A 115,343-nucleotide genomic window follows, 5' to 3' on the forward strand; every position below is an offset into this window, starting at 1 on the left:
TGTATTGACGGCAGAGATACCAGATTTCTCTCGCTTTTTTATGACCGACAAGACGAGCCAAATAGCCAGCTCCGTATCCACCGTCAAAGCTTCCCACTTTCGGCCCGGTTTGTCCGAAGATCGCATTGTCAGCCGCAATCGTTAAATCGCAAACGACATGAAGGACATGACCGCCGCCAATGGCATATCCGGCTACCATCGCAATAACCGGTTTCGGAATCACGCGAATCAAACGCTGCAAATCCAATACATTTAAGCGCGGAATATTATCTTCTCCTACATAGCCGCCATGGCCGCGGACTTTTTGGTCACCGCCGGAGCAAAACGCTTTGTCTCCCGCACCTGTTAAAATGATGACTCCAATATTAGAATCATCGCGAGCATACGAAAAAGCATCGATCATTTCCATGACCGTTTTCGGCCGAAAAGCATTTCTGACTTCCGGGCGGTTAATCGTAATTTTGGCAATGTGGTTATAAGTTTCATAAATAATATCTTCGTATTCGCGTTCCTTAACCCAAGGAAACCCCATTTTCATTCTCCTCCTTATGTAGAACTAATAAACTCATTCACTATTGTACCAAACTTTTGACTATCTTCGACATGAATTGCGTGCCCAGCGCCTTCGACTTCTTCCCAACGTCCATTCGGCAGCATTTTTTTCATTTCTTGGGCAATTCTTTTAAATTTCACATCCAGTGAACCGGTGATCAACAGCACCGGCATGTCCAGACGATCTAATTGGCTCCACCAAGACGGCTGTGCGCCAGTACCCATCCCTATAAGAGAATTGGCCAGTCCTAAAGGATGTTGGCGAAGTCTTTGTTCGCGGATTTTTTTTCTGATCTCGATCGGCAATTGAGACTGAGAAGCAAACAAAGGGATCTTTTCCCACTCATCTACAAATGCACGAATTCCGGCTTGCAAAATTTTTTCTGCCAATGCATGATCTCGTTTTCTGCGCGCAGACCTTTCCGTTTCAGTTTTCAAACCGGGAGAAGAACTCTCCAAAATCAACCGTTTGACTCTTTTCGGATACAATACCGCCATCGTCAAGGCTAGCCGCCCTCCCATGGAATAGCCGATCACATTGATTTTCTGGATACTCAGACGGCTCAATAGTTCGATCACGTCACCAGCAATCTTTTCGATCGCATATTCTTCGCTGTTTTCCGGATGTGCGCTGTTGCCATGGCCGAGAATATCGATGGAAATGCATTGATAATCTTTTTGCAGCTTTGCCACTATTTCATCCCATGTTGTATGGTCGCCGGTAAATCCATGAAGAAATAAAAGCGGCTCCCCTTTTCCAGCGATTGTGAAATAATACGTTCGGCCATTGACCGTCATATTCATTTTCTCTCACCTAGCAGCATAGAAGTTATTTCCCGGGAAACATTCTTCCACAATTGTCGATGGACCATGACATTTTTTTCCCGATTGGTCGGTACTTCAATAATGGATAATCCTTCATGGGAAACCGCTTTTTGGACAGACTCTTGAAATTCATCCCAGTTTGATATTTTTTGATAGTCGCCTCCGTACATTTCAGCAGCAAGCGAATAATCCAGATCGATGGGAGTGCCAAAAAGTTCTTCAAAATGTTTTGGATGCTCTGCCTGGGGCAAATAAGAAAAAATGCCGCCGCCGTTGTTGTTGACGATGATGATATTCACATTCAATCGATGCAGTTTAGCTGCGAGCAGCCCGTTCATATCGTGAAAGAGCGAAAGATCGCCGATGACTAAAAACAATGGCTGCCTAAATACGCTCGCCCCCATGGCAGTGGAAACGACCCCGTCAATACCATTGGCTCCCCTGTTCGCCATAATTTCAATCTGTTTAGAATTCTTAAAGAAGAAGGAATCTACATCTCTAATCGGCATGCTGTTGCCTACGAAGAGAGTGGCTCCTTCAGGCAATGCATGATGAAGCTGATAAAACAGTTTCCCTTCATCTAAAAACTCGACATCATTTACGGTGCGCATCCATTCTTTTGTTTTCTCGTTGACGGCTATCCATTTTTCAATCCACTGGGAATGATGGTTTCTTCGTACTTTTTCAGATAATTTTCGGCAAAAAGATGTTTCCTCACAGGCAATCATTCGTGTGGCAGAATAAGATGGGTCACGCCAAAGACCTCCGCCATCGACCACCCATTGCTCAGCATCGCGGTTTTCTTGCAAAAAGAAAGTCAACGCTTTAGAGACCGGCATGGCACCAAAACGAATGATCACATCTGCAGCAAGCAGACGGCGGACGGTTTGATCCCGCAAAAAAGAATCATAACTGTCTATAATTTCTTTTGACAAAAAAGGGCCGCTTCTCAACTGTGAGAGCGGGTCCGCCAAAACGGGAAAACCTAACGCTTTCGAAAGCTTCACGACTTGTTCGGAAAAACCGGTGGAATCAAGCGCTCCACAAACGATAATCCCGCGCTCATACTGAACCAGTTCATGCGCAAGGCCTTCCAGTTCCTCCTCCGGAAGTTCACGCGCAACATTTTGAAGCTGAACAGTCCGTCCAGTTTGTGTGATGGATTCGTAAGCATGCTCATAATCAGGGATAAGCGGTTCACGAAACGGAAAATTCAAATGAACCGGGCCCATCGGTGCTTGAGAAGCTATATAAACGCTTCGAGCCGCATTCGAACGCGCGTAGCGAAGCATCGTATCCCCCGTCTCCGGAAGCGCCATATCGACAAACCATTTCACATGGCGACCGTAAAGATGATTTTGATCGATCGCTTGCGGAGCCCCTACTTCCCTTAGTTCATGCGGTCGATCAGCGGTAAGAACAATCAAGGGGACGCGTGCATAATTTGCCTCGATCACAGCCGGATAATAGTTGGCTGCAGCAGTTCCGGATGTACAGAGCAACGCGATCGGTTTCCGCAAAGCTTTTGCCATGCCCAAAGCAAAAAAACCGGCTGACCGTTCATCGATGTGAAGATACAAATGCAGGTCAGGATGCTCTGCCATCAACATGGCCATCGGAGTTGATCGCGAACCCGGACTGACGACAACATGGCAAACTCCTGCTTTCGTCAATTCATCGATGAAATGGGATAAATACAATGTCAATGATTCATTATTCATGGATGTCTCCTCCTATAGCCCGGAGCATTGGCCGAAACTTAATGCTTGTTTCTATATATTCGCTCTCCGCTTCTGAATCAGCTACAATTCCGCATCCTGCGTATAGATAAGCTTGAGCGTCATGAAAAAGACCAGAACGGATGGCCACTGCAAATTCTCCGTTTCCGTCGCCATCTATCCAGCCGATAGGTCCGCCATAAAGACCTCTATCTATTCCTTCCAATTGACGAATCTTTTCCAGCCCTTCTTGCTGAGGCAGACCTCCTAACGCAGGAGTAGGATGCAATCTTTCAACAAACTGCAGCACCGACATGTTTCGACGGGCTTTTCCGACAACAGGCGTAAAAAGATGCTGTATATCACTCAATTTTAGCAGCTCCGGCTGTTCTGGAATTTGAACGTTTTCACACAAACTGTTGATGACGCTGTCAATCATATCGACAACCAACTGATGTTCTTTTCGATTTTTGCGATCTCCCATTAATTCTTGTCCAAGCTTTTGGTCCTCTTTTAAATCTTTGCCGCGCCGGATCGAACCAGCCAAGCATGTGGAAAGCACATTTTCATGCCACTTTTGGACCAATCTTTCAGGAGACGCGCCTAAAAAACAACGATTCATCGTTTCCAGCGCAAAGAGGAAGCTTTCATGCTGCTCCTCCCATAAACGTTTTAATACAGCTTCCAGAAAAGGTCTTTCTTGAAACTGTACGGTTAACATTCTGGCTAATACCACTTTTTTTAGTGTTTCATTACAGTGAATTTGTTCAACCGCTTTATGGACTGCTTGCTTCCATTCGTTTCTGCCGTGCTCAGCCACATTTACGATGGCCGTCATTCTTTCCGGGACTTCTTTCGCGTTTCTAATGACCTTTTCTTTTTGGCTGATCCATTTTTCAAGAAAATCGTCTTCTTCATGGGCTGTATGAATCACGTTGGAAGTCAAATATGTACGGTCTTTTTTTATCGTTACCATAAACGACGGAAGAACAAAATAGGCAGAAGAAAACGGAGCCCATTTTTCCTCTTTTATCGTGCCGGGGTCAAAAGAAAAACCACCGAATAAAAGGGGGCCGGTGCCCATAACCTCTTTATGGGCGTTTTCGATCACCGCTTCTTTCAATAAATGATTCCATTTTTCCTCTATTTCTTTATATCTTTCCTTAATTCCCTTTTCGCTCCTTAAAACAGCTGCATTCCCCACACCAACTATAATCGTGTCGCTTTCGGAGTCTTTCCAAAAAAAGCGTTCACCTGAATAAACGGAATCATTGCCATAATAAAAAGCGAGGGGATCTATAAAATCCATTTCTTCTGTTATACTGAAAAGCATAGCTTGATTCTTCCTTTTTCTGTTTTCCAATTTGCTCATCAATTGAACAGGAAGATGATGACTTTTAATAGACAATGAAACAGCCTCCACTTCAACTATACTTTATTCGACTCTCTCGTTTAAACTTCTTTAAAGATACACCTCTGTCGTTTTTGAAGTCAACGTAACACTTTTTTCACAATTCCATTTCTATTATATCTTAACCTTGCCAAAGATTAATCAAATACGCTTGCCCACAATAAAATTAGCTAAAGAAAAAGTTGGCATTCGCATTACGACGAAAGTTAGAAGGATGCAGCAGAGATTTTAATCGGCTGTTTCTTTTCCTGCGCGTTCCTTAGGCTGTCATTATCCCCCCTCCCGTTCATCAATCGGTAAAAAAAGATTGACACCTTTTGTTTCATTTTCTATAGTGATGGTGGGAGAATAGGATGTTTTATAGGCTATTTTTACTAGAAATATAAGGAGAGATCCATCAATGGAAATGCATACAACTCCTGCTATACAGCCGGAGAAAGGATGGCGTGTTTGGTGGCGTCTTACTCGTCCACACACCCTGACAGCCGGCTTTGTTCCTGTTTTAATAGGGACCGCGCTCGCATATCAATATACATCGATACATTTTGGTTTATTTTTTGCCATGCTATTGGCTAGTTTGCTGATCCAAACGGCTACCAATATGTTTAATGAATATTTCGATTATGTGCGCGGCTTGGACACAGAGCATTCAGTCGGAATCGGTGGAGCCATCGTACGAAACGGCATTAAACCGAAGACTGTTTTATCTCTAGCTTTTGCCCTGTGCGGAATATCTGTACTGCTCGGCGTCTATATTTGCATGCAATCAAGCTGGTGGATTGCGGCTGTCGGAACGCTTGGAATGATTGCCGGATACCTCTATACGGGCGGACCGAAACCGATTGCTTATACCCCGTTTGGCGAACTGACATCAGGCTTGTTCATGGGACTTATCATTATTTTAATATCCTTTTACATTCAAACGGGATTCATCACCACTACAAGTGTTCTGATCTCGATTCCCATTTCTATTTTGATCGGCTCCATCTTATTGGCGAATAATATTCGAGATTTGGATGGCGACAAAGAAAACGGCAGAAAAACATTAGCCATATTGCTCGGTCGAGAAAATGCGATCCGTTTCCTGCAAGGGATGTTTATCGTTTCGTATGCTTGGGTAACAGCCCTCGTCCTATTTCAAATCGCCTCTCCATGGCTATTGATCGTCTTTTTAAGTGTACCAAAAGCCGTCAAAGCCGTTAAAGGATTTATCGGAAAAACGAAACCGATCCAAATGATGCCTGCCATGAAAGCCACCGCACAAACGAATACGATCTTTGGATTTTTGTTATCAATCGGGCTTTTTATCAGTTACTTCTTATAACCTGTCCCTATAATGAGGACAGGTCAGACTGTCGACAAATCCGAAAAAACCGGATTTGCCGACAGTCTTTTTTTGTATAATTAAGATACCGTAATGAATTGAGGTGGATGAAGTGCTAACAAAAAATACACAGATGAATCGTGATCAAATAGAAATGATAGCTTTAGACCAACTTGTACCTGCAGATCATTTGGTTCGTAAAATCGACGCTGCTATTGATTTTTCATTTATCTATTCGCTTGTTCAAGACATGTATTCATCGGAAAGAGGTCGACCAAGTATTGATCCAGTTGTATTGATTAAAATGGCTTTCATCCAATATACCTTCGGTATTCGTTCCATGCGAAAAACTATAGAGGAAATCGAAACGAATCTGGCTTACCGTTGGTTTCTTGGATTTGGTTTTTATGATAAGGTACCTCACTTTTCAACGTTTGGGAAAAACTACGAGCGACGCTTTAAGGATACAGACTTATTTGAACAGATATTCTATCGCATTTTGAAAGAAGCTGCAGATAAGAAGCTGATAAGCAGTGAGCATGTCTTTATTGATTCTACTCATGTCAAAGCGAGTGCGAATAAGCATAAATTTGTGAAGAAAGTGGTTCGAAAAGAAACGAAAGCCTATCAAGCACGTCTACAAGATGAGATAAATGCTGATCGAGAAGCACATGGAAAAAAGCCATTTCCTCCAGATAAATTTGGGAAAGAAGAATATAAAGAAATAAAAGAAAGTACCACTGATCCGGAAAGTGGTTACTACGTAAAAGACGAGCGAACAAAACAGTTTGCTTACTCATTCCATGCTGCTGCGGATCGAAATGGCTTTGTTTTGGGGGCTATTGTAACGCCAGGGAATATTCATGACAGTTCCGTATTGGAGCCACTTCTTGAAAAAGTCATAGAAAAACATGGAAAACCGGCTGTGGTTGCTGCTGACGCTGGATATAAAACTCCCGCCGTTGCCCAATACATATTTGAAAATGATATGACCCCTGCTTTACCTTATACTCGCCCTCGTACAAAGGATGGTTATTTCAAAAAACATGAGTATGTTTACGATGAATACTACGATTGTTATCTTTGTCCGCAAGGACAAGTGTTAAAATATGCAACTACGACGAAGGAAGGCTATCGTCAATATTTTTCTGATCCAGTCCAGTGTAAAGATTGTCCATTCCTTTCGAAGTGCACCCAAAGTAAGGAGCATAAAAAACTGATTCAGCGACATGTATGGGAATTTTATTTAGAGGAAGCTGATCATCTTCGGCATACACAAGAGAATAAGAGCATTTATGCAAGACGGAAAGAAACCATTGAACGTGTTTTTGCTGATGCAAAGGAAAAGCATGGTATGCGTTGGACAACTTTAAGAGGTTTAAAAAAATTGTCCATGCAGGCGATGCTAACTTTTGCTGCAATGAATTTGAAAAAGATGGCTTGCTGGACATGGAAAAGTCCAGCAATAACATAAAATAGACCCCTGGAGGGGTCTATTCCAAACATTTGAAAGCATAAAAGTGACAAAAGGCATCCGAAAGCGCACATTCGGATGCCTTTTGTCTACACTCTGACCTGTCCCTATAATGAGGACAGGTTTTTTCTTTGTACAAAAATAGATGTCTGGATGATGAGCATTGTCGCCCGCAAGGATGGAAAGGGGTTTTTAAAATCAACGAGGGGATGGATCATAGAAGTGAATGGCTGAATGCCAATTGGCGGGAGCCGGGGAAAACAATATAACAGTCCCATAAAGCTGCTTTTATTCTTGCTGAAAAGGCGCCCGCCGAACATTTGATTTATTCAAAACAAAGGTTCCATTGACGAAAAGTCTGATTCGTCTCGATTTTCATATTTTCCAATCTTCCATATCTCTTTGGCATATTCTTGAACGGTCCTGTCACTGGAAAAATATCCTGACTGCGCGATATTTTGAACCATCATTCGCAACCAACGCTCTTGTTCTTTTTCATAGAGATATCCTGCTTTTTCTTGAATCGCCACATAAGGAGAAAAATCTTTTAACACAAAATACTGATCATTTCCTTCAAGCAAAGAATCATAAATCACTTCGAACTGTTCGGAATCAGGCAATAGACCATCAACCAGCCGATCTACCGCCCGCCTGATACGCTTGTCATGATGGTAATATTCACGGGAATAATAGCCGCCTTCTTTTTCAAATTTCATCACTTCTTCCGATGTCAAACCAAAAATCAAAATGGATTCCGAACCAACTCGCTCCAACATCTCAATATTAGCCCCATCCATCGTCCCGACTGTAATGGCCCCGTTCATCATAAATTTCATATTTCCAGTGCCTGAAGCTTCTTTGCTGGCTGTAGAAATTTGTTCACTTATATCGGCTGCAGGAATGATTTCTTCTGCAAGCGAAACGCGGTAATTTTCAAGAAATATCACTTTGATGAACCGATTGACAATAGGATCGTTATTCACGATTTCAGCTAAAGAATGGATCAGCTTAATAATTCGTTTCGCATAATAGTAACCCGGAGATGCTTTCGCGCCAAAAATAAAAGTTCGCGGATAAATAGAAAAAGTGGAATCTTCTCGGATGCGGTTATACAAATAAAGAATATGAAGAATATTCAGCAGCTGTCTTTTATAGGCATGAAGACGTTTCACTTGGACATCAAAAATAGAATGGGTGTCGACTTTGATCCCATTTTGTTTCCAAATTCTTTCAGCCAATATTTCTTTACGGGCCGCTTTTACTTTCTTCAATTGTTCTAAAAACAGCCAATCGTCCTCATATTGTTTCAATAAGCTTAATTTTTCCGGTTCTCTGATCCAGCTGTTTCCAATCGATTCCGTTATTAAGTGGGATAACTCGGGATTCGCTTTTAACAGCCATGTCCGATGAGTCACTCCATTCGTTTTATTGTTAAACTTTTCCGGCTGGAATTCATAAAACCGTTTCATTTCCCTTTTTTTCAAAATTTCTGTGTGAAGTTTGGCCACTCCATTTACACTATAGCTTCCGGAAATCGCCAAATGAGCCATTCGGACTTCCCCGTACGAAATAATGGCCATCTTCTCAATCCGTTCCCAATCTCCCGGATATTTTTCCCAAAGCTGTTGGCAAAAACGTTCATTTATTTCTTGAACAATCATATAAATTCGCGGCAGCAGCGGCTGAAAAAGACGGACAGGCCAACGTTCAAGAGCTTCTGACAACGTAGTATGATTCGTATAACAAAAAGTATGGGACGTAATATGCCATGCTTCATCCCATCCTAATCCTAGTTTGTCCATTAAAATCCTCATCAGTTCAGGAATCGCCAAAGCAGGATGGGTATCGTTAATATGTATGGCCGTATAGCGATGAAAATCCCGAATCTGTTTATGCTGGGAAAGATAATTTTTTACAATCGATTGAATGCTCGCCGAAACGAGAAAGTATTGCTGCTTCAAACGCAATATTTTTCCTTCATCATGAGCATCATCGGGATAAAGAAATTCTGAAATCGCCTCTGTATCTTTCTTATACTTCATCACATCTTTATTAGGCATATATCGAGACGGTTCAGCGCTCCACAGCCTTAAAGTATTTACGGTTTTTCGTTTATAGCCAATAACGGGAATATCGTATGGTACAGCTGATACATATTCAGCATCCAATTGATGGAATGTCAACCTTCCATTATCATTCTCCGTTTCTACTCTTCCCCAAAAGGGAACTTCCATCGTTAAATCGGCTTTTCTCACTTCCCAGACATGCCCATGCTTCAACCATTGCTCCGGCAGTTCAACTTGATAGCCATTGACCATTTTTTGTTCAAAAAGGCCGTATTTATAGCGAATACCAAGCCCATGTCCAGGTAAATCAAGCGTTGCAAGCGAATCAAGAAAGCAGGCGGCCAGCCTCCCAAGACCGCCGTTCCCCAGAGCTGCATCCATTTCTATTTCTTCCAACTCGGAAAGTTGAATCCCCAGCTCTGAAAGTCCCTCTTTTACGAGGTCATAAATCCCGGCATTTAATAAATTTTGTCCAAGAAGCTTTCCAAGAAGAAATTCAATGGACAAATAGTACACCTGTTTTTGACGATGAGAACGATAATGTTCATTCGTTCGAATCCAATTCAGGCTAATATACTCCCGCACCATGTTTCCCAATGTTTGAAATTGATCCGAAGGTGTTGTTTCCGCAAAACTTTTTCCAGACGTTCTTTCAACTCGGTTTAAAAATGCTTCCTTAAACTCTGCTTTAGTAGAAAACATGGCTTTCCCTCCCAGCTAGCAAATCGGCATACATTTCATTATATTGATAAGCTGAATGAGACCAACTGTTATCAGCAGCCAACGCCCGCTTAATCAGTTCATGACGAATGTCAGGCTGACGATAAAAAGACAGTGCTCTCCGAATGGTATACAGCATATCATGTGCATTGAAATTTCGAAACGAAAACCCGTTCCCTTCTTTCGTGATTTCATTATAAGATTGAACCGTATCGTTGAGCCCGCCTGTTTCCCTTACTATTGGAAGAGTACCGTATTTCATTGCGATCATTTGCCCTAATCCGCACGGTTCAAATTTCGACGGCATTAAAAATAGGTCCGCCCCCGCATAAATCCGATGGGCCATTTCCTCGTTAAATTCCAAAATGGCTTTAACTTTTTTTGGATAAAGGTTTTCCATTTCGGCAAAAAATCGTTCGAATTCTGCTTCTCCCGTACCCAGTACAATCAATTGAACATTCTCTTGCATGATCTCATGAAATACACATTTGACCAGATCCAGCCCTTTCTGTTTTGTCAACCTCGAAATAATCGCTATAACAGGAATATGTTCCTCCACGTTTAAATGAAGCTGTTCCTGAAGGCGCTTTTTATTTTCTTTTTTTCCACTTAGATCTTCTTCCGAATAAGGTTCGATATACGGGTCATGACGAGGATCATATATCGATTCATCTATTCCATTCAGTATGCCCGTTATCTGTTCTTTTCGACTATTTAATACTCCGTGAAGCTTCTCGCCGAAATAAGGGGTTAGAATTTCCTCGCGATAAGTCGGACTAACCGTTGTGATCCAATCAGCAGATACAAGCCCCGCTTTCAGGAAATTAATATTGCCGAAAAATTCGGTTAATGAAGGGTGATAATGCTCCTCTTTCAACCCGAGCAAATCAGTGAGCACGGTTTTAGGGAAAATTCCTTGGAATTGAAGATTATGAATGGTCATGACGGTTCGGATCAATTCATATCCGTGTCGATGTTGATGCTCCATCCGTAACATAAACGGAATCATTCCGGCATGCCAATCATGACAATGAAGAATTTCTGGATAAAAATTCAAAGCGGCCAAACTGTCCAAAACCGCTCTTGTAAAAAAAGAAAATCGTTCCCCGTCATCGAAATAGCCATACAGGCCCTCTCTTTTAAAATAATATTCATTATCGATAAAATAATAAATCACTCCATCGTATTCTAACCGTTCCACTCCGCAATATTGATTTCTCCATCCGACCGAAACCGTCAATTCCGCCTCTTTTGTCATTTGCGATTTCCAACGACCCTCTATATTGCCGTATTTGGGAAGAATGACGCGAACATCATTGCCGAACCTTTTCAATTCTTTTGGCAATGATCCCGCCACATCTGCCAATCCTCCTGACTTGATAAAAGGCACACATTCCGATACAACGAATAATATTTTCAAGACTTCATCAACTCTCCTTGTTTTGCGCCTTTTGGCAAGACAATCGGGAACCCATTCCGAGCTTCCAAAGATACACCGTTCTTAATTTGGCCATTTTTATCGACAATGACTCCATTCAAATGACAATCCTTGCCGATTTGGGATTTTTGCATAATAATGCTGTTCTTTATGACCGAACCTTTTTCTATTTTGACGCCGCGAAAAATCACACTATTCTCGACCGTTCCCTCAATGACACAGCCATTAGCAATAATCGAATTTTTGACAATAGCCGATTTCGTATATTTTGTCGGCGGCTCATCTTTCACTTTTGTAAAGATCGGCTGGCCGTCCTTAAACAATGCTGACCAATTGTCTCGTTCCAACACATCCATGCTCGCTTGATAGTATGAAGCAATCGAAGTAATTTTTTTCACAAATCCTTCATATTCGTACAGGCATATTGTCAAACGACTATTTTGATCTTCCACCACATCCTGCATGCATCGATATCCTGTTATTTTCCTTGTTTGTATCAATTGAACTAACAAAGACTTCTTCACAAGGTAAATATCCATAGATTGTCCATGGTGGGAAATCATCATAATATCACAATTTTCATTTATAAATCGATTTAAGATCGGTTCAAAGTTCATGTTAAAAACCGTAAAGCAATTGCTGATTAATGCATATTGTTGCTGGCTTCGGTCAAAATAATCCATGTGATGGGCAAAATGACTAAACGATCCAATCCCCTCTTCCATAACTTCTAAACCTGGTGATGGAAAGAAAAAGAGCCCATCTCTTTTACGGTTTAAATCCCATTCCTTTCCCGATCCTAAATGATCCATTAAGGAACGGAACTGAAATCGCGGAAAAATGGCCACACTCTCGATTCCCGAATTCACCATATTGGAAAGAATAAAATCGATCAAGCGATAGCGCCCCGCGAACGGAACGGCTGCTAAACAACGATGGGTTAGCAGTTCCTCCATAGAATCAAAATAAGTGGTTGCATCAATGACACCAAGCAAAGAAGCTTTCAATCGATCCCCTCCCTATTTATTATTCTCTATTTTCATTTTCAATTTTAAGCAATCCATTGCTGTAGATTATCTTGTGTAATCAATGGAATTTCCATGAAATCATAACCGCGGATTTCCGTATGTTCCGGCAAATCACAAGTAACAATGGCCCGTTCAATCGTGCAATATTTTCCTATCTTCGTGTTGGGCAAAATGACAGAATCTTTTATATAGGACTCTTCGTCGACGACTACTCCTTGGAATAAAACCGAATGATGAATATATCCATCCACGACGCACCCTTCATTCACTAATGAGTCCTGTATAACGGCATGTTCGCCAATCGATTGCGGAGGCTGGTTTGGATTTACAGAGTAAATTCTCCATGATTGATCAAAAATGTTTAATCCACATTCTTCTTCCAGCAAATCCATGTTCGCTTCCCATAAACTTTGAACCGTACCAACATCTTTCCAATACCCCGAAAATGGATAGGCGTAAAGACGTCTCCGCTTGCGTAAAAGAGTCGGAATAATATCTTTTCCAAAATCATGGCTTGATAAAGGATCTTGATTATCTTTTTCTAAACAATCTTGCAACAAATCCCAATTAAAAATATAAATTCCCATAGATGCCAAATTGCTTTTTGGAATCTTAGGTTTTTCTTCGAATTCGGTTATTTCCATTTTTTCATTTGTATTCATAATTCCAAACCGGCTTGCTTCTTTCAATGGCACTTCGATTACGGAGATCGTCGCCTCTGCACCCTTTTCAATATGAAACTCGAGCATTTTGCAGTAATCCATTTTATAAATATGGTCTCCTGACAAAATCAATACATATTCCGGATCATATTGCCGCAAATAATTAAGATTTTGATAAACGGCACTAGCTGTTCCCGAATACCATTTCATCGTCGATGATTCGCTGTACGGGGGCAAAACCGTCACTCCTCCGTTTTTGCGGTCAAGATCCCAGGCGCTTCCGATGCCGATATAAGAGTTTAAGACTAACGGCTGATATTGGGTAAGCACCCCCACCGTATTAATTCCCGAGTTCGAGCAATTGCTCAAAGTAAAATCAATGATCCGATACTTTCCGCCGAACGGAACGGCCGGTTTTGCCAGTTGTTTGGTCAACGCGGACAGCCTGGTCCCCTGACCTCCCGCTAGCACTAGAGCAACACATTTTTCTTTTGCCATCGATTGATTCCTTCCTTTCAAGCGTTTCCGGTTTTAAATAAAGAACTGCAAAAGGTGGTATGATTAATTCTATGTACGCGGGTTTGCCATGATACATCCCTTTTTTCGCCGATAATGGCCTATGATTCACCCTTCCTGAGCCGCCAAACTCCTCACTATCGCTGTTCAAAATCTCTTTATAGGTTCCCAAAAAGGGCACTCCTACCTTATATTTCTCGTACACAAACTCTCTGAAATTGCAAATCACGATAAGTAGATTCCCATCTTTGTCTTTCCGTATAAATGAAAAGATGCTTTGGCTGTAATTATGAACATCAATCCATTCAAATCCTTCAGAGGAATGATCTAGTTGAAAAAGAGGAGTCTCTTTTTTATATAAGGAGAGCAGTGTTTTCGAGAAATGTTGGAATTTCGCATGAAGCTCATATTGACTCAAATGCCAATCTAACTGTTCCCGATCTTTCCATTCGGAAAATGGGGCCAGCTCAGTGCCCATAAACAACAGTTTTTTCCCAGGATGAGCCGCCATATACCCTATTAACAGGCGAAGCTGGGCAAACTTTTGCCAATAGTCTCCGGGCATTTTATCCAACAGTGATTTCTTGCCGTGTACAACTTCATCATGGGAGAAAGGCAAAATGAAATTTTCAGAAAAAGCGTAAATCAAAGAAAAACTAATAAGAGAATGATAATGAGAACGTTCCTCAAATCCTAATTCCATGTAGGTAAGAACATCATTCATCCATCCCATATTCCATTTGTAATTAAATCCAAGACCACCGCAATAAACAGGAGAAGTAACAAGAGGAAAGTCCGTAGAATCTTCTGCAATCATCAGCGTATTTTCATCATACTGAAAGACCGATTCATTCAGCTTTTTCAAAAATTCAACTCCAAAAGAATTCAACTGATTTTCATGGCGGTTTGGCCAATAGAGAAGGTTCGCAACGGCATCGATCCTAAAACCATCTATATGATAAATATCTAGCCAAAATAACGCATTGGAAATTAAAAAACTGTGAACTTCCTTTTTAGCTAAGTCGAAATTAGCTGTTCCCCATACATAATTTTCCCGATCCCATTCATGTTCGTATTCATATAAAAAACTCCCGTCAAATTTTGACAGACCATGAGCGTCCTTGCAAAAATGACCTGGGACCCAATCTAAAATAACCCCTAAACCGTGTTGATGGCAGCAATCTACAAAATACATAAAATCATGCGGGGTTCCGTATCGGCTTGTCACGGCGTAGTAGCCCGTTGTTTGATATCCCCAAGATAGATCAAATGGATGCTCGGTTATCGGCATTATTTCAATATGAGTAAATCCTTGTTCTTTTACATACGGAATTAAAGTTTCCGCTAATTCCTTGTAAGAATAAAAATCACCGTTTTCTTTCTTTCGCCACGTTCCAAGGTGAACCTCATATATGAACATGGGCTCGTCATATAATCTCTTTTTTTCTTTTTCCAACAGCCATGATTCATCATGCCACTTATAGTCGTTCAACGAATAAATAATCCCTGCGGTTCTCGGACGCTTTTCCGTATAAAAAGCATATGGATCGGTTTTCAAAAAACGTTCTCCGTCCCGGGTCGTTATTTCATATTTATATAGCTCTCCTTCCAAATTTCCGTTCACTGACAGGAACCATATACCATCCGGACCGGTACGCTCCAAACGGTATCCCTCACCATTCCATCCATTAAAAGTACCCATCAGCCTTACTTCCACTGCATTTGGGGCCCAAATACAAAATTCTGTCGTTTCCTTACCATGGCGTTTTCGGATGTGTGCACCAAAAAGACCGTAACAATGAAAATGTTTTCCTTCATGAAATAAATAATGATCCATATCCGTAGGGGCAGATGCAGACATAAAAGTATCCCCTCCTCCAATTAGTGTCATGATTAAATTCTGCTGTTAGAGAGAGAACTCCTTTTATAACTTTTCACTGTTTTCTGACAAAATCCAAACCATTTCACCACGGGAAAATGTTGTCTAGCATGTAAGGGCTTCTAATGATACAGGCGTCAAAGAGGGAAAGACTTCATTTTAACAGTACATCTTATAGTCTTTATATCTTCCATATGGGAGCATTTATGTGCTTAACAGATATATGGAGGTTCAAACTCATATGAACATAAAAAAACCGCAGTGGCTTTAACACTGCGGCTAAAAACGAATAGGAGATAAGACAAAAAAATCGGCAGCATGCTGCCGATTTTTCAGAGTGACCCGTACGGGATTCGAACCCGTGTTACCGCCGTGAAAGGGCGGTGTCTTAACCACTTGACCAACGGGCCATATTCATATAAATGGTGGAGAAGGCGGGATTCGAACCCGCGCGCCGCATATTTGCGACCTAACGGTTTAGCAAACCGTCCTCTTCAGCCACTTGAGTACTTCTCCTTATACAAAAATGACTCCGCAGGTAGGATTCGAACCTACGACCGATCGGTTAACAGCCGATTGCTCTACCACTGAGCTACTGCGGAACAAAATGGGCCTGAATGGACTTGAACCATCGACCTCACGCTTATCAGGCGTGCGCTCTAACCAGCTGAGCTACAGGCCCATGCTGAACGAATTGGAGCGGGTGATGGGAATCGAACCCACGACATCAGCTTGGAAGGCTGAGGTTTTACCACTAAACTACACCCGCGAACACTGCAATGGGGCGACTAGTGGGAATCGAACCCACGAATGTCGGAGCCACAATCCGATGCGTTAACCACTTCGCCATAGCCGCCATAGACATTACATGAGAATCAATGGGCAAAAATGGTGGCTCGGGACGGAATCGAACCGCCGACACAAGGATTTTCAGTCCTTTGCTCTACCGACTGAGCTACCGAGCCAAAATATTTAAATTCTAAGAAGGAAAAGCAATTGCGGGGGCAGGATTTGAACCTGCGACCTTCGGGTTATGAGCCCGACGAGCTACCGGACTGCTCCACCCCGCGACGATAATCATCATTCAGAATGGCGGAGGAGGAGGGATTCGAACCCCCGCGCGGTTTAACCCGCCTGTCGGTTTTCAAGACCGATCCCTTCAGCCAGACTTGGGTACTCCTCCACGAATGAATGGTGGACCTTGTAGGACTCGAACCTACGACCGGACGGTTATGAGCCGTCTGCTCTAACCAGCTGAGCTAAAGGTCCTTTAAATGGCGGTGGAGGGGATCGAACCCCCGACCTCACGGGTATGAACCGTACGCTCTAGCCAGCTGAGCTACACCGCCATATGTCATATAAACTTGTAATTGGTGGAGCCTAGCGGGATCGAACCGCTGACCTCCTGCGTGCAAAGCAGGCGCTCTCCCAGCTGAGCTAAGGCCCCATTACTTTTATTTCAATCGGGAAGACAGGATTCGAACCTGCGACCCCATGGTCCCAAACCATGTGCTCTACCAAGCTGAGCTACTTCCCGTATGGCGCGCCCAAGAGGAGTCGAACCCCTAACCTTCTGATCCGTAGTCAGACGCTCTATCCAATTGAGCTATGGGCGCAAACGAGTGCCGAGGGCCGGACTCGAACCGGCACGGTGGTCACCCACCGCAGGATTTTAAGTCCTGTGCGTCTGCCAATTCCGCCACCCCGGCATGATAATGGAGCGGAAGACGGGACTCGAACCCGCGACCCCCACCTTGGCAAGGTGGTGTTCTACCACTGAACTACTTCCGCATTTACATGTGCGGGTGAAGGGACTCGAACCCCCACGCCTTGCGGCGCCAGACCCTGATTCTGGTGCGTCTGCCAATTCCGCCACACCCGCATAAAGTGAGCCATGGAGGATTCGAACCTCCGACCCTCTGATTAAAAGTCAGATGCTCTACCGACTGAGCTAATGGCTCATAACAAATTTGAATGGTCAATTGCTGTATTTAGGAATCTGGATCATCTGATTGGGTGGTAAACCCGACACGTTTCTCAAAGATAATATGTTTATTATTTTCCGATTGATCTAGCGATCCAAATCAAAATGGTGCCGGCTGTAGGACTTGAACCCACAACCTACTGATTACAAGTCAGTTGCTCTACCAATTGAGCTAAGCCGGCTCGTTATGTATGGTGGAGGTTGACGGGATCGAACCGCCGACCCCTTGCTTGTAAGGCAAGTGCTCTCCCAGCTGAGCTAAACCTCCATCATCGCCTGGCAGCGTCCTACTCTCGCAAGGGGAATCCCCTCACTACCATCGGCGCTGAAGAGCTTAACTTCCGTGTTCGGTATGGGAACGGGTGTGACCTCTTCGCCATCGCCACCAGACTAGTTACTCTAGTTTGTCGTAAGACAAATATTATTATAACAAATTATTTTTAATTTTCAAGAATAAATTTTTCTTCTTTAACGATTCTTTATGTAGTAAAACCTTTATATGTACTCCTTTACAACTAGATAAAAGAAGCAGTTTCACCGATTTCGCGCTTTCTTTTGGTTAAGTCCTCGATCGATTAGTATCCGTCAGCTCCACGTGTCACCACGCTTCCACCTCGGACCTATCTACCTGATCATCTTTCAGGGATCTTACTTTCCGAAGAAATGGGAAATCTCATCTTGAGGGGGGCTTCATGCTTAGATGCTTTCAGCACTTATCCCTTCCGCACATAGCTACCCAGCGATGCCTCTGGCGAGACAACTGGTACACCAGCGGTGCGTCCATCCCGGTCCTCTCGTACTAAGGACAGCTCCTCTCAAATTTCCTGCGCCCGCGACGGATAGGGACCGAACTGTCTCACGACGTTCTGAACCCAGCTCGCGTACCGCTTTAATGGGCGAACAGCCCAACCCTTGGGACCGACTACAGCCCCAGGATGCGATGAGCCGACATCGAGGTGCCAAACCTCCCCGTCGATGTGGACTCTTGGGGGAGATAAGCCTGTTATCCCCGGGGTAGCTTTTATCCGTTGAGCGATGGCCCTTCCATACGGAACCACCGGATCACTAAGCCCGACTTTCGTCCCTGCTCGACTTGTAGGTCTCGCAGTCAAGCTCCCTTCTGCCTTTGCACTCTGCGAATGATTTCCAACCATTCTGAGGGAACCTTTGGGCGCCTCCGTTACCTTTTAGGAGGCGACCGCCCCAGTCAAACTGCCCACCTGACACTGTCTCCCACCCCGATCAGGGGTGCGGGTTAGAATTTCAGTACAGCCAGGGTAGTATCCCACCGGCGCCTCCACCGAAGCTGGCGCTCCGGTTTCCAAGGCTCCTACCTATCCTGTACAAGCTGTACCAAAATTCAATATCAGGCTGCAGTAAAGCTCCACGGGGTCTTTCCGTCCTGTCGCGGGTAACCTGCATCTTCACAGGTACTATAATTTCACCGAGTCTCTCGTTGAGACAGTGCCCAGATCGTTACGCCTTTCGTGCGGGTCAGAACTTACCTGACAAGGAATTTCGCTACCTTAGGACCGTTATAGTTACGGCCGCCGTTTACTGGGGCTTCGGTTCGCACCTTCAAGCAAAGCTTTAAGCGCTCCCCTTAACCTTCCAGCACCGGGCAGGCGTCAGCCCCTATACTTCGCCTTACGGCTTCGCAGAGACCTGTGTTTTTGCTAAACAGTCGCCTGGGCCTATTCACTGCGGCTTCTCGGGGCTATGCACCCCAAAAAGCACCCCTTCTCCCGAAGTTACGGGGTCATTTTGCCGAGTTCCTTAACGAGAGTTCTCTCGCACACCTTAGGATTCTCTCCTCGCCTACCTGTGTCGGTTTGCGGTACGGGCACCTTTTTCCTCGCTAGAGGCTTTTCTTGGCAGTGTGGAATCAGGAACTTCGGTACTATATTTCCCTCGCCGTCACAGCTTGAGGTTAGTGACAACGGGATTTGCCTCGCTGCCCCTCTCACTGCTTGGACGCACATCCAACAGTGCGCTTACCCTATCCTCCTGCGTCCCCCCATCGCTCAAACGGAAAAGAGGTGGTACAGGAATATCAACCTGTTGTCCATCGCCTACGCCTGTCGGCCTCGGCTTAGGTCCCGACTAACCCTGAGAGGACGAGCCTTCCTCAGGAAACCTTAGGCATTCGGTGGAAGGGATTCTCACCCTTCTTTCGCTACTCATACCGGCATTCTCACTTCTAAGCGCTCCACCAGTCCTTCCGGTCTGGCTTCTCTGCCCTTAGAACGCTCTCCTACCGCGGACACCCGAAGGTGTCCACCCGCAGCTTCGGTGATACGTTTAGCCCCGGTACATTTTCGGCGCAGAATCACTCGACCAGTGAGCTATTACGCACTCTTTAAATGGTGGCTGCTTCTAAGCCAACATCCTGGTTGTCTAAGCAATTCCACATCCTTTTCCACTTAACGTATACTTTGGGACCTTAGCTGGCGGTCTGGGCTGTTTCCCTTTTGACCACGGATCTTATCACTCGCAGTCTGACTCCCAAGGATAAGTCGCTGGCATTCGGAGTTTGTCTGAATTCGGTAACCCGATGAGGGCCCCTAGTCCAAACAGTGCTCTACCTCCAAGACTCTTTCCTTGAGGCTAGCCCTAAAGCTATTTCGGAGAGAACCAGCTATCTCCAAGTTCGATTGGAATTTCACCCCTACCCACACCTCATCCCCGCACTTTTCAACGTGCGTGGGTTCGGGCCTCCAGTAAGTGTTACCTCACCTTCACCCTGGACATGGGTAGATCACCTGGTTTCGGGTCTGCGACCCCATACTCATGCGCCCTGTTCAGACTCGCTTTCGCTACGGCTCCGTCTTTTCGACTTAACCTCGCATAAGATCGCAACTCGCCGGTTCATTCTACAAAAGGCACGCCATCACCCGTAAACGGGCTCTGACTACTTGTAGGCACACGGTTTCAGGTTCTCTTTCACTCCCCTCCCGGGGTGCTTTTCACCTTTCCCTCACGGTACTGGTTCACTATCGGTCACTAGGGAGTATTTAGCCTTGGGAGATGGTCCTCCCAGCTTCCGACGGGATTCCTCGTGTCCCGCCGTACTCAGGATCCACCAGGGAGGGAACGAAGTTTCGACTACAGGGTTGTTACCTTCTCTGACGGGCCTTTCCAGACCTCTTCGTCTACCTCGTTCCTTTGTGACTCCACGATTGGTGTCCTACAACCCCAGAAGGCAAGCCTTCTGGTTTGGGCTGTTCCCGTTTCGCTCGCCGCTACTCAGGGAATCGCTGTTGCTTTCTCTTCCTCCGGGTACTTAGATGTTTCAGTTCCCCGGGTTGCCTTCCTTACCCTATGGATTCAGGCAAGGATGCTGCCCCATTACGGGCAGCGGGTTTCCCCATTCGGAAATCTCCGGATCAACGCTTACGTACAGCTCCCCGGAGCTTTTCGGAGTTAGTCCCGTCCTTCATCGGCTCCTAGTGCCAAGGCATCCACCGTGCGCCCTTTCTAACTTAACCATGTTGGTTTTATCCTAGATGGCGATACTCGGTTTATGCTGCTTCTTTTTTCTATCTAGTTTTCAAGGAACAACTTGGAAGGATGAAATCCTTCAAAACTGAACAAAACGAAAGCGTACAATTGATATCTGTCCAGCTCCGGCTCCTAGGTGCTCGAGGTCACAATCCATCTTGCTGCGGTGGTTGAAATACTACCTCCTCGCAAGCTGTCTTGTGCTTGTCGCACCTGAACAGTCGCCTCTGCTTTTCTTCTTCCTTAGAAAGGAGGTGATCCAGCCGCACCTTCCGATACGGCTACCTTGTTACGACTTCACCCCAATCATCTGCCCCACCTTCGGCGGCTGGCTCCCGTAAGGGTTACCTCACCGACTTCGGGTGTTGCAAACTCTCGTGGTGTGACGGGCGGTGTGTACAAGGCCCGGGAACGTATTCACCGCGGCATGCTGATCCGCGATTACTAGCGATTCCGGCTTCATGCAGGCGAGTTGCAGCCTGCAATCCGAACTGAGAATGGTTTTTTGGGATTGGCTCCACCTCGCGGTTTCGCGACCCTTTGTACCATCCATTGTAGCACGTGTGTAGCCCAGGTCATAAGGGGCATGATGATTTGACGTCATCCCCACCTTCCTCCGGTTTGTCACCGGCAGTCACCTTAGAGTGCCCAACTGAATGCTGGCAACTAAGGTCAAGGGTTGCGCTCGTTGCGGGACTTAACCCAACATCTCACGACACGAGCTGACGACAACCATGCACCACCTGTCACTCCGTCCCCCGAAGGGGAACCCTCTATCTCTAGAGGTAGCGAAGGATGTCAAGACCTGGTAAGGTTCTTCGCGTTGCTTCGAATTAAACCACATGCTCCACCGCTTGTGCGGGCCCCCGTCAATTCCTTTGAGTTTCAGCCTTGCGGCCGTACTCCCCAGGCGGAGTGCTTAATGCGTTAGCTGCAGCACTAAAGGGTGGAAGCCCTCTAACACTTAGCACTCATCGTTTACGGCGTGGACTACCAGGGTATCTAATCCTGTTCGCTCCCCACGCTTTCGCGCCTCAGCGTCAGTTACAGACCAGAGAGCCGCCTTCGCCACTGGTGTTCCTCCACATCTCTACGCATTTCACCGCTACACGTGGAATTCCGCTCTCCTCTTCTGCACTCAAGTCTCCCAGTTTCCAATGACCCTCCACGGTTGAGCCGTGGGCTTTCACATCAGACTTAAGAGACCGCCTGCGCGCGCTTTACGCCCAATAATTCCGGACAACGCTTGCCACCTACGTATTACCGCGGCTGCTGGCACGTAGTTAGCCGTGGCTTTCTGGTCAGGTACCGTCAAGGTACCGCCCTGTTCGAACGGTACTTGTTCTTCCCTGACAACAGAGCTTTACGATCCGAAGACCTTCTTCGCTCACGCGGCGTTGCTCCGTCAGACTTTCGTCCATTGCGGAAGATTCCCTACTGCTGCCTCCCGTAGGAGTCTGGGCCGTGTCTCAGTCCCAGTGTGGCCGATCACCCTCTCAGGTCGGCTACGCATCGTCGCCTTGGTGAGCCGTTACCTCACCAACTAGCTAATGCGCCGCGGGCCCATCTGCAAGCGGCAGCTTGCGCCGCCTTTCAACCTTCCTTCATGCGAAGGAAGATATTATCCGGTATTAGCCCCGGTTTCCCGGAGTTATCCCCGTCTTGCAGGCAGGTTGCCCACGTGTTACTCACCCGTCCGCCGCTAACTTTCAAAAAGCAAGCTTCTTGAAAGTCCGCTCGACTTGCATGTATTAGGCACGCCGCCAGCGTTCGTCCTGAGCCAGGATCAAACTCTCCAAAAAGAAATTTGACTTGGCTTGTTTCGATTGAAACATTGGTTTACGCTTCGTTTTGTTCAGTTTTCAAGGATCTATCAAAAGCGACTTTTCTATTATATCACAAACTCAAATCAACATCAAGTTTTTCATCCGTATCTAACGGACGATTAATAATATATCATGAAAAAAGTCCCTTGGCAACCACTTTTTTAAAAAAATTTTTCTTCATTGTTCTAAAGTCAAAAAAGAATACAATATTGCATTACTTTTTGGCGTTAAATAATTAGGTTAGGCGAATAAATGATGCATTTTAACTTTTAAAATATCCCATATTGCTTTAAAAACAGATAGGTCATTTTCATTTTATCGTAAAAATGTTTTTATTCACTCAGTCCATTTGGTACATAATCTCCTTTTAACTAGACAAAAAATTATCTACATAGGAACAACCATCGTAAAATAGCCGTTCAAAACGAAATGTGTACTCATAATATGATGACTCTCCAAATACGAAAGAACATCTATCAACTGTCTCTACTTTAGGAGGACTGGAAGGCTGTATTGAATAGGAATTTGTGATTTGTAAAATTCCATGTCATAAACGTCAGATTGTAAACATAACTTATCAGAATAATAGTGTTCAAATTAGCCTTTGCCCCTTCTAGGTTATGACGGAAACGGAAAATGAAGCTTTTGAGCAAAAACAGGAAACAATCCTTCCTTCATTTCTAAATCAAAATGCTTGACGCCGATAAGAGCTTCATTTTATTTTATAAAGATACTTACTTAATTTCATAATAAATTAAAATTAAAATTGCTTAAAGAATCCAAAAAAGAATTGAAAATACCAATGATCCAAATTTCGATAAGGAGGGATGAGGAGAATGGATTGGATGGACTTTCATATATTAGTGAAACTTGTCATTTCAGCAGTATTAGGACTAATCATTGGTTTGGAACGGGAATTAAAAAGAAAACCGGTCGGATTGAAAACTAGTTTGGTTATATCGATCGTCAGCTGCTTGTTGACGATCGTTTCAAGTGAGTCTGCTTATGTATTTCCCGCAAATCATGATGTGAATATCACGATGGATCCTCTCCGTCTTGCAGCCCAAATTGTTTCAGGGATTGGTTTTTTAGGAGCGGGCGTCATTTTGCGCAGAGGCAATGACAGTATATCAGGTTTGACAACTGCTGCGATTATCTGGGGTGCCGCCGGGATTGGAATTGCAGTCGGAGCCGGATTTTACGTTGAAGCGATTGCTGGCGTTGTTTTACTGATCATCAGCGTAGAAATAATTCCCCTTGTTTTTCTTGTGATTGGGCCTAAAAAATTGCGTGAAAAAGAAGTATTGCTCAAAATGACCATTAAAAATAAAGAACAGATTCAAGAAGTGATTGATATTATTCAAAAAGATAAAATTACAATCGACAATATTCATATTAAAGACCTGAAAGACGGAAATACTCATCTCCTAGAACTAAATGTGTCCGTAGATTTCCGGAGAAGGACTACTCAACTGTACTATTCTGTTTCTGAAATTCCTGGAGTGGAAAACGTGGAAATCGAAAGTCTTTAGTTTTTTTAGACGCTTATATTGTTGTGTAACAAAGACCTCTTCGCCATGAATGCAGCAATGGAAAGAATAAAAAAATATAAAAAACCTCTTGTCTTTTTAAAACAAAATAATTATAATGTAATTGTTCGTTTTAAGAGTTACAAAAAAACGGGGCATTAGCTCAGCTGGGAGAGCGTCGTGCTGGCAGCGCGAAGGTCAGGGGTTCGAGCCCCCTATGCTCCATCATAAAAACGTGAATTCAGTGCGGTTAGACCATATGGCAACCGCACTGTTTTTTTATACATTTCATTTGCAAACAAATGCAAACCCTTATTATGATAAAATGTGTTAAATGCTAGTTTGAGTTCTATACTTTTGTTGAACAAACACTCTTTGAATGCTGTTTGTTTTGATCTACTGATAGAAAAAAACAACAGAGACTTAAAAAAATTCAAGTTACTTCAACTTCGCTTCTGCTTAAGATCCCCTGTTCTCCATATATGCTGGGTTAATGAATGCAAAAAGGCCTTGCTTAAAAAGGAAGGCGTTTTTATTTTAATCAAATAACGAATTTTCCTCTGTCATAAGAGATTACATCATATGATCGGACTGATCTCCCATGAGTCATTACTGTTCGTTTATCACCGGAAAGGATATTCAACCATTAAATGAGTAGAAAAAAGGCACGCTTCCTCAACGCTACGCAAAGGAAATCTCCATTCACTATTTCTTTTATGACTATGATCTTTTTGTTTGTCGTTCCGCCCATTTATTTCGTTCACCGTCATCGGACAGTGCTTCTGCAAACGGGTGGCTGTCTCGTTCTTGAGAAGGCATTTTCGAAGATCGAAGCTCTGCCGAATTCAAATTATTGTTTGGGGCCGCTTCTTCATTCCATTTTCCCATCTTCCGCCCCTCCTTTCTCATCTTTTTGGTTTAGATGAAAAACTCTCATAAGACAATAAATCAAGAATTTGTGTTCAATAAAAAGCAATCTTATCCATATGGAGAAGTTTCGTTTATAGTTTTAGTTTATCGAAGTTCCAAAAAAACATGCTCCGACTTGAGAGTCTTTGTTCTCTAGTTATGCAATGCCGACAAAACGGACATACTGATAGACAGAAAATAAAGGAGCTGGATGCGGAATGGCTTTTTACCGGATTTTTCTGCGCTGGCCGCTTGTCGGCCGTGTATTAGCCATCTCTGTAGCCATTATTGTAGCAGCCGGAGTCATTATTCACTTCTTGGAACCGGTCACTTTTCCTACTATATTTGAAGGAATCTGGTGGGCTGTGATCACCGCCTCCACGGTTGGCTACGGAGATTACGTTCCCGCAACATTAGAAGGGCGGCTAATCGGATTGATTCTAATTTTTGCCGGCGCCGGATTTTTAACGACTTATTTCGCCTCATTAGCAGCAACCGCGGTCACTCGTCAAAATGCCTATATAGATGGCAAAGAAACATTTAAGGAAGACCGCCATATCGTCATTATCGGCTGGAATGAACGATCGCGTGCGTTTATTCATCATTGGTCTCTCTTAAAAAATTCCAAGTCCATCTTGTTGATCGATGAGTCTTTGCACCAAAATCCATTTTCAGATGGCAGAGTGCACTTTATTAAAGGAGTTCCTTATCAAGACGACACCTTGCAAAAAGGAAATGTAAAGCAAGCCGATCTCGTTTTGATTACAGCGGATCAGGATAAAAACGAACGTCAAGCGGATATGGCCACCATCTTAACGATTATCGCTGTAAAAGGAATGAATCCAAACGTCTATTGTTTAGCAGAAATTTTAACGGCAGAACAAGTAGAAAATGCTAAAAGAGCCGGTGCAGATGAATTGATTCATACGAATCAGCTTGCAAGTTTCGCTATGTTGAACAGCTTGCTTTGCCACGGAATGTCTGACGCCGTAATGGATCTATTTGATCATGTGAATGGCAGTCATTTCAAAACGATCGTAATGGAAGACGAGTGGGATGGGTTGACCTTTCGACAGTTAAGCAATGTGCTCATCCAAAAACGAATGCTTCTGCTCGGAGTGAAGCGGGAAGAAGACGTAATCATCAACCCCCCACCTGAATTAACAATGAAAAAAAGTTTTCAGCTGATCATTATATCCGATTAGTCTATCAACAAAGACTCGATGTCACGCACAAGCTGTCTTCCAAACTGGATATACTCTTCCGGAAATTCAGCATCTTTCTCTTGCGGTTCCGAAAATTGATTAAAAGAGGCGGCCAAATTTCCGGAGGAAGCATAATCGTCCAAGCCGCGCTGATATACATGATTCATTAAAAATGGCCTCCCTAGTTTCACAGTTACACCTGCTGAATCCAATTGGCCGTCTACAGCCGTAAATGGGATGCGTAAAAATTGATAACCTTCATCATCGCTGATTTTATAATCGAACGATCCATGATCATAATCCCAATTCCCGCCAATTTGAAACCCTTTTGGTTTTAATGATTGTTCCAGATTATATAAAGAATAATGCCGCCCCTCTATTTTCGAAGGTATTTGAATCATTGCAATTCCCTCCTTTCTTTTTAGTATTTACAGCTTATCTTAAAGAATCCGTCATTTTGTTTTTAACACTATGCTTCTTCATTATGTATGGTTTTGTTTCTTTTTAGCTTGCCAGTTGCGGCAGTGTTTCATGTTTTTGGAATAAAATAAGCGGCTTTATGATCTTTATTCTTACACAGTCTTGGAGTTTTGATCTCGATGGAAAGTTTGTGAGTGGTCCAATTTTCGCACAACATGCCACTTATAACTTGAAGCATCTTTAGTTTTCAATTTAGGAGATCAAGAAAGAGGAGAATCAATCATAGCTGCAGGGAAAACCAAGCAGCATGAAGAACGAGATATCATTCATCACTTGGATTGCCCTGAAGCTGGTCAAAGTAAAAGAAGGTCTAAGTTCAGACTTTTGAATTTGGGGAAGAGACAAGGTTTTCAGCTACTGTAAAAGTATTACCCATAATCGACAAATCAGCAGTTCCATGACTTTGGAAGAAGCTGATGATGAATATGCTTTTTGGAGACTGCACAAACAAAAAACGAATGTTTGCGCCATCTACATCTTTTGGTATGAAACTAGCTGTTTTTCATTTTGGTAACAGGAACTTCCAGACTTTTGTTTCGCAATATCAATACCATGTTTACCAACAGAAACGCCATAGTGACATAAAATATAAGCTTTATGTTATAAGCCGCAGCAATCGAACTTCCTAACAAAGGCCCCAGCAAATTTCCAAGAAACCGTGCGGAAGAATTGATTCCAAACGCCATTCCTTGGAGATTGGCGGGGGCTAATTTCTTGACCAAAACGTTTAACGAAGGGATCATTCCTCCGGTAAACAGTCCTAGAAAAAAGCGTCCAATAAGCAAAAGAGTGATATTTTTAGCTAACACTTGCGGCAAGAAAGCCAAGGCAGACATCGTGAGGGATATGATTAAAATTTTTCGCTGCCCAATTTTATCTCCTATTCTCCCTAAAATAGGAGAGCCAATCAGATTGGCGATGCCAGTAACTGCACTGACAAGTCCGACTATAAAGGCCAAATGTCTTCCGTGATATAGTGTTTTTGTGTATAGTGTGATGATGGGCTGAATGCTCATCATGGCCAATTGTGTAATTGTGGCCGCAATAAAGACAGGGAGAAGCGGTTTTAACGATTTCCAATTCTTTTTTTGTTTTGATGCCTTTTCTTTCTTAACCGTTGCTGTCTCTTTTATAAAGATCATGACCACCAGCCCGGCTAATAAAATAAGGCTTCCTGTGAGAAAAAATACTCCTTCAAATCCAACCAGCTCAGACAATATTCCGCCAATCAGCGGGCCGATCAGCGTACCGACAATTTGACCCGTTTGCAACGTTCCAAGCGCCTTTCCCGAGTCTTTGTCCGGCGTCACAGAAGCCTGCAATGAAATGGACATCGAAATAAAACCGGAAAATAAACCATTGATTAGTCGCAGACCAAGCAATTGCCAAGGACTTGTCACAATCCCCATTAAAATGGTCACAATCCCCATCCCGACGGAAGAACGTAGCAGCATCACTTTCCGTCCATATTTATCGGCCAAAGAACCCCATAATGGTTGAAATAAAAAAGAAGTGATAAATTGAGCTGAGAAAATCCATCCTGTCCAATGTTCCACATTTTGAATATGATGAACTCCCAGCTTTTCAATATATAACGGTAAAAACGGTATGATAAGACTCATTCCGGCGGCTTGTAAAAAATTAGCCGGCCATAAAACCCATAAAGTACGTTTCCAATACATGAATATCACCTACCCGTTCAGAATAATAAACTACTTGTTTTTAAGAATCCACTAAACAGGTAGTCTCCAATTTACTTTATCTAAAAAAGTATAGATTTTTAGTAGATGAGTTTCCTTCTATCATGCTATGCAAAGACAAAATAAAACATTTCATTGCAAGGGTTTGCTATTCGTTATTCATTTCATACCCAATATAAAGTATTTTGAAACTCGGCAGTCTGGAATGTTGTAATTGTTTTGCATGACAAGCTGTTATCCATTTTTTTCCTTATGATAAAGTTAGGGGAGAGACTCACTCCCCCCTCTTTTATCCTTTATACACGTAAAGTTTCATATTTTGATCTCGGCGAAAATGTTGATTGTTGTCAGAGTTCTTTGCCGATTCCCACTCACTGCTTGGAACTTCTTTGCAATTCTTTTCAATCCACTCGTTGATTTTCTGATCGCGTCCCATTCCCATGCCTGAAGAAATCAGGAAATATTTCACTTCACCCGCTTTTGCCATCTTTTCAAGCTTCTGAGGCGTCAAAACAGGATCACTTCCTAAAAATCCTCCCATCGCCATCACAGCATAATTGGTTTTCAACATGAATGGAGCGGCGGTTGTCGCACTATCAACAGCTAACATAAATTTTTCCCCATGATAGTGTTTTTCTAAATAATTCAGGAGTTTTGTATTCACTTCTTCTTCCATCATTCCGCCTCTTTGTCTAAAATCTGTTTGGCCACTCGGCCTTCCGACACTTTGTCCGGTATGGAACATCCCGGCTGGTGCTTCACCCGGTTGTGCAGAGTTCCTTTTTTCATCCATCATCGGGCCAAATGATTGACTCGTAGGTCCTGCAACTGGAATTGTGCTGTTTCCCCCATGTAAAACGGTCGTAAGTCCCCAATAAAACGGAAGGATCAGCACGGCAAGCATTCCCGCAACAGACAGGAAGTAAGCAGCTTTTTCTCGATTTTGCATGATCGTCAAGAACACGAATAAAATAACTCCAACTATCGCAGTAAAAGCCATCCATGTTTCCGATACAGCTTCTCTATTTTGGAATAAGATCAATGTTTCAAAGAAAGCGGTAGCTAGAATAGCCGCAGGCAAAAGCCAACTTGGCCATCCTTGCTTCTTCTTGTAGAAATCCCATAAAATTATCCAGCCCATTCCGACTAACCCCGCAATGGCAGGACCCATCATACTTAAATAATACTGATGGAAAAATCCCGCGATGCTGAAAAAGATCATCATCGGTATAAGCCATGCCAGCCAAAAGATCGCAAATTTATGCTGCATCGTAAATTCTCTCGTTTTCCGATACGATACAATTAATCCAATAACCGAAAAGAGGACGAATGGCAACAGCCAACTAATTTGACCGGCTAATTCTTTCGAGAAGAGTCGGGTTACACCGGGATTTCCGGTTCCAAACATTCCCCTTCCCATTCCTCCATTCCCCATCAAGTGTTTACCGCCATCTTGGCCAAAGGAGGGAGGAAATTCTCCATTTCCCGGTGTTCTATTCCCATAGGGCATTCCTTGTGGAGAACTCCCGTTTCCGTTTTCAAACTGCTTTTGATTTTGCTCCATGTTCGGCATTCCTTTGAAAGCTCTGCCATTTCCATGGTCCATTCCTGTTAAACGTGAGATCCCATTATAGCCTAAAGCCAGTTCAAGTACAGAGTTTGTCTGGCTGCTTCCGATGTAAGGGCGCTTATCTTTCGGCACCATGTCCACAATCGTCGCCCATGAAAGGGATACGACAAGGAGCACAACGGTTGCCGCAATCAACTGTACCATTCGTTTCGTCCATTTTGATTTCGCCGCGATAAAATAAAAAAGATAAAACGCCGGTAATACCATATAAGCTTGCAGCATTTTAATGTTAAAACCAATTCCGACGAGAAAAAAACTCAATAATAACCAGCGAATTTTTTGTTTTTCCACTGCTTTCATTAAAGACCATGTGGCCACTAAGAGCGTCATAATGAGAATACTGTCTACATTATTTGTACGTACAACGGCTACAAAGATGGGTGTGCATGCCAATACTAAGCTGGACAGTAAAGCTGCTTTTCGTCCAAATTGAGGTTTGATAATGACATACATGAGCCATACGGATATTACCCCTGCAAGTGCTTCCGGCAACAGAACACTAAAGTCGCTTAATCCAAAGAGATACGCACTAAGCGCTTGGATCCACAACGCAACGGGAGGCTTATCCACGGTAATAAATCCCGCAGGATCGAAGGATGCATAGAAAAACGTATGGAAGCTTGTCAACATACTTTTAACAGCCACCGTATAATATGTATTGGATCCGGCATCCTTTAACCGATAAAAATTAAGAAAAATCGAGAGAAGGAGAATTCCTAACAATAAAAAATCGATTCTTCCTTTTAATTTCATTCTCATAATTATTATTCGCTCCTTTTTTAAAGTAGAGAATCCCGCTCTCAAATAATAAAATTCTTACAATGAATACATTTTCGGAGAATCTTTATAAAGCCCGCTTATGCCCCAGTTCGACCCTTATTTGAAACCGTGTTGATCATATAAAATTTTCCTTAATTTTTTCTTAACGAATGTTTGATGAAACGAAGGAGGAGAAAATAAAAAAAGCTTTTGTTGTTTGTGAAGGCAAGAAATTGGAGGAAAAATCAAGAAAGCAATAAACGGAATTTTCATTTTCGAATTTCTTGACAAAAGTTTGATAAGATATATCCCGATAGAAAGCGGCAATAAAAAAGCTCCTTGACTTAGGTTTATCCTAAGAAGGAGCTACATTAGCAAACTGACACTGAAATGTGACCGCCGTTTTTTATGATAGAAAGCACTTCGTTTTAGATATAAAAGAAAATGATTGCGTCAGAAAGACATATACTTTTCCAATCGAAAGGCCAACTAAAATTCCTGCCCCTACAAGCGTCAATACTTTTAAATCCAATTTTGCTGCTAAGATTCTTTTCTACCACTCCTGCGATTAATCCCGCTGTATAGTCAGCAGAAGGAAAACCAGGTTGTTAAAGGTCCGGTCCAGCCACCCAAGAAAAAACCGACAATATCGCCAATGGCAGACATGAAACTTTTATAAACAACACTTACTCTCTCTCCATTTCAAAGAAAATAAAAAAGCCCTATTTTCGACTTCTCCATGCGTTCGTGTCAATTCCTTAAACTCTCCCGCGTTCGTTCCTCACTCAGTCCGATTTACAGTTGACACTTCTCTATATAAAAGACCCTTATTTTATATCTCATTTAAGCTTAGAAATTGATTGTTCATTCTCCGGTATTGCTGATTAATACTTTTTCTGGTTGAATAAAAGTAATAATCTACCGAATGAATTTTAATATACCCTAAAATATTCCATCTTCTTAATATTAAAATTTTTTAAAATTTTTTAAAAAATAAAGGGGAGAGAAAAAAATAATATGAAGACTAAAAAGCAAAATATATTGGATCTAGTTATGTATTCTATATTTTTAATTTTCTTTATTTATTGGTTTATAAAGGATGATATGCCATCCACTTATTTATGGATATTAATTATTGTGTATGCTTCAATAATTGCTTATAAACTAAAAACAATTTTCACCTCAAAAAAATAAACTAAAGATGTGTAGCTCACAAAGCAGATTCCTTACCTTCTTTTACGAATTGTTCAATGCGCTTTTTTAATGGCCCATTTGCGATCATTCTTGTTTCAACTTATTCACCAACTTGAACAACAAACAAATCCGGCACGATTTGGGGCACGAAAGCACCCCCATCACGGCGGATACGTAAAACACGAAAAATAAAAAAAGAATCGAAAAAAAGATTTTCGGAGTACATGTCAAACTATTTTTGTACTCCGAAAATCTGCTCTTTTCTCGATTCTTCGAAAAACGTCGTTATTTCAATCGTTTTTCAAGTTCCGCTTTCTTCTCTTCATAGCCTGGTTTGCCGAGAAGGGCAAACATGTTGACTTTATAAGCTTCCACTCCCGGTTGGTCAAACGGATTGACTCCGAGCAGGTAGCCGCTCATGGCACAGGCTTTTTCAAAGAAGTACACTAAATATCCGAACGTATACTCATCCATTTTTGGAATGCGAACGATTAAATTCGGAACACCGCCGTCTGTGTGAGCGAGCATCGTGCCTTCAAACGCTTTATTGTTCACAAAATCAACCGTTTTGCCGGCAAGATAGTTCAAGCCGTCAAGATCGTTTTCTTCCGCTTCGATGGTCACTTCATGGCGCGGATTTTCGACTTTAATGACCGTTTCAAAAAGATCACGGCGTCCTTCTTGAATATATTGCCCTAATGAATGAAGATCAGTGGAAAAGTTTGCAGAAGAAGGATAAATGCCTTTTTGGTCTTTTCCTTCGCTTTCTCCGAATAATTGTTTCCACCATTCCGCAAAGTATTGCAGTCCCGGTTCATAATTGATGAGCAATTCGGTCGTTTTTCCTTTATTGTATAAAATATTTCTCACTGCTGCATATTGGTAAGCCAAATTGTTTTCCAACTCGGAATGGCCGAAATCTTCACGAGCTTGAGCAGCACCTTTCATCATCGCTTCAATATCTGCTCCGCTTACCGCAATCGGCAAAAGTCCTACTGCCGTCAATACAGAATAGCGGCCGCCGACATCGTCCGGAATCACAAAGGTCTCGTACCCTTCTTCATCGGCCACTGTTTTCAACGCGCCTTTTGCTTTATCGGTAGTAGCATAAATTCTTTTGCGCGCTTCTTCTTTTCCGTATTTTTCCTCCAACAACTTACGGAAAATTCGGAAGGCAATGGCAGGCTCAGTCGTCGTTCCCGATTTAGAAATCACATTAATGGAAAAATCCTTGCCTTCGAGAAAATCCATGACATCCTTCATATAAGTGGAGCTAATATTGTTGCCGGTAAAAATAATTTGCGGCGTTTTTCTTTTTTCGCTTGGAAGAGCGTTATAAAAACTGTGATTGAGCATTTCAATGGCAGCTCTTGCGCCTAAATAAGAACCGCCGATTCCAATCACAAGCAGCACATCGGAATCTTGTTGTATCTTTGCCGCCGCTTTTTGGATGCGAGCAAACTCTTCTTTGTCATAGTCAACAGGCAGGTCGATCCATCCAGTAAAATCACTGCCTTGTCCCGTTTTCTCATGAAGAGCATGGTGAAATACTTTTACAGCGTCTTGCAAATAGCGAATTTCATGTTCTCCAAAAAAAGTTAAGGCTTTTGAGTAATCGAATTGAATATGTGTCATATTGCAGCCTCCGTAGGAAATATTTTCAACTTAACTTTATCGAATGAAAAAAAAATAATCAAGCTGTAGCCTTAAGAAGGAAACGATTACAAATTTGACATTATTTCAAACTCCTATAATCAGTTATTATATGGTTCAATATCCATTTTTTATAATGAAATCAGCAGGGGCTGTTCTATACAGCCCCTGCCAAAAAAGATTTTAAATGCCCTTTATAAAGAAGCTTTTAAAATCGAAAGCACATCGTCGCGATTGAGAGCATGGAAATTGCCAAATTCCCCACGGAACATGGCCTTATCTGCAATCTCTTCCAAGCGTGAATCGTCAATGTCGTAATCAGCCAAACGAGATGGAGCGCCAAGCGAACTCCAAAATTCCCGCAGTTTTTGGATTCCTTCTAATCCTGCTTCTTCCGGCGTTTTTCCTGTTGGATCCACGTCGAAGACACGGACCGCTAATTGTTGAAAACGTTCCGGACGAACATGCAAGTTATGTTTCATCCAGTTTGGGAAAAGAATCGCCAGCCCACCGGCATGTGGAATATCATATACGGCGGAAACTGCATGTTCAATATTATGAGTAGCCCAATCGCCGCGGTAGCCCATTTGCAGCATGCCGTTTAAAGCGATCGTTCCGGCAAACATAATCGTTTCGCGCAGCTGGTAATTTTCCAAATCTTCGATAAGCTTAGGGGCTGTTTCTATTATGGTTTTTAAAGCCCCTTCACACATCCGGTCTTGGAGAGGAGTGTCTTTGGCATCGTGAAAATATTGTTCAAAAATATGAGTCATCATATCGACAATCCCATAAACGGTTTGATCTTTCGGTACGGTAAACGTATGGGTCGGGTCGCAAATAGAGAATTTCGGAAATACGAGCGGGCTTTTCCAGCTCACTTTTTCTTTCGTTTCCCAATTGGTGATGACGGATCCTGCGTTCATTTCTGATCCAGTCGCTGCATGAGTCAACACCGTTCCAAAAGGCAATGCCGACTCGACTTCCACTTTTTTCATGACAATATCCCATGGATCTCCATCAAACTTTGCTGCTGCCGCAATGGCTTTCGTGCAGTCAATAACGCTTCCGCCGCCAACCGCTAATATAAAATCAATTCCTTCTCTTTTGCATATATCTGCTCCTTTTCTAACGGTTGAAATCCGCGGATTCGGCTCCACCCCGGAAAGCTCATGCACTTGGACATCGATTTCTTTCAACAAAGAAAGCACGCGGTCATAAAGTCCGTTTCTTTTAATGCTTCCTCCCCCGTAAACAAGAAGCACATTTTTTCCGTATTTCGGAACTTCCGTTTTCAGCTCCTCCAGTTGTCCCTTCCCGAAAATCCACTTCGTCGGATTATAAAAAGTAAAATTATCCATACCGCACTCTCCTTTCTATCCTAACTATGTTATTATGTAACATTTTCTATATATTTTTCAAAACATCCACCTTTTTAAAGTAGTGGAAGTTTTGAAATGAAAAATTTACCGGATGGCAAAAAGAATAGGACGTCTTCTTCTGCTGCAAACTATAATAAAGAATCGTAAAAAAGGAGGTTTGTCTTATGAGTGCTCTTCAAAGAGTGGCGCTTATCTTTACTATATTAGGAGCCATCAATTGGGGATTAATTGGCTTTTTTCAGTATGATCTAGTAGCCGCCATTTTCGGTGGACAAGATTCGGCTCTTTCACGAATCATTTACGGCATTATAGGCATCGCCGGATTAATCAATCTCGGTCTGTTGTTTAAGCCGAACGAATCACTTGAACACGATCCTGAACCCAACACGGCTGATTAAACATTTTTGGTCTTGAAGACGAAAGAAATTTTCGACAAAAGCGAAAGGCATCGCTTGGACAGACATAAAAACAAAAAGGCGGCTGAATCATACGACATTATCATCATTTGAAGCGAACAGCCGCTAACGTCTCCTGCCAAAGTTATTTCGCTGCTCCTTTCTCAAACTGAATTCCTTTCTCCGCACAAAAAAGAAGAAGGCGCTCGTCCTTCTTCTTTTTATATTTCTTCCTTTTACATCGGTTTAAAAAATCTGACTCATCTATTTACTTATACCCAGCCTCTAAATTTAGCCGCTTCCGCTGTACGGCGGACTCCAATCATATAAGCAGCCAAGCGCATATCAATATTTCTGGATTGGGCGGTATCGTATACCGTGTTAAAAGCTTTCACTAATTTCTCTTTTAATCGCTCATTTACTTCTTCTTCTGTCCAATAATATCCTTGGTTATTTTGCGTCCATTCAAAATAAGAAACCGTTACGCCGCCGGCGCTGGCCAGCACGTCCGGAACAAGAAGGACGCCGCGATTCGTTAAAATTTTTGTCGCCTCCATCGTCGTAGGTCCGTTAGCCGCTTCTACCACAATGGATGCCTTAATATTATGTGCATTTTCTGAGGTAATTTGATTTTCTACTGCTGCCGGCACTAAAATGTCACATTCCAATTCCAGAAGCTCTTTATTCGTGATTGTATTTTCAAATAATGTTGTGACGGTGCCAAAACTGTCACGGCGATCCAGCAAGTAATCGATATCAAGGCCATCCGGATCATACAGAGCCCCGTAAGCGTCTGAAATTCCGACAATTTTAGCTCCTTCATCATACAAGAATTTGGCCAAGAAGCTTCCCGCATTGCCAAAACCTTGGATAATGACTTTCGCTCCTTTTATATCAATGCCTCGCTTCTTCGCCGCTTCTTTAATGCAAATGGTCACACCTTGAGCGGTGGCTTTTTCCCGTCCTTGCGATCCCCCTAATACAAGAGGTTTGCCTGTAATAAAACCAGGGGAATCAAATTCGCGCAGTCGGCTGTATTCATCCATCATCCAGGCCATAATTTGAGAATTTGTGTACACATCAGGCGCCGGAATGTCTTTTGTCGGTCCTACCAATTGGCTGATCGCTCGGACATAGCCGCGGCTTAATCGTTCGATTTCTCCCATCGACATCTGTCTCGGATCGCAGACAATCCCGCCTTTTCCGCCGCCATATGGAAGATTCACGATGCCTGATTTGATCGTCATCCACATAGATAGCGCTTTCACTTCATCTTCAGTGACATCCGGATGAAAGCGAACTCCTCCTTTTGTCGGGCCGGTTGCATCGTTATGCTGTGCTCGGTAGCCGGTAAATACTTTTGTGGTTCCATCATCCATGCGGACCGGTATCCGAACCGTCAGCATACGCATTGGTTCTTTCAACAGTTCATACATTTCTTCATTATATCCCAATCGGACAAGAGCCTCTTTGATTACACTTTGAGTAGAAGTAAATAGATTTAAATTTTCCGTCATAAATTTCGCCTCTTTACACCTTTTTCATCTTTACTATTATAATAACATTTTGATGATTCGTTCAACCGCCCTTTGAAAAGTTCTTTTCATTACGGATCAGAAACATCAAGACGAATAACGGTTTTATCATGTTTTTTCAAAAAAAATTTCCCATCCTTTCCAGTCATTCCATTACTTTCAGAGATTTCGTTCGACGTCTTTTATCTCTCATTTATTATTGTAATCATTGCGAAATTCAAAATTCTCTATAAAAAAGTATGATTAACGAATTCTTCCGCTGATGGCGACAAAACCATTTTTTCACTCAAAACGCTTCCGACACTGTTTTGGCTTGCATATGAAGAAGCAAATAATCCGGCCCTCCCGCTTTTGAATCAGTACCTGACAAATTAAATCCCCCAAAAGGCTGGTATCCTACGATCGCGCCTGTACACCCTCTGTTGAAATATAAGTTCCCTACATGAAAATCTTCGCGCGCTTTTTCCAAGTTTCGTCGATCATTGGAAATAACGGCCCCGGTTAATCCATATTCCGTATTATTCGCAATTTCCAGCGCATGTTCAAAATTTTTCGCCTTCGCAAACGCAACAACCGGACCAAAAATTTCTTCCTGCATAATCCGAGCATCCGGTTCCACGTCCGCTATAATGGTCGGCTCTATATAATATCCTGTTGAATCGTCTCCTGTGCCCCCAAGAATGATGTTTCCTTCTGTTTTGCCGATTTCGATATATCTCATAATTTTTTGAAAAGAAGAGGGATCAATAACCGGCCCCATTTTGGTTTCAAAACAAGCGGGGTCGCCGATTTTCCATGTTTTCGCCAAGTTGGCTGCCCGATGAAGAACTTCGTCATATACCTCTTCCAATACAACAGCCCGTGAACAGGCAGAACATTTTTGCCCGGAAAAACCAAAAGCGGAAGCGACGATGGATTGAGCAGCCAACTCCAAATCGGCTTCCTTATCCACCACGATCGTATCCTTTCCACCCATTTCTGCTATGACTCGTTTTAGCCAAATTTGGTCGGTTTGTTTCTTTGCCGCTCTTTCATAAATTCGAAGTCCAACATCACGAGAACCGGTAAATGAAATAAACCTCGTTTTCGGATGATCGACTAAAAAATCGCCTATTTCCGAACCGCTTCCCGGAACAAATTGAAGCACACCGTCAGGCAAACCGGCTTCTTTCAACACTTCCACCAATCTTGCCGCCACCACAGGCGTTGTGGAAGCCGGTTTCAACAATACTGTATTTCCTGTTACAAGTGCAGCAACCGTCGTTCCCGCGGTTATGGCCAACGGAAAGTTCCACGGAGAGATCACCACTCCCACTCCGAGCGGTATATAATGATATCGATTGCGTTCTCCTTCTCTGCTTAGGACAGGAGCGCCATCTTTTATTTTCAGCATTTGTCGTCCATAATACTCCATAAAGTCAATGGCTTCCGCCGTATCAGCATCCGCTTCTATCCACGATTTCCCGGCTTCTTTCACCATGAGAGCCGAGAATTCATGCTTTCGGCTGCGGATGATGGCCGCTGCTTTAAACAAAATGTCCGCACGCATTTCAGGTTTCGTTTTCCGCCAAGATTCAAACGCTTCTGCAGCTGCTTGAATCGCTTTTTCCGCCAATTCTTGATTGGCTTTGGAAACGAAGCCGATCACTTCTGTTTTGTTCGCAGGATTCCGGGAAATGATTTTCTCTTTCGTTGTGATGAATTTGCCATCGATCACAAGCGGATACTCTTGCCCCAAATGTTGATTTGTCCTCTTTAAAGCTTCTTGAAACGCTTCCCGATTATTCTCATTCGTAAAATCTGTCAACGGTTCATGTTGATAAGCTATCATCTTTTTCCCTCCTGAACATGAAATTGGAATCAGCGGAACACGATAAAACAGGCAATCATCCATGAAGTTCAGATAAAAATCATCTTTTTGTTTGGAAATCAGCTTATTACATGATATCGAAAAAGGCTTTTTTTCATGCAAAAATAAAACCGAACGGCTTTGCCGTTCGATTTTATTTTTTTTGATACGTATTGCTTTTTTCGGATTGAGCAATCCATTCTTTCAGTTTCTCTTTTAAAGTATTAAATCCGGTGGAAGAATCGTCCAATTTAATATTTCCGTATCGTCGAGACATTTTCCGATCCGTTTTAGCGGATTCCATTTCACGCATGGACAGGCTGATTTTTCCATCTTCTTCATCAATCGCAACAATTTTTGCTTGAACCTCGTCCCCAACTTTTAAATAGTCTTCAATGTTTCTGACATATCCATGTGTAATTTCCGAAATATGGATGAGTCCTTGCGTTTCCTCATCTAAGGCGACAAACGCCCCATATGGTTGAATCCCGGTGACTTTTCCGGTTACTATGGAACCAACTTCATATTTTGCAGACATGCAAACACTCCTATAAAATTTTTTCTCCTATTTACGCATTGATCAATTATAGCATAATCATACTTCCACCGCAAAAACGATTGTAAACTTCATCCATATTCAACTGAATACATATCGATCGTCTATAAGCATTCCATGTTTATGGCGGTCAAAACAATTACTTGCCTAATCATCATCAAGAGACGTCTTATTTATCCATCATCCAAAATTTTTAGGAAAAATAAGAATAAATTTTCACATCATTGGACATCCTTAAAATGCAGCAAAGCTTTCTAATAGTATTCCCCCTACCCTTATTATCAGGACGAGTGGATCGTCCTCTTTTTTTTTGCCAAAAATGAAAGGCTGATTTCCCGTTAAAGGAATTCAGCCTTTGGATCGTATCTAAAGGGAAGCCAGAAAACGTTTCATTCTTTTAATCGCTTCTTGAAGCTGTTCGATCGATGAAGCATAAGAACAACGAATATATCCTTCTCCGCCTTTGCCGAATACATGTCCGGGAACAACGGCCACTTTTTCCGAAAGCAAAAGCTGTTCAGCGAATTGCTCCGATGAAAGCCCCGTTCCCCTAATAGACGGAAAAGCATAAAAAGCACCGCCCGGCATATGGCAATCCAATCCTAGTTCATTTAAAGATTCGACAAAGAAGTTTCGTCTTCTTCTATAATCGTTTTTCATTTCTTCCACATACTCCATTCCGTTTTGCAAAGCCTCAATCGCAGCATATTGCGCAGGAGTGGAAGCACACATCATGGTATATTGATGCACTTTCAACATCGCTTTGGAAATTTCTTTTGGAGCGCATGTAAATCCAAGTCTCCAGCCCGTCATGGCAAATCCCTTCGAAAATCCGTTTATTAATATCGTCCGCTCCTTCATCCCTTCCAAGCTTGCAAAAGAGATATGCGGAATATCGTAAGCCAGCTCAGCATAGATTTCATCCGCAATCACCAATAAGTCATATTTTTTTACGATATCGCAAATGGCGGTCAAGTCTTCCCGTGCCAGCTGTGTTCCGGTCGGGTTATTCGGAGAACAGATCAACAACGCTTTCGTTTTAGGTGTAATGGCCCGTTCCAATTCTTCCGGCTGAAGTTTAAAATCATTTTGCGCCAATGTGCCTATGGAAACGACATTGCCGCCGGCCAGCTGAACGAGGGGTCCGTAAGAAACGAAGCATGGCTCTACTACCGCGATTTCGTCTCCAGGGTCAATAATCGTTCGAAGGGCAATATCCAGCGCTTCGCTTCCCCCCGATGTCACGATAATTTCTTGTTCCGGATCATATTCTGCTTGAAACCGTTCTCGCATATAATCGGCAATCGCCCTTCTTAGTTCGATTAAACCTGCATTGGCCGTATAGGAAGTATATCCTCTTTCCAGCGAGGAGATGGCCGCTTCCCTAACGGACCAAGAGGTAACAAAATCCGGCTCTCCCACTCCTAGTGAAACGACGCCTTCCATATTGGCCGCCAGATCAAAAAACTTTCGAATCCCAGACGGAGGAATTTTATCCACTGATTTGGCTATATAGCTTTTCGTTGTATTCATGGTGACACCACAATTCTTCTATCATCATTGTTTTGGTCATAAATAATTCCGTCATGCTTATATTTTTTCAGTTGGAAATGTGTAGTAGTCGAAACGACCGAATCCAACGTGGACAGTTTTTCCGAAACAAAGCGGGAAATTTCATTCATCGAACGGCCTTCCACCGTCACGGACAAATCGTAAGCGCCGCTCATTAAATAAACGGATTTCACTTCTTTAAACCGATAAATGCGCTCAGCCACGGCATCGAAACCTACTCCCCGTTTTGGCGTGACTTTCACATCTATCATGGCGGTGACTCCATGATAGCTATCTACTTTCGACCAATTTACTAAAGTTGTATAATGGACGATAATATTTTCTTTTTCTAATTTTTGAATCACTTCTTGAACTTCCTCGACAGATAATTGTGTCATTTTTGCTATGTTCTCGAGAGTCGTTCTGGCATCTTTTTCCAGTATCGCCAATATCTCCAGTTCTTTCTCGTTGAGCTCCATGATTCTCCCCCATTTTTGAAATATTAAGACTACTTTATTATAACAAATTTAGGAGAAAATAAAGAAGAGAGTTCCATTTAATCAAGAAAAGTTTCTCACGGATTTCCATCAACTAGGGGGAACCAACATTGTTCAATCAAAAAGAAAGAGTTTCAATCAAAATAGACGATTCTTGCTTATATTACCGCTATATTCCAAATAGTGCAGCCAAATACACGCTTGTCTTTTTGCACGGCTTTCTTTCTTCCTCTTTTAGTTTTCGCAAACTGATTCCTTTATTAAAAACAGATTATGCACTTCTTTTGATTGACTGGCCGCCGTTTGGAAAAAGCAAAAAATCAAAGGCATTTCTTTACTCGTACGAAAATATTGCCGCCTCCATTCTCCGGCTGCTTCGTTCTTTCCAATTCGAATCCGTCGTGCTCGTGGGTCATTCCATGGGAGGACAGTTGATTTTGAATATGCTGAAACAAAAGCCGGATGCGGCGGAAAAAATGATACTCATCAATGGCTCTGCTTATATTCCGAGGTTCAAACAATCTCTGATTTTGGCCAGTTATCTGCCATTTGCCCATCGATTGGTAAAACGCTTGCTGGAAAAAACGGGGGTGGAGGGAAATTTGCGGTCAGCTGTCTATGAACATGAAAAAATTGATCAAGAAATGGTGGCAGGCTATATGGAACCATTTCTTTCTGAAGATATTTTCCACGGACTGATCCGATTTCTGCGCCATAGGGAAGGCGATCTTTCTTCCGTAGAAATTCAAAACATACAAACCCCTTCTCTTTTAATTCACGGGGAATTTGACAAGATCGTTCCTTTCCATATCGGCAAACGGTTAGCTCAAGATTTGCCGAACAGCCGTCTCGTTATGATCGAAAAAGCCGGACATCTTTTACCGGAAGAAAATCCGGAAGAGATCTGCCGGCACTTGAACGAATTTGTCAGCGTTGAAAAGGGAGATCGCACGAAGAATTTTCTTTGACGGCTAACAAAGCGCTTGCTATGGGTTCTATTTCTTCACGCGGAAGAAGTTTTTCAAATGAAAGTTCAAAGATGGCACGAATTTTTCGCACAAGAGTTTCAAGGTTATCCGTTTCATGAACCGCTTGGATAATATCCGCCATTTCCGTATCATATTGACCTGCTCCAATGCGGAATGGATCCCAGCCCATTAAAATATCTGCCAGCTGCAGATTCGTTTTAGCGATTGGATTCAAGTTGCATCACCTTTTGTTTTACCATTTTTGCTTCTTATTTTACCATGGAGTAGAGAAATCAAAAACTAGGAGGAAATATGGAATGGTGCAATTTGACGAAATCATCGGCCGAAAAGGAACTTCCTCGGTAAAATGGGACCAAATCAAAACGATATTCGGAACCGAAGAAGCGTTGCCTATGTGGGTAGCAGACATGGACTTCCGCGCCCCGCAAGAAGTGATCGAGGCTCTGAAGAAAAAAATCGAACATGGCGTTTTTGGTTATACGACCATGCCGGACTCTGCCATCGAAGCTGTTTGCCAATGGATGGAGAAGCGTCATCATTTTCCCGTTCAAAGAGAATGGCTGCTTTTCAGCCCGGGAGTAGTTCCTTCCATCAGTTTAGCCATTCAAGCGTTGACGGAGGAAGGTGACGAAGTGCTAGTGCAGCCGCCCATATACCCGCCGTTTTTCAACATGGTAAAAGCAAATAACCGCAAAGTGGCCTATTGCCCGCTTGTATTAAAGGGCAATCAATACGAGATCGACTTTGATGCGTTTGAACAGTTGTTAAAAACTAGAAATATTCGATTGTTTTTGCTGTGCAGTCCACACAATCCCGGCGGAAGGGTATGGACAAAAGAAGAATTAACCAAAATAGCGGATCTCTGTCAAACTTACCAAGTATGGATCGTCTCTGACGAAATCCATAGTGATTTGACGGCACTCCCAAACAAACATATCCCCATCGCTTCCATAAAAGAAGAATACCGCGAATTTGTCATTACTTGCATCGCGCCAAGCAAGACTTTCAATTTAGCAGGACTTCAAGCTTCCTGTATCATTGTGCCAAACCCAAAAATTCGGAATCAATTATCCCGCGTTCAAAAACGTCAAGGCTTTTTCCAGCTGAATATGATGGGAATGGCAGCGATGGAAGCTGCTTATCGTTACGGGGAAAAGTGGTTGGATGAAGCCATTTCCTATATTCGTGGAAACGTGGAGCTTGTGAAGCAGTTTATTGAAAAAGAAATTCCATCATTAAAAGTGATGGAACCGCAAGGCGGATATCTGATTTGGATTGATTGCCGAGAAACCGGCTTAACGGATCAAGAAATAAAAGAGCGGCTTTTATTCAAAGGAAAACTCGCTTTAGAGTCCGGCCCTAAATACGGACCAGGCGGAGAAGGGTTTGTCCGTATGAATGTCGGCTGCCCGCGCTCCTTAGTCGAGGAAGGTTTGAAGCGAATGAAAGCTGCGTTTTCGAAAGACTAATTCACTTCATGCAGCACGTTGCCGTAAATGGACGAAAGCGCCGGTCATCTGAACCGGCGCCCAATGGTTTGGATACATAAACTCGCCAATTTAAAATAATGAGCTTATTTCCTTAAATGGCGTCTTTGTTTATTAATTTGCTCTTCTAATTCCCTTGTTTTTTCCTCTTCTTTTTTGGAGATTTTTTTAATCAACAGGAAGGCGATCACTGCCAAAATAAAAAAAATGGTCATAGATATAGCCGCCGGAATATACTCCGATTTATCTTCCGGAAAATACAAAAACAAACCTAATATGAAAGCGATCAAAACAAAACAGCCCCCTTAATAGTAATGAGCTCCCTATTTCTCTTCACCATTCCAACTTCTATCCCCTTCGTCCATTCTCGATTCAAATACGAGAAAACAGCAGCCACATCAAACATTTTGTTCCCAAAATTCTGATTTCTTACATTCTACCTTTAAATCATCATGTTCGAAATCCATCGTTCCTCCGCCGGATTGAAGCATCCCGCGGAGGACTTTCATTTATTCGGCCACCAATATCGTTTCAATAATCACATCTTCCAAAGGACGATCTTGTTGATCTGTTTCCACGTTGGCGATTTCATCTACAACGTCCATTCCTTCCAACACTTGTCCAAAGACAGTGTGGCGGAAGTCAAGCCAAGGCGTTCCACCTTTCTCCATATAAACGTCAATAATTTCTTTCGGATACCCGGCTTTTTCCATTTGTTCCCGAAAACCAGGATCGATGTTTTGATTTTGGACAATAAAAAACTGGCTTCCATTTGTGTTTGGCCCCGCATTGGCCATCGAGAGCGCTCCTCGAATGTTAAACAAATTCGGCGAGAATTCATCTTCAAATGGCTTTCCGTAAATGCTCTCTCCACCTGTTCCATTTCCTTTCGGATCGCCGCCTTGAATCATAAAATCGCGAATCACACGATGAAAAATTAATCCGTTGTAATAGCCGTTTTTGCTGTGAGTAATAAAATTTTCCACGGTTTTCGGCGCGTATTCCGGAAACAGCTTGATTATAATGCTGCCTTTATTGGTCTTCATTTCAACAACGATCTCATTTTCTGCTACTTGATTGGTTAATTGCGGAAATGTCATAAATTTTCTCCTTCCGTTTTATTATCTCTCTTACTTTACCTTATTGCGGATGAAATTTCCACATCGCAACTTCGGCTGGAGCTTCCCGACTAAAAAGTTCTTTTCCCGTTCCATTCTTTTTGTGTTATGTTTATGAAAAAGACTTTTCAGGAGGAACGAATCATGGATATAGGAGATGTGGTAACCGCCATTTACAAAACAGGAAAATATATCGGAAAAATTACGGACGAACGACCGGAACATTATACCGTGCAAATATTAGCGGTAGAAAAGCACCCGCTGCAAGGAGACCTTCATCATCCGAAACAAGGAAATGTAAGCTTTTTCCACGAACGCAAAGCGCTGGCTTTCAAAGAACAAGCCAATATTCCTAAAAAAATGGTGAAGCCTTTTACCGGAAAAGTGCCGAATTACACGGAATCATTGTTGAAATCCTTTATCGTTTATAAACAGGAACTGGAACAAAACCCGGAAAATGAATATGCCCAAAAAAGCCTCCAATGTTTATCATCCATACAAAAAGAATACGAATTCATGTACTCGATTTCCTTCCCAAATTAATCATCCAGTACAAAAATTCGTATTTTCTCTACACATCAAACCTTCGCTTCTCCATGCTTGCCATCATGGAGACTGATGGATCTTTTCATTTGATTGATTAGGAGAGTTTTCACTCGTCGAAGGTTGATCGGCATTTGTTGTTTGGCTTTGATTGTTTTCTGATGTTTGCGTATGATCAGCAGTACCATTGTTGTTCCGGTCGTTGTTCTGATTGTTTTCCGTCGATTGATTGGTCGGCGCCACCGGTACTAATGGATTGCTTTTCCCTGAAGGATCCGGAGTCGAGATACTTGGCGGCGTTAGTTTTAACTTTTTGGCAATCGTTGAATCATAATAAACGGAAATCGTCATATTAACCGTTAAGGCATTCGCTTCATTCTCTGTGGAAACAGGTTCGTCGTTTCCAGCAAATTGGATCGATTCCACTCGATTGACACGATCCATTTGCTCCAATTTTTTTAAAAACTGATAAATCTCAGGATACGTTGACGCTTGTACGACTAAATTGACTTTTTCTTGTTTTATCCCCGACGGCAATGAAGTTTTGGCCGTTTTGGATGGTTTCGTATCGTTATTTTGTGCAGTTGTACTCGTCGTTTCACCCGTATTGAAACTAGTCGCATTGGAGTTTGAGTTTGTTCCAGTCATTTGATCCATTTGATCCGCTTGATTCGTACCATCATCAGCATCGGTTGATGAGTCAGAGTCTTCCGCAAGGGCGTATTGAATAATGGTACAGCCTGATGATGCTTCAGCCTTTTGCAAATCCAAAATAAATTGGTCGACAGAATCGTTCCAAGGAAGCGCTGCCTGCCATTGATAGACCTTTTTCAAATCGTCTGCTGATAATTGTTTTTCAGATTGAGATTGAACCTTTTCCGATGAATCATTGACATGAGCCATTTGCGAAGAAAGGGCAGCAATCTGTTTTTTGGCAGGGACGATTGCTTTCCAATAATAAAAAATGTCTAAAAAACAGAAAAGGATCACAAGAATTAACGGGATCAACATTTTCACTCGTTTGCTCATGCCTACTCATCCTTTTCTGTATCGATCTTTAATTTACTCGTTTCAAGCTGTAAAACATACTCCGCTTGATAGCGCGGCAACGTTGTTGGATCAATAGCGGTGTTGTCTGTTGCATTATCGGTTGTATAACCGTTCACGCTGCCGGTTGTATCATTTGTTTGAGGCGAAACGCCAAAACTCTTTAACGTCGCTTTCTTGATCCATGATATTTCATTGAGTCGTTTCAAATAATAAGCAATCTCGCTTTTTGTATCAAATTGAACGATCATATCCGCTTCTTGATCATCTGTCAGTGAAAATAGCAACAAATATCCTCTTTCCGGAAGCTTTTCCGTGAGTTCTTTCAATATTTTCGTCGTTTCAATGGGTTGATTTTGCGCCCATTTCACAGCCGTTTCGTATTGATGGAAGGACTCGACTTCAGGATTTTGATGGTTCGCTTTCATTTTCGCAGCTTGCAGCTTTGTGGCAAAATCCACTTTCTCTTGCAGCTCGGCTTCTTGTTTTTGCAATGAATGGCCATAGATGAGAAGAAAAACAAGCAAAAAAATAAAAAGAACGAGCAAGATAAAAAGGCCAATCAAGAGATAAGAAGGTTTTTTCTTTTTTTCAATGAAATTGATTTCTACTAACATATACTCACCTTCTGATGCTCATTCTGCAGGGTGGAGGGCTAGTCCAATACAGTCAGAAAAAGCAGGCGGAATATTGATATTTTCTTTATTTTGAAATAACGGCACAGTCAATGCATCATCGATCTCTATTTCAATTTGCTCTTGCAAAACTTCGGAAATGGTTTGTAAATAAGGATGGTCCCCCGCTACGACGATTTTATTCAATCGCTTTTCCCCTTGCATGATGGTGAATTCGTAAAAGTTTTGCAATCGGCTTATTTCCTGAACGATCGTGCGAATATATTCACCGAGCAAATCTTCAATTCCTTCCGGCATATAATATTCATAATCCATATGTGAGCGGTTGATATACGCTTCTCTATTTGCAGGCAAGTTTACATAGTGAACATAAATCGGCTGATGTTGTTCAAAAATCGATACTTGAATATACGAATAATGGATTTGCAGCAATAAAATACGGTCATCCGGACGAACCCGATTCAAATGGTAATACAGACGATACAACGATAAAAGCGATAAATCCATAACTCTCGGCTTTAATTTTAGTTTTTCCAATAAACCGACATACTGGTTCACAATCGCCTCCCGCGCTGCAATCATCAATGCTTCTCGGCCATTTTCACTCTCATCTTGCCATTCTACCGTTTCAATAATCGGATCTTCAAAAGGAAGCGGAATGGAATCATTGGCAGCCATATAAAGATATCCTTTCATTTCATCACTCGGAACATCTTCAGGAATGGCCACTTTCCGCAAAAAAGTATGCCCGTCCGGAAGGCAAAGAAAGGCAGGCAGCTTTTTGGCGCCATATTCTATGAGCTGTTCCTCGATCATACCAAGCAAGTAATCTTCATTCTCAATAAATCCGCCTGAAATGATTCCGTCCGGCAATGCTTTTTGATTGAATGAGAGAATGGTATTTTTTTTGTCACCAGTAAACGCAAATAATCATCCGTTATGATCATTTGTAATTTCTTTCGTTTGCCATATGTATAGGACTTCATTTCCTGATCTCCTTAACTCCACATGGTTCTTATGTAGAAATCTATCATATCTTGTCCATAAAAAAAGGCAAGAATGGCACCGGCAGCTATAAACGGGCCAAAAGGAACCGGTTTTCCTTTCTTAAATTTTCCTTTGAACAGGAGAATCAATCCGAATAACGATCCAAACAAGCAAGCCAGAAAAAATGACAATAGAGTCTTTTCTAATCCTAAAATCAACCCGATGACAAAGTACAGCTTAATATCTCCTCCGCCCATTGCCCCGTTTGTCACAACCGCGATGAGAAAAAGAAGTCCAAATCCAATCACGGCACCCGCCCATGAACTCCACCACGGTACGGTTGGCGAAAGGAGTCGAATGACGATAAAAAGAATCATAAACGGCAGCAAAATCTTATCAGGAATCACCATATAAGCTAAATCCGAAACGGTAATAACGACGAGCAAGGATGTAAACAAACAAGCCATCACCAGATTCATACTCCAGCCAAATTGATAAAAAGAAAAAGCAAAGAGCACACCCGTGACAGCTTCAAAAATAGGATAGATCCATGAAATTTTTCTTTTGCACGACCGGCATTTGCCTTTGAGAAAGAAAAAAGAAAACAAAGGAATATTTTCAAACCAACGCAGTTTATGATGGCAATAAGGACAATGTGAGCTTGGAAAAACGATCGATTCATGGTTTGGCACGCGAAGCCCCACAACATTAAAAAACGAACCGAACACAAGACCTATTACGGCAAAATAAACAGTCCAAAACGTATTCATTCTCGATCCTCTCATTCCTTGTGATAGCAAATACTCACTTAAGCGAAAAACGCCATGATCATTGCTAAACTATCATTACTTAAGAGAGAAGCTGTTTCTTTCCATTGTGTCACAATACAGAAAGTAAATGAAAATAAGGATACGGTCTGGATAGTAATCCAGACCTTAAAACGATCATTCCTTATTAATTGGATTAAAAATTGCCTGAGTTGATATCTTTTTCAGAGCCTTTAAATGTACCTTTACTAGTTACTAATTGAATGTAATAACCTGTATCATCCTTTTTTACATAACTACCGCTCGCATAAGTTTTTGACTTATCATATGGATCTTTTGGAATCGCATCTAAATAGCCGGCATCCACCAAATCTTGAAGAGTGGCGCCATTTGAACTTTTTATTTTCGACGATACTGTACTGTTTTCATCATCGGCAATCGCTAATTTAGCTGCATTAATAATTAACAAGGCATTGGATCGATTCGAATCGGCTCTGCTGTTATCGATAATTTTTCCGACGCTTGGTACAGCCACCGCTGCGATAATGGCAAGAATGACAACAACAGCCAATAATTCAATCAGCGTCATACCTTTTTGATTTTTCACGACAGTTTGCAATTTTTTCATGACACTCCCTCTTTCTTTCCTAATAATTCTTCCAACGATCAATGAAAAATAGAAACTTGAGCCATCATTTCATGTTTAAACGATCGCCCCAACTCCTCTCAAATACTATTTTTATTAGGAAAACAGAAAATGGGAGGTTGCACTACTCGCTCCAAGTCATTCAAGTGCCCAGATACAAATGACTCTTCATCACTCCAAATTCCGAAAGTTTACAACTCTATTATACGTTTTTTAGGTAGAAAGTCACTAAATTTTTCCGTGAAAAAAGTATGAATTTTCTATTAATAGTCTCTCTATCCATTACTCTTTTAAAAACCTTGATAAATGCGAAAAATCGGGACGTAAATGGATAAAATGATGATGCCAACCGCGACCGCCAAAAACACAATGAGCATCGGCTCGATTAATGTTTTCACTTGTTCAGTTGCTTGTTCAACTTCCGATTCATAAAAATCCGCCACTTTTTCCAACATAAAATCTAACGTCCCGGAGCTTTCGCCTAAAATAATCATTCTTGTAACAAAAGGCGGAAAAGCCCAATGTCCAATCATCGGCTCAGCCATTGATTTTCCTTCTTCCAATGATTCTTTCGATTGATTGAGCACATTGATGATGACTTGATTGTCCACTATACGTTCAACAATGGTTAATGAATCAAGAATCGGGACTGAAGCGGAAAACAATGAACTTAATGTTCTCGCCATCCGAGCAAGCGCCGATTTTTGAATGATTTTACCGAACACAGGAATTTTAAGTTTCATATAATCAAGCAAATAATTGCCTCTCGGTGAACGCATCCATAGCCAGAATAAAAGCGAGCACGCCATCACAATCAATACAATAAGCCAACCGTAAGACGTTAAAACGTGACTGATCATAAGCATCAATCTAGTTATCAACGGCAGATTGGCACCAAGAGAAGCAAACATTTCTTCAAACATGGGCACAACATAAATAAACATAAAAAAGACTACCATAATAGCAACGAAAAGAATCGCCAGCGGATACACCATGGCCGATTTCACTTTTTGCCTGATTTCGTATTGTTTTTCGAAATAAGTCGCCAGCCGGTCTAAAATTTCATCCAACTGTCCGCCGACTTCTCCGGCTTTTACCATATTTATATAAATGGACGGGAAAATATTCGGAAATTTTCGGGCAGCCTCAGAATAAGCAATCCCCGAACGAATTTCTTCTTCGACTTCGACAAGCGCATCTTTCAACAGACGATTATCTGTTTGTTCAGATAATATTTTTGTCGCTTCCACAACGCTGATTCCGGCTTTTATGAGCGTTGCAAATTGTCGAATATAAATCACTAAATCTTTGTATTTGACCTTTTTGGGGAGAATATTGACTTCACGGTAAAGCAGGCCAGTCATCTCTTCCAGTGCGGCAACGGCAATGCCATTTTCTTTCAACTTTTGCACCGCTTTGCTGCGAGTATCTGCTTTCACCGTTCCTTTCACTCTTTCCCCTTTGCGATTACGGCCGCTGTACTGAAAAACTGCCATCAATAACCACCATCTGTCATATAAGGTTTGGCATCTTCCAATGAAATGAGATTTTGATTCAGCAAAGATTGAACAGACATTTGCATCGTCTGCATGCCGATATGTTTGCTTGTCTGCATCACGCTTCTTATCTGATGAATTTTCTCATTGCGAATTAAATTACGTACAGCCGGATTATTAATTAAAATTTCAAAGGCGGCAATGGCTCTGATTCGTATTTTGTGTTGAAGAAGACGGTTTCTCTTGATTGGAGGAACTGCCATTCTGACTGGTTTGAGATGGGTTGTCCGCTTCGTTGTTCGGCGTACTCCCCGTTGTTGTATTTTGTGAAGCAGGATCGATTTTTTCGTTCGCTGTGTGCTCTGTTGCATCATTCTCCGTGCCGGAATTTCCATCGGCCGTTGCGTCACTTTCTGGTTGTTTCAAGTTTTCCACAACAATTTTCGGAATCGGCAAATAAAAATCTTTTGATACAAGAGATTCATAAAATACTTTATGATTCAATGCCACTTGTTTATACAGTTCCGCCGAATACCCGTATTTGCCGTTTTGATTGGCCGCCGTTTCTGCCAACGGTCGGTATTGTATGACTTTTCTTGGCGCATACGTTTTTACGTTTTTCTTCACCAATTGATAAGTAAAAGGATCGCTAGGACCGATTAAACTGAGCTTTAATACATGATCTGATATTTTCTCGCTTTTAATGACAAACGCTGTATGATTGGGATTATAAATTTTTAAATCAGCTTTGGAACCGTCCACCCTTGCCTCATAACCTAATTCTATCCCCTCTGGCAAAGTATCACTAATATGTCTTTCTACGATTTGTAAATTGGTTGGCAACGTTAATTGATAGATGGCAGAAGCGCATTGGATGAAAAAGCCTTTGTCATCATTGTCCAGATTTTGGATATAATCATTCAACGAAAAGATTTTCTCCGGCTTCAGCGTCATGGTGGAATTGCTCGACAACCAGTCCTCCATGTCAGCCGGATCATTTACGAAAATCCTTTTGGAATCGATTATTTTCGGTTTGTTTTCAGACGCTTTCAAATATTGGACTAAATCCTCCGTTTGCTGTGAAGAATCTAAACGACCCGCTTTTTCCTTCAGCAGCTGCTTTACCTTTTCCAAATCTATTAAATTGACTAATTCAGGATTTTCTAATTTCTTGAACAAAATCGTTTTAAGAGATTGTTCATCCACTTCTGTATACAGAATATTTTTCTCGCCATCCAGACAGGCGTTCAAAGAAGATGCAACTTTAAAATGCACGACACTCATCGGTACGGAAATCGTTTTATTAAAAAAAGTAAAAGATACTGTCGATTTTTTTTGCCAATCCAACACATTTTCTGATATTTTCGATTCCGCTTCTGCTTTATTCAAAGAGGATATATTAATGGGCCCAATATATGTACCTTCTTCAAATACAGGTTCTTTTTTTGAAAAAGAAGCCATCGCCAAAGAGGTGATCTTCGAAAGAGCCATCAGAACAATTGTCGAAATCAGCAAAATAGCGAAAAAGCGAAACATGTTTGTTCTGTTCATGACAGATCACCTTTTTCATCCGTTTTATTGTTGCGCTGAGCCAGTATATCTTCAAATGAAGACTCATTTTGTTGTAAAGGATCCGCTTCCTCTTTCAATGCTTCAAACCGTTTTTGATACATTTCTTGCATGCTTTCATCTTCATTTAAGGCCGAAATCATTGAAAGATCATATTCCGTGTCAAGGGGAGGAGCCGTTAATTCATCACGCAAAGAATCGGGACGATCTTCTTTCAATCCGCCATTAGGTTGGATCGGGATGTCAAGATTATCTGCCATCGCTGCTTTTTCTCTCAATTCATCGTAGTCAAACTTCGGCTCGGCAAGTTCAAACGGATCCACTCCCGGATTGTCTTCAAACCACGGTTCTCTTGGATATAAAAGAATGGTTAAACATAGAATAAATAAGAACGCGATCACCACGGCAACGGCATTCGGAAAAATCAAAAACGCTACCTTCGCAATCAAAAAGCAAAAAATACTTGCTATGATCAAATAACGTTTATGGCGTTTACTCATAGATAAAGGAATCATATAAAACAAACAAGAAAATACGATGATCGGAATGACGAAAGATAAAATGGTTTTCATAATGCCCCCAAAAATGAAATTCACTTCTCCCTTCTTGAATCTATTATACTAATAAATAATACCTATTCTGTGGAAAAATTTTAATATTTTTAAATGGCGATCCAATCAGAGGTTAACATAAATAAGCAAATCCCTCTGACGGCTGCTTATCTGCCGACCCTCGGTTTCATATTTTGCCACACAACTTTTTTCATCCAGAAGCTGCTGATCCGTATTCTAAGATGAAAGGAATTATCCCTTATGAACATTTCATTCTTCTCTTAGAAAACTTTTATGGACGTCTTCCTGCCTCTGATTGAAGCGGCTGATCATGATTTAAGAGACCGCTATTTTAGCCATTCGGAAGAATCACAGATTTCAAAAAAGAGCTCTGTCAGAAGGCAAAAATTGTCTCTACTACTTTATTCTTAGCTGTCTTTCTATTATCATTGGTGGAGTAAAGAACATTGACATTTTACTCGAAAAAGTACGAATGAAAAGGCGGGTCTGCATTGATGAAAACCATTTTTGGCTACTTCTTCACTGCCGTTCTGATGGCGCTTGCGATTTACTTTTTTTATTTTGCCAATCAGGAAGCGCAGCATGTCGAAAGTTTTGACAAAGTTGTAGAAAAGAAGATTCCGATACATTCGGTGGATCTTTCTCAAGAAAGCAAATTTTTGGACCAGAACGGCCGTACGTTTCTGGAAATTCGCAACCCTTATCGAATTGTCGTGAGCAACAAAGACATTCCCGATTTCATGAAGGAATTATTTTTGCAGTCTGAGGACCGGCAATTTTACGAACATGGCGGCATAGACGCTTTCGCCGTATTGAGGGCGATGATCGTCAATTCTCATTCTCATCAAATCGAGCAAGGCGGAAGCACCATCACCCAGCAGCTGGCCCGAAACTTATACTTGAATTACAACAAAACGTTTAGTCGAAAATTATCCGAAGTGTTTTATGCCTATGAACTGGAAAAAAAATTAACGAAAGATCAAATTCTCAATCTTTATTTAAACACCATTTATTTTCAAAACGGAGTATACGGGGTGGAAGCCGCTTCCCAGTTTTACTTTCAAAAAAGCGTAAAGGATTTAACGAAAGCACAGATGGCTTTTCTGGCGGCGATACCTAATAATCCAAGCTTATATAATCCTCTTACTCACTTTGCGAATACGAAAAAACGACAGGAACGATTGATTGATTTAATGAAGAAAAACGGCTTTCTTACAGCTGAAGAAGCTGAAGCAGCCAAAAAAGAACCCATTACATTAAAATTGAAAAAGCGAATAGATGAATTTCCCAATTATTCCACTTATGTTCAAGAAGAATTGAAAGAACTGATTGCGGAAAAAGAAGGGTATAAAGAAAAACTGGCCAATGCAAATCCTAAGGAAAAAGAACAAATCGAAAAACAGTTGGAAAACCGCTTAAATAAAGTGCTATCATCCGGAATTATGATTTATACCTCTTTAAATCCAATCATACAGCAAAAAGCGGAACACGCTGTTTCTTCCGTTTTGTCTTATACCAATGTGGAAGGTGCTGCTGCGGTCATCGACAATCAACACCGAAACATAATCGCATTAGTGGGAGGAAAAGATTTTCACCATACGGATTTCAACCGGGCATACCTTGCTTACCGGCAGCCGGGATCATCGATTAAACCGCTGCTCGACTACGGGCCGTATATCGATCGTTTCCATGTTTCTTTATCCAGTCTTGTCAATGCCAACAACGTCTGCATCGGCAATTACTGTCCGACAAACTACAGCAAAAAAGAATATGGATACGTCACTCTGAAAAAAGCGTTTGCGAATTCGTATAATACTCCTGCCGTCCGGATTTTCATGCAAACCGGGATCAAAAACTCTTTTTCCTATTTGAACAAATTTGGTTTTGAAAAAGTATCAGAAAGGGACGAGAATCCGTCAGCAGCTATCGGAGGCTTTACTTACGGGATGACTCCGCTGGAAATGACATCCGCCTACACCTCATTTATTGATGGCAGCTATAAAAAGCCTAGAGCCATCCAAAAGGTGACGGATTTAAAAGGACACGTTTTATATCAGTGGAAAGATGAACCTGTCAAAATTTGGTCGCCGGATACCGTATATAAAGTCCGGGAATTAATGGCAGAAGTCGTAAAAAACGGTACTGGTAAAAAAGCGAAAATCGCCCGCCCTTATGTGGGAGGGAAAACCGGAACGACCAACAATTACCACGACTTCTGGTTTGTCGGGCTGACGGATCAATATACAGCAGGTGTCTGGGTAGGAAGGGATACACCGTCAAGCATCGAATCATTGGAACATTACGGACCACAGCTGCTCATTTGGCGGAAGATCATGCAATAATCCAATATTCTTCGTTTTTGAAACAGAAAAATCATTGAAGCAAAAAAGGTCAGCTCCTCCGTCACCCGAATGGGATCGGAAGGAACTGACCTTTTTTCGTCATTTCTCATTTTTGATTTAAATAGGCAATCCGGCCATCGCAGTGTTATAGATTTTCAGAATCATATAGAGCAGAGCGGACGTAATAAAGCCCCAAACGACAATTTGGAAGCAAATAAAACCGACGAGTTTAAACGATGTTGTCAACGAAGGGCTGATTTTATAAACAAAATAAATAAAATAGATTAAAACGGTTAAAAGAAATATGGCGATAATCCCAATGATGGATGCATAACTGCACAACGAAACCAACCCGCCGGCCAAAAAAATAAGTGAACCATTTCGGACGTTTTTTAAAATTTCTCCGTCCGTATCCGTGGAAAAAAAGAGCAAAGCCAGTTCATTGATGGTTTCAGCGACTACTTTTAAAGCCGACAGCACCATGAAAAACACTGCGATCAGTCCAATTATGACAGCCAGCTTCAATTCTGTTTCCGAAATGATTCCCAGCATTCCTTGATAAATGCCAATCTGTTTCAAAAAATTGATGATGGTGTCTTCCACATAAATCGCCAGTGACAAGCTGAATAATAAAATGGTCAAAAAAGGAAAATAACCTGTTAAATAAGTATTTTTCATGATCAGTCGCTCCTGTTTTTCTCGAATCAACTTTCATTATGCAAGAGCCTTTCTGCATTTACAAGAGCTTTATAGAAAAACATTGATTTTTCGTTTATTTATAGAATGGCAGTCAAAATATCCCTTTTCTCCATTTTCAATCGTCCAAAAATCTTTTCTCCATCTCCCAACCGTCTGCCATTCTTGAGAGTTTCTAAAAAGCCCTGTACAATAAACGGTCTACGTTTACTTTGCTTTCTTATGTATCATCGTTTATTGACAATGGCAACCGTACATCTCGATAAACAAATAAGACGGTCGTTTTCGTCGACGATCCGGATCTCCCATACACACGTAGACCTTCCAATATGCACTGCTTCTGCACGAGCTGTCACCATTCCCTCTGTTTTAGAACGGATATGATTAGCGTTTATTTCAAGTCCAAAGCAGATCTGTGTTTCCGGATCAATAAGTTGTGCTGTTCCTAAGCTTGCAGCGGTTTCCGCCAATGCAACGGAAGCCCCTCCATGAAGAAACCCCATTGGCTGCCGAGTGCGGTCATCTACGGGCATGGTCATGACCACTTTCCCTTTTTTCATTTCGATTATTTTCATGCCAAGACTGGCTATCAACCCTTGTTCGTAATTTTCTTCCATATACTATCCCCCGTTTTTTATTTTTCGGAAAATACATTGTTTTTTAAATATTTTCTCTTATTTTATCATAATCACCCCCTGTGCTACATATCTTTTCCACAGAATGACATTTATGAATCAGGAAGGAGAATCTATAAATGCACCAGCCTCCTTTCCCGCCTCATAACGATCCAAATTCTATTCCTTATGGTCCAAATCATCCAACATACATTCCTCCCAACAACCGACAATTTCCAGTCGTCCAGATCAACCAGTTCACTCAATCCGCCAGAAAATCATTGGAACTGTTAAGAGACGCACAACTGTTTTTGAATACGGTCTCCACAAACAGTGCCTATGCAAGAGAGCTGATGGACGCCGCTCAACGTTCGCAAACAACGAAAGTGATACAAATGATTCAATCGATTGGCATTAGAATTCGGCCGGAAATTTATTTTAATCCGGATGGGCTTTTAGTTCGCTTTGCCCGTATGGATGAAGATCAAAAAAAAGAATGCTGCCGATTACTGTTGGAACTTCGTTGGAAGAAATAATATAGGTTTTTAACTTTTCACTGCATTTTTTTGATAGAAAACCTGCTTAGTATGCAAGAGAATAGCCATCCCTTTCAAAGAGGCTGTTGATAACTAGGAAGCCGATCCATGTTTCATAGAGCGGCTTCCTTTGCTCCATTCATCAGCCTCTTTCCTTGTTTAAAAATACGGATATGGATAAAACGGACGCGGACCGTAAAAAGGATATGGCGGTCTAAACAATGATGCCGCTATCGCCGTTCCTAGCAAGCCGCCCAGCAGTCCACCGATAAACGGTTCCCCCGGAAAAAAGCGATGCGGATAATACATATAGGGTAACCTCCTTTTCCTATGCTACCCTATCCTTATGCAAAGACGTAAATCTTTGTATAGGCCCACAAAAAAATTTAGCTTTGAAAAGCAGCGGTACGAAAATCAAACGCCGTATCCTTACTCTTTATCAAATCGATCGACAAATAAAGCAAGCGTTCTCGTCATGACGCCCGTTGCACCTGCAGGCCCCAAGTCGTAGTCCTTATCGGTATCAGCCGTTCCGGCAATATCCAAATGCACCCAAGGAGCTCCTTCCACGAATTCTCCAATAAAAGCAGCTCCCATGATCGCATGGCCTTCTCTGCCGGGAGAATTATTTAAATCGGCTATTCGGCTATTTCGAACCCGTTTTTTATCTTCTTCCGTATAAGGCAGCCGCCAAATATATTCTCCAGCTTCAAAAGAAGCCTCTAAAATTTGTTCAAAAAGCCACTCATCATTGGTGACCGCTCCTGTTTTATCTGTCCCGAGCGCAACGATTACTCCGCCTGTCAATGTGGCCACATCGACTAAATATTCGGCGCCATGATGTTTCGCATAAGTGACGGCATCCGCCAATACTAAACGCCCTTCAGCATCCGTATTCAATACTTCGATCGTTTTTCCGTTCATGGATGTTATCACATCATCAGGCCGAAATGCCGACGCGCTCACGACATTGTCTGTAGCCGGAATGACTGCCACCACATTTTGTTTAGGTTTCCATTCGGCGATCGCCTCCATTGCCCCAAGTACAGCGGCAGCCCCCGCCATATCGGTTTTCATGCCGACAAGTCCGTTTTTCGTTTTGAGCGAGTAGCCGCCCGAATCATATGTAATGCCTTTTCCGATGAGCCCGATGACATCTTCCCACTTTTCTTTTCCTTGATATTTTAGCGTAATCATTTTTGGTTCTTCTTTGGAACCTTGATTGACGGCCAAAAAAGCGCCCATTCCTAGTTTTTCGATTTCGCTTTTCCCAAGAATCTCTACTTCCAATCCATATTTTTCTGCCAATTGGCTTGCGTACGTAGCAAGATAGGACGGAGTCAGCAAGTTGCTTGGCATATTGACGAGCGTACGAGCGGAATTCGTCGCTTTTCCAAGTATGTATCCTGCTTTGGCTGCTTGTTCGATTTCTCCGATCGTATGGCTGCTGTAAACAGTCATTTCCTCAATCCGCGGTTCCGGCAAATTGGGTTTTTGCTTATAATCACGGAATTCATATGTAGAAAGCGGAACCACTTCGCCTAATGCCGCTGCAGCTTGAACGGCATCCCATTTATCCGTTATAAACGTATCAAGCGCAATAGCGGCCTTTTGAACCGGCGTATTTTTTATATATTTGGCGGCTTTTCCAAAAGCCATTTTTAATTTCTGAATCGTGAGTTCTTTTTCTTTTCCCAAACCGACAAATAAGATTCTTTTGGAAGGCACAAAACCAAATGTATGGATCAGTTGCACGCTTTTATATTTGGCGGAAAGATCCCCGGTCTTTACAAGTTCCGTCAACTGACCTTGAAACGCCTCATCCAATTCGCCGAGAACTCCTCCAAACTTAAGGGGTTTATCCAACAAACCGACGATCAAGCAAGGCAATTCTATTTGAAACGGATTTTCATGACTAAATTGAAACATCTTTTAACACCTCCAACACCATTATAACCCTGGCAGAAAATAAACCACCAGAAATGATCATGGATATTTGGAGTTGTTCACTTCCAACTGTTATTTACTGGAAAGAAAAGAACAAGACAAAAGGACCCCCTTCCATACTGCTCTTTCTGTACAGGCTCAATATGGAAAGGGGATCTACTTGACTCTCGAAATTTTTATTCATTGCGGGTTTTTATATATTGCTGCCGGTATACTTGCAAAGCTTTATTTTGGTTTAAAGAAGCCAGCGTTTCTTCTGTCAAAGTTCCTTTTCCCATTTTGACAATATAAACGGCCAGTTTTTTCTTCCCCCACTCTTTATAAACATCATCAACTGTCTCGTAATATAGGTCAATCCGATTTCCTTTGATTGCGCTCCCGGTATCCGCTACCACTCCATAGCCATATCCGGGAATGAACAAAATCGTTCCAATCGGAAAGATCGTTGTATCAGCGGCAATGGTCGAATAAAGATCTCTTTTTACCTTGACGCCTGAATATGTAATACCATAACTGGGATGGCTGGGAGATTTCCCCGTTGATTCTTTTCCGGCTGTATAACCTGTCGCAATCACCGTTTTTTGGGGGTATTTCGACCAATCAACATCTTGTTCCAATATACGGGGCTGCTTCTCCCTCTCCGGTTGGGCATTCGCTTGCACAGGTTTCATAAGCAGTTGATCGACCCTTTTTGTGGATAATCCTTCAAGCTTTCGCTCACTCGTTTCCATCTTTGATAAAATCGTATGTTTAAGAGCCCAATTTCCAATCATAGCCGCATCTACTCCGGAAATCGTTTTAAAAGTGGCCATAAGTGCGATCAAAAATAAGATGGTCATAAAAACTCTTTTGGACGTCCGTTTTATTAGTCCCATCCTTTCACTCCCCTCACCCTATTGGTCTCCAAATGATGGCCACATTATTCAAAAATGGAGAAAAAACTTGGTAAAGGTTGGAGTGAACAAAAAAGGCTTCGTGAAGAAAATCCATGATGAGAATGAGAAGAACCCGTTTTATACAAATCACCCATGAGGAGATGACCTAAAAAGAAAAAAGCCGGCTTTTCTTCGATTAGTCCATCAGTGCCTTATTAGAAGCTTTTGCGAAGGCATTCCCTCATTTTTTTGTTTCAAATTGTGCTACAATAATGCCAAAAATGATCTGGGGGCATGTATATGGCGGAACATCACTTTCGTTTAAAAGCAAACTGGCCCGGCCTGCGAAATGATGTTGGGGAAATAAAAGCTGGGAATTTACGGACAAAGGTTTCGATTCCGGCGAAAATGGACGGCCCAGGCGTCGGGACAAATCCGGATGAAATGCTTTTAGGGGCGGCAGCCACTTGTTATATCATTACATTGGCCGCCATGTTGGAACGAAGCAGGCTGGAGAAGAAACAGTTAACGTTGGAATCAGAAGGGATCGTTGAAGTAACCAATGGCGTATTGACTTATAAAAAAATCATCCATCGTCCGAAAATAGTCCTTCATCGTGATGCAACCGCCAAAGAAATCAGCCGAGCACAACGTCTTGCTGAAAGAGCAGAATCGTCCTGCATGATTTCACGAGCCGTCAAAGGAAATGTGGAGATAGAACTGGAAATAGACATTCAAGTTGCTTCCGAATAACCGTGAACATAAAACTTTTAACGATTTTGGAGCAAAAAAGAGACTGAATCCAAAAGAGTGATTTCCTTTTGGATTCAGCCCTTCAAAACATTCGATATCCTTTTTTTCTTAATTCCTTTATGACAATTCCCGATAAAACGGCCCCGGCTAAGCCGCTTAACAAAATCAACATATCGGCCGGTTTCAGTCCTATCAATCTTTCTCCTAACGTAGTGAAAGCCTCTCTAGTATGCGTTATATAAGAAAGCGTACTAATCCCATCTACAATGATCAACACAACGAGAGGATATAAAATCGACATGATCCATGTCATTCGAAGCAGCATATTTAAAATAAATCCAATTCCGAAAAAAAGCACAAAAAACAGCAGCATCGATATAAATAAAACAGCAATATGCACTAGGAAACACCCCACAGGAATAAAAAGTATACTGAATATTCTTATATACGCCAATCTTCCCGATTATTCCTCCATTCCAATCTCATTATTCTCTCATTTTTCAGTCCCTTTTGATTTCTGGAAGTGTTTCCCACTTTTAAAAGGATAAATGCGAACGGGTAGTCCTTGCTGTTGATTTTTGTTTCAACGATCACACAAAAAAACAGAACGGCTTATTACGCCGTTCTGTCGTTGTAATACCTTTTTATTTGTTGTACAATCAGCCGTTTTGTTATCTGTAAAAGGCTTAGCTGACTGTCTTAGAAAAATTTGAACTTTCCTTTTTTCAGTACCAAGGACAAACCGCCAATCATAAACAAAGCACGGTTGTCAATCACTTTTTTCATAAAGGAAGCTTTTGTACCTTTCAGCTTTCTGCCGAATACAATTCCGATTGCGTCGTCATCGCCAAGAGAACATACCGTTCCTTTATTATCAAATACAAATTTTTGAGTTTCTTGTCCTTTTAATAAGGCTACGATATTTTTCGCACACACCACACCTTGCTGCATGGCAATTTGGGCAGTCGGCGGATATGGACGATTCGTTTCTTCATTAATGACAAGCGAACAGTCTCCTACAATAAACACATTATTGTAGCCAGGAGCTCGCAAATCTTCTTCTACTTTTACACGGGCACGATTGTTTTCAAAACCGGCTTTTTCAATGACAGAGTTTCCTCTAACTCCCGCAGCCCAAACAACAGTTCCTGCCTTAATTTCTTCGGTTTCATTTTCGCCTTTCGCTACGATAATACCGTCAGGAGTCGCTTCTTTAATGGCCGTGCCGATTCGGAATTCAACGCCTTTCTTTTGCAGCTGTTCCATTGCATATTGAACAAGTTCCGGATCAAATCCAGGAAGAACAGTTGGCGCTGCTTCTACGCAGATGATACGCACTTTTTGGAAATCAACGTCGTATTCGCGGCAAAGTTCAGGAACACGATTGGTCAATTCCCCTAAAAATTCGATGCCAGTAAATCCGGCACCGCCGACAACGATCGTTAAACGTTCTTCTTTTTTATCTTTTTCAGTGTTGTAAGTAGCAAATTGAGTTTCGATATGCTCGCGGATACGGCGGGCAGCATTCACGCTCGTGATCGCAAAAGCATACTCTTTCAAGCCTTTAATTCCGAATGTTTCCGATTCAGGTCCTAAAGCGACAACGAGATAATCGTAGTCCAATTCCCCGTTATTAAGAACTACTTTATTTTCGTTTGGTTTAATGTTTTCAACAGTAGCTTGAACAAATTTGACTTTGCTGCGGTTAATTACATTGCTGATCGCATAGCGCACCCGGTCGTGATGAAGGGTTCCAGCAGAGGCTTCGTGAAGCCAAGTCGTTTCATAGTGATAGTCATGTTTGTTCACTAAAACAATTTCCGCTTCGTTTTGGCTTAACATCTTTTGGAGGCGCGTTACAGTCATCAATCCACCATAACCCGCGCCAAGTACAACGATTTTTGGCTTAGTCACTGTTATCACTTCCACCTTTTTCTTTTAGTATGAGTGAATTCGAAAAAGTTTATTTCCTTTTTTGCAATTAAAAATATCACATGTGATATTTTTCACGAATGAGGGCATACAACAACTTTTTCGAAATTTGTCATAAAATCTTAACATTATTCCCTTATAAATAATATTCCTTTTACATATACTTTTCAACCCATTTCCTACAATTAAAAGGAAGTTTTCAAAATTATATCCCTTATAAAGAAAATGATGAATTTTGGTATTTTTTGAAATGTTTTTCTCTTGTTGTATTGAAAAATGGAAACACTGAATTGGAGTATGATAAAATGGTGTTTAATAAAACTTCCATTGGTCAATAAAGCGATGAATGCAAGGCTATCTGCTAGTATATGGAAATGGGGGAGATTGTTTTGAAAGAAGACTCAAACATGTACGATATGACGATTATCGGCGGTGGACCTACCGGCTTGTTTGCAGCTTTTTACGGAGGGTTAAGACAAGCGTCCGTAAAATTAATTGAGAGCTTACCCCAACTTGGCGGCCAGCTGGCTACTCTTTATCCGGAAAAATACATTTACGATGTTGCCGGATTTCCCAAAATTAAAGCACGCGATTTAGTTGAACAACTCAAAGAACAATTATCGCTGTTTAAGCCCACCATTTGCTTGGAACAAACGGTCACTGATCTTCAAAAATTGGATGACGGAACATTTCGATTAACGACAGATAAAGAAATACACTATACAAAATCTGTTATTATCACTGCCGGGATTGGAGCATTCCAACCTCGAAAACTGGAGCTTGAAGAAGCGGAGCAGTATGAAGGAAATCACCTTCATTACTTCGTAAACGATCTGGATACATTTAAAGGAAAAAATGTAGCGATATGCGGCGGAGGAGATTCAGCGGTCGATTGGGCATTGATGCTGGAACCGATCGCTAAAAAAGTAACGATCATTCACCGCCGAGATAAGTTCCGCGCCCACGAACACAGCGTCGAACAACTGAAAGCTTCTACCGTGGAGATCAAAACACCGTTCGTTCCGTCGAAAATACTCGGAGACGGACGTACAATCCATGGACTTGTTCTTAATGAAGTACGCGGAGAACGGGAAGAAACGATTGAAGTGGATGAATTGATCGTCAACTATGGATTTGTTTCTTCACTTGGTCCTATCAAAGATTGGGGAATCGAAATCGCTAAAAACTCCATTGTTGTCAATTCCAAAATGGAAACCAATATTCCCGGAGTTTATGCGGCCGGAGACGTTTGTACATATGAAGGAAAAGTAAATTTGATCGCAAGCGGATTCGGCGAAGCCCCTACGGCCGTCAGCAATGCAAAAGCTTTTATTGATCCAAAGTCCCGCGTTCAGCCAATGCACAGTACGTCTTTATTTGAACAATAGCAAGCTTTCAGGACAAAAGATTGAGCGGATGTTCAACCGGAACAGTTCCATATTGGACCGGCTCGTCAAAACAAGAACGAACGACTTCTTCATCGTGCAGATAGCTCATAAACATATACAATCCGCCGATATGTCCTTTGCCCAATATCGCTGAAAGACGGTTCGTTTTTGATTTTAAAGCCATGGAACATGCGCCGGGGAATCAGTACTCTAAAATAGCAGGAAATAGTTTCGTCCAAAACCAAAAGGCATGCCGTGAATGATGCATGCCTTTTGGTTTTGCCGCAATTTCTAGTCATGGAATGAAAATCCGGCTTATTGGATGACTGTAAAAAAGTTATTTTATGCATATAAGTACGACTTTACATTTTTGCCTACAAAAGCTTTCCAAACGATGAGATTATATGGATTACTCCAATCGATTTCGTCTTGATTTCGTTCAAACATCTGATGAAGACGGTTGCTGTTAAAAATAATGGACCCCTTTTGATCAAATGCCACCCCGTCTACCCACAGCATCCGATCATCAGAGACGAAGCGATGGAACCGATTGTTCTTAGGAGAATAGACCCCGATTCCTTTCCCCTCCAGCATCGTATAAAAAACATTTCCTCTGTTGTCAGCGTGCATCCCGTCGGTGGTCGTCCCTTTGCTTCCAATCGCTTTAACCGCTCGACTGATTTCATCTAAGGGTGTTTGAAAGTTTCTCAAAAGCGCTGTATCGATCGCATATAAATTTCGACCTGTAACCGGGCAATAATACAAAGTGGAACGATCTGCGGACAACGCAATACCATCGCTCCCTATTTTAATCGGTCTGTCTTTAAAGACCGGTTTCGAGTCAATCTCAAAAACAAATCCGGGAAAATCTTGTGTGCTGTAATGACGGTCAAGCACACGTCTGAAAGTTTTGTTCCTCATATTGTATACGATGATTCCACCGACAACGGGATGGTCGGGCCAACCATTTCCGGAATCGGTGATGTAGACAAAACCATGTTTATTGTCTACAACCAAATCATTTAAAAAGGAAGTTCGATACGAAGCAATCTCATTCGGTATTTTGATCGAATCAATCAATTGATTCGTATTTAAATCCCATATAACCAATTTTTGTGAACCTTCCCGCGAAGGGGCATAGGCGATTTTCCCTTGATCTAACAGCCACATCCGGTTGTTTTCATCAATTTCATATCCCAGGACAGATTGCAGCACTCCAGGGTTGCCCGCCTTATTCCATTCCCAGCTTGGAAAAGCTTCTAACAGCGGTTTGCCGTTTTTTATGACAATGCGATTCATAGTAGAAGGGATGCCTTCTGCCCAGCGGGGAACAGATACATAATAGTTTCCTTGCTGATCAACCTTAATACCGGCAGGCATGGCATGTCTCCAATATCGATTTGCCTCAAATACCTGCTTCATCCTTAAATTTGGAAAATTCCAATCCAAATGGTTCCAATGGAAGAGGATTTGATAGCGACCGATTTTCCCTTTCTCGTCTTGAAAAAAATACCGCAGCCGATAAGGATCTCGTTGGTATGGATGAGGATGTTGATAAGCATGTTGCAGATAAGGATACATTGGATAAGGGGAGAGCTGCGAAGAATAATACTGTCGCTCATCATTTCTCGGACAGTCACCGGTCCCGTTGTATTTGGAATCCTGCATGTCATCCAACCTCCTCTTAAGGTTTCTCGTGGTCCTTCCCTTTGATCAATATATGTCTGCTGTTCAAAAAGGCATGGGCTCAAGCCGGGCGTCATCATAGAATAGTAAGGCGGTGGCATAGTTGCATCCAAGACAAGAGGGAAAAAGAAATAACCGATTCCAAAGATAAAAGATCTGTCTTTTAACATCAAAAAAACGACCTCCTTTAACGATTTAACATAAACCGTTAAAAGAGGTCGTAATTAACAACCCTAAATCGCAAATTTTGGGGTTGTTTTTATTCAAAAATACAAGCACGGACTGCGGATTTTTTACTGGAATTAACAACCCTTACCGATTATGTTGCCGTTTCAAAACGTGCCGGAAAACTTAGCACTCTTCCGGCGTTCCAACGTTTTGCGCCGTACGGAATGATGAACCGCAACCGCATGTGGCAATAGCGTTTGGATTATCGATTGTGAAACCCCCGCCCATTAACGATTGTTTATAATCAATTTTGGTTCCTTGCAAGATCGGTGCGCTTGCTTTATCCACTAATACTTGAATGCCATGTTGTTCAAATTGGATATCGTCTTCACTTGCTTCATGGTCGAATCCCATTCCGTAAGATAATCCGCTGCAGCCGCCGCCTCTGACAGCCACGCGCAAAAAAGCGCCTTCTTCTTCATTTTCTTTCATCATATCTTTTATTTGAAAAGCTGCAGCTTCCGTAAGGCTAATGACTCCCTCCATCACAAAAAACCTCCTTTTGTATTGGATTTCCATTCTTTTGGAGTACAAACCGTCCCGATTAAAAACAGCGGATTCCGATGTTATTTGTAGTATAATCCGTTTTTCTTTTTTCCTCAATAGATCCGTTTGAAAACACACGAATAAGTCCCTGAATGATTTGACAATAAAATCCGTTTATGGGGTCATCTTTTCATTTTCCATTCAGATAATACATTCTCATAATAAAAAAGGCCTATTTAAATTTTTTTACAACGAATAAAGACCTATTTTAAAAATTTTTGTATAATGAAAAAGACCTATCAAATAAAATAATAAAACATCTCAGGAAGTGAACAAATTTGGCGGAAATCACACCATTTTACGAAAAAACTGAAGAATGCCCTCTTTGCAAAAAAATTTTCACCACCACTAAAATACGTTCCCGCTTTATAAAAGTGGCTTCTTATGATACAGATTTTTCCCCTGTCTATCAAGATTCTGAAATCAACCCGATCATTTACTTTGTAAACGTGTGCCCCCATTGCGGCTATTCTTACACAGAGGAATTTTCCCGATATTTCCCCCCGGCCGTTTTAAATGAAATCAAAGAGAAAGTTTGCTCGCGCTGGGTGTACCAGGACTACGGCAAACACCGCAGCATAAAAGATGGGATTAACAGCTACAAACTAGCTTATTATTGCGCCACCTTAAAGCATGAAAAAAATATCACAACGGGCGGGCTGGCATTGCGTACGGCTTGGTTATACCGTCTCTTGAAAATTCAAGAAGAAGAAAATCGTTTTTTAGAAATGGCCGTCAAACAATACGAAGATTCCTATTCAAAAGGAGACTTTTCACGAACAAAAATGTCTGAAATAAAACTTTTATATTTGATCGGGGAATTAAAAAGACGGCTGGGACACTACAAAGAAGCGACCTTTTATTTTTCCAAAGTAATCGAACGGCAAAAATTCGCTACAGAACCAAAGATTTTGGAAATGGCAAAAAATCAGTGGCAAATGATCAGACAAACAATGGAATAGAAAGGCGGCAAAGCCCGGTTCTTCTGTCAAAATTTGTTTTCTAAACAGCCTCTATATTCTATTTGTACGATGATTTTTGCCGTTTTCTCTCGCCCCTTTTCACACCAAGCCTCCCATCTTTAGCTCTCTCTTTTAAAACATCGGGTTTTCTTCGATATGTTTATATATATTCTTCACCAACTCTTCCGGAGAGTCCCCTCTTACAGGATCGCCGTTGACAAGGGCGAAAAGGGATTCTCCACAAAGAGTGCAATAATTAAGACAGCCATATTCGACAATGTCCAGATTGGGATCTTCTTCCAATATTTCAAGCGCTTTTTGCGCACCGCTTGCTAAATTGCTGACGCAGAATTCAATAATTGGATTCATATCATCACCCCAGGATTGATTGTACTATTGTTCCGCCGGTCAGAAAAGAAATGTATCTTGCCAATAGACATATGATGGAAACCCCTTAATAAGCTGTTGTGAAAAACATGAACTTTCGTTATACTCTTGTATGGGGTATTTTTATAGATAATTTTTCTTATTGCATTTTTCATATTGAAAGGGTTTTAAAACTGACTTAGCAGAACAAAAGGGGAAATTTTTTATGAGAAACTTGGTTTTACTTGGCGGAGGATATGGGAATATGCGAATATTGCTCCGGCTGTTGCCAAATCTTCCGGAGGATGTCGCCGTTACACTTGTGGACAAGGTTCCCTACCATTGTTTAAAGACTGAATATTATGCCTTGGCAGCCGGAACAACTTCCGACCAGCATGTACGGGTTCCCTTTCCTACTCATCCACAGCTTTCGCATGTTTTTGCAGAAATTACTGAAATCGATTTGGAGAACAAAACCATCCATTTGAAAGAACAAGATCCGATTATGTACGATGAGCTGGTAATAGGTTTGGGGTGCGAAGACAAATATCATGGAGTTCCGGGGGCGGCTGAGTACACACATAGTATTCAGTCGATTGAAAAAGCGAGAAATACATATCAGTGCTTAAACAATATGCCCGCTGGTTCAACCGTCGGCATCGTGGGAGCAGGTCTAAGCGGAATTGAACTGGCAAGCGAACTTCGAGAAAGCCGTCCTGATTTAAAAGTGAAATTATTTGATCGAGGACCAAGAATTTTATCCACTTTTCCTGAACGATTGAGCAACTATGTACAAAATTGGTTTACGGAACACGGAGTAGAAGTGATCAATGGCGCCAATGTGACGAAAGTGGAGCCAAATACATTATACAACCATGATGAAAAAATTGCTTGTGATGCGATTGTCTGGACTGCCGGCATTCAAGCAAACAGACTGGTCAGGCAATTGGATGTGGAAAAAGATGCTTCCGGCCGTGTGAAGTTAACCCAATACCACAATATTCCGAACAATGAACATGTTTATGTAGTAGGCGATTGTGCAAGCCTTCCTTATGCACCGAGCGCCCAATTGGCGGAAGAACAAGCAGAGCAAATCGTTCAAGTCTTATTGAAACGCTGGAAAAATGAACCCCTTCCGGAAAAAATGCCTGAAATTAAACTGAAAGGAATTTTGGGATCTTTAGGAAAAAAAGAAGGATTTGGTTTCTTGGCCGAACGTGCCATTACCGGCCGCGTCGCCCGTTTCTTAAAGTCCGGGGTTCTATGGCTGTACAAATATCACAACGGTTAATCGAAACAATCCCGGCTAACAGACGAACGGCCGGGAAAACCAGACTTTTCAAAATCAAAAGTTTGTATTGTAAAGGCCGTCCCTCCGTAACTGCAGCAATGAAAATATTCGGGCATCTTTTAATACGAAGGAGGTTCCCGGCCCCTTAAGTGGATCGGCTTTCTTTCAGCTCATTCATTGTTTTATGGAGCTTTGTATCCGTATTTTTCCATTTCTTCGCAAATGACTTTTAATCGCAGATTTCCTTCCCCGACCATTTTTCCTTCAACTAACACCACAGGATAAAAAAGATCTTCCTCAATCACTCGGGATGCGAAGCTTTTTTTCTCCTTGTCTTCAGGTGGATCATAAATATCCACATACGTCATCTTGAAAGGCTGATGTGGAAACTTTCTTTCCAAAGCTGCCGTCAACCACTCAAACGTATCTTTCGATGAAGGCAAATGAACACAGCTTGCACAAATCTGTTCTGCACCATATACGACAATTTCAATCGGCTTCTGCACCGCTCTCCCCCCACCCAAACCTTTGTCCGTTTCTCATCTTCATTTTATCCAAAATCTTTCAAAAACGAAACAAAGACGATAGATTTTTTTCATGATAGTCATTATAATAAACGTAGGAAAGGAGTCGATACAAATGTCCGATCAGGCAATGAAAGAACAAGTGCAAGAAGTGTTGGATAAATTGCGTCCGTTTTTACTTCGCGACGGCGGCGACTGTCAATTGATGGACGTTGAAGATGGAATCGTAAAGCTTCGGTTATTGGGCGCCTGCGGCAGTTGTCCAAGCTCGACTATTACATTAAAAGCAGGTATCGAACGTGCTTTGTTGGAAGAAGTCCCCGGAATCGTGGAAGTCGAACAAGTATTTTAAAAACGATGGAATTTGAAGCTGATCAGGAGAAAGATGATCCCTTGACTAAGCAGAACAAGACATAAAAAACGCTTGTCCTTATCCATATGTCCGAAGGGAGAAATTCTTTTCCTTGAATCAGCTTTTTTTTGAATTGCAGTCTTGATTGATTTCATCACCATTGTTTTCACAAAAGCAAAAATAATACGCAGAGTAAAAAGACCAACTTTCACATTCCGGAAGTTGGTCTTTTTTAGGCATAGTGTTTTTTTCGTTACCGTAAGAGCCACGGCACCACCGGAATTTGAATTCTTTTTACAGGCACTTCCGCCAGCTGATAAAACGAAGCCAAAAAATGTTCGTATTCTTTGGTATCTCGGATATATCGTGTTAATTGTTCTTCCAGTTCCTTTTTTCTTTGGGGAGAAGGCGTCATAAAATAATCTTCTACACATTCAAAAAAGTGAAGCGGAAACATGAGCCTTGCAAAAATCAATCTCCAGGAAAACACCGTCAACGGCTGAATCGATTGATACCCCTTTATAAATTGTTTAATCTCCGCCTTATATCTCGTTTGTTGATGCCAAAATTGATATCGAATCCACTCGGAAATATCCCTTGCCGCATGATCAAAAACCCAATCAAAAGGATTTTTGATGATATCCGTTTTTCCCCAAGTATCCGGTCGAAAACGTTCATGGCATATGGTCCCCGCGTCAGATTCCATTGGATCTTCATCCAACTCTGTATCGGCTACATACTGAATGGCATTTTCCGCCATTCCCATATAATACGGGAAAATATCCACGAATAAAATGTCAAACGGGTCGCTTGGAGATTGTTGAAGCAATCGGTGATAAAAGCCTTCAAGCTGCTCCAGCCTCTTTTCCCATAAAAACCGCCAAGTACCCATTCGATTCGTTTGAACCATCTTTTCTTGGATAAAACGGCCTCTGTAATGAAATTTGGCTAGCTTTCTGCCCATGTTGCTGTAGCTTCTCCCTTTTTTAACGGGATTACGCAAAACAATGAAGTCCTGCCCTTCCACCGTTTCTAAAAATTTTCCGTTTTTGGACAAACAAAAAGAAGATACTCCTCTTTCACCGAACTTTTGAAGATGCAGAGACATTTGGCGAAATTCGATGAGCATTTCTTGTGTCAATTTCGTAGCATTTATAATAGTATATAGATAACCCTTTGCTTTATATCGGATGGGTTGGTTAGAATAGAGGGCTTCTGTCTGGATGCCGTAATACTGCTCTAACAATTGAGAGTAATCCATTTCCATCCTCCTTTAGCCACTGGCCCCGTTTCGTTCCTTTCCGTGCCAAAAGCTTTCATGTTTCACCTGTGTAAATAAGCCACAAAAAATTTTGAAAGCATGCAGTTTGAACATACTAGTAATATATATGTATCTGGCTCCCATAATTGCGTCTATTGATTGAATTTATGATCCCGCTTTTCATCTGGCAAATCAATGAAAACGGGCTTTCAAGATTGATTTCTTTCGTCTTCTTACAAAAGATGAATAAACCGATCGAATTCTTTATATTCCATCTTTTTTAATGGAGTATATTAAAATAGAAACAGAAACCTTGTAATACAAAAAAATATACTTTCCAAATATTACAGAAAAAAGGTGATGGTATGACAATGAAAAAAAGAGATGCATTAAACATGACAGAAAAAATGGCGCGCGAATGGCTGACAAAACGAGGAGTAACGATTGAGGATATCGCAAAACTGGTATTGTTTTTACAAAAAAAATACCATCCCAATTTGCAGCTGGAAGAATGCATTCAAAATGTAGAGGCAGTTCTCGGAAAGCGTGAAGTTCAAAACGCCATATTAACAGGCATACAATTAGATGTTCTGGCAGAGCAAGGCAAGCTCGAAGAACCATTACAATCGATTATTCAAACAGATGAAGGACTATATGGAGTCGATGAAATATTAGCTTTTTCCATCGTAAACGTATACGGTTCGATAGGATTTACAAACTATGGCTATATCGACAAAATCAAACCGGGTATTTTAGAATATTTAAACGATAAGTCTTCCGGAAAAGTAAACACATTTTTAGACGACATTGTCGGCGCCATTGCTGCGGCGGCTTCAAGCCGACTTGCCCACCGAGCCGGCAATGGCGATGAAACGATTGACTCATGAAAGGTAGTGTAAAAAGCGGACAGCCGGGCTCCCCTTCCCATTGTACGTCCGAAGGAGAACCCGGCTGTTTGTTTTCATACTTCCCACTCGCTAAGAGAATCAACAGTATAGGTCGGTTTTACTTCATAACGCTCCAAATGCTCTTTTAAAGTAACTCCAGTATGGACGAGGAGCGTATCCAAACCGGCATTAATACCTGCACGAATATCTGTATCATAATTGTCTCCCACCATTATGGTCTCTTCTTTGGAAGTTCCTAATGCTTCAAGAGCTTGTTCCATAATGATTGGTGACGGCTTCCCGATAAAAATAGGTTCCGTTTGAGTCGACACAGAAATAACGGATGTTAGTGCTCCGTTGCCCGGAAGAAAACCCCTCTCCGTTACAAGGGCAATATCGCTGTTAGTGGAAATAAACGTTGCCCCGTTGCGGACGCCAAGGCAGGCAAGAGTCAATTTTTCGTAGTTGATCGATCTATCTATTCCGATTACGACGAAATCAGGATTCTCGTCTACAAACCGAAATCCTTTTTCCGTCAATGCCTCTCGGAGTCCTTCTTCCCCAATCACATAAACAGAAGCACCTGGTTTTTTCTCATACATAAAATTGGCAGTCGCCATCGCTGTCGTATAGACTTGCTCCTTGGTGGCCGGAATATCAAAATCCCTCAATTTTGCTGCCACCTGTTCCGGTGTTCTAGACGAATTATTGGTTACAAACAAATAAGGAATATTTTTTTTCTTCAATCGATGAACGAATTCACCGGCGGCTTCGATTTTTTCCGTTCCTTTATACACCGTTCCATCCAAGTCTATTAAATAACCCTTATATGCTTTCATATGAACTCCTTCCAAATCGTCAGTCATATTCATAAAAAAACGCTCCCATAAAGAAAGCGCTGATCATAGATTTTTAAAAGCAGAAACCGGACCTAATTCATTGTTCAGATACGAACGAACTTTGATTGGAAATTGTTTTAATAATTCAAGATTTTTTTTGAATACTTGGTCCACTTTCTGATGATCAATGGTGGTATATTCCTGAACAAGCATTTTTCGGAGGCTGATGATCTCTTTTAAAGAGGCAGCCAATTCTTCTGTTATCACTTTTTCATCCAATAATATATCCACAATATCGTCATAACTTCCCGGATCTCTCATAATAAATCCATCGATAATATCATTTCCGGTATCAATGACCGCTTCAATGATCGAATGCGCCACACGCTCTAAAGCGGCCTTTTCTATACCTGTCTTCCAGTCAGTCTGTGTTTCCAATAAGCTTAAACGAACTTCCAAATACGTCAGCCTGTCTTCGACTTTGTTTCGATCTACAAAGTACACGGTACAACACCTGCCCTTATCTCTTCTCAGCCACTTTCATTGTACCATACTTCGCTGTCTCATGGTAAAATCAAAATACTGAGTTGAAGGGGAGGAATCTGGTTAATGGAACGCTTTTTTTTATATGACGAAACAGAAAAAACAAACATACGCTATATCAGTTTTATGGGAGAAAATCAGCGATTTGATCTAGCGATTATTCAAACAGATAAATACTACGGAAAAAAACTGGTGCTGGATTTGCTCGGAAACCGCTTTGCCATTATCGGTACGGATGATTTGGAAGAGCCCGGATATTTAGAAGAAGTGTACCGTCTTAGTGAAGCAGATGCTCAAGAACTCCGTGAACTTTTATATGAAATGATTTAAGCGAATGATCACCCTGATTTCGTCCATACTAACCGTATAGACCAAATACGGAGGTGCCGCCATGTCTCGTCGAGTTGGAAAAGTGGACAAAGAAGATCAAGCCTATTCAGATTTTTCTGTTGTCGAAACCATGAAAAATTTCCTAATACCTGAAGAAGTGCCGGAAGGACCTTATGGATCTCCAAGAGGGCAAGATACCCCTGTTGAAAATAAATCGACCCCTTGGGAAGAAGGCCAACGGCATCACAGTGCGTTCAATTATGAATTTAAATCGCTTCACGAAGGGCTTCCAAGGCAATATCCCGACGCCCACCTTCCTCATGATGACCCTGATCGCACTGAAGAACCGCCATACACTACAAACCGCAACGCCGACCCTTTAGATCCTGAGGGATAAGGTCCACTAACCATCTAAGGTCACTAGGGGTTGGTGGAACCAATCGGGCTTTTAGGGGCAGTTCCCTGTTCTCGGACTGCTCTTGTCTCTCTTCCCTTGAAGTGGGGGTTACAGCCCCTTAATGCGGGATAAGGTTCAACTACCCGGTTGAACCAATCGGGCATTCAGAGGCAGTTGAACCCTTCTTGGACTTTTTTTGAGAAGGAGACTTACTGCCATGCGGGACAAAATAAAACTTCCATCCGTGGTACACGGATGGATAGTTGAAAATTATCATCCAGGAGGATAAAAGAAAATTCCCGCTGAAAAGGGCAGTCTTTTTCACAGGATCACTTTTCCTCTAAAAAAGGCATTTGAAAAGTACAGCCGATTAGCAAAAAAAGGACGGCAGCAACCGTTTTATTTTTTTACTTTTTTCAAGACAAAATAAGCGCATCCAAAATTGCAGTATTCATATAAATATTCTTTCAAAGTGCTAATTTTCGTATCAAAAGTTGCCTTTTGGCTTTGATCATCAAAGAAGCCTTTCAGCCGCAGCTGGCCATATCCCCAATCACCGACAATATAATCATACTTGCCTAATATCTCACTATAGCGATGGCGAAAAGCCTCTTCTTGAAAGCCGTTTTTGTAATCCTCTATTACTTCATAGCAATGATTATTGACGCAAATCATGCTTTTCACCTCATTCTGAAACCTTTCCTCACTGCCAAAAAATTTATTTGTTCCATTATAACATAACGAATCCCCCACAAATTACTAAAGGGAATTTAAAAAAAGATGGTTATCCTATGCCCAGGGGGGATAAAAAGATGAAAAAAAACATCTTTGCAGGATGCTTATTAAGTTTGGCGGTTTTGTCCGGCTGCAATAATGAAGCCGCTGACCGCGATCGTTCGGGAATTTACGACCGGAACGGAAACACACTCAATGTCAATAACGATCAAGATCTTTTTGATAAAAATCGAAAACCATACAATATCATGACAGATGACCGTGATGAGGCATTTGGCTATGTACGTCATCAAAAAAGCCCGATTCAAGGAAAAACCATTTCTTATCGAGACATGTACACTATGGACAGAGAGCAGGTGGCTGATACGATCAGCCGACTGAGCGTCGGACTTCCGGACGTAAAAGACTGCGCCACGCTTGTAACAGATGAGGAAGTGCTCGTAGCCTATGACCGTCGGCAAAACGCCCATACTTCCCGTTCTGAGACGGCAGATCAAGTGAAAAGAACGGCCATGAGCGTAGTCCCTCGCTGGTACCATGTTTATGTCACGGACGATCCAAATTTGAGAAGAGACGTTGAAAACCTTGCCTCCATGGATGCCAATACGAGAAATTCTGAAACAAACATCAATCGGACCATCAACCTCATGTTGGATCGTTCACCGCAAGGACGCTCCATAGTGGACGGCGAAAATCCGAATGGCGAACGCATTCACGACCCGCTCGAAGATGATAATCATGCACAAAAAAGAAAACATCAATGATCATGAAAATCCGGTTTTGCGAATCCATTCTCCTGGCAACAGGACATTCGCACGGATCCTGTCTAGCGGGAATCATCTGAATCTCCAAAAAATGGCAGAATCAGTTGAAAGCGGATGAAAGGAAAAACTTCCATACAGCTATTTTTGTTTTTCTCACTCGCTCTGGTTTGGACGGCTATATGCCCCCTGACACCTTATTTCAACATGTTTTATTTAGCGGAAAAAGTGAGTTCAGCAAACTACGCTGAACTCACTTTTTCTATTTCGTCATCATTTCAAACTTTAGGCGTTTTGCGCTTCAATCCGATCCATAATTTCTTTTGCTTTAGAAGCTAAGTTGACTTGTTCATCCGCATGATAGGAAGAGCGAACAAGCGGTCCCGCTTCACAGTGGCTGAAACCTTTGCTTAAAGCAATTTCTTTTAATTCCGCAAATTCATCCGGATGATAGTACTTTTTAACAGGCAAATGCTTTTTCGTCGGCTGCAAGTATTGGCCGATCGTCATAATATCCACATGATTGGCCCTGAGATCATCCATCGTTTCGATAATTTCTTCTTTTGTTTCTCCAAGTCCGATCATAATGCTCGACTTTGTCGGAATATCAGGCTGCATTTCTTTGGCACGGCGCAAAAACTCCAATGACCGTTCATAAGTGGCCCGCGCCCGCACTCTTGGTGTCAGTCGTTTCACCGTTTCCACATTATGATTTAAAATATCTGGACGAGAATCCATTAAAATTTTCAAATTTTCTTCCACTCCGCCCAAATCAGAAGGCAGAACTTCTACAGTTGTAAACGGATTTTTTCTGCGAATGGCGCGTACTGTTTCCGCCATTACGGCAGCTCCTCCATCTTTTAAATCATCTCTTGCCACCATCGTCACAACGACATGTTTTAAGTTCATTTGTTGAACGGAATCAGCTACCCGTTCCGGTTCTTGCCAGTCAAGTTCCGACGGCAAACCAGTCTTGACTGCACAGAACCGGCAAGCCCGCGTACATACTTCCCCTAAAATCATGAATGTTGCCGTTCTTCTCACTCCCCAACATTCATGGATATTGGGACAGCGCGCTTCTTCACAGACGGTATGGAGGCTTTTCTCTCTCATCATTTTCTTTAAGCCTTTGTAATTTTCGTTTGTATTTAGTTTTATTTTTAACCAATCGGGTTTTCTTAAATATTCCTCCGTTTTGCTCATTTTTAACATCTCCATTTCTTTAGTAGCTTCCAAAGAGCCGAAAACAATGGCAATGTAATAAACTTCTCTCTTTGTTGCCACTTTACCATAGTTTCCAGTGGAAACACAAGCATTCAGAATTCATGATTGCCAATATTTTAACTCATAAAGAATCCTTTTTCTTCAAATAGTATAGTTATCGATTATTTTATTTGAAAGGGAGGCTTTCATTTGAAAAAAATGGTTTTCCTGCTATTATTGCTGATCCTCTTCCCTTCTTATTCCTTGGCGGCAGAGAATCAGACAATGAAGGAAAAGCAGATTTTCAAACAACGGATAGAGTTATATAAAAAAATGCAAGCTGCAACGAACATTCCTTGGTATTACTATGCAGGGCTGGACCAATATGAACGAAACTTACGCCTCTTCCGAAAAGACTTGCCTAAGCCTAAAGGAGCTATTTCGATTTGGATCCCCCCCGAAAAATGGTCTGGTTTGGTAAACCCGAATCGCGAAGACACCAATCCGAAAACGATTGCCTTTTTTAACGGCTATGGGGTGGATGGAAATGGTGATGGAAAGGCGGACAGAAACAACGATGAAGATTTGTTGGCATCCATCGGCCAGCATTTTCTGAAATACGGAACCGATGAAGATAATATCCGCATCGCATTATGGGCTTATTATAAAAGAGATAAAGCGGTAAGCATCATTATGGAACAGGCTAAAATCTACAAAGTTTTCAATCGTCTTGATCTTTATGACAGAGCGTTCCCGATTCCATTAAATTACAATTATTCATATAAAAGTACTTGGGGAGACAGAAGAGGATGGGGCGGCCGCCGTATACATGAAGGAACCGATATTTTCGCTGATTATGGTGTACATGCTACGGCATTGTCGAGATGAAAGGATGGAATCGATACGGCGGATGGAGAATCGGCATTCGCGATGTCAATAATACGTACCATTATTTTGCCCATTTAAGCGGTTTTTCCAAAAATCTAAAAGTTGGGAAAGTCGTAAAACCCGGCACGGTCATTGGCGGAGTCGGCAGCACTGGATACGGTCCGCCGGGAACGGCAGGAAAATTCCCACCTCATCTTCATTACGGTATGTATAAAGATACGGGCACGACCGATTATTCTTTCGATCCGTATCCTCACTTAAAACAATGGGAACGAATGGAACGATTAGAACGTAAAAAGAATAACTCTTAACCGTTGCCCCTTCTTCAAAAATCCCGTTCAAAAAAGCTTCCTTAAAATATGCGCACCATAAAAAGATATCATGGCGTTCCCGATTCCTTAGCCCGAATGGGAACGCCTGGCTTTTTATTTCGCCGGAATTTCAACAGAAGAATGGCCATTTCCGCCAAAAAATTGAGGCACGTCTCCTTGAATAATTCCCATTGCCACCGGAATATCCTGTTCCACTTTGGTTGTTTTGGTCGAAAAAGGAATAATGATTTGCACATTAACTTGAACATGGATGGCCACTTCTACATAAGCATTGTTTATGCCATAAGGTCTTACCGTCGATTTGACATCAGAACGAACATCGCCGACCGCATGAAAACGGACAGGGACATTCGGGCCCAAATTGCCGAGAATGGCGTTATTCGTTGCCTGGCCTAACGGAACGGAAAATACGATCCCTTCCAGTTTTTTTGATTGCTGAGGATCTAATTTGACATCCGCATAGTCCAACGGTTCGAGTTTCCCTTTTTCCGCTTCCCGCAAATTGTTTTGAACTTGATTCGTTACCTCTCCCAAAATCCGATTAATAATTTCCGTATTCAGTCTAGTCGTAGAAGACTTGCTTTGATCGCGATTCGGAACGGTTTCGATAATGTCGTTAATATCCATGACGTTGGCCACTTTTTGGTTAATAGCATTATTAATGACCATGGAAGCAATTTTTTTCGTTTCTGATTCCGCATAGCTCATTAAAGTAGGCTTAATCCCTGCATTAATCAGCCATAAGCTTAATGCAGTAAAGCAGGCAAAAAGAATGAACGTGATGACAAAAACATACCGTAAAGGCAAAGGTCCTCTCCGGGGTTTGTACTTTCGCAATGCAGGCAAAAAAATCCCCCCTTACAAGCTATATGTATGCTCGTAAAGGAGGAATTCATTAATCATTTTTATTTTGCACCTTCACATGTAAATGCGCTTTCTTGCCCCGAATGCATTTAAGAGCCAAACGTCGTGAAGCCCATTCTTGCTCACTTTCACACGGCTAAAACACTGGATATCCTTAATGAATCGCTTTCCTATTTGAAATCGGTCTATTGGGCATAAGAGGGGAGAGCCAATCAAATGGGGAAATGCCAGCCACCGCACTGTCCGTCTATCAATTCCAAATATCTTCGATAATGTTGTACTTACCCAAATACGCGCACTAATTTCCATTCCATCAGATCACGCAAAAATTCCGGCATATAATATTGCTTTTCTTGAGTACGAACTAATTCCGGGAAAAAAGCGCCGTATGTAAACAGATCCGGTACGGCTAGACGATATTGTTTGTCCAAGTTCAGCTCTTGTCCATTTATTTTAACGGAACCGTTGTCTCTGTCGATATCGATCCGATCATATACAAATTCACCCCATATTTTCCCCCTGAATCCAAATCCTTTTACCTGCATATGAGGCCATTTTTCATCCAAAGTTTGATCGATGATCTTTTTCAGTACTCCTCCGTTGAGGGTAATGGTACAAGGATTAATCGGATGAGGCAATAGTTGATGAAGATCAAACTTTGTAATCGTTCCTTTTCGAAGCGGGCGAAGAAGAAGACCGGCATTTATAATGGCGCAATCAGCATCGCACCATTCTCTTAAGCCTTCGCACAGCCATTCCGCTAACGGTGATGCTTTAAACCAATCAATCGAGAGCTCGCGATCTAATTTTACGACAGGCTGGCTTAACAAACGCTTTCCCTCGCTTTGATAACGGGCCGTTTCTTCTTCCTCGCCAATAGCAGGCTTCAATTCATGGACATCATAAAGCAGCGCTTTTTTCTCTATCCCTTTCTTCGATGCAGGTTCGATCTCCACTACAATATGTCCGACGTAATTCCCGAATTTTCCGGCCGCTGCTAATAGTGTATCGTTGACCCATTTCCCTTGATGGTAAATATGATGGGTATGAGCTCCCATCACTATATCTACCTCTTCCATTTCCTGTGCAATTTTGTCATCTTCATGCATGCCTAAATGGGAAAGAACGACTACTAAATCTGTTTCTTGCGCCAAATATTCCACCTGCGCTTTTAATTCATCAAGAGGCAGCGTTATTTTCCATCCGAGAAGATGATAAGATTCAGGTAAATAGGCAGTGACGCCCGTAACGCCTACTTTCCAGCCGTTTTTCAGCTCATAAATATGATAAGGACGACACCAAGAAGGTCTCTTTCCATTTTCATCATATAAATTGGCGCAAATGACGGGGAATGCGGCCTCCTCATATAAATGATTCAATCCTTCTTTAGGCAACGTCATCCCTTCATTATTCCCGATCGTTGCCCCATCATATCCCGCTTTATTTAACAGCTTGACATTGCCTTTTCCTAGAGTAGCCTCTGTATAAGGATGGGAACGATCAATATGGTCCCCGATATCAAAAATCAGCACGCTTTCCCCCGCTTCTTCATGCCATTTTTTTCTTTCCTGCAGAAAACGGCGGATTCGCGGCCAATTTTCAAAATGGCTGTGAAAATCATTTGTGTGGTAAATATGAATCGTTTCGCTCACCGTCTTACCTGATGACTAAAAACTGAAATGCCAACCGCAAGGATACGAAACATAACATCGCCGACCTTTTCGGCATATTCACCGGCCGTCAGGCGGCATGTGAGTCCAGAAACAGGAAAACTTTGTTTCCTTTCCGTTCATGATGCGATCATGACATTATACATTGGCAGCCACCAGGTTTCCACCTCCTTTCCTGAAACGGTCGCCTGTCGGATATGTGGAATGAGTAAGAAAATTCTATCATTATTCACTTTTTCTTAAGGTGATTTTTTTCAATACTTCCATCTTACACATTTCTGACAGCTTGGTCCAAAAATCTAATTCTGGTGTTAAAATAAATTTAATTGCCTAGGTGCTAGGCCTTCATATTCTAACCCTAATAAATCCATCATTTGTTTGGCATTATCAGCTGCATCCCCGCCGGAATTGTTATTAAAAACGACATAGATTTCTTTGCTTTGCTTCTCTAAATCGAGTAATTTTTCTTTCCATGAAAGCAATTCTTCTTTATTGTAACGATATAAATATCGAACCTCTCGCCAATTGCCTTGATTGGGCTTTCGCCAGCCATGGATATTCCGACCGTGAAAACGGACAAGCGTCTTTTGAGGGTCCGTTGCTTCGATAACAGCCGGTATGGAACCACTGCCCGCTTGTGGTTCGTCGCAAACGCTATGAATCCATCCTTCTCGTCGCATAAAATCTAACGTCTTATCTTTCCATGCTTTCGAAAACCATGATTGGTGGCGAAATTCAAGAGCCGTTGGAACATCCTTCATCCACTCTTTGCAATATCTTAAATAATCGACATTCTTCTTTTGGCAATCAAACCACGGTGGAAATTGAAAAAGAACCATGGCTAATTTTCCGGCTTGTTGATAAGGCTGTATAGAATCCAAAAAAGCTGCAAACATTTCCTTTTTAGACGAAAAAGGCAGCTTTCCACGTTCATGTCCGGTCATTCCTTGATAGGCTTTTACGATAAACTGAAACTTTTCAGGCGTGTCTTGCACCCATTTTTCCGCATTTTTTAAAGGTTGAATGGCATAAAACGAAGCGTCGACTTCGACAATCGGAAAATGCGCCGCATATTCTTTTAGCTTATCACGTGGGGAAATGCCATCAGGATAAAGGGAATGATGATCTCCCCAGCCTGTTACCCCGATCCAAATCACATTTTATACCTCGCTATCTTCAAGTATAGTGTGTTTTTTCTGTATAACCCTTTTGAAACGAAATAAATCCAGACAAAAAGAAAAGGCCTAACTTCCTCAGACATAATAATGGAAGAAAATTTTTCCATTGATTATGCTCATAAGGAATCTGGCCCGGATGACGAACCTGATGAACAGGTCTTAACCGATGGATCCTTCCATTTCGATTATAACAGAACGAAACCTAAACTTGAAAGTGCATAAAATGGTTTCGCAAAGTGGAATTTTTGAGCAATGTTGGTATCAAAAGTAGTATCACAATTTTTATTTTCGGTGGGCAATCAATAGGCAAGTCCATCATTTTTATGGAACAATACATCGGGAAAGTGCGTTTAGGATGTCAGATGTCAAAAACAAAAAAGGAAGATCATAGAAAAACGATATTTGATTTGAGCAATATTTTTTGCTCTCCGCTTCTTTAGCTCCTGTTTGCAAAGTTCTCATCCGCTCACTTTCCCTTTGGATCCATTTAAGTTTCAATATTATTTTTTAGATCACTTGATTTTTTAAATCAAAGTGTTTGCTGATGATCATGGCTCTCTAATTCTATTTTATGTTTCGGCTTATACTCAGATAAATAAATAGCGACTAAAATGAAGAAAGCTCCTAACCACTCTAACCCTTGAACAAATTCTTTAAGAAGGATAAATGCAAATATAGTAGCAAATACAGGTTCTGTCAGTTCAAAAAACTGAACTTTATTAGCTTCAAGATAATTTAGTGCCTTTGTGGTACAGTAAAAGCCTCCTATCGTTGGAAGAATCGCTAGCCCCATAAGCGATGGAACGGATCCAAGGCTAGGCCATACGAATCCTTCTTTATAAAACGGAAGAAACAGATAAAAACTCCCAAACAGCATTAAATACCAGATGAGCGCTAAATCTCCGTCTAGTGCAAATTTTTTGGTAAACACTAGGAACAAACCATATCCTATTCCTGCAATTGCGGCCAAAGCCGTGCCAATTGATCCTCCGTGAATGTCCCCTTCCGAAAAATGCATGATGAGTAATCCTATTAGAAGCAAAACTAATCCAATATACTGATACTTTCTTTTTATTTCCTTCAGAAGGATGGAGCTGAATATGAAGGTTGTTAGGACGGAAGATCCTAACAAAATAAATACTACAAAGGATACGGATTCATATTTATACGCTGTCGTTTCAAAAAAATACAAAACAAAGATTCCCAGGAATGAACACAACAAAATATGCTTTATTTTACTTTTCAAACGAATGATATTAGTCCGGAGTGTTTTATTGCCTAACGCCAGTATGGAAATAAAAACAAAAGCTATCAAACATTTATAAAAAGAAACTCCCGCTGGTGTCAGGTTACTTTGAAAGGATCCCTTACTAAAAATTCCAACTGTTCCATTCAAGATGGCTGCAGATAACGCAAAGACGGCTCCCATTATATATGTTTTTTTCATTAAGCATTATTCACCTTCTGTTTTAATATTGGAAGTTTATGATTCTTGAGTAAATCTTGAATTAATGGAGGGTTGGAATTAGCCGAGAAGAAAACCCCTCCCATTTGTAAATTCCATTCTCGATACGTTTCATCCTCCATCATGATTTTGTGAGCTTTCCCAATATTCCAATAAGGAATGCTAGCCTGTAAATGATGTGTTAAATGATAATTTTCCGCATGAATACTAAGGAAGAACGCTTCTATCCAATGGCTGAATCGATTACGGGTCATGTATATACTTTTTTTATTCGTTAGAACTAACGGGTAATGTTCTGCTAGTTCAATAAACCAGCCGATTACCATAAATGAAGTAAAATATGGGACTAACCAGTACAATAAAAAGTAATTCAATACTCCGAAATAAAACAAAGTACCAAGAATAAGCAGCCAATATATAACCATAGCTAAGTATTGCTTGGGATATTTTCTAAATTGTAACATTCTATACTTAAAAACATAATAGGCGTAACTAAGGATATTAATTAAAAATAATGGCTTCAATACATATTTGAATAAAAATTGATGATTGTTTTTTAATTGATATAATCCAACGTCTATATGGTATTGATAATCCGGGTCTTTTTCCGGATCACCTAGATGAATATGGTGGCCTTTCACATGTGATTCCTTGTAAATATTAAATTCTTGTCCAATAAGATATCCAGAAAAATATGTTCCTAAAATATAATTTAACTTTCTGTTTTTAGCTAAGCATAAATGGGAAGCATCATGTAATATAGTTGCTAATGCTCTTTGTCTAGCTCCTATCACCAGTACAGATAAAGGGTATAAAATGATCCTTAGTAAATGGCTAGAGCAATCACTAAATAATCATATAACAGACCTATTGCCCCTCGATAATTATTAGATTGATATAACGGTTATCTCTTATATCCTTTGAAAAATGATAATACTCACAACTGCCAAAAAAATCACCAGTTGTTATTTTTTGGTAAATATAATATGAATTGTATATCAACCCAACAAATCTGTCCATTATTTTTTGTAAATTAATCCTTCTTGCCATTACTTATAAAGGGAAAGTCCTCCCACCCTTTCGCCCCGTCGCCATTCGAAAAAATTGATAATGGTTTTAAGAAATTAAGATAATGGCCATCATTTCAGTTTCAAGATTACGCAGCAATATAACTCTTTATTTTTCAGAATAGTTCGGCACAAAAGTGTAAAATCCTCTTTTTTGGTAATTTTTTGTATCCACTGCCCTGACATTGACAACACTTTCAAATCTCACCCGCTTCACGTTTTCAAGGCCTTTGATGTGGATTTCCTTGTGAACTGGATCTAGATTCGTGAAAGGAACCAGTTACCTGTTCCGTAATTTACTTATATCAAACTTTGAATATGACAAGAAAATATAATTCTATCGCGTAGTGAACCTTTCCACCCAAAATCCTGTGTCTGATATGGGTTTAGGTTTGGGCATTTGCAACATTCCAACATGCTCTGGCAGCACCATTTCTATGTCCATTGTTATGCCCCACTCTATATCTTGATCGGAATAAGTGATACGTTGAAGAAACGTTCAATGTCAACAAAAGAAGAATCAAGGTAAGGCGTTCGTTCTTTATCCAAAAAATTTATTGGAGATATCTTAGAAGAAAAAAGAATCCGCAGAAAATACTACGGATTCCATGAGGGCTATTTTGTATTCAACGGTATCGCCTCATAATCACTTATTCAAATGATCACAAAAAGTTTCAAGAAGTCTCCCTGAGTTGCAGATTCACGATTTGCGGCATAGTCGTGCTTCATATAGTAGAAGCCAGGATAATATTAAATATGTATCCGAACGGCTTGGCCACGCAAGTATAAAAACAACCGCTGACACATATCTGCACATTGAAGATGATGCGCTCGAATTGTATCAGCGGTGTAACAAAGGGTTATAAAATGTGGATGGATTGTGGAAGCTCCTACTATAAATTGATAAATCGTTGATCATATCAACGTTATCCGATGCTTCCTTCCATTTCAAATTTGATTAATCGGTTCATTTCTACCGCGTATTCCATTGGAAGTTCCTTCGTAAACGGTTCGATAAAGCCCATTACGATCATTTCTGTAGCTTCTTCTTCGGAAATTCCGCGGCTCATCAAATAAAATAATTGTTCTTCCGACACTTTGGATACTTTTGCCTCATGTTCAAGCGAAATATTGTCATTTAAAATTTCGTTTGCCGGGATGGTATCCGATGTCGATTGATTATCCATAATCAGCGTATCGCATTCAATATTGGAGCGAGCTCCGTCCGCTTTCCGTCCAAAATGAACAAGACCGCGATAGTTTACTTTACCGCCATGTTTAGAAATGGATTTAGACACGATAGTGGAAGAAGTGTTTGGAGCAAGGTGAATCATTTTCGCTCCGGCATCTTGTACTTGCCCTTTGCCGGCGATTGCGATGGAAAGGGTCATTCCTCGAGCCCCTTCTCCTTTCAGGATAACAGCCGGATATTTCATCGTTAATTTGGATCCGATGTTGCCGTCAATCCATTCCATCGTGGCATTTTCTTCACACACGGCGCGTTTTGTAACCAAATTATAAACGTTGTTTGCCCAGTTTTGAATGGTCGTATAGCGGCAATAAGCACCTTTTTTCACGAAAATTTCTACCACTGCACTATGAAGCGAATTCGTTGTATAGACCGGTGCTGTACAGCCTTCTACATAATGAACGCTTGCTCCTTCATCCACAATGATAAGCGTTCGTTCAAATTGTCCCATATTTTCAGAATTGATGCGGAAGTAAGCTTGAAGGGGAGTATCCACTTTTACACCCGGCGGAACATAAATGAATGATCCCCCCGACCATACTGCAGAGTTTAACGCAGCAAACTTATTGTCTGAAGGCGGGACAACTTTTGCAAAATGTTCACGGAATATATCTTCGTTTTCTTTTAAAGCAGAATCGGTATCTTTAAAGATAATCCCAAGTTTTTCTAAATCTTGTTTCATATTATGGTAAACAACTTCTGATTCGTATTGAGCGGACACTCCGGCAAGATATTTTTGCTCTGCTTCCGGAATTCCCAATTTATCAAACGTTTTCTTGATTTCCTCCGGCACTTCATCCCAAGAACGACCTTGATGCTCCGTTGGTTTTACGTAATACGTAATTTCATCAAAGTCTAGTGCAGAAAGATCGCCTCCCCATTGCGGCATAGGCTTCGCATAAAATTGTTCCAAGGATTTCAGCCGAAATTCCAGCATCCATTGTGGTTCTTCTTTCATTCGAGAGATTTCTTCCACAACTTCCCGAGTCAATCCGCGTTGTGTACGGAAAATCGAGATGTCTTTATCCCTAAAACCGTATTTATAATCACCGATTTCCGGCATTTTTTTTGCCATATTCATTTCCCTCCTTTGGAGATTATGCCCCATCAAAAACTTTCTTTTTCAACCTCCCCTTCTTACAGGAAGAGGTTGAACCCAAACACTAAATGATGATTGCATTTTCAAAAGGTTTAATGAGCTACTTGATCTTTTAAACCTTTTTCCATGGCCTTCCAAGCTAATGTAGCGCATTTAATGCGGGCCGGAAATTTAGAAACGCCTTGAAGTGCTTCCACGTCGCCAAGATCTAGATCTTCAGGATAATCTTTTCCCTGCATCATGTCAGAAAAAATCTTAGACAGCTTTAAAGCAGTCTCGATATTTTTCCCCTTAATCGTTTCGGTCATCATGGAAGCGGAAGCCATTGAAATGGAACAGCCTTCTCCTTCGAATTTAGCATCTGTCACTTTACCGTCTTCTACATTCATGGTCAAATGAATGCGATCCCCGCAAGTCGGATTATTCATATCGATCGTCAAGTTCCCGTTTTCTAAACTGCCTTTGTTTCTTGGATTCTTATAATGATCCATGATCACGTTTCGATACAACTGGTCTAAATTATTAAAAGACATTGTTGAAATACTCCTTTGTTTTCAAGATACCCGAAACAAAGCGGTCAATATCCTCTTCCGTATTGTATAAATAGAAGCTGGCTCTTGCTGTTGCCGAAACATCGAGCCATTTCATCAACGGCTGCGCGCAATGATGCCCGGCGCGAATGGCAATTCCTTCCGCATCCAGCACTGTCGCTACATCGTGCGGATGGACGCCTTTTATATTAAAAGTCACTAATCCTGCTCGTTTCATCGGATCTTTCGGACCGTAAACTTCGATTCCTTCCACTTCACTCAATTTGTCCAATGCATAAGCAGCGAGATGATGCTCATGTTTTAAAATCTCATCCAAGCCAACTTCTTCAAGAAACTCAATAGCCTTACCCAAACCGATAGCTCCGGCGATAATCGGAGTTCCTCCTTCGAATTTCCAAGGAAGCTCTTTCCATGTCGAATCATACAAACCGACAAAATCGATCATCTCACCGCCAAACTCTACCGGTTCCATCTTTTCCAGAAGCTCTTTCTTACCATAAAGAACACCGATTCCGGTAGGCCCACACATTTTATGTCCGGAAAAAGAGAGAAAATCGCAATCGAGATCTTGAACGTCTACTTTCATATGAGGAACGCCTTGGGCGCCATCCACCGCCAAGACAGCTCCATTTTCATGAGCAATGTTCGCTATTTCTTTGATCGGATTGATCGTTCCAAGTACATTGGAAACAAGGGTGACAGCCACAATTTTCGTCTTCGGGGTAACGGTTTCCCTTACTTTTTCAAGCGTAATAGTGCCGTCTTCCTCCAACGGAATGTATTTCAATTCCGCTTTCTTTCTTTTGGCAAGCTGCTGCCATGGAATTAAATTGCTGTGATGTTCCATATAGGTAATGACGATTTCATCGCCTTCTTTCACATTTTCCTCGCCATAGCTGGCCGCAAGCATATTAATGGAAGCAGTCGTTCCTCTTGTAAACACTACTTCTTCCACTGATTTGGCGTGGATAAACTTGCGAACTTTTTCCCTTGCCCCTTCATAAGCGTCGGTTGCTTTCGTGCCGAGCGTATGAACACCTCTGTGGACATTCGAATTATAGCCTTTGTAATATTGTTCGATTGCTTCAATGACGGATAACGGCTTTTGCGAAGTAGCTGCGTTGTCTAAATAAACTAAAGGATGGCCATTGACTTCTTGATTCAATATCGGAAAATAGTTTCGAATATCATTTACATTCATTTTACCGAACTTTCCTTTCAATGACTTGAATAAGCTGTTCTTTTACCCCTTCAATCGGCAATTGGTTGACAACCGGAGCCAGGAAGCCGTGTATGATCAATCGTTCAGCTTCTTGGCGCGGAATTCCGCGGCTCATTAAATAATAAAGCTGAATCGGATCCATACGACCGACCGAAGCAGCGTGACCGGCCATTACATCGTCTTCATCAATCAACAAAATAGGATTGGCATCCCCGCGGGCATTTTTGCTTAACATCAGCACTCTGGATTCTTGTTCAGCATCCGATTTGGAAGCGCCATGCTCGATTTTACCGACGCCGTTAAAGATCGAAGTCGCTTCATCTTTCACAACACCGTGCTTTAAAATAAATCCTTGCGTATTCTTTCCAAAGTGTACAACCTTTGTCGTAAAGTTTTGCACTTGCTTGCCTCGGCCTACGGTTACGGTTTTGGTATCTCCATAAGAACCGTCGCCTTCCAAATAAGTTGTATTTTCAGAAACCGTATTGCCGTTATTCATAAGCCCGAGAGCCCATTCAATCCGTGCATCTCTTCCGGCTGTGCCTCGGCGATTGACATACGACGTCACGCCGCTGGCAAGGGTGTCTACAGCCCCGTAAGTTACTTTTGCACCTGCTTCAGCAACGACTTCTGTCACGATATTCGCAATTCCTTCCGGTACTTCTACAGTGGAAATATAATTTTCCACATAGGTGACGGAACTGTTTTCATCTGCAACAATTAACACATGGTTAAACAAAGGAACTTGGTTGTCGTCTTGAAGGAAAACGGCTTGAATAGGATCCTTCAACTCCACGTTTTTGGGGATATAAAGGAATACTCCGCCGTTTAACAAAGCTGCATGCAGAGACGTTAATTTATTTTCGTCTGCTTTCACATGTTTCATAAAATATTTTTGCACTAAATCCCCATGTTCTCTTAACGCTGTCAAAATGTCGGTAAAAATGACGCCTTTTTCTTTCAGTTCATCCGTTAACTGCAGATAAGCCGGAGTCTGGTTTCGTTGAATATACAGATTTTTCTCGGTTTCCAAACGAATCAATGCTTTTGCGTCTTCAGGCAGCTGTTCAAGAGATTCAAATGTATCGCTTTTTACATAGTGCGTTTGAAATGACGTAAAGTTCCATTTATCTATTTTCGTTTTGTCCGCCTTTGGCAACGGAAGGGTTTCAGCCTTCTCTAATGATTCGATTCGAAGAGCTGCAAACCATTCCGGCTCGCCGTTTTCTTTTGAAAACGACTGGATATACTCCCGATTGACTGGTAATTTTGTTTCCACCGTCATGTTCATCCTCCTAACTGTTACGCTTCTTGACCGACTGTTTCGTCTTCAATGCCCAGTTCTTTTTTGATCCAATCATAGCCGTTTTCTTCAAGTTGTTTAGCCAATTCAGGTCCGCCGGATTTTACGATCCGTCCTTGCATCATGACATGAACATAATCAGGAGTAATATAATTCAACAAACGTTGATAGTGCGTAATCATAATGCATCCAAAATCGCTACTGCGCATGGAGTTGATTCCTTTGGCAACGACTTTCAAAGCATCGATATCAAGTCCTGAGTCGATTTCATCCAAAATGGCGAATTTTGGTTGAATCATCATTAATTGAAGTATTTCATTGCGTTTTTTCTCACCGCCGGAAAAACCTTCGTTTAAATAGCGTTGCGCCATATTTGGATCCATTTCCAAAAACTCCATTTTTTCATCCATTTGGCGAATGAATTTCATCAACGAAATTTCATTGCCTTCACCACGGCGAGCGTTAATGGCGGAACGCAAAAAGTCCGCATTCGTTACCCCGCTGATTTCGCTTGGATATTGCATCGCCAAGAACAATCCGGCACGAGCCCGTTCATCGACTTCCATTTCAAGAACATCTTGTCCGTCAAGCGTAATGCTGCCTTTTGTTACTTCGTATTTTGGATGTCCCATAATCGCGGATGATAACGTTGATTTACCTGTTCCGTTCGGTCCCATGATTGCGTGGAACTCTCCAGTTTTTACTTCAAGATTCACTCCTTTTAAAATCTCTTTTTCCTCTATCTCAACGTGTAAATCTTTAATTGTTAGAGTTGAACCTGCCATTCTTTTCTACCTCCGTCAATTTCGATATATGCTGAATACCCATTTCATTCTCAATTTATTATCATTACAATCTTATAACAAATGAAAACTAATATCAACTTTTCCAATAGTTCTTTTCCGTATTTTTTTGAATAATTTCGACTTTGGTTATAAAATTCACAATCGTTTTCTATGCAGAACGGTGGTGGTAGTCGATATTCACTATTTTAACGCAATTTATTATTGAAAAGAACAAACCAGCGTGGGGCTCACACTGGTTTTCCCAAATGATAAAGCTTTCGACAGTACAGCTTTCCGTTCATTTCAACGACAATTTGTTTGGATTGGCAATGATCCTTTTCTCTTTGCTTTTCCACTTTCATCCTCACTTCATGATTGCTCCCGTAAACTTTATACCCTACACCATGAGCACAGTACATGGCCTTTTCCATGCTCTCCGTATATTGAAGTGTTAAAGAACAAATAACGAACCAGTCCTCTCTAAGTTTAAAGTTCTTCTCAACCAACGACAGAATCAAATAATAAACCTATATGAAAGAGTCATGTTCGTTATGAATGTTCTTATCGGCCGTCTATAGTTATTTAACCTCTCTTCACCATTTTAAACCTTCATTGAAACATCCAAACTTATTCTTTCCTTGAGCGATTGGGACTATGCGAATAATACAAGTAGGCCAAGCGGACGCTGTGAAATAAAAAGCTCCTCCACAATAAAGGAGGAGCGATACATCTTTCTTTTCTTATTTGTTGACAGGCACTACAGCGCCGCCCCATTTTTTCAAGATAAAGTCTTGAATTTCTTTAGAATGAAGGACGTCGACAAGTGCTTTAATTTTCGCTTTCTTTTCATCGCCTTTGCGGACAGCTATGATATTAACATACGGAGAATCTTTGTCTTCCAAAGCAATCGCATCTTTTAACGGATTTAATCCCGCGTCAAGAGCATAGTTGGAATTGATTAACACAGCATCGCCTTCGCCGTTTTTATATACTTGTGGAAGCATGGACGCTTCAACATCGTATTTAAATTTAAAATGTTTTGGATTTTCTGCAATATCTTGAACCGTTGCGTTTTCTTTATTCACGCCTTTTTTCAGCTTAATCAAGCCTTTTTTCTCAAGCATCGTTAAAATCCGGCCGTGGTCTGCTACAGAGCTGGACATAATGATTTCAGCACCTTTTGGCAACTGATCTAAGCTTTTATATTTTTTCGAATATAAGCCGATTGGTTCAATATGGATGCCGCCGGCGTTGGCAAACTTATAGCCGTTTTCTTTGATTTGTTGTTTGAAATAAGGAATGTGCTGGAAGTAGTTCGCATCCAATTTTCCTTCAGCCAATGCTTTGTTAGGCATAATATAATCTTGGAATTTGACAATTTTTAAATTATAGCCTTTCTTTTTCAAGATAGGTTTTGCTTTTTCCAAAATGACAGCATGTGGAACATTAGATGCTCCCACAATGATGGTTTTGTCATTGGATCCTGTTGTTTCTTTTGGTTCGCTGGAAGATTTTCCGCATGCAGCAAGACTCAATACAAATACAGATGCAATAATGGCTATAAAGAACTTTTTCACCAAATTTTCCCCCTTTATCTTTTATCTATTTTTGAAGTGATAAAATCACCAATAAACTGAATAACAAACACAATAATCAACACAATGATCGTAGCTACTAAAGTTACGTCGTTATGGTTGCGTTGGAACCCATCCAAATAAGCAAGATTTCCAAGACCACCCGCACCGATTACTCCGGCCATTGCCGTGTAACTGACAAGCGAGATCGCTGTCACTGTGATGCCCGAGACCAAAGCGGGAAGCGATTCAGGAATAAGCACTTTCCAAATAATCGTGCTTGTTTTGGCCCCCATCGCTTTAGCTGCTTCAATAACTCCTTTGTCAATTTCACGAAGTCCGATTTCCACCATCCGTGCATAGAATGGGCCTGCGCCAATAATCAACGCCGGAAAGGCGGCATTCGCACCGATTATCGTGCCGACAAGCGCTTTTGTAAAAGGAATGAGCAGCACGATGAGAATGATGAAAGGAATCGAACGGAAAATATTCACAACTGCGGCAACGATGGAATATATAAATTTATTTTCCCATAAGTTCCCTTTCGATGTTAAAAAAAGCAAAAGTCCAAGGATTAAACCAAGAATAAAGGTGGCAACTACCGATACTCCCGTCATGTATAGGGTTTCCTCTGTTGCCTGCCACATCATTGCCCAATCCACATTTGGAAACCATTTTTCAAGCATGGGTAATGACCTCCGACTCTACTTGTTGTGTTTGTAAATAAGCGATCACTTTTTGTACGTCTTGTTCCGATCCTTGAATCTGGATAAACAGTGTGCCATATGCACCATTTTGAGTTTGGGACACTTTCCCCTGAACAATATTTACCTCAACCGGAAAATCTCTGATTAAGTTGGCTATGATCGGCTGTTCAGCGGAATCGCCAATAAAGGTAAGTTTGACAATTTTACCGTCCTTATAGCGTTTGAGAAGATGAGCAATCGTTTCCTTCGATTCTTCCGGTTCGGTAACTTGTTGAACAAAACGCTTCGTTACCGGCTGTTTTGGATTTTTAAACACTTCCAGCACCGGACCGATTTCAACGATTTGCCCATTTTCCATAACTGCCACGCGATGGCAAATTTTTCTGATTACATGCATTTCATGTGTAATTAACACGATCGTCAAACCGAGCCGTTTATTAATATCGACAAGTAGATCAAGGATCGAATCGGTCGTCTGTGGATCCAATGCAGAAGTGGCTTCGTCGCAAAGCAATACTTTCGGTTCGTTGGCGAGAGCTCTGGCAATGCCTACTCTTTGTTTTTGACCGCCGCTTAATTGAGAAGGATAGCTGTCTTCTCTTCCTTCGAGTCCTACTAATTGAATCAGTTCATCTACACGTTTCATTCGTTTTTCTTTCGGCACTCCGGCGATTTCCAGCGGGAAAGCAATATTTTCCCGTACTGTGCGCGACCATAATAGATTAAAATGTTGAAAGATCATGCCGATTTCTTGGCGTGCTTTTCGTAAAGAAGCGCCTTGAATTTTCGAAATTTCTTGCCCTGCAACCGTCACTTGGCCTTCTGTCGGAATTTCCAAACCGTTCAGCATGCGGATCAGAGTGCTTTTTCCGGCTCCACTGTAGCCAATAATACCGAAAATTTCTCCCTCTTGAATCTGCAAATCTATATTATTAACGGCTGTCACATTTCCGTTTTTTGTACGAAAAACTTTCTTCACCTGCGATAAAGAGATCAGTTCGCTCATTGATTCATTCACCTGCTTTCTTTTTTGAAATGAAAAAAACCTTTCCGCCAATGAGCAGAAAGGTTACGTATTCTTCGTCCTTTCTCTCATCTCTCAAAGCAAACTGCTTTGTGTGAATTGGCACCATGTCAACTGAACGATTGACGGTTGCCGGGTTTCATTGGGCACATCCCTCCACCTCTCTTGATAAGAGCAAGTGTTTATGAAATTGTTCGGAAATTGGTTTCTCGAAAATTATACATTTTCATGCGAATAATGTCAAATAAAATTGATAGAAATATGTTACTTTCATCCTAATCTACCTAATACGACGGTTTCTTCCCGTTCCTTGCATAACCACAAAATAGCTTCCAGCTGCAGCTGCAAACGAAAGGATCCAAATATGCTCACGTCTTTTCTTTTGACAGCTGTCAACAATCTTTCTTCCCCCAACAAAATATTTCGAAAAATCTCGTCCGTCCCGCAAAGATGTAAGTGCGGGCTTGAAATCGTTCCTTTTTTCCAATCCATTTGGCTTTTGGACAAAGAAAACATCCATGTTTCATCGTTTGAATCAAAAAGAACGGTCAGTGGATTAGAAGGAAGAATCGGGAAAAGATGTTTTCGTTCGAAACATTCCCTTTGAATCCTTGCGAATAACTTGTCCATCTTCTCATCCCTTCACCTGAATGTTTACTGTACATAGTTCCATTTTTCAGGTGAATTCCCTTTAAAAAGGATTCGACAGATAAAGAAAAACCCTTTGACAAATTCCACCCATTTCTTCACATTCGACCGCTCTTTTTCAAATAAAAGGACGTTTCTTGAATTATTTCCCAAGAAATATGTCATTTTTGCAAGTTGGCGAAACACGAAAGCCAATCATTGGCTAAAATCATTTTTCACTTAGAAACGCTGCCTGAATGGAATTGCTGAATGACAAAAATGGACATCCACAAAATAACAGCGGGATAAAGGCCCATAAGGATGCCTTTACCCCGCTTGATATTGAGATAATTTTTCATATAGAAAAGGTACAGAATGAAAGGCATAAATTTTGTCTTTTAATTCTTTTTTATCAAAAATCATCAGGCAAGGAACGCTTTCAATTTCATATTGATGAGCAAAATCCTCATGATAATTGATATCCGCTTTGGCAAAAGTGCAATCAGGAAAAAGCTTTTCAATCACATCCACCATTTTTCCTGCCACCGCGCATGTTCCGCATAAAGGAGTATAAAAATATAATACCGTTTTGCCTGTTTCGGAAATTTGTTCATGGAGAGGTTGTTGTGTCCAATCAGATACCACTTTCATCATCCTTTTCAATATACTTCGTATCGATGTCGATACCGGCGCTAAGTAAAATGGCGGCTAGATACCGAAAAGGGGTATTTTCGACCTCCGTAAAAGCTCGATCAACATAAAGATGCCTGGCTTCGGGAAATTCTCGTTTAAACATCTTTCTCAGCTTTTCCCCGGCGGTATCAGCATCCACCAGAATATACACATCGCGGCCATAAAGTCGATCGACAAGATCATCCATTTTGCTGAGGCCGATGGTTCCATTCGTGCAAATAATCTCTACCGGCTCCTTAATAATCGCTTGAATTTTTCTCTTATCCGACGTTCCTTCCACAATAATCACTTTATCCGTCCCATTCATCTTTATCCATCCTTGCCTGATTTCTTTCTTCATTCATTGTCCCATGTTTGCGATCCATTTCAAAGCAAAAAGCCTCTACTTAAACATAGAAAAAACCCCCAGGGAGCACCCAGGGGGCCATACTAGTCTTCGCTAGTCATTTCATCGTATTGTTCAGCCGTCAACAGTTGATCTACTTGGCTGATATCGCTAGGTTCCACCACGATCATCCAAGCTTTTTCATAAGGGGATTCGTTCACATACTCCGGATTGTCGTTCAATTCTTCATTGACTTCCACTATTTTCCCGCTGATAGGAGCATAAAGCTCAGAAACGGTTTTAACGGATTCCACACTGCCAAACGGTTCGTCTGATTTAATTTCCGTTCCTACTTCAGGCAGTTCAACAAATACAATATCCCCTAATTCCGATTGAGCGAAATCCGTAATCCCGATGCGCACTTTGTCCCCTTCTACTTTTACCCATTCGTGTTCTTCCGAGTACCTCAGTTCTTTCGGCGAACTCATGAAAATCCCTCCACTCTCAATATTTTCATAATTTACATTAACTTATTTCCATTGCTAAAAGCAAGAAAACACCCTTATCTATTCAGCCATATTTTCTCAAATTCATCTTCATGAAACCCAACTGTGACACGCGTACCATCCGTCACGATCGGGCGTTTGATTAACATGCCGTCGGAAGCAAGCAATTCAAGAAGTTCATCTTCCGAAGCCGTTTTCAAACGGTCTTTAACTCCTAGTTCTCTGTACTTTCTCCCACTCGTATTAAAAAATTTTTTTAATTCCAATCCGCTCTTGCGCCAAAGCGTTTCCAGCTCCTCTTTCGATGGAGGGTTATCGACAATATGTATCTCTTGAAAATCAATTTGATGATCTTCAAGCCATTTCTTTGCTTTTCGGCATGTTGCACATTTCGGATACCAATAAAATGTTACGTTCATGTGATCACCTTTTATAAAAGATTCTGCTGCTTTTGCGAGTTTTCCCTTTTTTAGTTCGACAAATACAGTAAAATTCCTCTTTATTTTAAAATAATCTCGAGAGAAAACAAAGAGGCCGACATCGTTGTCCGCCTCATCCATTTCTATTTCTTACACAATATATCGTTCTGACTCGATCAGCTTGGCCGCTGCTTCACGTTTTTTCGCAATGATGTTGACAGGCGTATGACGCGTAAGTTTTCGGAGGGCCGAAAGCGTCACGCGCAGCGCATCGCCTTCTTGTACTGCCGCAACAGTTTCCTTCGCATCTTGTTCGATTTGAGCAAACGCTTCTTGGCAAAAAATTTCTGTGTAAAGCAGCTTTTGCTTGTTCTTTTCAAGGCCGGTTCTGTCCAATGCCTTTTGAGTTCTCAAAATCGATGATTCCATTACATAAATATTGGCGGCTATGTCCGCAATATTCGCCAAGATTTCTTGTTCGTTCGCAAGCTCTTTGCCAAATGTTTGCACAGCAAGCCCGGACACAAGCAACGCAGCTTTTCTCGCATTTCTTAATAAATATCGTTCACGCGCGAGCGGTTCTGATCCCGGATCTTCCGGCGCCAGCACGATCAGCTCTTTTTGCAGGTCTTGCGCTTTTTGAAGCAAAGGCAATTCGCCTTTCAGCGCTTTTCTTAAAAACGTATTCGGCACTAGTAAACGATTGATTTCGTTTGTCCCTTCAAAAATACGGTTAATGCGGGAATCACGGTAAGCTCTAGAAATTTCGTATTCTTCCATAAAACCGTAGCCGCCGTGCAGCTGCAATCCTTCATCTACCACGTAATCGAGCACTTCCGAACCAAAAAATTTTCCAATCGAGCACTCGATGGCATATTCCGAAATCGAAGCAGCAATCGCTTTTCCGTCTTTTGCTTCTTCTTCCGACAGCTCGCCCATCGCTTTGTCAAATAACCCGACAGTGCGGTAAATGGAACTTTCATTCGCATAAATTTTGGAAGCCATGGTAGCAAGCTTTTCTTGTGTTAAACGAAATTGTGAGATCGGTGTATTGAATTGCCGACGTTGGTTCACGTACGGAATGGTGATTTCCAGTACACGCTTGGAAGAACCGACAGTGCCGACGCCCAATTTGTACCGGCCGATATTCAATATATTAAAGGCAATTTTGTGGCCTTTGCCCGCTTCCCCAAGCAAATTTTCCACCGGAACTTCCGCATCTTGAAGGATCAACGTCCTGGTGGATGAACTTTTAATCCCCATCTTGTTTTCTTCCGGTCCTGTCGAAACGCCCGGAAAATCACGCTCCACGATAAAAGCCGAGAAATGTTCTCCGTCAATTTTGGCATAAACGACAAAGACATCGGCAAATCCGGAGTTGGTAATCCATTGTTTCTCCCCGTTTAAAATATAGTGCGTACCCGCTTCGTTTAACTTGGCAGTCGTTTTCGCACCTAATGCATCCGAACCGGAGGAAGGCTCTGTTAACGCATAAGCAGCGATTTTCTCACCGGTTGCCAATTCCGGCAAGTACTTTTGTTTTTGTTCTTCATTTCCGAATAATACGATGGGCAAAGATCCAATGCCGACATGGGCTCCGTGAGTAATGGAAAATCCGCCGGCACTTGCCATTTTTTCCGTGATCAAAGCAGAGCTGATTTTGTCCAGCCCTAAACCGCCATATTCTTCCGGAACATCGGCACTTAATAAGCCTAACTCGCCCGCTTTTCTCATTAATTGGACGGAACGGTCAAATTCATGCTTTTCCAAGTAGTCCAGTTGAGGCAGCACTTCATTAGTTACATAGTCTTCCGTTGTTTTGGCAATCATTTTTTGTTCTTCCGTGAAATCTTCCGGTGTAAATACTTGACTTGCATCTATTTCATCCGTTAAAAAGCTTCCGCCTTTTATAATGGCACGATCTGTTTGGTTTGACATCTTTCTTCCTCCTATTCATTTTTCATTTGACGAAGCCGTTTCGATTTTGTTCACTCTCATAACATATCCTGCTAGTCTTTCCATTCTTTTTCGGGATCACTCATCCTATCAATCTATCAATTCAAAAACTCCGGCAGCACCCATGCCCCCGCCGATGCACATCGTAACGACGCCAAATTGGACGTTCCGGCGCTTCATTTCGTGCAGGAGAGTAAGGGTGAGTTTAGCTCCTGTACAACCGAGCGGGTGGCCAAGAGCAATTGCACCTCCATTGACGTTCACTTTTTCTTCATCAAGGTTCAGTTCGCGTATAACTTGAATCGATTGGGAAGCAAAGGCTTCATTCAATTCAAACAGCCCTATATCCGACACTTCCAGTCCTGCCAATTTCAATGCTTTCGGAACCGCAACGACAGGGCCGATCCCCATAATTTCCGGAGGTACACCACCTACTGCGAACGAACGAAACTTCGCCATCGGTTTCAGACCGAGTGATTCCGCTTTTTCGCGATCCATCACCATAACCGCCGCTGCTCCGTCGCTCGTTTGCGAAGCATTTCCGGCCGTTACCGTACCATTGGCCGAAAAGGCAGGACGCAATTGGGCGAGTACTTCCATGTTGGTATTCGGGCGAACTCCTTCATCTTTCGTTAAAGTGACTGTTTTTTCCACCAGCCGATGGTCCGGTCCGACTGAACGGACTGTCGCTTCAACTGGCACGATTTCATCATCAAATTTCCCTGAAGCAATCGCTTTGGCGGCACGCTGATGGCTTCTAACGGCAAAAGCATCCTGATCTTCGCGAGTGACGCCAAATTTTTTCGCTACTTGTTCAGCGGTATGCCCCATGCTCATGTAATATTCCGGCGCCGTTTCGGCTAATTTTGCATTCGGTCTGACCACATGCCCCATCATCGGCACCATGCTCATCGATTCAGTTCCTCCGGCGATGATCGTATCCGCATGACCAACCATAATTTTTTCGGCCGCAAAAGCAATGGCTTGTAAACCGGACGAACAAAAGCGATTGATCGTAATTGCCGGAACGGTGTGCGGAAGGCCGGCAAGAGCTCCAATATTCCTTGCCACATTTTGTCCTTGCTCTGCTTCCGGCATGGCACAGCCGATAATTAAATCATCGATGTTCCCTTCGTAATTGCCTGCTCTTTTTAACGTTTCTTTCACTACCAGCGCACCTAGATCATCTGGGCGCACCGTTGCCAATGTTCCTTTTTTGGCTTTCCCCACTGGCGTACGCGCCCCGGCAACGATGACCGCTTCTCGCATAAAACTACCTCCTTCAACATTGTTTTTTCACTCTCTTGTTCCAGCGGACTAGCAAAAAGATTCGCCTCCAAAAAAGTCAGTTGCGCAGCGGTTTGCCTTTTACAAGCATGTGCTGCATGCGCTGCTGGGATTTCGGCTCAGCAATCAGGCTCAAGAAAGCCTCTCTTTCTAAATCAAGCAAATACTGTTCATCTACTTCCGTTCCATATGGCAGTTTTCCACCGGCAATGACATACGCCAGCTTTTTGGCAATGTGGCGATCATATTGGGAAATATATCCTGATTCAAACATCGATTGAGCCGCCAAGAGCAACATCGCATAACCGGTTTCTCCTACAACGGGCACTTTTTTCCTGGTCGGCGGACGATATCCTTGTTCATAAAGGGAAAGCACCACTTGTTTTGCATCGTACAATTGATGATCACGATTGACGCTGATCCCGTCCGCATTCGATAAGAAGTTGTTTTCGCGGGCTTCTTCACCGGAAGAAGACACTTTCGCCATCGCAATGGTTTCAAAAACTTTATTGGCGATTTTTTGCAAATCAAAATCGACACCGCTTGGCAAATTGGATAAATGTTTCCAATATAATTCCTTTGTTCCACCACCTCCCGGAATTAAGCCGACCCCAACTTCTACAAGCCCCATATACGTTTCAGCGGCAGCTTGAATACGCGCCGCCGGCAAACAAACTTCCGCGCCGCCGCCCAATGTCATTCCAAACGGAGCCGCTACTACCGGCTTGCTGCTGTATTTAATTTTTAGTGTCGCTTGCTGGAATTGACGAATGATAAAATCGAGTTCAAACAGATTGTCGTCTTGTGCTTCCATCAGCATCATGGCAAGATTGGCTCCCACGCAGAAGTTTTTCCCTTGATTTCCGATCACAAGTCCTTTATAGTTTTTTTCCACTTCATCAATCGAATAATAGATCATTTCCACAATGTCCGGACCAATCGCATTGTTTGGCGAATGAAATTCAAGCAATGCCACTTCGTCGCCCAAATCAATCAGACTTGCACCGTTGTTGGATTTGATGACTTTTCCTTGTTTTTTCAAGCTTTTCAAATCGATCACTTTCGGATGCACTGAAACCTTTTCGTAGCGGCCGTTATGATAGAAATATCGTTCTCCTTGTTCCTCTTTATAAAAAGTTTTATTGCCTGAGGCGATCATGTCTTTTACCCATGAGGGAACGTCCATTCCTTCCGATACCATTTTTTGAACCGACGTTTCCGTTCCGATCGCATCCCACGTTTCAAATGGCCCGTATTCCCAGCCAAATCCCCATTTCATAGCATTGTCGATCGCTACGATCGTATCAGCGATTTCGCCTAGCAGTTTGGCAGAATAGATTAACGTAGAAGCAAGCACGTTCCATAGAAAAGTTCCGGCCTGATCATCCGCATAAATAAGCGCTTTCATTTTTTCTGCCGTTCCTTTTAATTGCTTCGCTTTTTCTACCGTAGGCGTTTTTAAAGACTTTCTCGGTTCATATTCCAGCGTTTCCAGATTGAGTTCGAGTATTTCTTTTCCTTTTTTAACAAAAAAACCTTGCCCGGTTTTAGCGCCAAGTTTTCCTTTTTTCAGCATTTCATTCATAAAATCAGGCACTTCAAATGCGTCTTTTTCTTTTCCTTCGACTTTTTCATACACATTGTTGGCCACATGCACAAATGTATCGAGCCCCACTACATCGAGCGTACGGAAAGTAGCACTTTTGGGGCGGCCGATTAACGGTCCGGTGATCGAGTCGACTTCTCCAACCGATAAACCTGCTTTTTTCATTTCATGAACAGCTACGAGCAGTCCGTAAGTGCCAATGCGGTTCGCAATAAAATTGGGCGTGTCTTTGGCTACTACCACCCCTTTTCCTAATGTTTCTTCTCCGAATTGCTTTATAAATTGCACAATTTCAGGATCGGTATCTTTTGTCGGAATCACTTCCAACAGCTTCAAATAACGAGGGGGGTTAAAGAAATGAGTTCCTAAAAAATGCTTTTTAAAATCGGCGGAACGGCCTTCTGCCATAGCTTCGATTGAAATGCCGGAAGTATTGGAACTGACAATGCTTCCATGTTTACGATATTGATCAATTTTTTCTAATACTTGCTTTTTTACGTCCAGTCTTTCCACCACAACTTCGATAATCCAGTCGCATTCAGAGAGTCTTTCTAAATCATCCTCCAAATTTCCTGCTTCAATGAGATTTAAGCTGTTCTTAGAAGTAAGCGGGGAGGGCTTTTGTTTTAAAAGCTTTTTTAAAGCGTCGCTTGCAAAGCGGTTGCGGACTTTCTTATCTGCAAGGGTCAATCCTTTTGCTTTTTCTTCTTCTGTCAGTTCGTGAGGAACAATATCTAATAATAATGTAGGCAGCCCAATATTGGCTAAATGGGCAGCAATTCCTGATCCCATAACTCCGGATCCTAGTACAGCCGCCTTTTTGATTTGTAATACCAAAACTATTTCCCCCTTCACTTTTTTGAATGAATGGTCATTCATTTTTCTATTTCCAATATATATTAATATTCTAAATTTTTCAATAAATAATTAGCACAAAATAGATGAATTTTTTACTTGTTTAAGTGGACGATCATTTGTTTCATATTATTCATTTCTTTTCGATTTTACTTTTAAAAAAAGGAATGAAAATAGTCTGCGGAAATAAAATAAATTTTGAATACTGCGAAAGGACTCACTTGCTCTGTTCATTAAGGCAAATGATTGCGTGAATAACTACGGCGGCCGTTATCGAGATTCTGCTAAAAGAACAAAGCCAATCCCGTTTTTCCATTATTTTTTGACCATTCCTTTGAGAACAAAACCAACATTGGCGGGACGTTCCGCCAGTCGACGCATGAAATATCCGTACCAATCCGATCCATACGGTACATATACACGCATTTTATATCCCTCTTCAACCAATTCAAGCTGCTTTTCCGGTCTGATGCCGTACAACATTTGAAATTCAAATTGTTCATTTGAAATCTTGTACTCTTTTACAAGCTTTTTCGTGTAGTCAATCATAGCATCATCATGAGTGGCAACAGCTGTATAAAATCCGTTCAACAAAAGCTTCTTCACCAGTTTTTTATAATTTTCATCCACATCTGTTTTCTTTGGAAACGCTACAGAAGCCGGTTCTTTGTATGCCCCTTTTACCAGTCGAAGATGAGGGGAGAAAGATGCAAGATCGTCAATGTCTTTTTCGGATCGATATAGATACGCTTGGATGACGGTCCCCAATTGCGGATACTCTGTTTTTAACTGTTTATAGACAGAAAGAGTGTTTTCACAGCGTGAAAAGTCTTCCATATCAATGGTCACAAATACAAACCGTTCTTTTGCCGCCTCCAAAATGCGGCGCATATTGCTCATTACCGTTTGTTCAGAGATGTCGCTTCCTAACGACGTCAGTTTTAATGAAATCTCGGCATCTAATGATTCTTTCCCTATGGCCTCAATCGTACGAATGGCTTGATTCGCCATTTCTGCTGCTTCTTTTTCATTTTCCACAAACTCACCCAAATAATCGACTGTAACGCTTAAACCTTTTTGATTTAAATCTTGAATTACTTTGACTGCCTGATGGAGTGTTTCCCCGGCGACAAATCGGGATGCACCGAATTTCAAGCCATATTTTTGGGCAATCTTTGTGAATGAGCGATTTCTTGAAAGAAATAAAAAGAAATTTCGCATCATTTTCTCCATCGTATTCCCCCTTTTCTCGTAAATCTTCAGCTACCGAAGGAAAACACGGACGTTTCAAAGTGTAGTTCCACGATCGCCTTTAGACTTTCGTCTTTTCATTTCCTGTTTTTAAAAATATATTCAAAAAACGCTCCGATTTGCATAATTTTACTGGAGAAAGACAAGCTAAGAGGGAAAAAGGAGGGAACCAAATGCAGCAACCATATTCCAATAATCCGCAATCTTTCATGTCTTCGCCGCCGGTGATGACGACAAAAGATCTCTCTTACGTGAATGATATGCTTTCATGGAATTTATTAGCCATGAAAAAGGCTCATTTCGCCGCCCAAAATTGCCAAGACCCGGAAATCAAATCTGCTTTAGATTCATACGGTCAAATGCATCAGCGTCATTATCAAACTATTTTGTCGCATTTGCAATCACCAAATAACGGGATGCAGCAATGATGGAAAGGGGAAACAAGATGGAAATGCAAAATCAACAGCAAAAAATCCAAAATCCAAAAATACAGGTGCCGGAAACCCCGCAAATGAACGATCGCGATTTTATTCAAGATATGCTGGCAACCGAAAAGTACATGACTACTTCGTATGCTGTTGCATTGAACGAAATTTCGATTGATCCGCTCCGTCGGGATTTGCAAAACATTCTTACAGAAACACAAAATGCTCAAAGAGATATATTTTTAAAAATGTTTCAAAAAGGCTGGTATTCATTAGAGGCCGCCGACCAACAAAAAATCCAGCAATCTTATCAGCAGCATCAAAGCTACTCCAGCCAATTTCCGTACAACAATCCATCTCAATAAAAAGAGGCCTAAAGAAAGAGCCTGATCTCTTCCTCTGAATAAATACCATTTGGAGAGGAGAGGACAGGCTCTAATGCTTTACCGGTCGCTGATGACAATGTACGTAGCCTTCACTGGTCCGTGGACTCCATAAACCGTGCTTAACTCGATATCGGCAGAGTTGCTCGGACCAGTAATAAATTGAATGCAAGAAGGAACGGCTTCACCTTTTTTGATTTTTTCACGGATGATTTGAGCGGCCTGTGTCATTCTTGGGACAAGAGTGCTTTGCGGGATCAAAGCAATAAAGTGTTTCGGCAGCAATGTCATGGACCGTCCTTTGTTCTTTCCCGTAAACAATACGACCGTCCCGGATTCCGCCAGCGTGATATCGCTAAAGACGATCGACACATTGGCTTTCTCGCTTAAACGGATGTTTTCTTCCCCTAGATCATCATTCCAAACATGGACCAATGTCTGTTCATGCGGCCATTCTTTTTCTACCAAGTCGGTGAGGCCGTATTCGGCATAGCGCTCATCTTTCCAAACGGATACGGGCCCTCCTCCGTATGATCGAACAGCCGTTTTGACTTGTTCAGCAAGATGATCTGCCGTTGTTTCCATAAATTGAACATGGATATTCGAACATTGACTGGCCAAAACCGAAACAAGCTCATCTCGGGTAGCTGTTTTCAGCACTTCATATTGTGGCGTATGCTTGTAAGACGGACGATGCACCCCCTTCGTTATCGGGTTTCGCCCCAATTTTTCAGCTATATTTTCCAAAAACGAGGTTCGATTTTGAATCATTCCCGTCATGATTGCTTCCCACCTTCCCGATTTTTAAACCAATCTCGGAAACGTTCTTTCTCAGGAGCCGGAAATTCACGTATTTTCGTCCATGCCTTTAACGGTCCGGGTCCCTTGGAAATACGCGCGTTTTTTGTGAACGGTTTCAAAGCGGAATGAGCCGCTCTCGATCCCAAACCATACAACATATCAGAGGAAGCTCCCAGCCCGAAGGCTTTCATCATGATTTTTTCCGAAAAAGGCGCTTTCCCTTCTCTTTCCACAATGACTTGCCGATGTTTCAGAAGCAGCTCATGCAAAGGAATTTTCACGGGGCATGCTTCTGTACAAGCTCCGCACAGCGAGGAAGCATAGGGAAGTTCTTTATATTCCTCATATCCGCCCAATAGTGGGGAAAGAACAGCGCCAATCGGTCCGGGATAGATGGAGCCGTAAGAATGTCCACCGATATGTCGATACACCGGACATACATTGATACAAGCAGCGCAGCGAATGCACTGAAGCACCGGCTGAAATTCCGTTCCTAAAATATCCGATCGACCATTATCCACGATGACAAGATGAAATTCCTCCGGTCCATCCGCTTCACCTTCTTCTCTCGGACCCGTAATGGCCGTCACATAGCTGGTTAGCTTATGTCCAACGGCACTTCGGCAAAGCAGACTTACAAGAACTTCCATTTCCTCGAAAGTTGGAACAATTCGTTCCATTCCCATCACGGCAATATGAGTTTTGGGAATAGACATGACAAGGTCAGCGTTTCCTTCATTCGTCACGAGGGTAATAGAACCCGTTTCGGCAATCGCAAAATTGCATCCGGTAATCCCTACATCGGCTGTTAAAAACTCGTTTCGAAGATGTTTTCTTACAAAAGCGGTGATTTCCTCAGGCTTTTCCGTATTGGAATAATGAAGCTTTTCTTTGAATACTTCCCGAATTTGATTCTTATTTTTATGAAGAGCCGGAGCGACGATATGGGATGGGTGATCTTCGTCCACTTGCAAAATGTACTCGCCGAGATCCGTCTCTATCACTTCGCAGCCCGCTTCTTCCAAATATGAATTTAAATTAATTTCTTCCGTGACCATCGACTTGGATTTCACCACTTTTTTAGCCTTTTTCTTCTGAACCACTTCTTTTACGTATTGAGAAGCTTCTTCCGACGTTCGGGCAAAAAAGACATGACCGCCTCTTTTCGCTACATTTTCGCTTAATTCATAAAGATAATAATCTAAATGATTTAATACATGCTGACGAATTTCCTCTCCTAAAGAACGCCATTCTTCCCAATTTCCAAGTTGTTCCGCTTCATCCAGACGTTTTATGCGAAGCCGTTCTTGAGCGCCACGAACCGCGCCGCGCATAAACTCATTATTCAGTTCCTCATGAACACGTTCTTTAAAGTCTCCCACTCCAATTTTGATCGACAAGATTTCTCCCCTCTTTTCTTTTACCCTCTATGGTTTAAGACTTCCGCAATATGCATGACTCGAATCGGTTTTCCTTGACGTTCCATACGTCCCCCGATATTCATCAAACAACCACAATCAGCGCTGATCAAATAATCCGCACCCGTACTTTCCACATTTGAAACTTTTTCATCGACCATTTGCTCGGAGATCGGTCCCATCTTGACTGAAAACGTTCCACCAAATCCGCAGCACAAATGAGCGCCCGGCAACGGTGTAAATTCCAGTCCTTTCACGTTACGCAATAACTTTATCGGCGCTTCCTTCACCCCCAAAAGACGGGTCATATGACAGGAAGTATGATAAGTGGCTTTCCCTTCCATTTTCGCTCCCACATCTTCGACACCAAGAACTTCGACAATAAATTGTGTCAATTCGTATGTTTTATCGGCCAATTCTCTTGCCTTTGGCTCCCATATTGGATCGTCCTTAAAAATATGAGGATATTCCTTAAACATAAAAGCGCATGAACCAGACGGAGCGACAACATACTCTGAATGTTCAAACGTCTTAATCATATGTTTCATGGCATCCTTCGTTTCTTCGACATACCCGCTGTTGTAAGAGGGCTGGCCGCAGCAAATCTGACTTTCCGGAAAATCAACTTCACATCCTAAATGTTCCAGCAATTCTACCGTTGCTTTTCCTACATTCGTCTTAAACAGATCGACCAGACAAGTAACAAATAAACTGACTTTCAATGGTTCCACCTTCTTTTTCTAATCGCTTCTTTAAAGAACTGGTCATCTGATGACCTTATGATATATAGTATATCATAACTATAATTATGTCAAAATCAGTACAATATTCAAAAAAATTTTTTAATTCTTTCAAGGACAATCCATAAGATCAAAATTGAGTCGGGTCAAGAAAAATGATAAGAGTTGTCTTATAAAGGAGCTTTTTATGGCTTTCATGGCCAAAATATATGTATAATGATGACTCCACAAGCACGCCATGGAAGATGACAGGTAGTTCATTTCCTGCTGCTGCTTTCTAATCAAAGCCCGATACTACCTTTTATCTTCCATGTCAATGCCCTATCATCACAAACTTATAACAATATTTTTTATATGTAAAAGGCTTGCCCTTTTCACATTTCGTTTTTCTTCTTCTCATCAGCAAAGGCTTCCATCAAGACTTGCTCTACACCTTCTAAATGCTTTAGCATCGCTTTTCGTGCGGCTTCCTTATCACGTTCGACAATAGCCTGATAGATTCTTTCATGTTCCTCGTTTAATTTCTCCATTGTAGCGTCCTCAGAATAAAGGAGCAACCGGCGAGTCTCTTTCATCGCTTCTGCCATTAAGTCGGAAACATGGTGCATTAATCGAACAAGCAAATGATTTTGCGTAGCTTTAGCAATGGCCATATGAAAGTCTAAATCCGCCTTTTCACCCAATTCCTCATTCCCCACCGCTTTTTTCATTTCGGCTAAGGTCTCGCCAATTTGGCGCAAATCGCTGTCTGTCCGCTTAACAGCGGCGGCGGCGACTATTCCGGTTTCCAAAATTTTTCTCATTTCCAGCAATTGCTCAATCTGTTCATCACTCATTAAATACGCTTGCGAAAGAGGATACATAATGCCATCCGGATTGAATTCTTTCACAAACGTGCCCTCTCCCTGCCTCATTTCTACGACACCCATTGCGCGCAGAGAAGTAAGCGCCTCGCGAATGGCGGAGCGCCCCACTTGAAAGTTTTCGGCTAATGCCTGAACCGATTGTAATTTATCACCCGGTTTTAACTCACCGTTGCGGATCATTTCTAGAAGGACATTCGCCACTTCTTCATATATTTTTTTCGGCTTTATTTTTTTAAACTCCAAAATTGTTTCCTCCCGTTGTATCTTTGCTATTTTCATTATATTATCTTTTTCCAATCAAAGTGGAAAATTTGAGTTACAATAATAGAGAAACCTGGAACAGATTGGTGTTCCAAATGCAAAGGGTGTAAAAGCAATGGAATATATCGAAAAGGGGAGCAAATTATATTCAAAAACGATTCTCTCCCTGTTTTTAGGAAGTTTTGTTACATTCGCCGTGATGTATAGCGTCCAACCGTTGATCTCCACTTTTTCAAAAGAATTTGATGTAAGTCCGGCTCGAGCAAGCCTGTCTCTTTCCCTTACAACCGGCTTGTTAGCTGTTTCGATGATTCTCGTTTCCGCCTTATCCGATGCAGTCGGAAGAAAAAAAATCATGGTGGCCTCTTTGCTGTTTTCTTCCATTTGTGCAGCCGTCACAGCTTTCAGTCAAAATTTTTGGTTTTTATTAACGGCAAGAGCGATTATGGGCATTGCCTTAGCGGGATTTCCAAGCATTGCGATGACCTATATCAATGAAGAATTCCACCCTAAAAACCTAGGCACTGCAATGGGGATGTACGTAAGCGGAACATCCATCGGCGGTATGGTTTCCCGCGTGGTCGTAGATGCTCTGACGGATTGGTTTTCTTGGCATGTTGCTTTAAGCGCCATCGCCTTCCTGTCTCTTCTTGTCAGTGCTTGGTTTTGGAAGTCCCTTCCGGATTCCCGTCATTTTCATGCTCAAAAAGCCAGTTTAAGAAAGCTGTTTTCCTCTCTTGGCCAAAGTTTAAGAGACCCCGGACTGCTTTGTCTTTACAGTCTGGGCTTCCTGTTAATGGGAAGTTTTGTTACATTATATAACTATATCGACTATCCGTTAATGGGTGAACCTTACCATTTGAGCCAAACGATTGTCGGACTTATTTTTTTCATATACTTGGTAGGGACATTCAGTTCTACATTTATGGGACGAATGGCCGATCGGTTTGGCAAGCCGAAAGCTCTTGTCGCAAGCATTGGCATTATGCTTCTCGGGGGAATTGTGACGATCAACAGTATACTGGCGGTTAAGCTCATGGGCGTGGCCTTGTTTACATTTGGATTTTTTGGCGGACATTCGATCGCGAGCGGATGGGTTGGCCAAAGAGCTCTAAACTTTAAAGCTCAAGCATCGTCTTTATATTTGTTGTTTTATTATACTGGCTCAAGCATCGTCGGTACAACGGGCGGCACATTTTGGAGCCGATTCGGATGGATCGGGGTGATCGGATTAATTGCTTCACTGCTCGTCCTCTCGCTCATTATTGCGGAAATTCTTCCGTTATTGAAAATAAAAAGAAAACCGGACACGACTCATCACAAAGGATACTAGGACGACGAAAAAAAGGCGTTTTCCAAGATTCGAAGACCTTGGAAAACGCCTTTTTTCATAATCTAATAGGAAGAAAACATGAACCGTCTTTCATGGTAATACACAGAAAAAACCAGCCCCATCGCCAGCATATTTCCCATCAACGAACTTCCTCCATAACTAATAAACGGAAGAGGGATCCCTGTTATTGGAAGAAGCCCGACAGTCATTCCAATGTTTTGGAACACATGGAAAGTAATCATGGAAATAATGCCGGCGCACATATAAGAATAAAACGGATTTTTCGTTTGAAGCGCTATTTTCGTCAAATGGTAAACGAGCAGGAAAAACAAGCTGATGACTACACTAGCACCCAGAAATCCGAATTCTTCGCCGACAATACTGAATATAAAATCAGTGTGGCTTTCAGGCAAATAAATATCCCGCTGGCCGAAACCCTTTCCCAATGTTTGTCCTGAGCCGATGGCCAACAGGGATTGGGTTAGATGATATCCGGACGAACTTTGATAACTGTACGGATCCAACCAAGAATAGATCCGCCCAAACTGGTACTGTTTAACTCCCAAATATTTTTCCAATATTTTCGGATGCCACAGCACCATATAGAAAATACCAACGATCAATACAGCAGCTGAACCGAATAAAGGAACTAAGATTTTCCACGTAATTCCTGAGACAAAAATCATTCCAAGCAGGATCGCAATTAACACGAGCGATGTTCCCAAATCGGGCTGCTGCATCACAAGAAAAAGCGGCAGAAAGGTAGCCAACCCCATCTTGATCAAGAGCCAAAAATCCGATTCGATTGTTTTTACGGGATTTTTTTGATGGTGCTCAACCATGATTCTAGACAACACAAGAATCAAAAACACTTTTTCAAATTCGGACGGCTGCAACGAACCCATGGCAGGTACTTTATACCAGCTTTTTGCCCCATTGATGACGGGAGCGATGCTGGAAGGCGCCACGATTAAAAATGCCAACAGCAATATGCCCAAACCGTAAGTAAACCATGAAAGCTTCATCCATTGATCGGCATCGACGCGGATTACTAACGCAATGATGCCAATACCGACACCATACCACATGATTTGTTTGACAACGAAATTTTCTTTATATTGACCAGTTGACTGCGCACTGTAAATCGCAACTAAACTAGTGATCAACAACAACAGCAAAATGAATACAAGACCATAATCAATACGGCTTTGCGATTGATTTTGAGAAGTCATCCATGTCTCCTCTTCCCATAGAAAATTACAATATACCTCTAACATTATACCTTTTCAAGTAAATTTCACAATAGAAAAATGTTTCAAATCCAACAGTTTTGAAGATAAATAACGAAAGTCTCTCTCCATAATGACAACATGAGTAATAAAAAGCATTTTAAAAACAATGTTTCAGCTATTTTTAAACTTATACAAAATCATGATCCGGATGGTGATTGCATCCATTTCTTTTTGATTTCATTTCAAGTTTGTTGCATGTCCGATTTCCCGCTTTTTATGATAGCACATAACGTGAATTTGCTGAACTATGACTAAGTGACTTCTTTTTGAGAAAGAAAAATGATCATGAAATTATGGGATCACGGCCTATAAATCATGCTCTTTTTCCAAAATAAGCCGAAATTTCGAATGTACTTTCATTTGAAATGGATATAAATATTCAAAACAGGGATGACAATCATGGTGAGGATGCCAAATGCTTGAGGTATAAACGCTCTCTAGAGGTGTAAAGCTTTGCCATGACTGTTTCGCCGATTTTCATAGTTTAGAAAAGAGACTGACATGTCCTTTCAAGCGGAATAAAAAGAGATTTCCACCTGTGGGACCTTTGGGCCCACTGATCGTTAGATGAACAAAGAAGACGATTAGGGAGTGCTCCTTCACTTAAGAACAGTTGCTGTCCTGCTTGTCTTGAAGAAGAGAACTGACTGCCCTTCATGGGGAATCGAGTAGGAGGGAGCGATTAACTCCCGTCCTCTCACACCACCGTACGTACGGTTCCGTATACGGCGGTTCAATTAAGATAATTGACGCAAGTCTTTATAACTTCCGTGAATAGCTGTTCTCTTTATGCCAGTGGTCACTCCACCCTCCAAGAGGTCTCCCACGGGATTCACCGCTTCCTCCCTCAAGTGAGGTACTACGTTTTCTGTGTTCATCATGACTCACTGAATACCAAGGGCTATTCTCTCTTAATTGTTCGGTCCTTCTTAGTTGTTCTAGACCAACTAATACTATGACCTCTGCTGACTTCTGACGGTTCAGCTACTTATCACTAAGTAGGTTATGAAGAGTACTTCACATATCCGCCAGACCTCCCCGGGTAAGTACATGCACTTTCACACCATCCATCCGCCTCATTTACTCGATATGACCTTCGACAGAAAGAGCTTTGTTTTGTTATGCAAACTCACTCAATCATACCTAGCCTTATATGAGGTTCGTGTTCCTCGGACCGGTGTTTTGCCTCCAGCTTCCTTCAGATTCCGCGTCACCACGGACACCCTTGCTCTTGGCTAACCTCTACTTCTGTCTTCGGGGTTCGGGACTTACACCCTATAGTTCATGTACATGCCGGGCGCACATAAAAAGTCTTCCCCCGTTATTCTGTCGGGGGAAGACTTTTATAAGAAGCGAACGATATCTTCAACAGGAATTCTTGTTGTTTTGTAAGCAGGCGCAGCCGCTTTTCCTAAGGCAATTAACACCGTTGGAACGAAGCGATCGGAAATGTTAAATCTTTCAACGAATTGTTTTTTATTAAAACCGCCCATCGGAACCGTGTCATAGCCACGAGCCTTCGCAATCAGCATGATTTGCATGGAAACAAGGCCGGCGTCAAATGAAGCTATATTTTTCCGGTCTTCCGCAGACAGAGATGGATAAAGTTTGTTAATGTTTTCGATCATGAGTCTCATTCTCTCTTCATCCATATAACCTGCTTCATAGTTGCTTCGATACACTTTTTCGGCGTTTTTATACATTTCCGTATCGCCTAAAACCGCAATGACGGCTGAGCATGTTTCTACTTGTTCTTGGTTATTGGCGATGGCGCGGAGCTCTTTTTTCGTTTCTTGATCTTGAATAACAAGAAAGCGCCATGGTTGAAGATTACTGGACGAAGGGGCCAAAGTGGCTTCCTTTAAAATTTCTTCAATTTCTTCCTTCGCAATTTTATAATTAGGATCATATTTTCTGACGGAATGGCGTTCTTTTATAACGGTAGATAAATCTGTAGAATGACTTGTCATATTTCTTCCCTCCATGATCAAATTACTTACTTTAAGTAAGCACTGTTAAAAGTTTATCTTTCATAATAGATCACGTCAAGAAGGAGATTTTATGATCATTAAAAAAGGAAAAAGGAGCCAACTAAATAGTCAGCCCCTGGTTATTTCAAATCATAGCGTCTCCGAACAGAAAAGACCTTTCGATGCCATGAAAAATGATCATGGTGAAAGCTTGTTTCCGAAGAAATTATTTTATAACGGTTGCTCGGCTGCGGCTCATTCGTCGTGAAGATTGTTTTTGGGCCTGTTTCTTCGGGTTGCGGTACGTTCCCAACAGCAAATCCATCAGCGGATTCGTTAGGCCAAACCAATATTTTTTGTTAATGGTGTGATGCTGCAAGTGATAGACTTTCAGCCGCTTGCCGATAGGGGTGAAAGGCTCAATGGGACGATGAGCGGAAAAATGCCTCCATTGATGATAAAGCAGCGTTCCCGAAACGCCCGTGACAAAAGCGATGGAAAATGTGATATCCCGCATGATTAATTGAACGGCGAGAACCAGAAGCAAAAGCATTGGAAGAGTCAGCCAAGCAGGCAGCAAAATGCCTTTTAGCTCGCTCGGATGTTGGTGATGATGATCATGCCAGTCTTTTACAGGTTGTAAAAATCTTATTTTTTCCGGCAAAGACCCATGAAAAAGAAAACGATGAATAACATATTCCATAATACCGAAAAATATGATTCCAATTAAAAAAATAAATAAAAGGGGCCAGCGAATATAAAAGACCGATAAACTCAATCCGAGAAATAAGAATAAGCCTAAACCAATCATTTCCGTTGTATTCCAAAATTCACGGACATACTTGAACATATTTGGTCGTCCCCCCTCCTTTATTTTTTTTGTCAAAAACTTGCTTTTTTCTATATATAATATTCAATCAATTGATGAGTGATGTCTATTATAGACTCTTTTCTTCCATCGATTCAGAAACCAAAAAATGAATCGCTCCATTCGGTGTTTCAACGCGGCCACGATTCCGTTTCATTTTCTTAAATCCAGACGTATTTTTTCCGAAGAAAAACATTCATCACTTGTTTGATTTTGAATCAGTTCCCCCAGTATTGTATGATTTTGCTTCTTTTGGAATCGGTTTAAAGCGGAAATACCATAGCCCATTTTTTTGACTTATGTTCACTGGTTGAGTGAAAACAGGGACGGGCAGTGGAATATGCTGCTCATTGGGAATAACTCTTCGCTTTTTTACAAAGTAGATAGGTTCTTTCTTCTTTTTCCATGAGGCGGTTTTTGTTTTTATCAGTAAATTTTGATGGTCCATCCACATTTGAAACTCATGTTGATCCAGACCGGGGAGTTCCAGTTCCAGAACAAGGAAATCGTTCCATTGATAAAGATTATAGTTCATTTTCTCTTCTTTATCTGAATATCCATCTTCTCGACCATGTTTTCTGGAATGAAACACGGATTTCCAAAAAGAATCATCCTGGACCTTATGAGCGAAATTCAGCCGTTTTTTCCATTTTTCCATCTCCGTTCTCATCTCCCCTTAAAAACATAATGCCTTTTAGTCGTTTTCTGCATGATCGGTTTCCGTCTTTCCTCGTCACAAAATCATGAAGAATGCACTACTGATTTTCAAACTATGACCATAAACAGCCGGCTGCCTTTCCCAAATCCTTTTCGCTCGTTGATCTATCTTATTCAAAAAAGTGCCCAATGTTCATGTTCAGTTCATGAAACATATGCTCAAATTGCTTT

At 41.7% G+C, this 115,343-nt stretch carries 102 protein-coding genes, 21 tRNA genes, 3 rRNA genes, 1 pseudogene and 2 riboswitches (1 of these 129 running past the window's edge); of the genes and pseudogenes, 25 read left to right on the top strand and 102 right to left on the bottom strand.

Annotation, left to right across the window (positions count from 1 at the left end):
- The 4 genes in view from menB to NST81_RS13710 are tightly spaced (at most 14 nt apart) and all read right to left on the bottom strand, a layout consistent with a single transcriptional unit that may run on beyond the window.
- Window positions 1-532 carry the 5' portion of a 1,4-dihydroxy-2-naphthoyl-CoA synthase gene (menB, locus tag NST81_RS13695; protein ID WP_003352704.1) on the bottom strand. 287 nt of this gene lie to the left of the window's left edge, so the window shows 532 of its 819 coding nt (coding positions 1-532); the start codon lies at window positions 530-532; the stop codon falls past the left edge of the window.
- Between the two features lie 14 nt (window positions 533-546).
- On the bottom strand, window positions 547-1,356 hold the full coding sequence (gene menH / locus NST81_RS13700; RefSeq protein ID WP_341030085.1) for a 2-succinyl-6-hydroxy-2,4-cyclohexadiene-1-carboxylate synthase: 810 nt from the start codon (window positions 1,354-1,356) through the stop codon (window positions 547-549).
- Window positions 1,353-3,098, bottom strand: a complete 1,746-nt coding sequence (gene menD / locus NST81_RS13705) for a 2-succinyl-5-enolpyruvyl-6-hydroxy-3-cyclohexene-1-carboxylic-acid synthase (protein WP_341030086.1) — start codon at window positions 3,096-3,098, stop codon at window positions 1,353-1,355. The genes menH and menD overlap by 4 nt, the downstream gene beginning before the upstream one ends.
- Complete coding sequence (locus NST81_RS13710) at window positions 3,091-4,503, bottom strand: isochorismate synthase (RefSeq protein ID WP_341030087.1); 1,413 nt, start codon at window positions 4,501-4,503, stop codon at window positions 3,091-3,093. Before NST81_RS13710 ends, menD begins: the two co-directional genes overlap by 8 nt.
- A 403-nt stretch (window positions 4,504-4,906) precedes the next feature.
- On the opposite strand from NST81_RS13710, the gene NST81_RS13715 reads away from it, so the two are divergent.
- Window positions 4,907-5,830 carry a 1,4-dihydroxy-2-naphthoate polyprenyltransferase gene (locus NST81_RS13715; RefSeq protein ID WP_048623885.1) on the top strand — a complete coding sequence of 308 codons (924 nt, stop codon included), beginning with the start codon at window positions 4,907-4,909 and terminating at the stop codon, window positions 5,828-5,830.
- 112 nt (window positions 5,831-5,942) lie between these two features.
- A complete protein-coding gene (locus tag NST81_RS13720) occupies window positions 5,943-7,304 on the top strand; it encodes an IS1182 family transposase (RefSeq protein ID WP_341027798.1) in 1,362 nt (453 codons plus the stop codon).
- A 329-nt stretch (window positions 7,305-7,633) separates the two neighbouring features.
- Here the strand turns inward: NST81_RS13720 and NST81_RS13725 are convergent, their stop codons facing one another.
- The 28 genes from NST81_RS13725 to NST81_RS13860 form a co-directional block, all read right to left on the bottom strand.
- Window positions 7,634-10,072, bottom strand: a complete 2,439-nt coding sequence (locus NST81_RS13725; protein ID WP_341030088.1) for a glycogen/starch/alpha-glucan phosphorylase — start codon at window positions 10,070-10,072, stop codon at window positions 7,634-7,636.
- Window positions 10,059-11,510: a glycogen synthase GlgA gene (glgA, locus tag NST81_RS13730; RefSeq protein WP_341030089.1), complete on the bottom strand. Its 1,452-nt coding sequence runs from the start codon at window positions 11,508-11,510 to the stop codon at window positions 10,059-10,061. The genes NST81_RS13725 and glgA overlap by 14 nt, the downstream gene beginning before the upstream one ends.
- Window positions 11,507-12,535, bottom strand: coding sequence for a sugar phosphate nucleotidyltransferase (locus NST81_RS13735; protein ID WP_341030090.1), 1,029 nt, complete (start codon window positions 12,533-12,535; stop codon window positions 11,507-11,509). The genes glgA and NST81_RS13735 overlap by 4 nt, the downstream gene beginning before the upstream one ends.
- A gap of 44 nt (window positions 12,536-12,579) precedes the next feature.
- A complete protein-coding gene (locus NST81_RS13740) occupies window positions 12,580-13,653 on the bottom strand; it encodes a glucose-1-phosphate adenylyltransferase (protein ID WP_244878008.1) in 1,074 nt (357 codons plus the stop codon).
- Window positions 13,595-15,595, bottom strand: coding sequence for a 1,4-alpha-glucan branching enzyme (gene glgB / locus NST81_RS13745; protein WP_244878009.1), 2,001 nt, complete (start codon window positions 15,593-15,595; stop codon window positions 13,595-13,597). Before glgB ends, NST81_RS13740 begins: the two co-directional genes overlap by 59 nt.
- Window positions 15,596-15,951: 356 nt before the next feature.
- Window positions 15,952-16,023: transfer RNA gene (locus NST81_RS13750), tRNA-Glu, on the bottom strand.
- Between the two features lie 13 nt (window positions 16,024-16,036).
- A tRNA-Ser gene (locus NST81_RS13755) sits at window positions 16,037-16,129 on the bottom strand.
- A gap of 14 nt (window positions 16,130-16,143) precedes the next feature.
- A tRNA-Asn gene (locus NST81_RS13760) sits at window positions 16,144-16,215 on the bottom strand.
- Between the two features lie 6 nt (window positions 16,216-16,221).
- Window positions 16,222-16,295 (bottom strand) — tRNA-Ile (locus NST81_RS13765).
- Between the two features lie 13 nt (window positions 16,296-16,308).
- Window positions 16,309-16,382: transfer RNA gene (locus NST81_RS13770), tRNA-Gly, on the bottom strand.
- 11 nt (window positions 16,383-16,393) lie between these two features.
- A tRNA-His gene (locus tag NST81_RS13775) sits at window positions 16,394-16,469 on the bottom strand.
- A gap of 33 nt (window positions 16,470-16,502) precedes the next feature.
- Window positions 16,503-16,578, bottom strand: a tRNA-Phe gene (locus NST81_RS13780).
- A 31-nt stretch (window positions 16,579-16,609) separates the two neighbouring features.
- Window positions 16,610-16,683 (bottom strand) — tRNA-Met (locus NST81_RS13785).
- A 20-nt stretch (window positions 16,684-16,703) separates the two neighbouring features.
- Window positions 16,704-16,796 (bottom strand) — tRNA-Ser (locus NST81_RS13790).
- Window positions 16,797-16,805: 9 nt separating this feature from the next.
- Window positions 16,806-16,882, bottom strand: a tRNA-Ile gene (locus tag NST81_RS13795).
- 6 nt (window positions 16,883-16,888) lie between these two features.
- Window positions 16,889-16,962 (bottom strand) — tRNA-Met (locus NST81_RS13800).
- 22 nt (window positions 16,963-16,984) lie between these two features.
- A tRNA-Ala gene (locus NST81_RS13805) sits at window positions 16,985-17,060 on the bottom strand.
- Window positions 17,061-17,076: 16 nt separating this feature from the next.
- Window positions 17,077-17,150, bottom strand: a tRNA-Pro gene (locus tag NST81_RS13810).
- A gap of 2 nt (window positions 17,151-17,152) precedes the next feature.
- A tRNA-Arg gene (locus tag NST81_RS13815) sits at window positions 17,153-17,229 on the bottom strand.
- A 7-nt stretch (window positions 17,230-17,236) separates the two neighbouring features.
- Window positions 17,237-17,322, bottom strand: a tRNA-Leu gene (locus tag NST81_RS13820).
- Window positions 17,323-17,329: 7 nt separating this feature from the next.
- Window positions 17,330-17,404: transfer RNA gene (locus NST81_RS13825), tRNA-Gly, on the bottom strand.
- Window positions 17,405-17,413: 9 nt separating this feature from the next.
- Window positions 17,414-17,495: transfer RNA gene (locus NST81_RS13830), tRNA-Leu, on the bottom strand.
- A gap of 6 nt (window positions 17,496-17,501) precedes the next feature.
- A tRNA-Lys gene (locus tag NST81_RS13835) sits at window positions 17,502-17,574 on the bottom strand.
- Window positions 17,575-17,703: 129 nt separating this feature from the next.
- A tRNA-Thr gene (locus tag NST81_RS13840) sits at window positions 17,704-17,779 on the bottom strand.
- Between the two features lie 10 nt (window positions 17,780-17,789).
- A tRNA-Val gene (locus NST81_RS13845) sits at window positions 17,790-17,865 on the bottom strand.
- A gap of 6 nt (window positions 17,866-17,871) precedes the next feature.
- A 5S ribosomal RNA gene (gene rrf, locus NST81_RS13850) occupies window positions 17,872-17,987 on the bottom strand.
- Window positions 17,988-18,152: 165 nt separating this feature from the next.
- Window positions 18,153-21,085, bottom strand: a 23S ribosomal RNA gene (locus NST81_RS13855).
- 260 nt (window positions 21,086-21,345) lie between these two features.
- Window positions 21,346-22,900: ribosomal RNA gene (locus NST81_RS13860) — 16S ribosomal RNA — on the bottom strand.
- The 16S, 23S and 5S rRNA genes sit together here with 20 tRNA genes alongside, the layout of an rRNA operon.
- 869 nt (window positions 22,901-23,769) lie before the next feature.
- On the opposite strand from NST81_RS13860, the gene NST81_RS13865 reads away from it, so the two are divergent.
- Window positions 23,770-24,456: an MgtC/SapB family protein gene (locus NST81_RS13865; RefSeq protein ID WP_327797103.1), complete on the top strand. Its 687-nt coding sequence runs from the start codon at window positions 23,770-23,772 to the stop codon at window positions 24,454-24,456.
- A 149-nt stretch (window positions 24,457-24,605) separates the two neighbouring features.
- A tRNA-Ala gene (locus NST81_RS13870) sits at window positions 24,606-24,678 on the top strand.
- Between the two features lie 495 nt (window positions 24,679-25,173).
- Here the strand turns inward: NST81_RS13870 and NST81_RS13875 are convergent.
- Window positions 25,174-25,341 (bottom strand): hypothetical protein, encoded by a 168-nt coding sequence (locus tag NST81_RS13875; protein WP_169799149.1) that lies wholly within the window; start codon window positions 25,339-25,341, stop codon window positions 25,174-25,176.
- A gap of 239 nt (window positions 25,342-25,580) precedes the next feature.
- Between NST81_RS13875 and NST81_RS13880 the strand changes: the two genes are divergently transcribed.
- A complete protein-coding gene (locus NST81_RS13880; protein ID WP_341030091.1) occupies window positions 25,581-26,567 on the top strand; it encodes a potassium channel family protein in 987 nt (328 codons plus the stop codon).
- On the opposite strand, the gene NST81_RS13885 is transcribed toward NST81_RS13880, so the two are convergent.
- From NST81_RS13885 to NST81_RS13905, 5 genes are all read right to left on the bottom strand, one after another.
- Window positions 26,564-26,968 carry a YugN-like family protein gene (locus NST81_RS13885; protein WP_327797021.1) on the bottom strand — a complete coding sequence of 135 codons (405 nt, stop codon included), beginning with the start codon at window positions 26,966-26,968 and terminating at the stop codon, window positions 26,564-26,566. The genes NST81_RS13880 and NST81_RS13885 overlap by 4 nt on opposite strands.
- Window positions 26,969-27,538: 570 nt before the next feature.
- Entirely contained in the window at window positions 27,539-28,729 is a 1,191-nt protein-coding gene (locus tag NST81_RS13890; protein ID WP_341030092.1) for an MFS transporter, read from the bottom strand.
- A 307-nt stretch (window positions 28,730-29,036) separates the two neighbouring features.
- Window positions 29,037-31,136, bottom strand: coding sequence for a glycosyltransferase family 39 protein (locus tag NST81_RS13895; RefSeq protein ID WP_371836620.1), 2,100 nt, complete (start codon window positions 31,134-31,136; stop codon window positions 29,037-29,039).
- A 1,479-nt stretch (window positions 31,137-32,615) separates the two neighbouring features.
- Entirely contained in the window at window positions 32,616-33,965 is a 1,350-nt protein-coding gene (locus NST81_RS13900; RefSeq protein ID WP_003354294.1) for a glucose-6-phosphate isomerase, read from the bottom strand.
- A gap of 212 nt (window positions 33,966-34,177) precedes the next feature.
- Complete coding sequence (locus NST81_RS13905; protein WP_003354295.1) at window positions 34,178-35,341, bottom strand: iron-containing alcohol dehydrogenase; 1,164 nt, start codon at window positions 35,339-35,341, stop codon at window positions 34,178-34,180.
- Between the two features lie 185 nt (window positions 35,342-35,526).
- On the opposite strand from NST81_RS13905, the gene NST81_RS13910 reads away from it, so the two are divergent.
- Window positions 35,527-35,760, top strand: coding sequence for a DUF378 domain-containing protein (locus NST81_RS13910; RefSeq protein WP_003354296.1), 234 nt, complete (start codon window positions 35,527-35,529; stop codon window positions 35,758-35,760).
- Between the two features lie 269 nt (window positions 35,761-36,029).
- Here the strand turns inward: NST81_RS13910 and NST81_RS13915 are convergent, their stop codons facing one another.
- From NST81_RS13915 to NST81_RS13935, 5 genes are all read right to left on the bottom strand, one after another.
- Entirely contained in the window at window positions 36,030-37,274 is a 1,245-nt protein-coding gene (locus NST81_RS13915) for a Glu/Leu/Phe/Val family dehydrogenase (protein ID WP_048623896.1), read from the bottom strand.
- A gap of 304 nt (window positions 37,275-37,578) precedes the next feature.
- On the bottom strand, window positions 37,579-39,123 hold the full coding sequence (pruA, locus tag NST81_RS13920) for an L-glutamate gamma-semialdehyde dehydrogenase (RefSeq protein ID WP_341030093.1): 1,545 nt from the start codon (window positions 39,121-39,123) through the stop codon (window positions 37,579-37,581).
- Window positions 39,124-39,295: 172 nt separating this feature from the next.
- Complete coding sequence (gene yugI / locus NST81_RS13925; RefSeq protein ID WP_327797025.1) at window positions 39,296-39,679, bottom strand: S1 domain-containing post-transcriptional regulator GSP13; 384 nt, start codon at window positions 39,677-39,679, stop codon at window positions 39,296-39,298.
- Window positions 39,680-40,063: 384 nt separating this feature from the next.
- Window positions 40,064-41,230, bottom strand: coding sequence for an aminotransferase (locus NST81_RS13930; RefSeq protein WP_341030094.1), 1,167 nt, complete (start codon window positions 41,228-41,230; stop codon window positions 40,064-40,066).
- A complete protein-coding gene (locus tag NST81_RS13935) occupies window positions 41,227-41,727 on the bottom strand; it encodes an Lrp/AsnC family transcriptional regulator (RefSeq protein WP_048623898.1) in 501 nt (166 codons plus the stop codon). Before NST81_RS13935 ends, NST81_RS13930 begins: the two co-directional genes overlap by 4 nt.
- A 128-nt stretch (window positions 41,728-41,855) precedes the next feature.
- On the opposite strand from NST81_RS13935, the gene NST81_RS13940 reads away from it, so the two are divergent.
- Window positions 41,856-42,713: an alpha/beta fold hydrolase gene (locus tag NST81_RS13940; RefSeq protein ID WP_340396242.1), complete on the top strand. Its 858-nt coding sequence runs from the start codon at window positions 41,856-41,858 to the stop codon at window positions 42,711-42,713.
- Here the strand turns inward: NST81_RS13940 and NST81_RS13945 are convergent.
- Entirely contained in the window at window positions 42,673-42,948 is a 276-nt protein-coding gene (locus NST81_RS13945; protein WP_327797028.1) for a DUF1871 family protein, read from the bottom strand. The genes NST81_RS13940 and NST81_RS13945 overlap by 41 nt on opposite strands.
- 82 nt (window positions 42,949-43,030) lie before the next feature.
- On the opposite strand from NST81_RS13945, the gene NST81_RS13950 reads away from it, so the two are divergent.
- Window positions 43,031-44,203 (top strand): MalY/PatB family protein, encoded by a 1,173-nt coding sequence (locus tag NST81_RS13950; protein WP_341030095.1) that lies wholly within the window; start codon window positions 43,031-43,033, stop codon window positions 44,201-44,203.
- Window positions 44,204-44,307: 104 nt separating this feature from the next.
- On the opposite strand, the gene NST81_RS13955 is transcribed toward NST81_RS13950, so the two are convergent.
- Both NST81_RS13955 and NST81_RS13960 read right to left on the bottom strand, forming a co-directional pair.
- Window positions 44,308-44,511 carry a hypothetical protein gene (locus NST81_RS13955; RefSeq protein WP_003354307.1) on the bottom strand — a complete coding sequence of 68 codons (204 nt, stop codon included), beginning with the start codon at window positions 44,509-44,511 and terminating at the stop codon, window positions 44,308-44,310.
- A 219-nt stretch (window positions 44,512-44,730) separates the two neighbouring features.
- Window positions 44,731-45,321 carry a peptidylprolyl isomerase gene (locus tag NST81_RS13960; protein WP_341030096.1) on the bottom strand — a complete coding sequence of 197 codons (591 nt, stop codon included), beginning with the start codon at window positions 45,319-45,321 and terminating at the stop codon, window positions 44,731-44,733.
- Window positions 45,322-45,483: 162 nt separating this feature from the next.
- Here NST81_RS13960 and NST81_RS13965 point away from each other — a divergent pair, with 162 nt between their 5' ends.
- Window positions 45,484-45,882, top strand: coding sequence for a kinase-associated lipoprotein B (locus tag NST81_RS13965; protein WP_341030097.1), 399 nt, complete (start codon window positions 45,484-45,486; stop codon window positions 45,880-45,882).
- Window positions 45,883-45,945: 63 nt separating this feature from the next.
- On the opposite strand, the gene NST81_RS13970 is transcribed toward NST81_RS13965, so the two are convergent.
- From NST81_RS13970 to NST81_RS14010, 9 genes are all read right to left on the bottom strand, one after another.
- Window positions 45,946-46,911: a hypothetical protein gene (locus NST81_RS13970; RefSeq protein WP_341030098.1), complete on the bottom strand. Its 966-nt coding sequence runs from the start codon at window positions 46,909-46,911 to the stop codon at window positions 45,946-45,948.
- 2 nt (window positions 46,912-46,913) lie between these two features.
- Window positions 46,914-47,546 (bottom strand): hypothetical protein, encoded by a 633-nt coding sequence (locus NST81_RS13975; RefSeq protein ID WP_341030099.1) that lies wholly within the window; start codon window positions 47,544-47,546, stop codon window positions 46,914-46,916.
- 18 nt (window positions 47,547-47,564) lie between these two features.
- Window positions 47,565-48,437 (bottom strand): type IV pilus biogenesis protein PilM, encoded by an 873-nt coding sequence (gene pilM / locus NST81_RS13980; protein ID WP_341030100.1) that lies wholly within the window; start codon window positions 48,435-48,437, stop codon window positions 47,565-47,567.
- On the bottom strand, window positions 48,377-48,550 hold the full coding sequence (locus tag NST81_RS13985) for a hypothetical protein (protein ID WP_341030516.1): 174 nt from the start codon (window positions 48,548-48,550) through the stop codon (window positions 48,377-48,379). The genes pilM and NST81_RS13985 overlap by 61 nt, the downstream gene beginning before the upstream one ends.
- Window positions 48,551-48,562: 12 nt before the next feature.
- Window positions 48,563-49,321: a prepilin peptidase gene (locus tag NST81_RS13990; protein ID WP_003354316.1), complete on the bottom strand. Its 759-nt coding sequence runs from the start codon at window positions 49,319-49,321 to the stop codon at window positions 48,563-48,565.
- Window positions 49,322-49,514: 193 nt separating this feature from the next.
- Window positions 49,515-49,946, bottom strand: a complete 432-nt coding sequence (locus NST81_RS13995) for a competence type IV pilus major pilin ComGC (RefSeq protein ID WP_003354318.1) — start codon at window positions 49,944-49,946, stop codon at window positions 49,515-49,517.
- A 122-nt stretch (window positions 49,947-50,068) separates the two neighbouring features.
- A riboswitch (cyclic di-GMP riboswitch) is annotated at window positions 50,069-50,151 on the bottom strand.
- A gap of 103 nt (window positions 50,152-50,254) precedes the next feature.
- Entirely contained in the window at window positions 50,255-51,460 is a 1,206-nt protein-coding gene (locus NST81_RS14000; protein ID WP_048623906.1) for a type II secretion system F family protein, read from the bottom strand.
- Between the two features lie 189 nt (window positions 51,461-51,649).
- Window positions 51,650-53,011, bottom strand: a complete 1,362-nt coding sequence (locus NST81_RS14005) for a VanW family protein (RefSeq protein WP_048623907.1) — start codon at window positions 53,009-53,011, stop codon at window positions 51,650-51,652.
- Entirely contained in the window at window positions 53,008-53,625 is a 618-nt protein-coding gene (locus tag NST81_RS14010; protein ID WP_048623908.1) for a hypothetical protein, read from the bottom strand. Before NST81_RS14010 ends, NST81_RS14005 begins: the two co-directional genes overlap by 4 nt.
- A 470-nt stretch (window positions 53,626-54,095) precedes the next feature.
- Between NST81_RS14010 and NST81_RS14015 the strand changes: the two genes are divergently transcribed.
- Window positions 54,096-55,943, top strand: a complete 1,848-nt coding sequence (locus NST81_RS14015; protein ID WP_048623909.1) for a transglycosylase domain-containing protein — start codon at window positions 54,096-54,098, stop codon at window positions 55,941-55,943.
- Between the two features lie 117 nt (window positions 55,944-56,060).
- Here NST81_RS14015 and NST81_RS14020 read toward each other — a convergent pair whose 3' ends face one another.
- Both NST81_RS14020 and NST81_RS14025 read right to left on the bottom strand, forming a co-directional pair.
- Window positions 56,061-56,621, bottom strand: coding sequence for a YufK family protein (locus NST81_RS14020; RefSeq protein WP_048623910.1), 561 nt, complete (start codon window positions 56,619-56,621; stop codon window positions 56,061-56,063).
- Window positions 56,622-56,866: 245 nt separating this feature from the next.
- A complete protein-coding gene (locus tag NST81_RS14025; protein WP_048623911.1) occupies window positions 56,867-57,256 on the bottom strand; it encodes a hotdog fold thioesterase in 390 nt (129 codons plus the stop codon).
- 137 nt (window positions 57,257-57,393) lie between these two features.
- Here NST81_RS14025 and NST81_RS14030 point away from each other — a divergent pair, with 137 nt between their 5' ends.
- Complete coding sequence (locus tag NST81_RS14030; protein WP_048623912.1) at window positions 57,394-57,789, top strand: hypothetical protein; 396 nt, start codon at window positions 57,394-57,396, stop codon at window positions 57,787-57,789.
- Window positions 57,790-57,948: 159 nt separating this feature from the next.
- On the opposite strand, the gene NST81_RS14035 is transcribed toward NST81_RS14030, so the two are convergent.
- The 3 genes from NST81_RS14035 to NST81_RS14045 form a co-directional block, all read right to left on the bottom strand.
- The gene (locus NST81_RS14035; protein ID WP_003353567.1) at window positions 57,949-58,098 is read right to left on the bottom strand and encodes a hypothetical protein; all 150 of its coding nucleotides are present in this window, start codon (window positions 58,096-58,098) and stop codon (window positions 57,949-57,951) included.
- A 120-nt stretch (window positions 58,099-58,218) separates the two neighbouring features.
- On the bottom strand, window positions 58,219-59,718 hold the full coding sequence (locus NST81_RS14040; RefSeq protein ID WP_048623913.1) for a leucyl aminopeptidase: 1,500 nt from the start codon (window positions 59,716-59,718) through the stop codon (window positions 58,219-58,221).
- A 194-nt stretch (window positions 59,719-59,912) separates the two neighbouring features.
- Entirely contained in the window at window positions 59,913-60,611 is a 699-nt protein-coding gene (locus NST81_RS14045; protein ID WP_048623914.1) for a 3D domain-containing protein, read from the bottom strand.
- A 300-nt stretch (window positions 60,612-60,911) separates the two neighbouring features.
- Between NST81_RS14045 and NST81_RS14050 the strand changes: the two genes are divergently transcribed.
- On the top strand, window positions 60,912-61,364 hold the full coding sequence (locus NST81_RS14050) for an OsmC family protein (protein ID WP_048623915.1): 453 nt from the start codon (window positions 60,912-60,914) through the stop codon (window positions 61,362-61,364).
- Window positions 61,365-61,446: 82 nt separating this feature from the next.
- Here the strand turns inward: NST81_RS14050 and NST81_RS14055 are convergent, their stop codons facing one another.
- Window positions 61,447-61,737 (bottom strand): YuiB family protein, encoded by a 291-nt coding sequence (locus NST81_RS14055; protein WP_048624522.1) that lies wholly within the window; start codon window positions 61,735-61,737, stop codon window positions 61,447-61,449.
- A 326-nt stretch (window positions 61,738-62,063) separates the two neighbouring features.
- Window positions 62,064-63,287, bottom strand: coding sequence for an NAD(P)/FAD-dependent oxidoreductase (locus NST81_RS14060; protein ID WP_174521023.1), 1,224 nt, complete (start codon window positions 63,285-63,287; stop codon window positions 62,064-62,066).
- A gap of 383 nt (window positions 63,288-63,670) precedes the next feature.
- Between NST81_RS14060 and NST81_RS14065 the strand changes: the two genes are divergently transcribed.
- Window positions 63,671-64,684 (top strand): NAD(P)/FAD-dependent oxidoreductase, encoded by a 1,014-nt coding sequence (locus NST81_RS14065; protein WP_371836621.1) that lies wholly within the window; start codon window positions 63,671-63,673, stop codon window positions 64,682-64,684.
- Between the two features lie 7 nt (window positions 64,685-64,691).
- Here the strand turns inward: NST81_RS14065 and NST81_RS14070 are convergent, their stop codons facing one another.
- The 3 genes from NST81_RS14070 to erpA form a co-directional block, all read right to left on the bottom strand.
- Entirely contained in the window at window positions 64,692-64,868 is a 177-nt protein-coding gene (locus NST81_RS14070; RefSeq protein WP_156179256.1) for a hypothetical protein, read from the bottom strand.
- 158 nt (window positions 64,869-65,026) lie between these two features.
- Window positions 65,027-66,352, bottom strand: a complete 1,326-nt coding sequence (locus NST81_RS14075; protein WP_328200947.1) for an L-dopachrome tautomerase-related protein — start codon at window positions 66,350-66,352, stop codon at window positions 65,027-65,029.
- 369 nt (window positions 66,353-66,721) lie between these two features.
- Window positions 66,722-67,084, bottom strand: a complete 363-nt coding sequence (gene erpA, locus NST81_RS14080; RefSeq protein WP_003352460.1) for an iron-sulfur cluster insertion protein ErpA — start codon at window positions 67,082-67,084, stop codon at window positions 66,722-66,724.
- A gap of 338 nt (window positions 67,085-67,422) precedes the next feature.
- Between erpA and NST81_RS14085 the strand changes: the two genes are divergently transcribed.
- Complete coding sequence (locus NST81_RS14085) at window positions 67,423-68,106, top strand: DUF2225 domain-containing protein (protein ID WP_048623918.1); 684 nt, start codon at window positions 67,423-67,425, stop codon at window positions 68,104-68,106.
- Window positions 68,107-68,238: 132 nt separating this feature from the next.
- On the opposite strand, the gene NST81_RS14090 is transcribed toward NST81_RS14085, so the two are convergent.
- The gene (locus tag NST81_RS14090; RefSeq protein ID WP_003352462.1) at window positions 68,239-68,475 is read right to left on the bottom strand and encodes a YuzB family protein; all 237 of its coding nucleotides are present in this window, start codon (window positions 68,473-68,475) and stop codon (window positions 68,239-68,241) included.
- Window positions 68,476-68,698: 223 nt separating this feature from the next.
- Here NST81_RS14090 and NST81_RS14095 point away from each other — a divergent pair, with 223 nt between their 5' ends.
- A complete protein-coding gene (locus NST81_RS14095; RefSeq protein WP_040340814.1) occupies window positions 68,699-69,763 on the top strand; it encodes an NAD(P)/FAD-dependent oxidoreductase in 1,065 nt (354 codons plus the stop codon).
- A gap of 182 nt (window positions 69,764-69,945) precedes the next feature.
- Here the strand turns inward: NST81_RS14095 and NST81_RS14100 are convergent, their stop codons facing one another.
- A complete protein-coding gene (locus NST81_RS14100; RefSeq protein ID WP_048623920.1) occupies window positions 69,946-70,269 on the bottom strand; it encodes a YuzD family protein in 324 nt (107 codons plus the stop codon).
- Window positions 70,270-70,402: 133 nt separating this feature from the next.
- Here NST81_RS14100 and NST81_RS14105 point away from each other — a divergent pair, with 133 nt between their 5' ends.
- On the top strand, window positions 70,403-70,639 hold the full coding sequence (locus NST81_RS14105) for a NifU family protein (RefSeq protein WP_003352465.1): 237 nt from the start codon (window positions 70,403-70,405) through the stop codon (window positions 70,637-70,639).
- A gap of 253 nt (window positions 70,640-70,892) precedes the next feature.
- On the opposite strand, the gene yutH is transcribed toward NST81_RS14105, so the two are convergent.
- Window positions 70,893-71,900, bottom strand: a complete 1,008-nt coding sequence (gene yutH, locus NST81_RS14110) for a spore coat putative kinase YutH (protein ID WP_048623922.1) — start codon at window positions 71,898-71,900, stop codon at window positions 70,893-70,895.
- 371 nt (window positions 71,901-72,271) lie between these two features.
- Here yutH and NST81_RS14115 point away from each other — a divergent pair, with 371 nt between their 5' ends.
- Window positions 72,272-72,787, top strand: a complete 516-nt coding sequence (locus tag NST81_RS14115; protein ID WP_048623923.1) for a phosphatidylglycerophosphatase A family protein — start codon at window positions 72,272-72,274, stop codon at window positions 72,785-72,787.
- Between the two features lie 74 nt (window positions 72,788-72,861).
- Here the strand turns inward: NST81_RS14115 and NST81_RS14120 are convergent, their stop codons facing one another.
- Together NST81_RS14120 and hepT are read right to left on the bottom strand one after the other, a co-directional pair.
- Window positions 72,862-73,626 carry a TIGR01457 family HAD-type hydrolase gene (locus NST81_RS14120; RefSeq protein ID WP_048624523.1) on the bottom strand — a complete coding sequence of 255 codons (765 nt, stop codon included), beginning with the start codon at window positions 73,624-73,626 and terminating at the stop codon, window positions 72,862-72,864.
- Window positions 73,627-73,689: 63 nt separating this feature from the next.
- Entirely contained in the window at window positions 73,690-74,130 is a 441-nt protein-coding gene (gene hepT / locus NST81_RS14125; RefSeq protein ID WP_003352469.1) for a type VII toxin-antitoxin system HepT family RNase toxin, read from the bottom strand.
- A gap of 105 nt (window positions 74,131-74,235) precedes the next feature.
- Here hepT and NST81_RS14130 point away from each other — a divergent pair, with 105 nt between their 5' ends.
- Both NST81_RS14130 and NST81_RS14135 read left to right on the top strand, forming a co-directional pair.
- Complete coding sequence (locus NST81_RS14130) at window positions 74,236-74,499, top strand: DUF3055 domain-containing protein (RefSeq protein WP_003352470.1); 264 nt, start codon at window positions 74,236-74,238, stop codon at window positions 74,497-74,499.
- Between the two features lie 61 nt (window positions 74,500-74,560).
- On the top strand, window positions 74,561-74,896 hold the full coding sequence (locus NST81_RS14135) for a hypothetical protein (RefSeq protein WP_003352471.1): 336 nt from the start codon (window positions 74,561-74,563) through the stop codon (window positions 74,894-74,896).
- Window positions 74,897-75,295: 399 nt separating this feature from the next.
- Here NST81_RS14135 and NST81_RS14140 read toward each other — a convergent pair whose 3' ends face one another.
- A complete protein-coding gene (locus tag NST81_RS14140) occupies window positions 75,296-75,571 on the bottom strand; it encodes a YutD family protein (RefSeq protein WP_270583991.1) in 276 nt (91 codons plus the stop codon).
- 137 nt (window positions 75,572-75,708) lie between these two features.
- Between NST81_RS14140 and NST81_RS14145 the strand changes: the two genes are divergently transcribed.
- Window positions 75,709-76,395, top strand: a complete 687-nt coding sequence (locus NST81_RS14145; protein ID WP_048623925.1) for a YhcN/YlaJ family sporulation lipoprotein — start codon at window positions 75,709-75,711, stop codon at window positions 76,393-76,395.
- A gap of 282 nt (window positions 76,396-76,677) precedes the next feature.
- On the opposite strand, the gene lipA is transcribed toward NST81_RS14145, so the two are convergent.
- Entirely contained in the window at window positions 76,678-77,628 is a 951-nt protein-coding gene (lipA, locus tag NST81_RS14150) for a lipoyl synthase (protein WP_255287945.1), read from the bottom strand.
- 186 nt (window positions 77,629-77,814) lie between these two features.
- On the opposite strand from lipA, the pseudogene NST81_RS14155 reads away from it, so the two are divergent.
- A pseudogene (locus tag NST81_RS14155) lies at window positions 77,815-78,794 on the top strand (M23 family metallopeptidase).
- A gap of 114 nt (window positions 78,795-78,908) precedes the next feature.
- Here the strand turns inward: NST81_RS14155 and yunB are convergent.
- From yunB to NST81_RS14180, 5 genes are all read right to left on the bottom strand, one after another.
- Window positions 78,909-79,661, bottom strand: coding sequence for a sporulation protein YunB (gene yunB / locus NST81_RS14160; protein ID WP_270583989.1), 753 nt, complete (start codon window positions 79,659-79,661; stop codon window positions 78,909-78,911).
- A gap of 299 nt (window positions 79,662-79,960) precedes the next feature.
- Window positions 79,961-81,331, bottom strand: a complete 1,371-nt coding sequence (locus NST81_RS14165) for a bifunctional metallophosphatase/5'-nucleotidase (protein ID WP_341030101.1) — start codon at window positions 81,329-81,331, stop codon at window positions 79,961-79,963.
- A gap of 329 nt (window positions 81,332-81,660) precedes the next feature.
- Complete coding sequence (locus tag NST81_RS14170) at window positions 81,661-82,506, bottom strand: DUF72 domain-containing protein (protein ID WP_048623928.1); 846 nt, start codon at window positions 82,504-82,506, stop codon at window positions 81,661-81,663.
- A gap of 550 nt (window positions 82,507-83,056) precedes the next feature.
- Entirely contained in the window at window positions 83,057-83,974 is a 918-nt protein-coding gene (locus NST81_RS14175; RefSeq protein WP_003352481.1) for a DMT family transporter, read from the bottom strand.
- Window positions 83,974-84,813: a fatty acid desaturase family protein gene (locus NST81_RS14180; RefSeq protein WP_341030498.1), complete on the bottom strand. Its 840-nt coding sequence runs from the start codon at window positions 84,811-84,813 to the stop codon at window positions 83,974-83,976. Before NST81_RS14180 ends, NST81_RS14175 begins: the two co-directional genes overlap by 1 nt.
- 938 nt (window positions 84,814-85,751) lie before the next feature.
- Between NST81_RS14180 and NST81_RS14185 the strand changes: the two genes are divergently transcribed.
- Window positions 85,752-85,925 carry a hypothetical protein gene (locus NST81_RS14185; protein WP_327804716.1) on the top strand — a complete coding sequence of 58 codons (174 nt, stop codon included), beginning with the start codon at window positions 85,752-85,754 and terminating at the stop codon, window positions 85,923-85,925.
- A gap of 60 nt (window positions 85,926-85,985) precedes the next feature.
- Here the strand turns inward: NST81_RS14185 and sufB are convergent, their stop codons facing one another.
- The 17 genes from sufB to NST81_RS14270 all read right to left on the bottom strand — a co-directional run bounded on the left by sufB (window position 85,986) and on the right by NST81_RS14270 (window position 104,080).
- Window positions 85,986-87,383 (bottom strand): Fe-S cluster assembly protein SufB, encoded by a 1,398-nt coding sequence (gene sufB, locus NST81_RS14190; RefSeq protein WP_003352483.1) that lies wholly within the window; start codon window positions 87,381-87,383, stop codon window positions 85,986-85,988.
- 116 nt (window positions 87,384-87,499) lie between these two features.
- Window positions 87,500-87,940, bottom strand: coding sequence for a Fe-S cluster assembly sulfur transfer protein SufU (gene sufU, locus NST81_RS14195; RefSeq protein ID WP_328200957.1), 441 nt, complete (start codon window positions 87,938-87,940; stop codon window positions 87,500-87,502).
- On the bottom strand, window positions 87,930-89,159 hold the full coding sequence (locus tag NST81_RS14200) for a cysteine desulfurase (RefSeq protein WP_270583697.1): 1,230 nt from the start codon (window positions 89,157-89,159) through the stop codon (window positions 87,930-87,932). The genes sufU and NST81_RS14200 overlap by 11 nt, the downstream gene beginning before the upstream one ends.
- Window position 89,160: 1 nt before the next feature.
- Window positions 89,161-90,465, bottom strand: a complete 1,305-nt coding sequence (sufD, locus tag NST81_RS14205; protein WP_270583698.1) for a Fe-S cluster assembly protein SufD — start codon at window positions 90,463-90,465, stop codon at window positions 89,161-89,163.
- A 17-nt stretch (window positions 90,466-90,482) separates the two neighbouring features.
- Window positions 90,483-91,268 (bottom strand): Fe-S cluster assembly ATPase SufC, encoded by a 786-nt coding sequence (gene sufC, locus NST81_RS14210; protein ID WP_328200958.1) that lies wholly within the window; start codon window positions 91,266-91,268, stop codon window positions 90,483-90,485.
- 740 nt (window positions 91,269-92,008) lie between these two features.
- Window positions 92,009-92,845 carry a MetQ/NlpA family ABC transporter substrate-binding protein gene (locus NST81_RS14215; protein WP_327797052.1) on the bottom strand — a complete coding sequence of 279 codons (837 nt, stop codon included), beginning with the start codon at window positions 92,843-92,845 and terminating at the stop codon, window positions 92,009-92,011.
- 14 nt (window positions 92,846-92,859) lie between these two features.
- Window positions 92,860-93,528, bottom strand: coding sequence for a methionine ABC transporter permease (locus NST81_RS14220; RefSeq protein WP_003352491.1), 669 nt, complete (start codon window positions 93,526-93,528; stop codon window positions 92,860-92,862).
- Window positions 93,521-94,546, bottom strand: coding sequence for a methionine ABC transporter ATP-binding protein (locus NST81_RS14225; RefSeq protein WP_048624526.1), 1,026 nt, complete (start codon window positions 94,544-94,546; stop codon window positions 93,521-93,523). Before NST81_RS14225 ends, NST81_RS14220 begins: the two co-directional genes overlap by 8 nt.
- Window positions 94,547-94,638: 92 nt before the next feature.
- A riboswitch (SAM riboswitch) is annotated at window positions 94,639-94,748 on the bottom strand.
- A 95-nt stretch (window positions 94,749-94,843) separates the two neighbouring features.
- The gene (locus NST81_RS14230) at window positions 94,844-95,203 is read right to left on the bottom strand and encodes a hypothetical protein (protein ID WP_003352493.1); all 360 of its coding nucleotides are present in this window, start codon (window positions 95,201-95,203) and stop codon (window positions 94,844-94,846) included.
- A 324-nt stretch (window positions 95,204-95,527) separates the two neighbouring features.
- Window positions 95,528-95,845, bottom strand: a complete 318-nt coding sequence (locus NST81_RS14235) for a thioredoxin family protein (protein ID WP_003352494.1) — start codon at window positions 95,843-95,845, stop codon at window positions 95,528-95,530.
- Window positions 95,835-96,200, bottom strand: a complete 366-nt coding sequence (locus NST81_RS14240; RefSeq protein ID WP_003352495.1) for a toprim domain-containing protein — start codon at window positions 96,198-96,200, stop codon at window positions 95,835-95,837. The genes NST81_RS14235 and NST81_RS14240 overlap by 11 nt, the downstream gene beginning before the upstream one ends.
- Before the next feature lie 122 nt (window positions 96,201-96,322).
- Window positions 96,323-96,706 (bottom strand): glycine cleavage system protein GcvH, encoded by a 384-nt coding sequence (gene gcvH / locus NST81_RS14245; RefSeq protein ID WP_048623937.1) that lies wholly within the window; start codon window positions 96,704-96,706, stop codon window positions 96,323-96,325.
- A gap of 74 nt (window positions 96,707-96,780) precedes the next feature.
- Window positions 96,781-97,143, bottom strand: a complete 363-nt coding sequence (locus NST81_RS14250; RefSeq protein ID WP_040340845.1) for an arsenate reductase family protein — start codon at window positions 97,141-97,143, stop codon at window positions 96,781-96,783.
- A 150-nt stretch (window positions 97,144-97,293) separates the two neighbouring features.
- On the bottom strand, window positions 97,294-99,081 hold the full coding sequence (locus NST81_RS14255) for an acyl-CoA dehydrogenase family protein (RefSeq protein ID WP_048623938.1): 1,788 nt from the start codon (window positions 99,079-99,081) through the stop codon (window positions 97,294-97,296).
- Between the two features lie 108 nt (window positions 99,082-99,189).
- Window positions 99,190-100,368 carry an acetyl-CoA C-acetyltransferase gene (locus tag NST81_RS14260; protein ID WP_003352500.1) on the bottom strand — a complete coding sequence of 393 codons (1,179 nt, stop codon included), beginning with the start codon at window positions 100,366-100,368 and terminating at the stop codon, window positions 99,190-99,192.
- A gap of 76 nt (window positions 100,369-100,444) precedes the next feature.
- A complete protein-coding gene (locus NST81_RS14265; RefSeq protein WP_048623939.1) occupies window positions 100,445-102,829 on the bottom strand; it encodes a 3-hydroxyacyl-CoA dehydrogenase/enoyl-CoA hydratase family protein in 2,385 nt (794 codons plus the stop codon).
- 333 nt (window positions 102,830-103,162) lie between these two features.
- Complete coding sequence (locus NST81_RS14270) at window positions 103,163-104,080, bottom strand: proline dehydrogenase family protein (protein WP_048623940.1); 918 nt, start codon at window positions 104,078-104,080, stop codon at window positions 103,163-103,165.
- Between the two features lie 191 nt (window positions 104,081-104,271).
- Here NST81_RS14270 and NST81_RS14275 point away from each other — a divergent pair, with 191 nt between their 5' ends.
- Both NST81_RS14275 and NST81_RS14280 read left to right on the top strand, forming a co-directional pair.
- Window positions 104,272-104,526: a hypothetical protein gene (locus tag NST81_RS14275; protein ID WP_003352503.1), complete on the top strand. Its 255-nt coding sequence runs from the start codon at window positions 104,272-104,274 to the stop codon at window positions 104,524-104,526.
- 17 nt (window positions 104,527-104,543) lie between these two features.
- Entirely contained in the window at window positions 104,544-104,888 is a 345-nt protein-coding gene (locus NST81_RS14280; protein ID WP_147542741.1) for a spore coat protein, read from the top strand.
- Window positions 104,889-104,966: 78 nt separating this feature from the next.
- On the opposite strand, the gene NST81_RS14285 is transcribed toward NST81_RS14280, so the two are convergent.
- The 4 genes from NST81_RS14285 to NST81_RS14300 form a co-directional block, all read right to left on the bottom strand.
- Window positions 104,967-105,686 (bottom strand): LutC/YkgG family protein, encoded by a 720-nt coding sequence (locus NST81_RS14285; protein ID WP_341030102.1) that lies wholly within the window; start codon window positions 105,684-105,686, stop codon window positions 104,967-104,969.
- Window positions 105,683-107,107 (bottom strand): LutB/LldF family L-lactate oxidation iron-sulfur protein, encoded by a 1,425-nt coding sequence (locus NST81_RS14290; RefSeq protein ID WP_327824119.1) that lies wholly within the window; start codon window positions 107,105-107,107, stop codon window positions 105,683-105,685. Before NST81_RS14290 ends, NST81_RS14285 begins: the two co-directional genes overlap by 4 nt.
- A 20-nt stretch (window positions 107,108-107,127) precedes the next feature.
- A complete protein-coding gene (locus tag NST81_RS14295) occupies window positions 107,128-107,847 on the bottom strand; it encodes a (Fe-S)-binding protein (protein WP_003352507.1) in 720 nt (239 codons plus the stop codon).
- Between the two features lie 392 nt (window positions 107,848-108,239).
- Window positions 108,240-108,974 (bottom strand): FadR/GntR family transcriptional regulator, encoded by a 735-nt coding sequence (locus NST81_RS14300; protein ID WP_048623943.1) that lies wholly within the window; start codon window positions 108,972-108,974, stop codon window positions 108,240-108,242.
- A 133-nt stretch (window positions 108,975-109,107) separates the two neighbouring features.
- Between NST81_RS14300 and NST81_RS14305 the strand changes: the two genes are divergently transcribed.
- A complete protein-coding gene (locus NST81_RS14305) occupies window positions 109,108-110,325 on the top strand; it encodes an MFS transporter (protein WP_048623944.1) in 1,218 nt (405 codons plus the stop codon).
- 62 nt (window positions 110,326-110,387) lie between these two features.
- Here the strand turns inward: NST81_RS14305 and rodA are convergent, their stop codons facing one another.
- The 4 genes from rodA to NST81_RS14325 all read right to left on the bottom strand — a co-directional run bounded on the left by rodA (window position 110,388) and on the right by NST81_RS14325 (window position 115,113).
- Complete coding sequence (gene rodA, locus NST81_RS14310; RefSeq protein ID WP_327804689.1) at window positions 110,388-111,557, bottom strand: rod shape-determining protein RodA; 1,170 nt, start codon at window positions 111,555-111,557, stop codon at window positions 110,388-110,390.
- Between the two features lie 1,403 nt (window positions 111,558-112,960).
- Complete coding sequence (locus tag NST81_RS14315) at window positions 112,961-113,587, bottom strand: nitroreductase family protein (RefSeq protein WP_048623946.1); 627 nt, start codon at window positions 113,585-113,587, stop codon at window positions 112,961-112,963.
- Between the two features lie 226 nt (window positions 113,588-113,813).
- On the bottom strand, window positions 113,814-114,437 hold the full coding sequence (locus NST81_RS14320; protein WP_048623947.1) for a sterol desaturase family protein: 624 nt from the start codon (window positions 114,435-114,437) through the stop codon (window positions 113,814-113,816).
- Between the two features lie 217 nt (window positions 114,438-114,654).
- Window positions 114,655-115,113, bottom strand: a complete 459-nt coding sequence (locus NST81_RS14325) for a hypothetical protein (RefSeq protein WP_341030103.1) — start codon at window positions 115,111-115,113, stop codon at window positions 114,655-114,657.
- Window positions 115,114-115,343: the final 230 nt, after the last annotated feature.

It is taken from the genome of Bacillus sp. FSL W8-0223, from assembly GCF_038006805.1.
Lineage (GTDB): Bacteria > Bacillota > Bacilli > Bacillales > DSM-4216 > Bacillus_O > Bacillus_O smithii.

Coding starts and splice junctions, on each gene's coding strand:
- NST81_RS14275 (WP_003352503.1), top strand. CDS start 104,272: ATGCAGCAACCATATTCCAATAATCCGCAATCTTTCATGTCTTCGCCG.
- NST81_RS13900 (WP_003354294.1), bottom strand. CDS start 33,965: ATGACACATATTCAATTCGATTACTCAAAAGCCTTAACTTTTTTTGGA.
- NST81_RS13905 (WP_003354295.1), bottom strand. CDS start 35,341: ATGGATAATTTTACTTTTTATAATCCGACGAAGTGGATTTTCGGGAAG.
- gcvH (WP_048623937.1), bottom strand. CDS start 96,706: ATGAGTTCGCCGAAAGAACTGAGGTACTCGGAAGAACACGAATGGGTA.
- yugI (WP_327797025.1), bottom strand. CDS start 39,679: ATGTCTGCAAAATATGAAGTTGGTTCCATAGTAACCGGAAAAGTCACC.
- NST81_RS14055 (WP_048624522.1), bottom strand. CDS start 61,737: ATGCTGCTGTTTTTTGTGCTTTTTTTCGGAATTGGATTTATTTTAAAT.
- NST81_RS13995 (WP_003354318.1), bottom strand. CDS start 49,946: ATGAAAAAATTGCAAACTGTCGTGAAAAATCAAAAAGGTATGACGCTG.
- NST81_RS14135 (WP_003352471.1), top strand. CDS start 74,561: ATGTCTCGTCGAGTTGGAAAAGTGGACAAAGAAGATCAAGCCTATTCA.
- sufC (WP_328200958.1), bottom strand. CDS start 91,268: ATGGCAGGTTCAACTCTAACAATTAAAGATTTACACGTTGAGATAGAG.
- NST81_RS14025 (WP_048623911.1), bottom strand. CDS start 57,256: ATGGAAGAAAATTACGAACAAGGGTTGATAGCCAGTCTTGGCATGAAA.
- sufD (WP_270583698.1), bottom strand. CDS start 90,465: ATGACGGTGGAAACAAAATTACCAGTCAATCGGGAGTATATCCAGTCG.
- NST81_RS13895 (WP_371836620.1), bottom strand. CDS start 31,136: ATGAGAATGAAATTAAAAGGAAGAATCGATTTTTTATTGTTAGGAATT.
- NST81_RS14065 (WP_371836621.1), top strand. CDS start 63,671: ATGGGGGAGATTGTTTTGAAAGAAGACTCAAACATGTACGATATGACG.
- NST81_RS14255 (WP_048623938.1), bottom strand. CDS start 99,081: ATGTCAAACCAAACAGATCGTGCCATTATAAAAGGCGGAAGCTTTTTA.
- NST81_RS13990 (WP_003354316.1), bottom strand. CDS start 49,321: ATGAATACGTTTTGGACTGTTTATTTTGCCGTAATAGGTCTTGTGTTC.
- NST81_RS14130 (WP_003352470.1), top strand. CDS start 74,236: ATGGAACGCTTTTTTTTATATGACGAAACAGAAAAAACAAACATACGC.
- sufB (WP_003352483.1), bottom strand. CDS start 87,383: ATGGCAAAAAAAATGCCGGAAATCGGTGATTATAAATACGGTTTTAGG.
- rodA (WP_327804689.1), bottom strand. CDS start 111,557: ATGACTTCTCAAAATCAATCGCAAAGCCGTATTGATTATGGTCTTGTA.
- NST81_RS13865 (WP_327797103.1), top strand. CDS start 23,770: ATGGACTTTCATATATTAGTGAAACTTGTCATTTCAGCAGTATTAGGA.
- NST81_RS13985 (WP_341030516.1), bottom strand. CDS start 48,550: ATGAAGTCCTATACATATGGCAAACGAAAGAAATTACAAATGATCATA.
- NST81_RS14320 (WP_048623947.1), bottom strand. CDS start 114,437: ATGTTCAAGTATGTCCGTGAATTTTGGAATACAACGGAAATGATTGGT.
- NST81_RS13970 (WP_341030098.1), bottom strand. CDS start 46,911: ATGAGCAAACGAGTGAAAATGTTGATCCCGTTAATTCTTGTGATCCTT.
- NST81_RS14035 (WP_003353567.1), bottom strand. CDS start 58,098: ATGTATTATCCGCATCGCTTTTTTCCGGGGGAACCGTTTATCGGTGGA.
- menD (WP_341030086.1), bottom strand. CDS start 3,098: ATGAATAATGAATCATTGACATTGTATTTATCCCATTTCATCGATGAA.
- NST81_RS14095 (WP_040340814.1), top strand. CDS start 68,699: ATGAGAAACTTGGTTTTACTTGGCGGAGGATATGGGAATATGCGAATA.
- NST81_RS14090 (WP_003352462.1), bottom strand. CDS start 68,475: ATGAATCCAATTATTGAATTCTGCGTCAGCAATTTAGCAAGCGGTGCG.
- NST81_RS13890 (WP_341030092.1), bottom strand. CDS start 28,729: ATGTATTGGAAACGTACTTTATGGGTTTTATGGCCGGCTAATTTTTTA.
- NST81_RS14315 (WP_048623946.1), bottom strand. CDS start 113,587: ATGACAAGTCATTCTACAGATTTATCTACCGTTATAAAAGAACGCCAT.
- sufU (WP_328200957.1), bottom strand. CDS start 87,940: ATGTCTTTTAATAATTTAGACCAGTTGTATCGAAACGTGATCATGGAT.
- NST81_RS13910 (WP_003354296.1), top strand. CDS start 35,527: ATGAGTGCTCTTCAAAGAGTGGCGCTTATCTTTACTATATTAGGAGCC.
- NST81_RS14120 (WP_048624523.1), bottom strand. CDS start 73,626: ATGAAAGCATATAAGGGTTATTTAATAGACTTGGATGGAACGGTGTAT.
- NST81_RS13715 (WP_048623885.1), top strand. CDS start 4,907: ATGGAAATGCATACAACTCCTGCTATACAGCCGGAGAAAGGATGGCGT.
- NST81_RS14030 (WP_048623912.1), top strand. CDS start 57,394: ATGCACCAGCCTCCTTTCCCGCCTCATAACGATCCAAATTCTATTCCT.
- NST81_RS13965 (WP_341030097.1), top strand. CDS start 45,484: ATGGATATAGGAGATGTGGTAACCGCCATTTACAAAACAGGAAAATAT.
- NST81_RS13915 (WP_048623896.1), bottom strand. CDS start 37,274: ATGACGGAAAATTTAAATCTATTTACTTCTACTCAAAGTGTAATCAAA.
- NST81_RS14105 (WP_003352465.1), top strand. CDS start 70,403: ATGTCCGATCAGGCAATGAAAGAACAAGTGCAAGAAGTGTTGGATAAA.
- NST81_RS14305 (WP_048623944.1), top strand. CDS start 109,108: ATGGAATATATCGAAAAGGGGAGCAAATTATATTCAAAAACGATTCTC.
- NST81_RS14020 (WP_048623910.1), bottom strand. CDS start 56,621: ATGAAAAATACTTATTTAACAGGTTATTTTCCTTTTTTGACCATTTTA.
- NST81_RS13725 (WP_341030088.1), bottom strand. CDS start 10,072: ATGTTTTCTACTAAAGCAGAGTTTAAGGAAGCATTTTTAAACCGAGTT.
- NST81_RS14040 (WP_048623913.1), bottom strand. CDS start 59,718: ATGTTTCAATTTAGTCATGAAAATCCGTTTCAAATAGAATTGCCTTGC.
- NST81_RS13975 (WP_341030099.1), bottom strand. CDS start 47,546: ATGTTAGTAGAAATCAATTTCATTGAAAAAAAGAAAAAACCTTCTTAT.
- NST81_RS14115 (WP_048623923.1), top strand. CDS start 72,272: ATGAAAAAAAGAGATGCATTAAACATGACAGAAAAAATGGCGCGCGAA.
- NST81_RS14175 (WP_003352481.1), bottom strand. CDS start 83,974: ATGAAAAAAACATATATAATGGGAGCCGTCTTTGCGTTATCTGCAGCC.
- NST81_RS14015 (WP_048623909.1), top strand. CDS start 54,096: ATGAAAACCATTTTTGGCTACTTCTTCACTGCCGTTCTGATGGCGCTT.
- NST81_RS14280 (WP_147542741.1), top strand. CDS start 104,544: ATGGAAATGCAAAATCAACAGCAAAAAATCCAAAATCCAAAAATACAG.
- glgB (WP_244878009.1), bottom strand. CDS start 15,595: ATGTCTGCATCTGCCCCTACGGATATGGATCATTATTTATTTCATGAA.
- NST81_RS14240 (WP_003352495.1), bottom strand. CDS start 96,200: ATGAATGGGACGGATAAAGTGATTATTGTGGAAGGAACGTCGGATAAG.
- pruA (WP_341030093.1), bottom strand. CDS start 39,123: ATGATAGCTTATCAACATGAACCGTTGACAGATTTTACGAATGAGAAT.
- NST81_RS14145 (WP_048623925.1), top strand. CDS start 75,709: ATGAAAAAAAACATCTTTGCAGGATGCTTATTAAGTTTGGCGGTTTTG.
- NST81_RS14075 (WP_328200947.1), bottom strand. CDS start 66,352: ATGCAGGATTCCAAATACAACGGGACCGGTGACTGTCCGAGAAATGAT.
- NST81_RS14250 (WP_040340845.1), bottom strand. CDS start 97,143: ATGAACGTAACATTTTATTGGTATCCGAAATGTGCAACATGCCGAAAA.
- NST81_RS14285 (WP_341030102.1), bottom strand. CDS start 105,686: ATGACGGGAATGATTCAAAATCGAACCTCGTTTTTGGAAAATATAGCT.
- NST81_RS13880 (WP_341030091.1), top strand. CDS start 25,581: ATGGCTTTTTACCGGATTTTTCTGCGCTGGCCGCTTGTCGGCCGTGTA.
- NST81_RS14000 (WP_048623906.1), bottom strand. CDS start 51,460: ATGGCAGTTTTTCAGTACAGCGGCCGTAATCGCAAAGGGGAAAGAGTG.
- NST81_RS13885 (WP_327797021.1), bottom strand. CDS start 26,968: ATGATTCAAATACCTTCGAAAATAGAGGGGCGGCATTATTCTTTATAT.
- menH (WP_341030085.1), bottom strand. CDS start 1,356: ATGAATATGACGGTCAATGGCCGAACGTATTATTTCACAATCGCTGGA.
- NST81_RS13935 (WP_048623898.1), bottom strand. CDS start 41,727: ATGGAGCTCAACGAGAAAGAACTGGAGATATTGGCGATACTGGAAAAA.
- NST81_RS14070 (WP_156179256.1), bottom strand. CDS start 64,868: ATGGCTTTAAAATCAAAAACGAACCGTCTTTCAGCGATATTGGGCAAA.
- NST81_RS13960 (WP_341030096.1), bottom strand. CDS start 45,321: ATGACATTTCCGCAATTAACCAATCAAGTAGCAGAAAATGAGATCGTT.
- erpA (WP_003352460.1), bottom strand. CDS start 67,084: ATGGAGGGAGTCATTAGCCTTACGGAAGCTGCAGCTTTTCAAATAAAA.
- NST81_RS14325 (WP_341030103.1), bottom strand. CDS start 115,113: ATGGAAAAATGGAAAAAACGGCTGAATTTCGCTCATAAGGTCCAGGAT.
- NST81_RS14220 (WP_003352491.1), bottom strand. CDS start 93,528: ATGCTTGAAAAATGGTTTCCAAATGTGGATTGGGCAATGATGTGGCAG.
- NST81_RS14050 (WP_048623915.1), top strand. CDS start 60,912: ATGGCGGAACATCACTTTCGTTTAAAAGCAAACTGGCCCGGCCTGCGA.
- yutH (WP_048623922.1), bottom strand. CDS start 71,900: ATGGATTACTCTCAATTGTTAGAGCAGTATTACGGCATCCAGACAGAA.
- NST81_RS13930 (WP_341030094.1), bottom strand. CDS start 41,230: ATGAATACAACGAAAAGCTATATAGCCAAATCAGTGGATAAAATTCCT.
- NST81_RS14260 (WP_003352500.1), bottom strand. CDS start 100,368: ATGCGAGAAGCGGTCATCGTTGCCGGGGCGCGTACGCCAGTGGGGAAA.
- NST81_RS14270 (WP_048623940.1), bottom strand. CDS start 104,080: ATGGAGAAAATGATGCGAAATTTCTTTTTATTTCTTTCAAGAAATCGC.
- NST81_RS13875 (WP_169799149.1), bottom strand. CDS start 25,341: ATGGGAAAATGGAATGAAGAAGCGGCCCCAAACAATAATTTGAATTCG.
- NST81_RS14140 (WP_270583991.1), bottom strand. CDS start 75,571: ATGATTTGCGTCAATAATCATTGCTATGAAGTAATAGAGGATTACAAA.
- NST81_RS14230 (WP_003352493.1), bottom strand. CDS start 95,203: ATGGACAAGTTATTCGCAAGGATTCAAAGGGAATGTTTCGAACGAAAA.
- NST81_RS13950 (WP_341030095.1), top strand. CDS start 43,031: ATGGTGCAATTTGACGAAATCATCGGCCGAAAAGGAACTTCCTCGGTA.
- NST81_RS14045 (WP_048623914.1), bottom strand. CDS start 60,611: ATGGGACTAATAAAACGGACGTCCAAAAGAGTTTTTATGACCATCTTA.
- NST81_RS14200 (WP_270583697.1), bottom strand. CDS start 89,159: ATGAATGTAAATGATATTCGAAACTATTTTCCGATATTGAATCAAGAA.
- NST81_RS14005 (WP_048623907.1), bottom strand. CDS start 53,011: ATGAACAGAACAAACATGTTTCGCTTTTTCGCTATTTTGCTGATTTCG.